General features: G+C 70.0%; 103 protein-coding genes and 1 pseudogene. 61 read left to right on the top strand and 43 right to left on the bottom strand.

Annotation, left to right across the window (positions count from 1 at the left end; all coding sequences use genetic code 11):
• Nucleotides 1-80: 80 nt before the first annotated feature.
• The gene (locus AB0J87_RS41640) at nt 81-2,477 is read right to left on the bottom strand and encodes a hypothetical protein (RefSeq protein WP_363975484.1); all 2,397 of its coding nucleotides are present in this window, start codon (nt 2,475-2,477) and stop codon (nt 81-83) included.
• Nucleotides 2,478-2,675: 198 nt separating this feature from the next.
• Between AB0J87_RS41640 and AB0J87_RS41645 the strand changes: the two genes are divergently transcribed.
• The 3 genes from AB0J87_RS41645 (at nt 2,676) to AB0J87_RS41655 (ending at nt 5,179) form a co-directional block, all read left to right on the top strand.
• The gene (locus AB0J87_RS41645; RefSeq protein WP_363975487.1) at nt 2,676-3,668 is read left to right on the top strand and encodes an NADPH:quinone oxidoreductase family protein; all 993 of its coding nucleotides are present in this window, start codon (nt 2,676-2,678) and stop codon (nt 3,666-3,668) included.
• A gap of 48 nt (nt 3,669-3,716) precedes the next feature.
• Nucleotides 3,717-4,058 carry an EthD family reductase gene (locus AB0J87_RS41650; RefSeq protein WP_363975490.1) on the top strand — a complete coding sequence of 114 codons (342 nt, stop codon included), beginning with the start codon at nt 3,717-3,719 and terminating at the stop codon, nt 4,056-4,058.
• Between the two features lie 125 nt (nt 4,059-4,183).
• The gene (locus AB0J87_RS41655; protein ID WP_363975493.1) at nt 4,184-5,179 is read left to right on the top strand and encodes a sigma-70 family RNA polymerase sigma factor; all 996 of its coding nucleotides are present in this window, start codon (nt 4,184-4,186) and stop codon (nt 5,177-5,179) included.
• A 103-nt stretch (nt 5,180-5,282) separates the two neighbouring features.
• On the opposite strand, the gene AB0J87_RS41660 is transcribed toward AB0J87_RS41655, so the two are convergent.
• Nucleotides 5,283-6,257 (bottom strand): LysR family transcriptional regulator, encoded by a 975-nt coding sequence (locus AB0J87_RS41660; RefSeq protein WP_363975496.1) that lies wholly within the window; start codon nt 6,255-6,257, stop codon nt 5,283-5,285.
• A 110-nt stretch (nt 6,258-6,367) separates the two neighbouring features.
• Here AB0J87_RS41660 and AB0J87_RS41665 point away from each other — a divergent pair, with 110 nt between their 5' ends.
• The 13 genes and pseudogenes from AB0J87_RS41665 (at nt 6,368) to AB0J87_RS41725 (ending at nt 19,295) form a co-directional block, all read left to right on the top strand.
• Nucleotides 6,368-6,991 (top strand): LysE family translocator, encoded by a 624-nt coding sequence (locus tag AB0J87_RS41665; protein WP_363975499.1) that lies wholly within the window; start codon nt 6,368-6,370, stop codon nt 6,989-6,991.
• 219 nt (nt 6,992-7,210) lie between these two features.
• Complete coding sequence (locus tag AB0J87_RS41670) at nt 7,211-7,900, top strand: alpha/beta hydrolase (protein WP_363975502.1); 690 nt, start codon at nt 7,211-7,213, stop codon at nt 7,898-7,900.
• Between the two features lie 334 nt (nt 7,901-8,234).
• A pseudogene (locus tag AB0J87_RS41675) lies at nt 8,235-8,414 on the top strand (IS5/IS1182 family transposase); the annotation flags it as partial.
• Nucleotides 8,415-8,893: 479 nt separating this feature from the next.
• Nucleotides 8,894-10,198, top strand: coding sequence for a helix-turn-helix domain-containing protein (locus AB0J87_RS41680; protein WP_363975505.1), 1,305 nt, complete (start codon nt 8,894-8,896; stop codon nt 10,196-10,198).
• A 10-nt stretch (nt 10,199-10,208) separates the two neighbouring features.
• The gene (locus tag AB0J87_RS41685) at nt 10,209-11,537 is read left to right on the top strand and encodes an extracellular solute-binding protein (protein ID WP_363975508.1); all 1,329 of its coding nucleotides are present in this window, start codon (nt 10,209-10,211) and stop codon (nt 11,535-11,537) included.
• 2 nt (nt 11,538-11,539) lie between these two features.
• Nucleotides 11,540-12,445, top strand: coding sequence for a sugar ABC transporter permease (locus tag AB0J87_RS41690; protein ID WP_363975511.1), 906 nt, complete (start codon nt 11,540-11,542; stop codon nt 12,443-12,445).
• A complete protein-coding gene (locus AB0J87_RS41695) occupies nt 12,442-13,335 on the top strand; it encodes a carbohydrate ABC transporter permease (protein WP_363975514.1) in 894 nt (297 codons plus the stop codon). The genes AB0J87_RS41690 and AB0J87_RS41695 overlap by 4 nt, the downstream gene beginning before the upstream one ends.
• 3 nt (nt 13,336-13,338) lie before the next feature.
• Complete coding sequence (locus AB0J87_RS41700) at nt 13,339-14,430, top strand: ABC transporter ATP-binding protein (protein WP_363975517.1); 1,092 nt, start codon at nt 13,339-13,341, stop codon at nt 14,428-14,430.
• A 36-nt stretch (nt 14,431-14,466) separates the two neighbouring features.
• Nucleotides 14,467-15,405 (top strand): acetylxylan esterase, encoded by a 939-nt coding sequence (locus AB0J87_RS41705; protein WP_363975520.1) that lies wholly within the window; start codon nt 14,467-14,469, stop codon nt 15,403-15,405.
• Between the two features lie 4 nt (nt 15,406-15,409).
• Nucleotides 15,410-16,255: an acetylxylan esterase gene (locus AB0J87_RS41710; protein WP_363975523.1), complete on the top strand. Its 846-nt coding sequence runs from the start codon at nt 15,410-15,412 to the stop codon at nt 16,253-16,255.
• Between the two features lie 80 nt (nt 16,256-16,335).
• Nucleotides 16,336-17,454 (top strand): hypothetical protein, encoded by a 1,119-nt coding sequence (locus AB0J87_RS41715; protein WP_363975526.1) that lies wholly within the window; start codon nt 16,336-16,338, stop codon nt 17,452-17,454.
• A gap of 215 nt (nt 17,455-17,669) precedes the next feature.
• Nucleotides 17,670-18,497 carry a PhzF family phenazine biosynthesis isomerase gene (locus tag AB0J87_RS41720; RefSeq protein ID WP_363975899.1) on the top strand — a complete coding sequence of 276 codons (828 nt, stop codon included), beginning with the start codon at nt 17,670-17,672 and terminating at the stop codon, nt 18,495-18,497.
• A gap of 159 nt (nt 18,498-18,656) precedes the next feature.
• Complete coding sequence (locus AB0J87_RS41725) at nt 18,657-19,295, top strand: AMP-binding protein (protein ID WP_363975529.1); 639 nt, start codon at nt 18,657-18,659, stop codon at nt 19,293-19,295.
• 10 nt (nt 19,296-19,305) lie between these two features.
• Here the strand turns inward: AB0J87_RS41725 and AB0J87_RS41730 are convergent, their stop codons facing one another.
• A complete protein-coding gene (locus AB0J87_RS41730; RefSeq protein ID WP_363975532.1) occupies nt 19,306-20,814 on the bottom strand; it encodes an alpha/beta hydrolase in 1,509 nt (502 codons plus the stop codon).
• A gap of 402 nt (nt 20,815-21,216) precedes the next feature.
• Here AB0J87_RS41730 and AB0J87_RS41735 point away from each other — a divergent pair, with 402 nt between their 5' ends.
• The gene (locus tag AB0J87_RS41735; RefSeq protein ID WP_363975534.1) at nt 21,217-22,230 is read left to right on the top strand and encodes a MerR family transcriptional regulator; all 1,014 of its coding nucleotides are present in this window, start codon (nt 21,217-21,219) and stop codon (nt 22,228-22,230) included.
• Nucleotides 22,231-22,468: 238 nt separating this feature from the next.
• Here AB0J87_RS41735 and AB0J87_RS41740 read toward each other — a convergent pair whose 3' ends face one another.
• The 3 genes from AB0J87_RS41740 to AB0J87_RS41750 are packed head-to-tail and all read right to left on the bottom strand — an operon-like array spanning nt 22,469 to nt 25,718.
• On the bottom strand, nt 22,469-24,511 hold the full coding sequence (locus AB0J87_RS41740) for an alpha-N-acetylglucosaminidase (RefSeq protein ID WP_363975537.1): 2,043 nt from the start codon (nt 24,509-24,511) through the stop codon (nt 22,469-22,471).
• Entirely contained in the window at nt 24,508-25,023 is a 516-nt protein-coding gene (locus AB0J87_RS41745) for a GNAT family N-acetyltransferase (protein ID WP_363975540.1), read from the bottom strand. Before AB0J87_RS41745 ends, AB0J87_RS41740 begins: the two co-directional genes overlap by 4 nt.
• Nucleotides 25,020-25,718, bottom strand: a complete 699-nt coding sequence (locus AB0J87_RS41750; protein ID WP_363975543.1) for an NAD(P)-dependent oxidoreductase — start codon at nt 25,716-25,718, stop codon at nt 25,020-25,022. The genes AB0J87_RS41745 and AB0J87_RS41750 overlap by 4 nt, the downstream gene beginning before the upstream one ends.
• Nucleotides 25,719-25,893: 175 nt before the next feature.
• Here AB0J87_RS41750 and AB0J87_RS41755 point away from each other — a divergent pair, with 175 nt between their 5' ends.
• Complete coding sequence (locus AB0J87_RS41755; RefSeq protein ID WP_363975546.1) at nt 25,894-27,111, top strand: glycoside hydrolase family 16 protein; 1,218 nt, start codon at nt 25,894-25,896, stop codon at nt 27,109-27,111.
• A gap of 27 nt (nt 27,112-27,138) precedes the next feature.
• On the opposite strand, the gene AB0J87_RS41760 is transcribed toward AB0J87_RS41755, so the two are convergent.
• The 7 genes from AB0J87_RS41760 to AB0J87_RS41790 all read right to left on the bottom strand — a co-directional run bounded on the left by AB0J87_RS41760 (nt 27,139) and on the right by AB0J87_RS41790 (nt 35,388).
• Nucleotides 27,139-28,452 carry a serine/threonine-protein kinase gene (locus AB0J87_RS41760; protein WP_363975549.1) on the bottom strand — a complete coding sequence of 438 codons (1,314 nt, stop codon included), beginning with the start codon at nt 28,450-28,452 and terminating at the stop codon, nt 27,139-27,141.
• Nucleotides 28,453-28,589: 137 nt separating this feature from the next.
• Nucleotides 28,590-29,267, bottom strand: a complete 678-nt coding sequence (locus tag AB0J87_RS41765; protein WP_363975552.1) for a PIG-L deacetylase family protein — start codon at nt 29,265-29,267, stop codon at nt 28,590-28,592.
• On the bottom strand, nt 29,264-30,085 hold the full coding sequence (locus tag AB0J87_RS41770) for a carbohydrate ABC transporter permease (RefSeq protein WP_363975555.1): 822 nt from the start codon (nt 30,083-30,085) through the stop codon (nt 29,264-29,266). Before AB0J87_RS41770 ends, AB0J87_RS41765 begins: the two co-directional genes overlap by 4 nt.
• Before the next feature lie 31 nt (nt 30,086-30,116).
• Nucleotides 30,117-31,085: a sugar ABC transporter permease gene (locus tag AB0J87_RS41775; protein ID WP_363975558.1), complete on the bottom strand. Its 969-nt coding sequence runs from the start codon at nt 31,083-31,085 to the stop codon at nt 30,117-30,119.
• A gap of 239 nt (nt 31,086-31,324) precedes the next feature.
• Entirely contained in the window at nt 31,325-32,608 is a 1,284-nt protein-coding gene (locus AB0J87_RS41780; RefSeq protein ID WP_363975561.1) for an ABC transporter substrate-binding protein, read from the bottom strand.
• A complete protein-coding gene (locus AB0J87_RS41785) occupies nt 32,605-34,272 on the bottom strand; it encodes a hypothetical protein (RefSeq protein WP_363975564.1) in 1,668 nt (555 codons plus the stop codon). Before AB0J87_RS41785 ends, AB0J87_RS41780 begins: the two co-directional genes overlap by 4 nt.
• 99 nt (nt 34,273-34,371) lie before the next feature.
• Complete coding sequence (locus tag AB0J87_RS41790; protein ID WP_363975567.1) at nt 34,372-35,388, bottom strand: LacI family DNA-binding transcriptional regulator; 1,017 nt, start codon at nt 35,386-35,388, stop codon at nt 34,372-34,374.
• Between the two features lie 122 nt (nt 35,389-35,510).
• Here AB0J87_RS41790 and AB0J87_RS41795 point away from each other — a divergent pair, with 122 nt between their 5' ends.
• Entirely contained in the window at nt 35,511-36,641 is a 1,131-nt protein-coding gene (locus tag AB0J87_RS41795) for a mandelate racemase/muconate lactonizing enzyme family protein (RefSeq protein ID WP_363975570.1), read from the top strand.
• Here AB0J87_RS41795 and AB0J87_RS41800 read toward each other — a convergent pair.
• Nucleotides 36,628-36,891, bottom strand: coding sequence for a hypothetical protein (locus AB0J87_RS41800; protein ID WP_363975572.1), 264 nt, complete (start codon nt 36,889-36,891; stop codon nt 36,628-36,630). The genes AB0J87_RS41795 and AB0J87_RS41800 overlap by 14 nt on opposite strands.
• 120 nt (nt 36,892-37,011) lie before the next feature.
• On the opposite strand from AB0J87_RS41800, the gene AB0J87_RS41805 reads away from it, so the two are divergent.
• Entirely contained in the window at nt 37,012-37,584 is a 573-nt protein-coding gene (locus tag AB0J87_RS41805; RefSeq protein WP_363975575.1) for a hypothetical protein, read from the top strand.
• Nucleotides 37,585-37,690: 106 nt separating this feature from the next.
• Here AB0J87_RS41805 and AB0J87_RS41810 read toward each other — a convergent pair whose 3' ends face one another.
• Nucleotides 37,691-38,161 (bottom strand): signal peptidase II, encoded by a 471-nt coding sequence (locus AB0J87_RS41810; protein ID WP_363975577.1) that lies wholly within the window; start codon nt 38,159-38,161, stop codon nt 37,691-37,693.
• A gap of 185 nt (nt 38,162-38,346) precedes the next feature.
• Between AB0J87_RS41810 and AB0J87_RS41815 the strand changes: the two genes are divergently transcribed.
• A complete protein-coding gene (locus AB0J87_RS41815; protein WP_363975580.1) occupies nt 38,347-38,583 on the top strand; it encodes a hypothetical protein in 237 nt (78 codons plus the stop codon).
• A 207-nt stretch (nt 38,584-38,790) separates the two neighbouring features.
• On the opposite strand, the gene AB0J87_RS41820 is transcribed toward AB0J87_RS41815, so the two are convergent.
• A complete protein-coding gene (locus AB0J87_RS41820) occupies nt 38,791-39,402 on the bottom strand; it encodes a methyltransferase domain-containing protein (RefSeq protein ID WP_363975582.1) in 612 nt (203 codons plus the stop codon).
• Nucleotides 39,403-39,758: 356 nt separating this feature from the next.
• On the opposite strand from AB0J87_RS41820, the gene AB0J87_RS41825 reads away from it, so the two are divergent.
• The 9 genes from AB0J87_RS41825 to AB0J87_RS41865 all read left to right on the top strand — a co-directional run bounded on the left by AB0J87_RS41825 (nt 39,759) and on the right by AB0J87_RS41865 (nt 47,702).
• Nucleotides 39,759-40,418, top strand: coding sequence for a glycosyltransferase family 2 protein (locus AB0J87_RS41825; protein ID WP_363975585.1), 660 nt, complete (start codon nt 39,759-39,761; stop codon nt 40,416-40,418).
• 1 nt (nt 40,419) lies between these two features.
• A complete protein-coding gene (locus AB0J87_RS41830) occupies nt 40,420-41,070 on the top strand; it encodes a TIGR04282 family arsenosugar biosynthesis glycosyltransferase (protein WP_355199716.1) in 651 nt (216 codons plus the stop codon).
• The gene (locus AB0J87_RS41835; RefSeq protein WP_363975588.1) at nt 41,070-41,540 is read left to right on the top strand and encodes an NAD-dependent epimerase/dehydratase family protein; all 471 of its coding nucleotides are present in this window, start codon (nt 41,070-41,072) and stop codon (nt 41,538-41,540) included. The genes AB0J87_RS41830 and AB0J87_RS41835 overlap by 1 nt, the downstream gene beginning before the upstream one ends.
• Nucleotides 41,518-42,084, top strand: a complete 567-nt coding sequence (locus AB0J87_RS41840) for an NAD-dependent epimerase/dehydratase family protein (RefSeq protein ID WP_363975591.1) — start codon at nt 41,518-41,520, stop codon at nt 42,082-42,084. Before AB0J87_RS41835 ends, AB0J87_RS41840 begins: the two co-directional genes overlap by 23 nt.
• Nucleotides 42,081-43,547: a glycosyltransferase 87 family protein gene (locus tag AB0J87_RS41845; protein WP_363975594.1), complete on the top strand. Its 1,467-nt coding sequence runs from the start codon at nt 42,081-42,083 to the stop codon at nt 43,545-43,547. The genes AB0J87_RS41840 and AB0J87_RS41845 overlap by 4 nt, the downstream gene beginning before the upstream one ends.
• A gap of 18 nt (nt 43,548-43,565) precedes the next feature.
• On the top strand, nt 43,566-44,936 hold the full coding sequence (locus tag AB0J87_RS41850) for a molybdopterin-dependent oxidoreductase (RefSeq protein ID WP_363975597.1): 1,371 nt from the start codon (nt 43,566-43,568) through the stop codon (nt 44,934-44,936).
• Nucleotides 44,933-45,445 (top strand): hypothetical protein, encoded by a 513-nt coding sequence (locus tag AB0J87_RS41855; protein WP_363975600.1) that lies wholly within the window; start codon nt 44,933-44,935, stop codon nt 45,443-45,445. Before AB0J87_RS41850 ends, AB0J87_RS41855 begins: the two co-directional genes overlap by 4 nt.
• The gene (locus AB0J87_RS41860; RefSeq protein ID WP_363975603.1) at nt 45,442-47,250 is read left to right on the top strand and encodes a glycoside hydrolase family 15 protein; all 1,809 of its coding nucleotides are present in this window, start codon (nt 45,442-45,444) and stop codon (nt 47,248-47,250) included. The genes AB0J87_RS41855 and AB0J87_RS41860 overlap by 4 nt, the downstream gene beginning before the upstream one ends.
• A gap of 254 nt (nt 47,251-47,504) precedes the next feature.
• Nucleotides 47,505-47,702 (top strand): hypothetical protein, encoded by a 198-nt coding sequence (locus AB0J87_RS41865; protein WP_363975606.1) that lies wholly within the window; start codon nt 47,505-47,507, stop codon nt 47,700-47,702.
• 304 nt (nt 47,703-48,006) lie between these two features.
• Here AB0J87_RS41865 and AB0J87_RS41870 read toward each other — a convergent pair whose 3' ends face one another.
• Nucleotides 48,007-48,609, bottom strand: coding sequence for a response regulator transcription factor (locus AB0J87_RS41870; RefSeq protein WP_363975609.1), 603 nt, complete (start codon nt 48,607-48,609; stop codon nt 48,007-48,009).
• 165 nt (nt 48,610-48,774) lie between these two features.
• On the opposite strand from AB0J87_RS41870, the gene AB0J87_RS41875 reads away from it, so the two are divergent.
• The 4 genes from AB0J87_RS41875 to AB0J87_RS41890 all read left to right on the top strand — a co-directional run bounded on the left by AB0J87_RS41875 (nt 48,775) and on the right by AB0J87_RS41890 (nt 51,364).
• On the top strand, nt 48,775-49,014 hold the full coding sequence (locus AB0J87_RS41875) for a hypothetical protein (RefSeq protein WP_363975612.1): 240 nt from the start codon (nt 48,775-48,777) through the stop codon (nt 49,012-49,014).
• 314 nt (nt 49,015-49,328) lie between these two features.
• Nucleotides 49,329-50,225: an ABC transporter ATP-binding protein gene (locus AB0J87_RS41880; RefSeq protein WP_363975615.1), complete on the top strand. Its 897-nt coding sequence runs from the start codon at nt 49,329-49,331 to the stop codon at nt 50,223-50,225.
• A 24-nt stretch (nt 50,226-50,249) separates the two neighbouring features.
• The gene (locus AB0J87_RS41885) at nt 50,250-50,969 is read left to right on the top strand and encodes an ABC transporter permease (protein ID WP_363975618.1); all 720 of its coding nucleotides are present in this window, start codon (nt 50,250-50,252) and stop codon (nt 50,967-50,969) included.
• Nucleotides 50,966-51,364 (top strand): hypothetical protein, encoded by a 399-nt coding sequence (locus tag AB0J87_RS41890; protein ID WP_363975621.1) that lies wholly within the window; start codon nt 50,966-50,968, stop codon nt 51,362-51,364. Before AB0J87_RS41885 ends, AB0J87_RS41890 begins: the two co-directional genes overlap by 4 nt.
• Nucleotides 51,365-51,763: 399 nt before the next feature.
• Here AB0J87_RS41890 and AB0J87_RS41895 read toward each other — a convergent pair whose 3' ends face one another.
• Genes AB0J87_RS41895 through AB0J87_RS41915 form a run of 5 tightly spaced genes read right to left on the bottom strand, consistent with a single transcriptional unit; the run spans nt 51,764 to nt 56,468 of the window.
• Nucleotides 51,764-52,837: a hypothetical protein gene (locus AB0J87_RS41895; protein ID WP_363975623.1), complete on the bottom strand. Its 1,074-nt coding sequence runs from the start codon at nt 52,835-52,837 to the stop codon at nt 51,764-51,766.
• Nucleotides 52,834-53,886 carry a polyamine ABC transporter substrate-binding protein gene (locus AB0J87_RS41900; protein ID WP_363975626.1) on the bottom strand — a complete coding sequence of 351 codons (1,053 nt, stop codon included), beginning with the start codon at nt 53,884-53,886 and terminating at the stop codon, nt 52,834-52,836. Before AB0J87_RS41900 ends, AB0J87_RS41895 begins: the two co-directional genes overlap by 4 nt.
• 16 nt (nt 53,887-53,902) lie before the next feature.
• Nucleotides 53,903-54,892, bottom strand: a complete 990-nt coding sequence (locus AB0J87_RS41905; RefSeq protein WP_363975629.1) for an ABC transporter ATP-binding protein — start codon at nt 54,890-54,892, stop codon at nt 53,903-53,905.
• On the bottom strand, nt 54,889-55,680 hold the full coding sequence (locus tag AB0J87_RS41910) for an ABC transporter permease (RefSeq protein ID WP_350736038.1): 792 nt from the start codon (nt 55,678-55,680) through the stop codon (nt 54,889-54,891). The genes AB0J87_RS41905 and AB0J87_RS41910 overlap by 4 nt, the downstream gene beginning before the upstream one ends.
• Nucleotides 55,677-56,468 (bottom strand): ABC transporter permease, encoded by a 792-nt coding sequence (locus AB0J87_RS41915; protein ID WP_363975633.1) that lies wholly within the window; start codon nt 56,466-56,468, stop codon nt 55,677-55,679. The genes AB0J87_RS41910 and AB0J87_RS41915 overlap by 4 nt, the downstream gene beginning before the upstream one ends.
• Nucleotides 56,469-56,631: 163 nt before the next feature.
• Here AB0J87_RS41915 and AB0J87_RS41920 point away from each other — a divergent pair, with 163 nt between their 5' ends.
• From AB0J87_RS41920 to AB0J87_RS41930, 3 genes are all read left to right on the top strand, one after another.
• Nucleotides 56,632-57,573: a LacI family DNA-binding transcriptional regulator gene (locus AB0J87_RS41920; protein ID WP_355199699.1), complete on the top strand. Its 942-nt coding sequence runs from the start codon at nt 56,632-56,634 to the stop codon at nt 57,571-57,573.
• Nucleotides 57,574-57,652: 79 nt separating this feature from the next.
• Nucleotides 57,653-58,189 carry a sigma-70 family RNA polymerase sigma factor gene (locus tag AB0J87_RS41925; RefSeq protein ID WP_363975637.1) on the top strand — a complete coding sequence of 179 codons (537 nt, stop codon included), beginning with the start codon at nt 57,653-57,655 and terminating at the stop codon, nt 58,187-58,189.
• Nucleotides 58,186-59,307: a CU044_5270 family protein gene (locus tag AB0J87_RS41930; RefSeq protein ID WP_363975640.1), complete on the top strand. Its 1,122-nt coding sequence runs from the start codon at nt 58,186-58,188 to the stop codon at nt 59,305-59,307. Before AB0J87_RS41925 ends, AB0J87_RS41930 begins: the two co-directional genes overlap by 4 nt.
• A gap of 3 nt (nt 59,308-59,310) precedes the next feature.
• On the opposite strand, the gene AB0J87_RS41935 is transcribed toward AB0J87_RS41930, so the two are convergent.
• Genes AB0J87_RS41935 through AB0J87_RS41955 form a run of 5 tightly spaced genes read right to left on the bottom strand, consistent with a single transcriptional unit; the run spans nt 59,311 to nt 64,658 of the window.
• Nucleotides 59,311-60,312 carry an oligopeptide/dipeptide ABC transporter ATP-binding protein gene (locus AB0J87_RS41935; RefSeq protein WP_363975643.1) on the bottom strand — a complete coding sequence of 334 codons (1,002 nt, stop codon included), beginning with the start codon at nt 60,310-60,312 and terminating at the stop codon, nt 59,311-59,313.
• A complete protein-coding gene (locus AB0J87_RS41940; RefSeq protein ID WP_363975646.1) occupies nt 60,309-61,289 on the bottom strand; it encodes an ABC transporter ATP-binding protein in 981 nt (326 codons plus the stop codon). The genes AB0J87_RS41935 and AB0J87_RS41940 overlap by 4 nt, the downstream gene beginning before the upstream one ends.
• The gene (opp4C, locus tag AB0J87_RS41945) at nt 61,286-62,155 is read right to left on the bottom strand and encodes an oligopeptide ABC transporter permease (RefSeq protein ID WP_363975649.1); all 870 of its coding nucleotides are present in this window, start codon (nt 62,153-62,155) and stop codon (nt 61,286-61,288) included. The genes AB0J87_RS41940 and opp4C overlap by 4 nt, the downstream gene beginning before the upstream one ends.
• Nucleotides 62,152-63,111, bottom strand: a complete 960-nt coding sequence (locus AB0J87_RS41950; RefSeq protein WP_363975652.1) for an ABC transporter permease — start codon at nt 63,109-63,111, stop codon at nt 62,152-62,154. The genes opp4C and AB0J87_RS41950 overlap by 4 nt, the downstream gene beginning before the upstream one ends.
• On the bottom strand, nt 63,111-64,658 hold the full coding sequence (locus tag AB0J87_RS41955; RefSeq protein ID WP_363975655.1) for an ABC transporter substrate-binding protein: 1,548 nt from the start codon (nt 64,656-64,658) through the stop codon (nt 63,111-63,113). Before AB0J87_RS41955 ends, AB0J87_RS41950 begins: the two co-directional genes overlap by 1 nt.
• A 38-nt stretch (nt 64,659-64,696) precedes the next feature.
• Between AB0J87_RS41955 and AB0J87_RS41960 the strand changes: the two genes are divergently transcribed.
• Nucleotides 64,697-64,948, top strand: coding sequence for a hypothetical protein (locus AB0J87_RS41960; RefSeq protein ID WP_363975658.1), 252 nt, complete (start codon nt 64,697-64,699; stop codon nt 64,946-64,948).
• 3 nt (nt 64,949-64,951) lie between these two features.
• Here the strand turns inward: AB0J87_RS41960 and AB0J87_RS41965 are convergent, their stop codons facing one another.
• Nucleotides 64,952-65,821 (bottom strand): LysR family transcriptional regulator, encoded by an 870-nt coding sequence (locus AB0J87_RS41965; protein ID WP_363975661.1) that lies wholly within the window; start codon nt 65,819-65,821, stop codon nt 64,952-64,954.
• A gap of 68 nt (nt 65,822-65,889) precedes the next feature.
• Between AB0J87_RS41965 and AB0J87_RS41970 the strand changes: the two genes are divergently transcribed.
• Both AB0J87_RS41970 and AB0J87_RS41975 read left to right on the top strand, forming a co-directional pair.
• Nucleotides 65,890-66,768, top strand: a complete 879-nt coding sequence (locus tag AB0J87_RS41970) for an EamA family transporter (RefSeq protein WP_363975664.1) — start codon at nt 65,890-65,892, stop codon at nt 66,766-66,768.
• Nucleotides 66,769-66,877: 109 nt separating this feature from the next.
• Nucleotides 66,878-68,290 (top strand): wax ester/triacylglycerol synthase family O-acyltransferase, encoded by a 1,413-nt coding sequence (locus tag AB0J87_RS41975; RefSeq protein WP_363975667.1) that lies wholly within the window; start codon nt 66,878-66,880, stop codon nt 68,288-68,290.
• Between the two features lie 4 nt (nt 68,291-68,294).
• Here the strand turns inward: AB0J87_RS41975 and AB0J87_RS41980 are convergent, their stop codons facing one another.
• Nucleotides 68,295-68,963, bottom strand: a complete 669-nt coding sequence (locus AB0J87_RS41980) for a pyridoxamine 5'-phosphate oxidase family protein (protein ID WP_363975670.1) — start codon at nt 68,961-68,963, stop codon at nt 68,295-68,297.
• Between the two features lie 124 nt (nt 68,964-69,087).
• Between AB0J87_RS41980 and AB0J87_RS41985 the strand changes: the two genes are divergently transcribed.
• The 3 genes from AB0J87_RS41985 (at nt 69,088) to AB0J87_RS41995 (ending at nt 71,330) form a co-directional block, all read left to right on the top strand.
• Nucleotides 69,088-69,930 (top strand): universal stress protein, encoded by an 843-nt coding sequence (locus tag AB0J87_RS41985; RefSeq protein ID WP_363975673.1) that lies wholly within the window; start codon nt 69,088-69,090, stop codon nt 69,928-69,930.
• Nucleotides 69,931-70,026: 96 nt separating this feature from the next.
• The gene (locus AB0J87_RS41990) at nt 70,027-70,695 is read left to right on the top strand and encodes a CBS domain-containing protein (RefSeq protein ID WP_363975676.1); all 669 of its coding nucleotides are present in this window, start codon (nt 70,027-70,029) and stop codon (nt 70,693-70,695) included.
• A 110-nt stretch (nt 70,696-70,805) separates the two neighbouring features.
• Nucleotides 70,806-71,330 carry a hypothetical protein gene (locus AB0J87_RS41995; protein WP_363975679.1) on the top strand — a complete coding sequence of 175 codons (525 nt, stop codon included), beginning with the start codon at nt 70,806-70,808 and terminating at the stop codon, nt 71,328-71,330.
• A gap of 533 nt (nt 71,331-71,863) precedes the next feature.
• Here AB0J87_RS41995 and AB0J87_RS42000 read toward each other — a convergent pair.
• Nucleotides 71,864-72,742 carry a TNT domain-containing protein gene (locus AB0J87_RS42000; protein WP_363975682.1) on the bottom strand — a complete coding sequence of 293 codons (879 nt, stop codon included), beginning with the start codon at nt 72,740-72,742 and terminating at the stop codon, nt 71,864-71,866.
• A gap of 537 nt (nt 72,743-73,279) precedes the next feature.
• Here AB0J87_RS42000 and AB0J87_RS42005 point away from each other — a divergent pair.
• Complete coding sequence (locus AB0J87_RS42005) at nt 73,280-73,717, top strand: hypothetical protein (protein WP_363975684.1); 438 nt, start codon at nt 73,280-73,282, stop codon at nt 73,715-73,717.
• 292 nt (nt 73,718-74,009) lie between these two features.
• On the opposite strand, the gene AB0J87_RS42010 is transcribed toward AB0J87_RS42005, so the two are convergent.
• Both AB0J87_RS42010 and AB0J87_RS42015 read right to left on the bottom strand, forming a co-directional pair.
• Complete coding sequence (locus AB0J87_RS42010) at nt 74,010-75,074, bottom strand: LLM class flavin-dependent oxidoreductase (RefSeq protein ID WP_363975687.1); 1,065 nt, start codon at nt 75,072-75,074, stop codon at nt 74,010-74,012.
• 292 nt (nt 75,075-75,366) lie between these two features.
• The gene (locus AB0J87_RS42015) at nt 75,367-76,008 is read right to left on the bottom strand and encodes a response regulator transcription factor (RefSeq protein ID WP_350735980.1); all 642 of its coding nucleotides are present in this window, start codon (nt 76,006-76,008) and stop codon (nt 75,367-75,369) included.
• A gap of 593 nt (nt 76,009-76,601) precedes the next feature.
• Between AB0J87_RS42015 and AB0J87_RS42020 the strand changes: the two genes are divergently transcribed.
• Complete coding sequence (locus AB0J87_RS42020) at nt 76,602-78,278, top strand: GAF domain-containing protein (protein ID WP_363975691.1); 1,677 nt, start codon at nt 76,602-76,604, stop codon at nt 78,276-78,278.
• Nucleotides 78,279-78,280: 2 nt separating this feature from the next.
• Here the strand turns inward: AB0J87_RS42020 and AB0J87_RS42025 are convergent, their stop codons facing one another.
• Nucleotides 78,281-79,261: a WYL domain-containing protein gene (locus tag AB0J87_RS42025; RefSeq protein ID WP_363975694.1), complete on the bottom strand. Its 981-nt coding sequence runs from the start codon at nt 79,259-79,261 to the stop codon at nt 78,281-78,283.
• Between the two features lie 131 nt (nt 79,262-79,392).
• Between AB0J87_RS42025 and AB0J87_RS42030 the strand changes: the two genes are divergently transcribed.
• Nucleotides 79,393-80,796, top strand: coding sequence for an MFS transporter (locus tag AB0J87_RS42030; protein ID WP_363975697.1), 1,404 nt, complete (start codon nt 79,393-79,395; stop codon nt 80,794-80,796).
• Between the two features lie 56 nt (nt 80,797-80,852).
• Here the strand turns inward: AB0J87_RS42030 and AB0J87_RS42035 are convergent, their stop codons facing one another.
• The 3 genes from AB0J87_RS42035 to AB0J87_RS42045 form a co-directional block, all read right to left on the bottom strand.
• On the bottom strand, nt 80,853-81,590 hold the full coding sequence (locus AB0J87_RS42035; protein WP_363975700.1) for a hypothetical protein: 738 nt from the start codon (nt 81,588-81,590) through the stop codon (nt 80,853-80,855).
• A 261-nt stretch (nt 81,591-81,851) separates the two neighbouring features.
• Complete coding sequence (locus AB0J87_RS42040) at nt 81,852-82,199, bottom strand: STAS domain-containing protein (protein WP_363975703.1); 348 nt, start codon at nt 82,197-82,199, stop codon at nt 81,852-81,854.
• 241 nt (nt 82,200-82,440) lie between these two features.
• Nucleotides 82,441-83,580, bottom strand: a complete 1,140-nt coding sequence (locus AB0J87_RS42045; protein ID WP_363975706.1) for an enolase C-terminal domain-like protein — start codon at nt 83,578-83,580, stop codon at nt 82,441-82,443.
• Nucleotides 83,581-83,769: 189 nt separating this feature from the next.
• Here AB0J87_RS42045 and AB0J87_RS42050 point away from each other — a divergent pair, with 189 nt between their 5' ends.
• From AB0J87_RS42050 to AB0J87_RS42105, 12 genes are all read left to right on the top strand, one after another.
• Entirely contained in the window at nt 83,770-84,837 is a 1,068-nt protein-coding gene (locus AB0J87_RS42050; protein ID WP_363975709.1) for a GntR family transcriptional regulator, read from the top strand.
• Nucleotides 84,838-84,901: 64 nt separating this feature from the next.
• Nucleotides 84,902-86,224, top strand: coding sequence for a sugar ABC transporter substrate-binding protein (locus AB0J87_RS42055; protein WP_363975712.1), 1,323 nt, complete (start codon nt 84,902-84,904; stop codon nt 86,222-86,224).
• Nucleotides 86,225-86,258: 34 nt separating this feature from the next.
• Nucleotides 86,259-87,149: a sugar ABC transporter permease gene (locus AB0J87_RS42060; RefSeq protein WP_363975715.1), complete on the top strand. Its 891-nt coding sequence runs from the start codon at nt 86,259-86,261 to the stop codon at nt 87,147-87,149.
• On the top strand, nt 87,142-87,987 hold the full coding sequence (locus tag AB0J87_RS42065) for a carbohydrate ABC transporter permease (RefSeq protein WP_363975718.1): 846 nt from the start codon (nt 87,142-87,144) through the stop codon (nt 87,985-87,987). Before AB0J87_RS42060 ends, AB0J87_RS42065 begins: the two co-directional genes overlap by 8 nt.
• 25 nt (nt 87,988-88,012) lie before the next feature.
• Nucleotides 88,013-89,032 (top strand): Gfo/Idh/MocA family oxidoreductase, encoded by a 1,020-nt coding sequence (locus AB0J87_RS42070; protein ID WP_363975721.1) that lies wholly within the window; start codon nt 88,013-88,015, stop codon nt 89,030-89,032.
• Nucleotides 89,029-89,805, top strand: a complete 777-nt coding sequence (locus AB0J87_RS42075; RefSeq protein ID WP_363975724.1) for a sugar phosphate isomerase/epimerase family protein — start codon at nt 89,029-89,031, stop codon at nt 89,803-89,805. The genes AB0J87_RS42070 and AB0J87_RS42075 overlap by 4 nt, the downstream gene beginning before the upstream one ends.
• Nucleotides 89,802-90,821, top strand: a complete 1,020-nt coding sequence (locus tag AB0J87_RS42080) for an NAD-dependent epimerase/dehydratase family protein (RefSeq protein ID WP_363975727.1) — start codon at nt 89,802-89,804, stop codon at nt 90,819-90,821. Before AB0J87_RS42075 ends, AB0J87_RS42080 begins: the two co-directional genes overlap by 4 nt.
• Complete coding sequence (locus AB0J87_RS42085) at nt 90,821-91,891, top strand: dihydrodipicolinate synthase family protein (protein ID WP_363975731.1); 1,071 nt, start codon at nt 90,821-90,823, stop codon at nt 91,889-91,891. The genes AB0J87_RS42080 and AB0J87_RS42085 overlap by 1 nt, the downstream gene beginning before the upstream one ends.
• The gene (locus AB0J87_RS42090) at nt 91,888-95,745 is read left to right on the top strand and encodes an alginate lyase family protein (RefSeq protein WP_363975734.1); all 3,858 of its coding nucleotides are present in this window, start codon (nt 91,888-91,890) and stop codon (nt 95,743-95,745) included. Before AB0J87_RS42085 ends, AB0J87_RS42090 begins: the two co-directional genes overlap by 4 nt.
• Before the next feature lie 9 nt (nt 95,746-95,754).
• Nucleotides 95,755-96,357, top strand: coding sequence for a GNAT family N-acetyltransferase (locus AB0J87_RS42095; RefSeq protein WP_363975737.1), 603 nt, complete (start codon nt 95,755-95,757; stop codon nt 96,355-96,357).
• A 13-nt stretch (nt 96,358-96,370) separates the two neighbouring features.
• The gene (locus AB0J87_RS42100) at nt 96,371-97,618 is read left to right on the top strand and encodes a carbohydrate-binding protein (protein WP_363975740.1); all 1,248 of its coding nucleotides are present in this window, start codon (nt 96,371-96,373) and stop codon (nt 97,616-97,618) included.
• A gap of 145 nt (nt 97,619-97,763) precedes the next feature.
• Complete coding sequence (locus AB0J87_RS42105) at nt 97,764-99,410, top strand: beta-N-acetylhexosaminidase (protein ID WP_363975742.1); 1,647 nt, start codon at nt 97,764-97,766, stop codon at nt 99,408-99,410.
• Between the two features lie 14 nt (nt 99,411-99,424).
• Here AB0J87_RS42105 and AB0J87_RS42110 read toward each other — a convergent pair whose 3' ends face one another.
• The 4 genes from AB0J87_RS42110 to AB0J87_RS42125 all read right to left on the bottom strand — a co-directional run bounded on the left by AB0J87_RS42110 (nt 99,425) and on the right by AB0J87_RS42125 (nt 105,020).
• Nucleotides 99,425-100,471: a LacI family DNA-binding transcriptional regulator gene (locus tag AB0J87_RS42110; RefSeq protein ID WP_363975745.1), complete on the bottom strand. Its 1,047-nt coding sequence runs from the start codon at nt 100,469-100,471 to the stop codon at nt 99,425-99,427.
• A gap of 44 nt (nt 100,472-100,515) precedes the next feature.
• On the bottom strand, nt 100,516-102,969 hold the full coding sequence (locus AB0J87_RS42115; protein WP_363975748.1) for a glycoside hydrolase family 3 C-terminal domain-containing protein: 2,454 nt from the start codon (nt 102,967-102,969) through the stop codon (nt 100,516-100,518).
• Nucleotides 102,966-103,580, bottom strand: a complete 615-nt coding sequence (locus AB0J87_RS42120; protein ID WP_363975750.1) for a DUF305 domain-containing protein — start codon at nt 103,578-103,580, stop codon at nt 102,966-102,968. The genes AB0J87_RS42115 and AB0J87_RS42120 overlap by 4 nt, the downstream gene beginning before the upstream one ends.
• A 90-nt stretch (nt 103,581-103,670) precedes the next feature.
• A complete protein-coding gene (locus tag AB0J87_RS42125; RefSeq protein ID WP_363975753.1) occupies nt 103,671-105,020 on the bottom strand; it encodes a DUF1996 domain-containing protein in 1,350 nt (449 codons plus the stop codon).
• 343 nt (nt 105,021-105,363) lie between these two features.
• On the opposite strand from AB0J87_RS42125, the gene AB0J87_RS42130 reads away from it, so the two are divergent.
• Together AB0J87_RS42130 and AB0J87_RS42135 are read left to right on the top strand one after the other, a co-directional pair.
• On the top strand, nt 105,364-108,324 hold the full coding sequence (locus AB0J87_RS42130) for a discoidin domain-containing protein (protein ID WP_363975756.1): 2,961 nt from the start codon (nt 105,364-105,366) through the stop codon (nt 108,322-108,324).
• 45 nt (nt 108,325-108,369) lie between these two features.
• The gene (locus AB0J87_RS42135) at nt 108,370-110,541 is read left to right on the top strand and encodes a discoidin domain-containing protein (RefSeq protein WP_363975759.1); all 2,172 of its coding nucleotides are present in this window, start codon (nt 108,370-108,372) and stop codon (nt 110,539-110,541) included.
• A gap of 52 nt (nt 110,542-110,593) precedes the next feature.
• On the opposite strand, the gene AB0J87_RS42140 is transcribed toward AB0J87_RS42135, so the two are convergent.
• Complete coding sequence (locus AB0J87_RS42140) at nt 110,594-111,076, bottom strand: MarR family transcriptional regulator (RefSeq protein ID WP_363975762.1); 483 nt, start codon at nt 111,074-111,076, stop codon at nt 110,594-110,596.
• 69 nt (nt 111,077-111,145) lie between these two features.
• On the opposite strand from AB0J87_RS42140, the gene AB0J87_RS42145 reads away from it, so the two are divergent.
• The gene (locus AB0J87_RS42145) at nt 111,146-112,342 is read left to right on the top strand and encodes an MFS transporter (protein ID WP_363975764.1); all 1,197 of its coding nucleotides are present in this window, start codon (nt 111,146-111,148) and stop codon (nt 112,340-112,342) included.
• Between the two features lie 257 nt (nt 112,343-112,599).
• Here AB0J87_RS42145 and AB0J87_RS42150 read toward each other — a convergent pair whose 3' ends face one another.
• Together AB0J87_RS42150 and AB0J87_RS42155 are read right to left on the bottom strand one after the other, a co-directional pair.
• Nucleotides 112,600-112,779: a hypothetical protein gene (locus tag AB0J87_RS42150; RefSeq protein WP_363975767.1), complete on the bottom strand. Its 180-nt coding sequence runs from the start codon at nt 112,777-112,779 to the stop codon at nt 112,600-112,602.
• A complete protein-coding gene (locus AB0J87_RS42155) occupies nt 112,776-113,339 on the bottom strand; it encodes a hypothetical protein (RefSeq protein WP_363975770.1) in 564 nt (187 codons plus the stop codon). The genes AB0J87_RS42150 and AB0J87_RS42155 overlap by 4 nt, the downstream gene beginning before the upstream one ends.
• Between the last annotated feature and the right edge of the window lie 139 nt (nt 113,340-113,478).

Raw genomic sequence — 113,478 nt, forward strand, 5'->3', positions numbered from 1 at the left:
GGGCGTCGCTCCAAGTCACGGTCGCCTCGAGACTGTCCGTGGCGTGGGGGCCGGTTCTCGCTGAAGCCGCCACGGACCCCCTAAGGCCACCAGCGATAGATGTCGTGCACGGCTCTTCGATACTCGCATTCGGCCAGGGGGCCGCCGAGGTCCCGGGCGGCGCTCGTCAGGGCGGCCGAGCCCGGGGGATCCTGGTGGCCGTACTTCTCGAGCGCCGTACGGACGATCCCGATCACCACGGTGCGGCCCGCGCCGCGCCGCCATGCGCGCTGAGCCCGGCGCAGCAGGATCTGCCCCTCCTCGTCCCATCTGCGGTCCAGAACCGGCACCGGGACATACGCGAACGGGACCGGACGGGCCGCCTCGTCGGGGAGGGAGGCCAGCGCCTCGTCCTGGTCAGCCCGGAAGCCGCGTTGGCGGAAAGTCAATTCCTCGGCGAGCAGCGCGGTACGGCGTCCGATCGGGACGCGGCGCGCGACGTGGACCATGCCCTGCCGATTCTTGCGAGCCATGGCCTCGGCCTCGCGCAGGACAGCGTGGCGTTCGGCGGAGGGCAGCCGGTCGGCGAGGGCGGCGAGCGCGGCAGCCTGGTAATGGGGGCGTTCGGTGAGCTCGCGGGCGATGTCCAGGCCGCGGTCGACCGCGAGGCCGGACAGGTGCTCGGCGACACCGAGCAGGGTGCGGCCCAGGTATCCCGGGCGGTTCAGTCCATGGAGCTCGTTCAGTGCTCTGACCATGAGGTCCTCAGGCAGGAGTGGTGCCATTCGCGCAAGCTGACCGTGGAAGTAGTTCTCGTAGTCGACGTCCTCGAGCCGGATGTCCAGCGCCTCGGCCATGGCCGCGTGGCGCCGTCGTCCGGTCAGGAGTTCGGCGATGGCGAGGAGGCCGTGGAATCTCTGGTCCTCGTCGTCGACCGCGCGAATCAGGTCGAGGGCTTCGGCGAGCACCTCCTCGGCCTCGTCGGGGGACAGCCAGGTGGAGATCTCCATGAGAAGCCGCGCGCGGTCGTCCCAGTCTCTTCGGCCGTCGTCGACGTCGTAGGCGGGCAGCGACCGTGTGATCGTCAGCGCCTCGGCCAGCACAGCGTGCCGTTGGTGGGCGGGCAGCGGTTCGAGCATTTCGGTGAGCACCCACGCGCCGTAGGGCGGTTCGGTGATCTCGCGCGACGCCGTGTGTGCCTCGGCGAGCGCGGCGGCCTGCTCTTCGAGGGGAAGCAGCTCGGCGAGCTGGATCAGGACGCGGGCCCGGACCAGCGGATCGGCGATGTCGCGCGCCGCTGTCAGGGCGGCGGCCGACAGTGGGGCGCGTTCCCGTACGGGTACGCGCTCGGCCGCGTGCATCAGGAGCTCGGCGCGGTCCCACGAGTCGGCCGGGAGGTCGGCCAGGGCCGCCGGGCGTTTCGCCGCGGGCAGCAGGGCCAGCAGTTCGCCCCAGCGCCACAGCCTCACCTCGGCCTGAGGATCGATCGCGGCGACGGCGGCGCGCAGCGCGGTCAGCGTCTCCGGCCGGTCCTGGTCCGGGAGCCGCGGGATCAGCTCGGACAGCACGCGGGCCCGGTCGCGTACATCCGCCAGCTCCATCGCGGCGGGCAGGGCCGCACGCGCCAGCGCGGGCGGAAGGTGAGGAGCCAGCGCCGCCAGGGCCTGGTCACGGCGATGGTCCAGGGGCAGCGCCACGGCCAGAGCGACCGCCCGTCCCAGCAGCTCGGGCGGCAGGTGCGGGGCGAGCTCCTCCAGCTGATGACTCACGTACCAGGGGTCGTCGTTTTCCAGGACGGTCAGAACGTGGGCGAACTCATCCGCCTTCAGTTGCGGCCACACCTCGCGGAGCACGTTCGGGAATCCCGGGTGAAGCAGTTCGTGCAGCACCTGCTGCCGGTCCTTGGCCGGCAGGTGAGGCAGCAGCGCGGACAGGTACCCGGCGCGCCGCTCGTTTCCGTCTTCGCGCCGCGCGGCGGTCAGCGCCCGCGTGACGTCCCAGATCCCGGCTTCGACCAGCATCGGGGGCAGCTCGTCGTAGGTGCGGGTCCCCGTGAACCGCGCGCAGACCGCCATCAATGCGTAACGCATCTCCAACCCGAGCGAGGGGGCCGTCCGACCGGCGGCGATGGCGACGTCGGTGGCTTTGCGGGCCAGACGCCGCGCGAGCTCCAGGTCGGCGAGGTAGCCGTCGGCCTGGCCGATGCGGTCGCGGGCGTCGAACCACGTGTTCACCGCGCCGGCCCGTCCCGGAGCGGGACGCTCACAGGCCAGCAGGCGGTGCACGTCCTCGTCACGGCCCGCCGCGGCCAAATGCCGAACCAGATGCCGCAAACCGTACTCGTCCTCCTCGTCCGAGGCGGCGCCCAGCAGCGGCAGCCCGGAGGCCAGCCCACCCCACCGGTCCAGCATCTCGTCGGCGATACGACCGTGCTCGGAGGCGTCAGCCTTGTCCCCGTCGGCGGCCGCCGTCCCGCCCGGGAGAATCTCTGGTGCCACGTCCGACGATGTTAATGATCACGCGTCGGCCGGACCAGCGGTTCACCCTCAGCCATGGTGAAAGGGAGCGCGGCGCCGGCAGACGAAGGGGTCGATTCCTTTCTGTGGTGGCCGGGGTCTACATGGTGAGAGGCGCGGCCCGCGCAACGGGCCGGTCGGTCTCTCTCATGTACGCCGAGACAGAAGGCCTGATCGCCAATGAGCATTCCCGCGACCATGCGCGCGCTGCAGCAGACTTCCCTGAACGGCCCGCAGGACATGCGTCTGATCACCGACGCGCCGGTGCCGAGCCCCGGCCAGGGCGAGGTCCTGATCCGCGTCACCGCCGCCGGGGTCAACTTCGCCGACATCTCGAAGGCCCACGGCACGTTCCTGGACGGCCCGCGGCCACCGTACCTGGCGGGTTTCGAGGCCGCAGGTGAGGTCGTCGCGGTGGGTGAGGCGGTGACCGGCCCGCAACCGGGGGCCCGTGTCGTCGGCGTCGGAGACGGCGCTTTCGCCGAGTACATGGTCCTGCCCGCCGCTGCGGCGGTGCCGGTGCCTTCGGGCTGGACGGAGCAGCAGGCGCTGGGCCTGGTCGTGAACTGGCCCACCGCGCTGGCCGCGCTCAAGCCTCTGGGCGGCATCGCTGCCGGGCACGTTGTGCTGATCCACGCCGCGGCGGGCGGGACCGGCCAGGCTGCGGTGAGAATGGCCAAGCACTACGGTGCGACCGTCATCGCCACCGCCTCGCCGGGCAAGCACGAGACAGTGCTGGCGCTGGGAGCCGACCACGTCCTGGACTCTCTCGGCGGCGACCTCGCCGCCGAGGTGACGGAGCTGACCGGCGGTTCCGGCGCCGATGTGGTCCTGGAGTCGGCGGGCGGCGTCACCTTCGCCGCGAGCCTGGCCGCGGCCAAGCGGGTCACCGGCCGGGTCGTCGTCTACGGCGTGGCAGGCGGCGAAGCCCCGATCACCAACTGGGAGCTGGTGTACAAGCACCAGGTCCACGTCATCGGCCTCAATATCGGCGTGCTGATCCAGGCCGCGCCGCAGATCTTCGGCGAGCTCATGGGTGAGCTGTCCGCGCTGATCGCGGCCGGCGTGCTCGCCCCCGGCCTGCCCACCGTGTACGAACTGGCCGACGGCCCGAAGGCGCTGACGGAACTGGAAGCCAGGGCCACCGTCGGCAAACTGGCCCTGTTGCCCTGAGAAGGCCCCCTTGTACTGAGCCAGTTCCCCTGACAGGAGTTGAAACAGATGACTGCAACCGTGGACCCGGCCGCCAAGCAGGTGGCGCGATTCGTCGTGATGTACGACGCCCCCTCCGACGTCGACGCGTTCGAACGTCACTACACCGATGTCCACATCCCGTTGGCGAAACAGTATCCGGGCCTGCGCCGTTACACGCGCAGTCATGAGCCGGCAGCCGTGATCGGCGAGCCGTGCTACATGGTCGTGATGCTGGACTGGGACGACATGGCTGCGCTGGAAGCCGCGCTCGGGTCCGAGATCGGCCGGCGCACCGCCGAGGATGCCGTGGCGAACCTGGCCCGCTACGCCACCTTCCGCGGCATGATCCTGCAACTCGACGAGGTCTGATCGCAGATGCCGCCTTTCCGGGAGAGTACCCGCGTCGTCGATGGTGGCCGAGGCGGGGCCTGGCGTTGCCGGAGGCATCGCCACGTGGACCACGCTCACACGTGTGGCAGCACTAGGCTCGCGGCGTGACATCGCATCTGCGGGTGGCACCGAATCGAGACCGGTTCACCACCGAGACCGAGCGGTTCCGCCGGGAGCTGTTGGCCCACTGCTACCGCATGGTCGGCTCGGCACACGACGCCGAGGACTTGGTGCAGGAGAGCTATCTGCGGGCGTGGCGGTCCTACTCCGGATTCGAGGGCCGGGCGTCGATCCGGTCGTGGCTCTACAAGATCGCCACCAACGTCTGCCTGACAGCGTTGAAGCCGCGCCCGATCCGGGTGCTGCCCTCAGGCCTGACAGGCTCGTACGACGGACCCGATCGCCCGCCGAGTCCCATGGCGCCGGGCGAGGTCTCGTGGCTGGAACCGCTGCCGGACGCATGGATCGCCCCGCCCGCCGACGATCCGGCTGCGGTGGTGGTCGAACGCGAGTCGCTGCGGCTGGCGCTCATCGCGAGCCTGCAGCACCTGCCCGCCCGCCAACGTGCGATCCTCATCCTGCGCGAGGTGCTGGCGTTCTCGGCGGCCGAGACCGCGGAGATCCTCGGCACCACCACGGCGGCGGTCAAGAGCGGGCTGCAGCGCGCCCGTGCCCGGCTGGACGAATTGAAGCCGGAGCCCGCGGAACTGCTCGAACCGACCGACCCACGGGCACGCGCGCTGCTCGACGGCTACATCGCGGCCTTCGAGCGCTCCGATGCCGGCCTGCTGGAACAGGTGCTGCGCACGGACGCCACGCTGGAGGCGACGCCATTCCGCGAATGGCAGGCGGGCCGGGCGAGGTGCATCCACATGCTCGACGCGTACGTGCTGGGCACACCGGGCGACTGGCGGATGATCGCGACCACCGCCAACGGCCAACCCGCCGCCGTCGTGTACCACCGGGATGCGGACGGCGTTCTCCGAGCCGACGGCGTCGTGGTGCTGGCCCCCACCGCCACCGGCGTCTCCCGCGTGATCAAGTTCCACGATCCCGCGCTGGCCGCGACGTTCGGCTTCCCGGACGTGCTCGCGCACTGACCCGCCAACGGGCCCAGCCGGGCCGGCTGCCGGCGTCGATGGTCGGTCGGAGCGGGGCCGGCCGCTCCGGACCAGGCGGTGTCGATTCAGAACCGGGGGCTTTTCAGGCTCCGTGCGGTGAGTTCGATGAGCGTTGCCCTTCTTGGAGGGGAGCCTCCCAGGTGGCGGTGATGTCGCGGGCGACATCACGTAGGAGGTCGATGAGCATGTCTGCGAGTGGTGTGAGGCTGGCGTCGGTTTTGGTCACGGCGTAGAGCCGGCGGTAGGGCCTGGGGTGGGCCAGTTCGCGATGGGTGGTGCCAGGCGCATGGGTCAGGGCCAGGCGCGAGACCAGGGCGACTGCGATGCCTGTGCCGACGAGGGCCTGGGCGACGTCGTAGGACTCGGTCTCGAACCGCACGGTGGGAGTGAAGCCGGCCTCGCGGGCAGCGTCGTGGAACTGTTCGCGGGCGGCATGGCCGGCCAGGATGGAAACCCACGATTCGTCGCGCAGCTGTTCCAGGTGAAGTTCGGTGTCCGCGGGCTGCCCGGTGGCCAGCGGGTGGTCATCGGGAAGAACCACGACCATCGGGTCCAACAGGAGCGAGTGGGCCCGTAGGTGTGGGGGCGGCGCGAGCGGTGTGCCCCAGGACGCGACGATGGCGAGGTCCAGGCGCCCCGCGCTGATCTCGTCCGCTCCGCGTCCGGACACCACGTCCACGACCGAGACGTCGGCGTCCGGATGGCGGTGCCGCAGGGCCGTCAGGGCGGGTGGCAGCAGGTGCAGGGCAGCCGCCTGGAACGTCCCGATCCGCAGACGGAGCGAGAGGTGGCCGAGCAAAGCGGCCAGTTCCGCCTCGGCCCTGTCCGATGCCTCCTCCACAGTCCGACCGTGGGAGGCGAGCAGCGCACCGGCCGCGGTGAGCGTTGCTCCGCGAGGACCACGGATGACCAGGGGCACCTGCCAGTCGCGCTCGGCCTTGGCCACCTGCTGGGTGACCGCCGCGGGCGTGAGCCGGAGTGCGTGAGCCGCCGCCGTCAGGGAGCCGTGCCGCTCGATCAACGCGAGAAGCCGCAGCTGTCCCGGATCCACCAGCATTCACTAATCCTAACGCTGCACCCTTCTCTTTTAACTTCTCTTAGGGGCGTGAGGCAGGAAGCCTGGTGGTACACCCATCGGTCGCAATCCCCGGAAGGGGTTCTTTTCCCATGCCCACGCATGTGCCCGTTTTCATCGCCACCACCTTGCTGCTGGCGATGCTGCCAGGCGCGAGTCAAGCCCTGATGATCCGGCAGGTTCTGGAAGGCGGCCAACGTACGCTCCGAGGCACGCTCGCGGGCAATGCCAGCGGCTTCCTGCTGTGGTCCACGGCCGCCGCGGCCGGGCTGTCGGCCGTCCTGCTGGCCAGCCCCACCGCGTACGCGGTGCTCCGGATCGCAGGCGGCATCGTGCTGATGATCCTCGGGGTGAAGACGCTGCGGACCGCGCTCACCACCGTCTCCACCCGCCCGCCCCGCGAGGGCGGGCGCAGCACCGGCTTCGCGGGCGGATATCTCACCGGCCTGATCACCAACCTCGGCAACCCCAAGGCGGGCGTGTTCGCCGTCTCGGTGCTGCCCCAGTTCGTGACCGCGGAAGGCCCGGTGTTCCTGTCGACCGTCGCCCTGGGAGCCCTGTGGGCGCTCGTCAGCGCCTCCTGGTACATGGTGCTCACCTGGGCCGTCAGCCGTGGGCGCGCCCTGGTGTCGCAGCCGACCGTCCTGCGGGGACTCAGCGTGACCACCGGCGTCGTCCTGCTGGGGCTGGGCGCCGCGGTGGTAGCGGGTGTCTGAGGGCCGGGCCGGTCCTTCTTCCAGCACCCGACCGCCCGGGGCCACGCGGGTGTAAGGAAAGGGGCCGTCCGCTGGGGTCAGTTTCTGGTCAGTGCCTATCCAGTACGCACTCATACGCTTCGGACGTGAGTGACGAGGCGATGCACCCGTCAGAGCGCACGGGTGGATGCCGAAGTCCAGTCACGTCCGCATCGCACAGGTAAGCAAGGAGGATGCGTCATGACGCCCACCGCAGTCAACGTCGTGCTCGTGCACGGCGCTTTCGTCGATGGATCGGGCTGGCAGGCGGTGTACGACCTGCTCAAGCGGGACGGCTACCGGGTCAGCGTTGTCCAGAACCCCACGCTGACGCTGGAGGGCGACGCCGAGGCCGTCCGGCAGATCTTGGACCGTCAGGACGGCCCGACCGTGCTCGTCGGGCATTCCTACGGCGGCTCGGTCATCAGTGAGGCCGGCACCCACTCGCGAGTTGCGGCACTTGTCTATGTCGCCGCGTTCGCGCCCGACAAGGGGGAATCCGTGCAGACGCTCATCGCCGACCCGCCGCCGGGCGCGCCGGCGCCGCCGATCGTGCCCCTGGGCGACGGGTTCCTCGTTCTCGACCGGGACAAGTTCCACGGCGCCTTCGCGGGTGACCTGCCCGCGGAGCAGGCCGCGTTCATGGCCGACTCGCAGGTGCCGTGGGGCGTCGGCGCGGTCGGCGGCGCCGTCACCGAACCTGCCTGGCGCTCCAAGCCCAGCTGGTACCTGGTGGCCACCGGTGACCAGACGATCCCGCCGCCGGCTCAGCGGGCGATGGCCGAGCGTGCGGGTGCCACGGTGATCGAAGTCGACGGCAGCCACGCCATCTACATCTCCCGGCCGGAGGCCGTCGCCGAACTGATCAAGAAGGCGGCCGCCGGCGGCTGAGCGAACGGCCCGCAGCCTCGGTGGACACCCCGCCCGTGTCCACCGGCTGTCGGGGTTCCCGTGCTCACCTGCATCGCGGCCGTGCCCCCTTGTTGTGATCGGTCGCCACCGTTCCCACGAGCGGCCGGCGGACTCGGCGCGGCAGGTCGTCCGCCTGCCCGCCCTGGCGCATCTCGCCAAGCAGCTGCGAACCTGATCGCGCGGGATCTTGGTATCAACGTGCAGGACTCGAATATTCGATTCATGCACTGATCTGCAGTCCTTGGCAGGCTTGCAGATCTTTTGGCGTTGCGAACCGCAGGTCGGACGCTGTGGCTGAATATTCGAGCCCCACACCATCCCCCAGCTGATCGCCGCGATCCGCCGGGTGGCCCGCCAGGTACCTGGGGCCGCCGCGCTCGTCGCGGCGCACTGGCATGTCCACGACTACGCCGACCCCGGCAAGCCGAAGACCGCCTGGGACGATGAGGAGGCCAAGGCCACCCTGGTGAGCGGGCTGGTCGCCGACGCTCACCCTGCTGGACCGCCTGACCGGCCCGGACCTGGACGATCGATTCCGAGGCCCGCCACGCCGCCGTCGCCCCCGACCTGCTCGACCACGAGCGCGGACCGCTGCGGATCCTGGCCGATGCCGCCTGCCCTACCGCGGCGCCCAAGCCGACGACCGCCGGCTAAACGACCGCGCCGCCGCCCTTGACCTCCGCCGCCTCATCAAGTGGGGACTCGCCTGAACCACCACAACCAGCGGACGGGCCAGCTCATATCGACCCACCCACCAAGATCCTCAGGACCCCGCTCGCCGCCTGAAGTCTCCCATCGGTCCCCGTTGACCCGGCCGCCACCCGTCCTTCGGTACACCGCTGGCCCTCGGCGGCCAGATTGTTACCGGGGAATTTCTTTGGGCTGATCCCTTGACCTGGACCCCGGGACGGGGGAGTTTGGTCGGCATCGGACTTACGAGTCATTTACGAACCTAGTTCGCAAAGGGGCGTCGTGGCGCTTGTGATCGGAGTGGTGACCCACTCGACGCACAGGGAGTTGTTCTGGGAAGCCGCGAACACGCTCGGTGGGGTCGACCTGGAGTGGGTCAGCTACGACCACGAGGACGAGATCCGCGCCAAGGTCGCCGAGTTCCTGAGCACGACCCGGCTCGACGGCTTCCTGGCAGGCCCGGTCCCGTACACGGCCAGCCGCGAACTCCTCCCACCCGGCCTCCCGGTCGGTGTGATCCGCTCGTCGGCGCTCGACCTGACCCTCGCGCTCTATCGCGCCCAGGATCGTGGCTGGGGTCGTACCCCCGTCAGCATCGACACCTTTCCCGCCGAGGCGGTCGAGGCGGTCGCCACCGCGCTCGAACTCGACGCCGACGCCATCGACTGCCTGCCGTATGCCCCCACGCAATCCGTGGAGGACATCGTCGAGTTCCACCGTTCCGCGTACCACCGGTTCGGCGACCGCAGCTACGTGATCAGCGTCCGCGCCGACGTCCGCGAGCAACTGTCCGGCGAGATCCCGATCATGAGCGGCATGCCGGTGCCGGCGACGATCCGGACCGAGCTGCACGAGCTCGCGCTCCGGATCGAGTCCGAGCGAGCCAGCGCACAACGCTTCGCCGCCGGAGTCTTCCTGATCTCGCATTCGCAGGACGAGGAACGGGCCCGGATCGGCCTGATGAATCTGTTGCTCAACACCCCCGAGTTCGCCGGCGCGTGGATCGAGGACCGCGGCCGGCGCGGTGTCATCGTCTTCGCCCACAAGTCCCTGTTCGAGCGCATCACCCGCAACTGGGTCGCCGTGCCCGCGCTCGCCGAGGCGGCCGCGGCGCTCGGTGCGCAGGTCTCGGCCGGGTTCGGCGTCGGAGCGTCCGCCCGCAACTGTGTGGCCCTGGCCGAAGAAGCGGCCGCCCGGGCCGAGCGGGAGAGCGGGCCATGCGGCTACCTGATCGAGGACAGCGGCGTGATCATCGGCCCGATGGGTCCGGTCCGGGCGGCGCTCAGCTACTCCTACCGCGAACACGGCGACGACATCGAACAGCTCGCGAAGTCCGTCGGCCTCAGTGCCGCGACCGTCTCCCGGTTGGCGGCACTGGACCACGAACTGGAAGGTCGCGCGATCTCGCCCGGTGAGCTCGCCGACCATCTCGGCATCACGGATCAGAGCGGGCGCCGACTGATCCGGACACTCGACGCCGGGGGCCTGGTGAGCGTCGAAGGCACTGCTCAGCACCATCCGAAAGGACGCCCGACGCGTCTGTACCGCCTACGCATCGCCCAAGCACTACTGCGCCCCCCGCGTTGAAGGGACAGCCATGGAGTTCAACCGCCGCCAGATCCTGAAGTACGCAGGCCTCGGCCTGGCCCTGCCCGCCGCATCGCCCCTGCTGTCCGCCTGCTCCAACAACAAGTCCGGAGGCTCCGGCGACGGCAGCGTGAAGTTCGAGGGCTGGGACTACGAGGCCGCACTCGTCCAGCAGAACCTCGACAACTTCACCAAGACCAGCAACATCAAGGTCAACTACACCCCGATCACGAGTGCGCAGTACGTGCAGAAGGTAGTCGCCGAGTTCACCGGCGGCGGCGGCCCCGACGCCCTTTACGTGTACGACGATTCCCTCGCGGCCTGGGTCGAGGGGGACTATCTGCAGCCGCTCGACGGCATGGCCGGCGTCGACGAGGTGTACGACGCGATCTACCCGGGCAACGCGGCCGCGATGACGTACCAGGGCAAGCGCTACGGCCTGCCGTACTACACGGACTCCAACTGCCTGACCTACAACGCCGACATCCTGGCCAAGGCCGGAATCACGAAACCCCCTGCCAGCTTGGAGGAACTGGAGGCGCAAGCGATCAAGATCAAGGACGCCGGCCTCCTGCAGTACCCCATCGGCGTACCGGCGCAACTGTCCGACACCTGGTGGTCCTGGGTGTGGGCGCTGGTCTTCGGCAGCGGCGGCAACATGTTCGACGACCAGCAGGCGCCGATCATGAACACCACCGACACCGTGGTGAAGGACGTCTTCGCCTGGCTGCAGCAGGCGGCGAACAAGTCGAAGGTGATCGACCCGGCCTGCCTGCAGCTGCTGGCGGTCCCGATCGACAACGCGATGAAGGCGAACCGGTACGCGTACACGATCGGCGCGCGGTACGCGAGCCGCGACTACAACGACGCGACCAAGTCCAAGGCCGCGGGCAAGATCCGGATGGCGCTGATACCGAGCCTCGACGGTCAGGTGCACGGGACGGTCAGCAACACCCGGCTCTATGCGCTGGCCAAGGACACCGAGGTGAAGGACAACGCGTTCAAGCTGCTCACCTACCTGGGTGGACTCGACGCGGACAAGAAGCCTTACACCGCGAAGTTCTGGTTCCTGCAGCGTGGTCTCGGGTTCGCCTACAAGTCGATGGCGACCGACCCGGAGGTCACCGCATCGCTGAAGAAGTTCGCCGACCCGGCGATCTACGCCCACCTGGGCGAGATCGCCAAGCCGCGCAACGTGCTCGGCGTGCCGTGGTACACCGAGTTCGAAATCGAGCTGCACAAGGTCGTGCAGGGCGTGCTGAGCAACCAGACGCAGCCGTCCGCGGCGGTGGCGAGCTTGGCGCAGACCGTTGACACGCTGAAGAAGAAGTACAACTGAGGATGGCCGGCCTCGCCGAACGCCGGCCGCTGGGCGACAACGCCAAGGCATGGGCGCTGAACGCGCCGGCCATGATCGTGATCGCCCTGCTGGTCGCCTACCCGATCGCGTACTCGTTCTGGGTCAGCCTGCAACGGAACAACCTGAAGCGCCCGCGGGCGAAGCAGTTCATCGGCTTCGACAACTACCAGGCCCTGCTCAGCGATCAGGCCTTCCTGTCCGCGCTGAAGGTGTCGGCCCTGTTCGTCCTCGTGGTGCTCGGGCTGACCGTCGTACTCGCGCTGATCCTGGCGCTGGTGCTGAACGAGCGGTTCCGCGGCCGCGGTCTGTTGCTCAGCCTGGCTTTGCTGCCCTGGGCGATGCCGGGGGTGGTGAACGGCCTGATGTGGCGCACCATCTTCGACGCGAAGACCGGAGCCCTGAACGGTCTGCTGACGCAGCTCGGACTGATCGACGACTATCACGCCTGGCTGACGTCCGGGACCGGCGCGTTCCTGTTCACCGCACTGGCCCAGGTGTGGAACACGCTCCCGTTCTCGGTCATCATCCTGCTCGCCGGACTGTCGACGATCCCCTCGGAGCTGTACGACGCCGCCACCGTCGACCGAGCGGGTGCGGTGCAGCGGTTCGTCCAGGTGACGTTGCCGTGGTTGCTGCACCCGCTGCTGATCGTGCTGATTCTCGAGACGATGAACGCGTTCCGCGCCTTCGACACCATCTACGTGCTGACCGGTGGCGGACCGGGTGACGCGACCACCACCATCGCCCTGCTCGACGTGCAGACCGTCCTGACCTTCACCGACTTCGGCCTGGGCAGCGCCTACGCCTGGGTGATCACCGCGATCACCCTCCTGATCTCGGTCGGCTACATCGGCCTGCTCTACCGAAAGGGGAACTTCGAGGTATGAGCACCATGGTGAAGGTTCCCCTGCGCTACCGGATCCCCTGGAAGAAGATCGTCCTGTACGTGCTGGCGGTCGCGTTCGCGCTGTATCTGGTGTTGCCGTTCTACTGGATCGTCGCGATGAGCTTCATGCACGAGGTGGATGCGATCTCCGTTCCGCCGCACTGGATTCCGGTCAACCCGACATTGGAGAACTATCTCGGTTTCCTTCATCCGAGTGAGGCCCAGCAACTCGTCGGCGGCCGGGCGATCGACGAGACGCCGTACTCCTTGCGGAACAGCCTGATCGTCGCCACCTCGACGGCGATCCTGAATCTCGTGCTGGCCACGTTCGCGGCGTACTCGTTCTCGCGGCTGAAGTTCCGCGGCAGTCAGGTGCTGCTGGTGCTCTACCTGCTCACCCGGATGGTGCCGGGGATCGCGATCATCATCCCGTTCTACCTGCTGATGCGGACGTTCGGGCTGCTGGACACCTACCTGGCGCTGATCCTTTCGTACACGACGTTCGCACTGCCGATCACGATCTGGATCCTGAAGGACTTCTTCCGCTCGGTGCCGCGCGAGCTCGAGGAGGCGGCCCGGGTGGATCGGTGCGGCTGGTTCCGGGCCATGTGGTCGGTGTTCCTGCCGGTCGCGGCGCCGGGGCTGGTCGCGGCCGCGGTGTTCGCGTTCATGACCGCGTGGAACGAGTTCATGTTCGCGTTGTTCCTGACCAGCACGAAGGCGGCGAAGACGATCCCGGTGGTGGCGGCGAACTTCGCCACCGACTTCAACACCCAGTTCACCGTGATGGCCGCGGCCGGCGTGCTCGCGGTCGTCCCACCCCTGGTACTGGCCCTGCTCTTCCAGCGCAAGCTGGTCCAGGGCATGGCCGCCGGATCCGTGAAGGGCTGACAGATGGCAGAGGTTCGACTCGAAGGCGTCACCAAGTCGTTCGGCGGCAAGATCGCGGTGAAGGACCTGAATCTGACCATCGAGGATCGGGAGTTCCTCACCCTGGTCGGCCCGTCCGGTTGTGGAAAGTCGACAACCCTGCGAATGATCTGCGGCCTGGAACGGGCCTCCGAGGGCAACATCTTCTTCGACGGCAAGCCCGTCAGCTGGCTGCCGGCCAACAAGCGCGACGTCGCGATGGTGTTCCAGAGCTACGCGCTCTACCCGCATAAGACGGTCCGGCAGAACATCGGGTTCGCGCTGAAGATGATGCGGGTGCCCAAGGCGACGATCGCCGAGCAGGTGCTGCAGGCGGCCCGGACGCTGGACATCGAGGACCTGCTGGATCGCAAGCCGCGCGAGCTGTCCGGTGGCCAACGGCAACGGGTCGCGCTCGGCCGCGCGATCGTGCGGGACGCCGGTGCGTATCTGCTCGACGAGCCGTTGTCCAACCTGGACGCGCAGCTCCGGGTGCTGATGCGCGCGGAGATCAAGCGGCTGCACGTGGACGTCGCCCGGACGTTCATCTACGTCACCCACGACCAGGTCGAGGCGATGACGATGTCGGACCGGATCGCGGTGATGCGCGACGGCGTCGTCCAGCAGTGCGCGACGCCGGCGGAGATCTACGAACGCCCGGCGAACCGTTTCGTCGCGTCGTTCATGGGCTCGCCGCCGATGAACTTCGTCACCGGCGAACTGGCCGACGTCGACGGCGTCCGGACCTTCCGCAGCGGCGCGTTGAGCCAGGAGCTGGGCCGGTACGACGTTTCGCCGGACGACCCGGCCGTCGTCCTGGGCGTCCGGCCGGAGGACGTGACGTTGTCGCCGACTCCGGTCGCGGGCTACCAGCCCGGGAAGGTGTTCGTGTCCGAGCCGCTCGGTCCGGATGTGCTCGTCACGGTCCGGATCGGCGGCGAGCTGCTGAAGGCCCGCGTCCCGGTGCCGTTCCGGCTGGGTCATGACAGCACGGTGTACGTCGGCTTCAACCAGGACCGCCTGCACTTGTTCAAGGCCTCCGACGGAACCGCGCTGCACGCACCGAAGCGGGTATAGGCACCGCCCCGCATGCCCCCATCGAGAGGAACGCTCTTGAGGAACCCCGAGAACGCGATCGTCGAGGTCGAGCTGCCGGACGACTTCGACGACTTCTGGGCGGCCGGTCTGGCGGACTGCGCGTCGTACCCGCTGGACCCGGTCCTCACCGAAATGCCGTCGCTGTCCACGGACAAGGTGATCGTCTACGATCTGCGCTACACCAGCTATGGCGGCCTGCGGATCGCAGGCTGGTACACCGTTCCGCGCGATCGGCGGGCCCCGCATACGGCTCAGTGCCCGGCGTTGGTGACGATCCCCGGCTACGTGTCCGAGCCGACTATCCCGAAGGAATGGTCCGAGCTCGGGTACGCCGCGCTCGCGGTGGCGCCGCGCGGAAAGCTGCGGTCGAACGACGTGTTCAACCCGGGCTACCCGGGATTGCTGACGCACAACATCGTCGACCACAACACGTACGGGTATCGCGGGTTCTACCTCGACGTGGTGCGGGCGGTCGAGGTACTGCTCGATCGTCCGGAAGTCGACAATCTGCGGATCGGACTGCAGGGGTCGAGTCAGGGCGGTGGCCTCGGGATCTCGACGGCCGCGCTCATGCCGGACGTGATCCGGTGCGTCGCGGCGGGAGCGCCGTACCTGTGCGGGATCATGACCGCGCCGACACTGACCCGGTCGTATCCGTACGAGGAGATCAACGAGTACCTGCGGGTGCACCCGAAGGACGTCGACCGGGTGCGGGAGACGGTCGCGTACTACGACGGGCTCAACTTCGCGCCGAAGGTGCGGGCGCCGACGCTGCTGTACCTCGGGCTCGAGGACGACGTGTGCCCGCCGGAGACCGGGTTCGCGCTGCGGCGGGTGCTGACGTGTGAGACCACCTTGCACACCTACCCGCACTGCGCGCACCACGCCGGGCTGCCGGGCGTGATGCGGATCGTGGAGGACTTCCTTGCCGAACACCTCACCCCGGGGTCGTGAACAGATGAACTTCGACAGCTACTGGTCCGCCGTCGACGAAGAGCTGGCCGCGATCCCTGCTCGGCCCGTGCTCGACCTGGTGCCGGCGCGGACGACGGACGAGGCGACCAGCTACACCGTGCGGCTCACCAGCACCGGGCCGTACCGCGTCTTCGGTCATCTCAGCATCCCGGCCGGTGACGGGCCGTTCCCCGCGCTCCTGCAGACGCCGCGCTACGGGAGCGTCAACGACATGCCGCACCCGAACGATCGGAGCCGGTACGTCGTGCTCGGCCTGGTGCACCGTGGTCAGCGGCTGGCCGACGAAGGGTTCTCGGCGGCGTACCCGGGATTGTTGACGATGGGCATCGACGACCCGGCGTCGTACATCTATCGCGGGATCGCGGCGGACTGCCTGCGGGCCGCGGAGTTCCTGATGAGCCTGGACGAGGTCGATCCGGCGCGGGTGGCCGTGCGTGGGAACGACCTGGCGGTGCTGACGGCGGCGCGGCGGTCCGGGTTCAGCGCGGTCCGGGTCTCGGAGTTGCTGTTCTACCGGGCGGCAGAGGCACGGCTGAAGTCGAGCCGCTATCCGCTCGAGGAGCTCAACGACCACCTGCGTGCCGGCTCGTCGGCGCAGATCGTCGACAACACTCTTGCCTACTTCGATCCGGTCCGGCATGCGTCCGCGGTGACCGCTCGGACGTTGCTTGCCGTCGACGATCCCGACTGGTGTGCCGCACTGATCGAGGCCCTGCCTGCCGCGAGCGTCTACAAGCTGACCCACCTCGATGGCACCGACAACGACTTCCTGGATGCCTGGCTGGCCGAACTCTCCGGCGTGCCACCGATGTCGAAGTTCCTCCCATGACCAATCCGTTCGGGGTCCGGCCCGTCATCAACGCCTCCGCGACACTCACCGCACTGGGCGGCTCGCTGATGCCGCCTTCGGTGCTGAAGGCGATGGCGGAAGGGGCGGCCCACTTCGTCGACCTGCCCGAACTCCACGACCACGTCGGTGAGCGCCTGGCCGCGCTCACCCGCAACGAGGCGGCCTGCGTGACGTCCGGTGCCGCGGCGGCGATCACCCTCACGGTCGCGTCGTGTGTCGGTGAGCCCGCGCAGGCGTTCCCGGCCGAGGCCGAGGTCGTCATGTTCGCCGGCCAACGCAACGGCTACGACTACGCGGCCCGCCTGACAGGCGTCCGCATCGTAGAAGTCGGCCCGTCGATCGAGGAGCTCCGAGCCGCCCTGGTACGCCGTCCCGCCTGCGTACTGTGGTTCGCCGGCGCCCACTACGCAGCGGATGCCTTGCCGATCGAGGACGTGATCCGAGTCGCCCGGGAGCTCCCCTCGGCCGGCCCGACCCCCGCCGGCACTCCGGGCGGCCTGACCCTCGCCGGCACCCCGGACCTCACCGGATCCCCTGGCCCCGCCGGTCCACCGGCTGTGCCGGTGATCGTGGATGCGGCGGCCCAGATTCCGCCGATCTCCTCGCTGTGGCGATTCACCACGGAGCTCGGTGCAGATGCCGTGATCTTCAGCGGCGGGAAAGGGCTGCGCGGACCGCAGTCCAGCGGGCTGGTGCTGGGGAAGCGGTGGATCGTCGACAGGTGCCGGGCGCATGCGTCGCCGAATCAGCAGATCGGGCGCGGGATGAAGGTCGGGAAGGAGGAGCTGCTCGGGCTGTACGCCGCGGTCGAGTGGACGCTGGAGCAGGACGAGGAGGCACTGCTCGCGGGCTATGAGCAGATGGTCGACCGGTGGATCGCCGGCTTGCGCGAAGTGCCGGGTGTCGTCGCCGAGCGCGGGTACCCGAGTGAGGCGGGCCAGCCGCACGGGCGAGCCGTTGTCCGATTGCTGACAACCAGCGGCTGGACCCGGGACGGGCTGGTGCAGGCTTTGTGGGACGGGGACCCGCGGATCGCGGTCGGGGTGTCCGGCGTACCCGACGACGCGATCGCGCTGAACCCGCAGACGATCGAGCCGGGGGAGGACCTGGTGGTTCTCGATGCACTGGTTCGGCACCTGAGCCCTGGAGATGGCGAACGAGCCGGACGAGACGCGTGACGGGTAGCGCTGACCAACCTGGATCAGCCCATGCTGCAGCCCTTCCAAAGCCGGCCACCTGTGCAAGGCCATTGCCGTCCTTCAGAACCACCACCTCGGGCAGGGCGCGCGAGGATGAAAAGGGTTCAGTGATCGACTCGACCGATGCATCGCCGAGGGCAGCCGCCGATTCGATTCGGGCTCGCATACGTAATGATGACCGTATGACCGACGTAATGAGGTATGCCGCTTTCACCACCACTCCCACTGGCGGTAACCCCGCCGGAGTGGTCCTGGATGCCCGAAAGTTGTCAGACGCGGAGATGCTCGCCATCGCCGCCGAACTCGGCTACTCCGAGACGGCCTTTCTGCACCCCACGGACGAGCGCCAGTACCGGATTCAGTACTTCAGCCCGCTGGCCGAGGTCGCCTTCTGCGGCCACGCGACGATCGCCGCCTCGGTCGCGCTCGGCGAACAGATCGGTCCAGGAACCGTGGACCTCGCCACCCAGGCAGGCCCGGTCCCGGTGGAGATCGCCGCAGATCCGACCGGTGGGTTCACCGCTACTTTGACCAGTCCGCCCACCTCCAGCCGCCAAGCCTCCGAGCAGGAGGTACGGGCCGCGCTGGACGCGCTGGGCTGGCCGGCAGACGACCTGGACCCCGAATACCCGCCGCACGTCGCCTACGCCGGCAACCACCATCTCGTCCTGGCCGCGGCCAGCCGGCATCGCCTGGCTGATCTCGACTACGACTTCGATGCCCTCGGCAAGCACATGACCGACATGGGATGGACCACCGTCCACCTTTTCTGGCCCGAATCCCCCACCGTCTTCCACGCCCGCAACCCGTTCCCTCCTGGCGGCGTCGTCGAGGACCCGGCCACCGGCGCTGCGGCCGCCGCCTTCACCGGGTACCTACGTACGCTGGGACGCCTCAAAGATGACACCGTTCTCACCATTCACCAGGGCGTCGACATGGGACGGCCCAGCCTTTTGACGTGTTCCACCACTTCCGACGACTCTCGTGTCAAGGTCTCGGGCACCGCGGTGCCCATCCAGTAACAGCAGTCCGGACCGACGACGGGCCCGGCGATGCGGACGCGTGGGCGGAGTGTCGGACCGGCACCGGCTTCCGCCGCCCTTGCTACACTGCCGGACCGCGCGCCGGGCACCTGATCTTGTCGGCGTCGAGCTCGGCGCTCGGTCTTGATACCGCGAGTGGTGAGCTCGTTCCAGAAGTCGCCGCTGACGCAGACGTACGGCACGAGCGAATGCGGGATGGTGACCACGCTGCAGCCCAGTGAGCACGCGCGCCCCGAACTGCCGGCCTCGGTCGGGCGGGCCGCCCCCGGGGTCGAGCTGAGCATACGTGACGGCGACGGCCGCGAGGTGCCCACCGACGGCGTCGGCGAGGTGTGGGCGCACTCGCCGCAACAGGTGCGCGAGCGTCTCGACAACGAGGATCGCGTGGTCGTACCGCGTGACGGCCGGCTGCGCACTGGAGACGTCGGCCGCCTGGACCGCGACGGATCCGGGTCGAGGACCGACCGGCGCCCGGCCTGTACTCCCATGCGATCGAGCACGTGCTGGCCGAGCACCCGGCCGTCGTGGAGGCCGCGGTGTTCATGGTGCCGCATGCGGGTGAGGAGGTCCTGGCGGGGTCGTGGTCGGGCGCAAGGCCGGGAGCTGGATCTGCAGGCGCTACGTGCGCTGGTCAGGGGCAGGCTCGGCGAACGTTCGGAGCCGCGTCACCTGTGGACCATCGACGAGTTGCCCCGTACACCCGGTGGCAAGCCCGACAAGCTCGCCCTGCGCTCCTACGGCGGCGACCAGCCGATGGCCGGGCTCAAGGCCGAGTGATCACGTCCGCTCACCATCCGGCGGCGCGCGTGCTCGCGGGGAGCTTGATCGCGTCGAGAAGGCGGTAGGGGATTCGGGGCATGATCGAGGGCCGTGCCTCCGGGCAGCGGACCCCGTTGGCCGGGACCGACTGCGAGATCAGGTAGCGGTCGATCGCGCCCATAGTGCACTCGCTCCGGCCGTACACGCTGTGCCCCGAGCCCTCGTACGTGAGCACGCGGGCCTCGGCACCGATCTGCTTGGCCGTGCTGAGCGTCCACAGGTAGCCGGTGGCGGGGTCGTTCAGCGAAGAGGCCAGCAGGATGGGCGGGGTGGCGTCCACACGCAGCCGGTGCTGCGGGTTGGGAATGGGCGTGGGCTGGCCCAGGCAACCGGCGATCCGGCTCAGCGCGGGCGGGCTGTACCTCATATCCCTGGCCCGCGGCGCCTGCCGGTGCAGGAGCGAGGCGTACTCCGTGTAGTCGGCGACCGGCAGGTGGAAATCCTGGCAGAACACCGGCGTACTGACCTCCACCTCCTCGTCCTTCGCGGCGCTCATCGCCGGGCTGCCGCTGTCGATGGCGGCCAGCATCTGGGCGAGTTCCGCCCAGTTGGGGTTGTAAAGTCCGGCGAACGCCGTGTCCACCAGCGTGAAGGCGTCCATGGGTACGTCTGGCGTACCCGGCTCGTGAAGCTCCCCGCGGTCGGCCCGCTCAAGAAGCCTCTTCCAGAACGCCCGGATGTCCTTGCCGTTCAGCGCGCACGACGCCGTTGCCTCACACCAGGTGACGAACTGGTCGAACGCCCCTGCCGTATGGGTGGCCGTGGTGTTCAGGTAGCTCGCGGTGTTCACGCTATGGTCGAAGTTCGAGTCGAGCGCGAGCGCCCTGACCTTGCCGGGGAAGCGCTCGGCGTATGCCTGGCCGATCAGGGTGCCGTGCGAGACGCCGTAATAGGTGAGCTTGTCGTCGCCCAGCGCCGCCCGAAGAGCCTCCACATCACGCGCGACGTCCAGCGAGCTCACGCGGTCGTACAGCGGTCCGGTGCGCGCCCGGCAGTCCTCCCGCAGCCGCTGGTTGAACGACACCCAGGCGTCCATGTCCGTCTGGTTCTTGACAAGCGGGTGTGGACGTTCACGCACCAGCGCCGCCGAGCAGATCACCGGGTGGCTGCGTCCCACCCCGCGCGGGTCGAACCCGACAATGTCGAAGCGGCCGCGAAGCTCGGCGCTGAAGTAACTGCTGCCGTGCACCACGAAGTCGACACCGGAGCCGCCCGGCCCGCCGGGGTTGACGACCAAGGAGCCGACCCGGGCGTCCGGGGTGGCGGCCTTGCGCCGGGCCACCGCCACGTCGACAGTGGCGCCGCCCGGGGTGTCCCAGTCGACGGGCACCTTCAGCGTGCCGCATTCGGCGGTCGTGTCCTCGGGGCACGGTGCCCAGATGATCGTCTGCGAGGAAGCGGCGGCACTGGCGACGCCTCCTGGAAGGAGGCTGATGACCAGGGACGAAACGGCTGCGAGCAAGATGTGATTCGTCATACGATCCTTCGCGGTCGAGACGGGGCCGGCGACTTCAAGATCATGCGACCACCCACATAACCCCGCCATAACCGTCGGCTCGTCCGCCGGCCACCGCATCATCGCCGTCAACCGCGGCAGCCTCGGGCTCGACCAGTCCACGCCGTGACGCAGGCACTACGACAAGTGCAAGGCGATCCGGCCGGCGCGGGTCTTCTCGATGTCGAACGCGCGGCCCGTCGCGTCCATCGCCCGCCTACTCGGCGTCTACAAGTACGTTCCCGAACTCGCGACGGGCCGCCCTGCCGTCGAACAACCAACGGCGCGAGCCGAGATGCCAGAAGCGGGAAGCTGATTGGGCACTCAGGACATCGGTGGTAATCGGCTTGCGCCTCAAGCGGCTTGAGATACCAGAGTGGCCCCATGAACGACTACGAGCTGTACCCCATCGGAGACGCCGCGCGCCGCAGCGGCCTGAGCGTGAGCGCCGTCCGGTTCTACGCCGACACCGGGCTGATCGAGCCCACGGACCTGAACGACGCCGGCCACCGGATGTACGACATCCACGCTATCGCCCGGCTGGAACTCGTCCGCACTCTGCGCGAGCTGGACACCGACCTGGAGGTGATTCGCCGCCTGCTCGAAGGCGGCACGACCCTGCCCGACCTGCTCACCACGCACCTGGAGTTCGTCGAGCGCCAGGAGCGCACCCTGCGGGCCAGGCGGGCGGTGCTCAGGACCCTGATCAAACAGGGCGGCACCGCTCAGGCCGACCTGATGCACAAGCTCGTCTGGATGACCGACGAGGAACGCGAACAGACCATCGACGATTTCTGGAACGACGTCGGCGAGGATCTGGACGTCCCCGAGGGCTTCGTCGACCGGTTGCGGACGATGCGCCCGGTCCTGCCCGCGGACCCCACGGCCGCCCAGCTCGAGGCGTGGATCGACCTGGCCGACCTGGTGCGGGACCCGGCGTTCCGCGACGCGGTCCGCACCTACCTGCAAGACACCTGGTCCACACCGGAGACCCGAGCCCTGGCGACCGAGCCGTTTCAGGACTTCATGCATGTGAGTGGGGCCCGGCTCATGGAGGAACTCCTCGCCGCGTACCGTGCCGGAGAGTCTCCCCGGTCCTCCTGGGCCCAGCAGGCCGTCACGCGCTTCATGGAAGCGGCCAACGCGCTGGCCGGCACGCCGCTCACCCCCGAAGTCCGAAACCGGATGGCCGATGGATTCCAGCAGATACCCGACATCATGCGCCAGATCGCCGAAGAGGCAGCCACCTCCGAGAGCCCTGTCTACGACGACGCTCACGGCCGGTACCTGTCCCTGGTGGCGCGGATCAACGGGACTGCGACCGAGGAGGACCATGACTCCATGCCCTATGCCTGGATCGCCGACGCCATGCGCGCCGTGGACCCGCCGACTCCCTAACGACCGATGGCGGCTGGTGCCATGTTGGTCAACGGCACCCGCCGCGGGGTGGGGACAGTAAGAACAGCAACGGCTCTGGCCCGTAGCCGGTGGTGGCGCTGGGTGATCAGCTGCCAGGATGAGCCGTGCTGAAGATCGACGATCTTACGGGTGTGGTGTTCGCGGGACTGTCTGCCCAGCAGGTGGGCCGCACGTGCATGCCGGACAGCCTGCCGTGCCCCAGGCACGTGTTGTGGCGCTACTCAATCGCTTGACGCAAGCGGGCGTAAAGGTCGAGGGCCACCCGGTAGGGGTCTGCTGTTGGATATTCCGGGTACGGGCTGCTGTCACGCGACCAGGCGTCCTCCACCGCGAACCAGTCGATCCCCTCGGGGTCGCCGCCGCCGAGCAGCGTGTCGAAGAACAGGCGCCAGCGCATCGCGTGGAAGTCGCGGACCAGCCCGGCCCACTCCCGGTTGGCGTAATCCTTCAGGCGCACGTCCGCGCCACGGGGACCCCAGGTCGTGAGGAGGCACCTGGCGTCGTACTCCAGCCGTGCCGCCTCCTCCTCGTCCGCCGCCGCGGCGCGGGCGGCCGCCAGCCAGGGTCCGAGGAGGAAGTACGGCGAAGCGGACACCACCCGGTCCAGCAGCTCCATGTCCTCCAGCCAGGTCACGGTCAGCCGGCGGAACCGCTCCAAGGCCCCCGACTCGAACGCGGCTCGCAACGCGGGCAGCAGCACCCACGACCGGTTGGTGAGCGCCTGGCGGGCGACGTCGACCAGGTCGAACTGGTATGCCGAGGTGCCGCGCAACGCCGGATCCACCTGGAGGAGCTGTTCGAGCGCCGCGGCGAAGCGCTCGAGGTCGTAGCGCGGCGCACGCGGTGACCAGGTGGCCGCGTTGGCCGCGGTCAGCGACGGCCGCGCGAGGAACGGGCTGTCCTGCGGTTCGCTCCACCCGTCGGCCGGCAGCGAATAGGCCGTCGTGCGCAGGATCTCCCAGGCGCGCGCCGCGTGCGGGTCGGCTCCGCCGTACCGCCGGCGAGAGAAGTCCGTGAACCACCCGGCGTGATCGATGGGCTCGTCGTGCCAGGCCAGCTCGGCGAACAGGGCGAAGGACGCGGGGTTCGTGCCGGTGCCTTCGGGCAGGTACGCGATGCCGCGCAGCGACGGCCCGCGACGCCACTCCGCGAAGCGGCTGACCCAAACGCCGGTGTTCGCCCCGATCGTGGTGTGGCCGCCGAAGTTGGGGATGGTTCCGAAGCAGTACGACGTGCCGAGCCACCCGGTTTCGCGGTCGAGATCGGGGTGGCGGTCGGCGACGCCGTCGAGGATGAGCAGGCCGTCGGCGGCTTCGATCAGCTCGCGCACGGGGTTGTCCAGCCAGCCGAGCACCACCCAGGTGGCTCCCGGCCTGGCCTTGCGCAGCGCCTCCTGGACCGCTTTGACCGCTTCCGCGACCGGGACGTCGCCGGGCGTGCCACCCTCGTGCAGGAGGTCCATCTTGACCATGGAGGTCTCGCCGTACAGCTCGGCCTGGTGGCGATAGAACGCCTCCGCGACCTGGGCGAACATCGGGTCGCGCGGGTCGAGCCAGTCGGGACGCTCGAAGCCGACCCAGCCGCCCTGCGGGATCACGCGCCCGGGGAAGCCGGGCGGCACTGTCCCGAAATATCCGGGCATGACGGGGGTGAGGTCGAGCTCGCGCAGCCGGGTGACGATCTGCTGGGCCAGCCGTACCCGCTGGCCGAAGAGCTGCTCCGAGACCGGCCCGGTGAAGGCGGCCATGTTCTGCAGCAGCCACCAGGGCTGGTGGCCCGGCGAGGGGGTCCAGGCGCGGAGCTGCTCGTCGGTGTACCCGAATTCGGTGAATGTCCGGCGATAGACCTCTTCCATGCCGACCGTGACGAGCACCTCGTTGATGCCGTGCAGGGCCATCAGGTCGATCTGCCGCTCCCAGGTGGCCCAGTCCCGATACGGCCCCGAATAGCCGTCGTCGGTGTCGTTCAACGCGAACCGGTGCTGAACGACGGCCTCTTTCGCGATATATGGCGCTTGGGGCAGCTTGTCGGGAAGGCGTGACAGGCTGTCTCCCGGCCACCCGGCGCTCACGCCCGCGACCCGCGTCAGATACCAGTGCACGCCTGTGAGCAGGGCGGACGCCGACGTTCCGGTGATGGTCGTACCCTCGATGCGGAACCGGTCGCCCTCCCCCCGCTGCTCGACGAGCGTCAGCTGATCGTGATGATCGGGAAGCAGGCGGCGTACGGCTCCCGCCACGGCGCTCACGACGGCGCTCACCAGGGCAGCCCGCGCAGGTCGATCGGGCCGCCCTCGGGGAAACCTTCGCCCAGCACCATGGCGGGAATCGAGGAGGTCATGCGCTCTCCCGTGTAGACGTTGCTCATCACGACCGGCGCGTGCACCTGAACCCATCCGGCGGCCTCGTAGAAGCCCTGCACGTGTGGGAGGCAGGTGAGGAAGCCGAAGCGTTCGGTGAGAACCTCGCGCAGCTCGTTCATCAGCGCGACGCCGAGACCTCTGCCGCGCATCGCCGGGTCGGTGCAGACGTGGCCGATCCCGGCGACGTAGACATCCTGGTCACCGACGCCGATGCGGCGGCGTTCCACACCAAGATGGGCGATCGGTCGATCGCCGTCGCTCAACCACAGCCGCCACTGCGGGCGGGCGAGCCACCAGGACTGGAGCGCGAAGTGGCCGGCCCTGTCGGGGAACGCGGCGGCGAGCAGCGGCCGCAACGCGGCATCCTGCTCCTCGGTGAGCTGGGTCTCGGTGACGAAGGTAGCGATCAACGGGTGGCCTCCTCGTAACTGGGGCACGGACCCCATCCGTCCACGTCGGGGGTCTGGTCGCGGTAAGGCTCGGAGTCGCAGGCCGGCGTGTAGCCGAGGTTGTTGCGCGTCGACCAGACGCTGCTGGTGTTGGCCGAGACGCCGTGGCAGACCTCGAAGCGGACGGGGGCCTCCAGGGCCAGGAGCACGAGCCGGCGCAGGTCGTCAGGGGCGAGCCAGGCGGGCAGCGCTTGCTTGGCCGGCGGCTTGGGGACGGTCGCACCGAGACGCAGGCAGATGACGGCTCCGCCGTACCGATGACTGTGCATGCGCCCCGCGGCCTCGGCGAAGGCCTTGGCCGCGCCGTACCTGCAGCAGGGGCTGGGCGGCCAGTCGGGTTCGACGGGGCCGGCCCGGTACTGCCCCATCACGTGGACCGAGCTCGCCAGCACCACCCGCCTGGCACCGGCCGCGTCCAGGACGTTGGTCACGGCGCGCATGTTGGGCCCGGCGAGGTCGTCCCAGGACGCGTCGGGGTTGGGGTTGGCGGCCAGATGCAGGATCGCGTCGACGCCGTCGGTCACCTGGCGGGCGAAGTCCGCGTCGGCCAGATCGCCGTCCGCGAGATCGGTGAGACGCAGCTCGTGGTGCTTTTCCAGGGCGGGGATGACCTGGCCGGCCACCAAACCACTGGCACCTGTTACAAGTACCCGCATCGTCCTCTACCTCCTGAAAGGTCGTCCCACATGCTGGCATAGCCCGATTCATACGGCAACGGTTGCAGAGGAGTTTCCATCCAGTTTCATGAAGTTTCCGGAAATGTCTTGACGCTTGGTGCAGCCCGGATCAATGTGGGCGGCAACCTCATCCGCCTCACAAGGAGGGCCGTACATGCGCCAGATCTTGCGAGCAGCCATCGCGCCCGCGGCAATCGCGGTGCTCGCCATCCAGGGGACCGCGGCCGCGACACCCGCAGGCGTGGTCGACTACACGGTGACGAACGCGGTGACCCTTCAGGCGTTAGGCCGTGACATCCAGTCCCCGACCGCCGACCAGACCATCACCTTCGGCGCCAAGCTCGTGGCCGACTCGGCGAAGAACTTAGACGAGCTGGTCTTCGTCATCCGCGACGCCGGCGACGCCAACTTCGACGTCGGCGACCGAGACGGCTACCAGCTCGGCACCTCCCAGCAGACCTTGACGGCCTCCCGTACGCTGCCCGCCGGCACCTACCGCGTGTGGGTGGCCTACAGGATCGGCACGACCTGGACCAACCTGACCCCCAACCCCGCCCAGACCTTCGCCGTCGGCTCCTCCGGCGGCGGCACCAACCCCGGCAACGAGAACCCGCCCTCCGGCGCGCAACCCAACGGCGGCGGATCCGGCTGGAACCTCAGGTGGTGGGACGAGTTCTCCGGCACCTCCGTCGACTGGGGCACCAAGTGGCGTGGCCACTCCAGCGCCCTCGCCGACGCCGGCCGCGGCAACAAGAACAACCAGCAGCTCGAGTACAACCTCGACCGCAACTGCAGCGAGGCCAACGGCGTCGTCACCATGACCGCCAAGCGCGAGCGCTACACCGCACCCTCCGGCCAGGTCTACGACTGGACCTCGTGCCTGCTCACCTCCATCGGCACCAGCGGCTTCACCCTCAAGCACGGCTTCATCGAGTCTCGCGCCAAGCTGACCTTCAACGTCGTCGACGCGGGCGGCAACCCCGTCGCCGACAAGCGCGGCTTCTGGCCGGCCTTCTGGACCTGGCAGGCCGACGGCGTGAACACCTGGCAGGAGACCGACGTCTACGAGCAGTACAGCGACAACCCGCGCAGGCTCTACCTGACCTCGCACGCCAACGCCGGCGGCGGCTGCCAGGTCGACCTCGACTTCGACCCGGGCGCCGACTTCCACACCTACGGCGCCGGCATCTCAGCGTCGGGCACGACGTTCTACATCGACGGCAGGCAGGTCTGCAGCGTGGCGGGCACCGCCTCGGAGAACACCAACCTCATCGAGGACCTGTACGTCTACTCCCGCTCCGGTTACCAGCCGGTGACTGCCACGGTCTCGGCCCAGAAGGCCGTCGACTACGTCCGCGTCTGGCAGAGGTAACCCGGCGGCCACGGGCCAAGCCGCCGGTCAGCGTGTCGCCGATGGGCTGTTGCCGCCGGGCCTGGAACGCCGGAGCTTCCTCGACTCCCAGGTCCAGCCCGCCGCGATGAGCATGACGACGGTGATCACGAGCGGCGCGATCACTATGACCTCGTCGTCGTCCAAAGACGGGATGAGGCGCAGGAGAATCAGGCCCATGCCGTCGAAGGCGAGAAACGCGGCGCCGCTGCCGGCGAGGAACCCGACGACGCCCACGACGACGGCAACGGTCTTCCCGGCGATCGGCGGCACGAAGCGGGCGATCTGCGCGCACAGTAGGCCGGTCAGACCGATGTCGGCGAGGACGGCGATCACCAGGGGGATCATGTCTTCACGGTCGAACTCATCCTCGAGTTCGTCCCAGGTGATGCCGAGGTGAGTGAGGCCGAGGAGAGCGAGGGCGAAGATGATCGCCATCATCACGGCGACACCTTTGTGCTGCCACCCCTGCTGGGGGACCTGCCCGGGCGGGAGGATCCTGGTGCCGTCCCGTCCGTGGTCCCGGCCCGGCTGCCGTTCACCGAGCATGGCCAGCGCGCCCTCGACGGTCGGCCTGTTGCCGGGGTCCTTGTCGAGCAGCCGCGTGATGAGCGGGGCGAGCCGGCCCGCTCGTCGCGGCGCCGGGGGCTCTTCCAGCAGGACCGCGGTCAGTGCCGCCGGTTGGGTGTTGCGGCGGAACGGCGAGACGCCCTCGACGGCCTGGTAGAGGGTGACGCCCAGGGAGAACAGGTCGCTGGCGGGGAGCCCGTCGATCCCGCGCAGCCGTTCGGGGGCCATGTACTCGGGAGAGCCGATGGTCATCCCGGCGGTCGTCAGGGTGGTGTCGGTGGTGTGGACGGCGATCCCGAAGTCGGTGAGCAGGACCTTCCCGTCCTCGGCGAGCATGACGTTGGCCGGTTTGATGTCGCGGTGCACGATGCCCGTCTGGTGGGCCGCGCCGAGCGCCTTCAGCAGCGCCATGGCCAGCTGTGCGGCCGTGTCCACCGGCAGCGGTCCGCGCGTTTCGAGGTGCTCGTGCAGCGATTGGCCGTCGATCAGCTCCATCACGATCCAGGGCAGGCCGTCCGAGACGATGTCGTGGATGGCCACGACATTCTCGTGCGCCCGCAACCGGACGGCGTTGCGGGCCTCACGCGTGGTGCGCTCCAGCCGCTTGTCCTGCTCCGCCTCGGACATCCCCGCCAGCAACTGCAGCTCTTTGATCGCCACTTCGGCGTCCAGGACCTCGTCATGGGCACGCCAGACGCGTCCGAACCCGCCGGCCCCCAGTACCTCGATCAACCGGTAACGTCCGCCGACCATGTAACCAGGCTGCGCCGATGTCATGCCACCTCGCCCGTCTTGCCCCGTATGACAGTTGATCAGAGTAGATCACCGGCAGGAGCACCGTAACCCCATAACGTGATCGGGAGCAGCCCGGCCTGCGGTAGGCAGTCGTACTAGCGGCGTTTGATGACGGTGAAGGCCTCCGCCAGACGGCCCGCGGGGAGGCCGCCGCGGGCGGCGATGGCGGCGAAGCGTTCGCGGTTCTCGGCTTCGCCCGTCCCCGGCTGGGTCTTGTGGGCGGCGAGTGCCGCGAGTTTGCGGTCGAAGGTGTCGGTGATGTCGACGTACAGGTCCGGCGTGGGGCTCTCGCTGAACCAGACCTCCGACACCTGCCACGGCTCGAGGTCCGACAGGTCGGGGTGAACGTAGCGGTTCATGGCATCGGGGTAGACCGCACAAGAGGCCGCCTGGCCCACGGCCGCATGGTCGGGATGGTCCGCGTCGCGCAGGCCCCAGGTCCGCGTCGGAGAGCTGGTCAGCAGGCGGTGCGGCCGCACCTGGCGGATGACGCGGGCGATGTCCCGCCGCAGGTCGAGCGAGACCTCGACCCGGCCGTCCGCGTACCCGGAAAGGAAGTACACCTTCCGCGCGCCCACCGCCTCGGCTGCCGCTCGTTGTTCCGCCATGCGCAATTCCTGGATGCGCTCGCGTGGTTCGCCGTCGCCCGCCTCCCCGCGGGTGACGACCAGGTAGGAAACCTCCGTTCCGGAGTCCACCCATTGGGCGACGGTGCCTGCGGCGTTGAAGTCGACGTCGTCCGGGTGGGCGAATACGGCGAGTGCGCGGGTCATTTGAGTGCTCCTGCGGTCAGGCCCTCGACGATGCGGCGCTGGAAAACGAGGGCGCCGATGACAAGGGGAACGGTGACGGCGACGCCGGCGGCCATCTGGGTGCCGAACGGCTGGTCGAACTTGTACTGGCCGGTGAACAGCGCGGTGATGACCGGGGCGGTGCGCATCTCCTTCTCGTTGGTCACCGACAGCGCGATGATGAATTCGTTCCACGCCGCGACGAACGTGATGATCGCACTGGTGAACACGCCTGGCATGGCGAGCGGCAGAATCACCTTGCGGAATGCCTGCCAACGGCTGCAGCCGTCCACCTGGGCGGCGCCTTCCAGCTCGTGCGGCATCTGCTTGAAGAACGCGGTCAGGTTGAACACGGTCAGCGGCAGCGCGAAGCTGATGCTCGGGACGATCAACGCCTGGTAGGTGTTGATCCACTCCAGGCCGACGAAGAGTTTCAGCAGCGGGATCAGCAGCGAGATACCGGGGAACATCGAGGTGGCGATGATGACGGCCAGGATGACGTTCTTGAAGGGGAATTCCAGTCGCGCGATCGCGTAGGCGGCGGTGATGCCGATCATCAGCGTGAGCAGTGTCGTCGTTCCCGCCACCACGAGGCTGTTGACCAGCGCCCGGCCGAAGCCGTTCTGCGCGGAGAACGCGGCCGTGAAATTGTCGAACGACAAAGGGAAAGGAATGGGGGACAGGTCGAAGGAGTCGGCCGGCCGGCGCAGCGCCGTGGCGATCATCCAATAGAACGGTGCCAGGCAGTAAACGACGATCAGCCCGATGCCGATGTTGTAGATCGTGCGCCCGGACATCATGCGGGTCCCTTCAGCGAGCTTGGAACGGCCATTACCCGCGGCCCTTGAGGCCGCGCCCGATGAGGTCGGCGCCGAGCACCTTGACGAAAATGAAGGCGATCACCGCGACGTATATGAAGAGCACGGTGGAGTAGGCGGCGGCCGGGCCGTACCTGACGTTCGAAAGCTCGTACTGCGCCAGCGTGGACAGGGTTTCGACCGAGTGCTTGTGCGCGCCGACGAGCACGAACGGCAGGTCGAACATCTTGAGCGCGTCCAGGATGCGGAACAGCACGGCGACCACCAGCGCCGGCCGCACCAGCGGCAGGGTGATCTGCCAGAACGTCCGCATGGCCGAGGCGCCGTCGACGCGCGCGGCCTCGTAGACGTCCTTGGGGATGATCTGCAGCCCGGCCAGCACGAGCAGACCGATGAACGGCGCGGTCTTCCAGATGTCGGCGATGAGCACCGCGGTGAACGGCGCCGACATGAAGCCCCAGACGGTGGCGTGGTCGGCGGTCCACACGATGTCAGTGTTGAGCACCGCGTTGGCCACGCCGTCCGTTTCAAAGATCCATTTCCACAGAAGTCCCGAAATGGCCGTCGGAATCGCCCACGGCACCAGCACGCTCGCCCGCACCAGCGCCCGCCCGCGGAACGCCCGCTGCATCACCAGCGCCATGGCCACACCCAGCACGACCTCGGCGGCCACCCCGATTATGGTGAACAACGTGGTGTTCCAGAACGCGTTGCGGAACGCCTCGCCGGACGCCCCCGTGAACAGGCCGGCATAGTTGCCAAGCCCGAACGACTCGGTCGCCTCGATCATGCCGGTCTGCTGGTTGACGCGGTTGGCGACCTCGATGAAGGACAGCCGCAGCGCCGCGACCACGGGATACCCGGCGACCAGGGCGAGCGTGAGCAGCGTGGGCCCGAGCATGAGCGCGGCCGTCCATGAGTCACCGCCTCGGGGGCGGAGCCGCGCCGCCCGCTTGACGGGGGCGGCAATGCTGATCGTCACGTTTCGTCCCTTCACGTACGGCGAAGCCTGAGGAACTCCGGAGACTTTCCGGTTCTGGGTCCCGGCGTATCTGTCAATCGGGTAGGGCGGGTCGCGTCGATCGAGGTGTCGGCGGGGGTTCAACCCGGGGAGAGCCTTGATCGACGCGAGCGGGGGAGCCGTCCGCGTTCCGGCTTGGTGGGAGTGGGGAGCGAGCCGCAGGCGGGGCCGGGCAGGTGAACCCGGCCCCGCCGGAGCCGCTACTGGTTTGCGATGATCTTGGCGAGTCTGTCCTGGAGGGCGGTCAGTGCCTGGTCGGAGGGCTTCTGGCCGCTGAGGGCGGCGGTGATCTCCTCCTGGATGGCCGCCGTGGCGTCACCGTACCGGACGACCGCCGGCCGCGGCGCAGCGTTGAGCAGCCCCTCCTTGAGCATCGGCAGGAACCCGAACTTCTCCACCAACGCCGGGTCGTCGTACATCGCCGCGTAAGCGGGCGACTGCGACGACTCGAGCATCAGGTGTCTGGCGGTCTCCTCGCTCGTCATGAACTTGATGAAGTCCAGCGCGGACTTCTTGTTCTTGGCGAACTTGCTGATGGCCAGGTTGTTGGCGCCGATCGTGCCCTTGCCGAGCCCGTTGAGTCCGGGGATGGGGGAGACGTCGAACTTGCCGGCGACCTTGCTGGAGCCGTCCTCCTTGTTGGCCAGCGTGTACTGGTAGGACCAGTTGCGGTGGAACAGCAGCTTGCCCGCCTGGAAGGCGCGGCGGCCCGCCTCCTCGTCCCAGGTGATGGACTCCTTGGGCATGTAGCCCTTCTTGAAGCCCTCGACGAGGAAGTCCAGGCCCTGCTTGGCCTGCGGGGTGGTCAGGGTCGGCTTGCCGTCGGCGCCGACGACCGAGCCGCCTGCCGAGTTGACGGCTTCGGAGATGTTGACGGTCAGCCCTTCGTACTTGTTGAACTGGCCGCCGTAGCAGTCCATGCCCTTGGCCTCGGGCAGCTTCAGCACCTTGTCGCAGGCGGCCATGAGCTCGGCCCAGGTCTTGGGCTGCTCGAGCCCCGCCTTCTTCAGCAGGTCGGTACGCGAGTAGAGCAGGCCGGTGCCGCCGCCCCACGGGGCTGTGTACAGCTTGCCGAAGTACTTGCCGCCTTCCACCAGCGACGGGATGATCTTGTCGGTCGGGAACTCCCCGAGAGGCAGCTCGTCGACCCAGCCGTTGGCGGCGAACTCCGCGGTCCACACGACGTCGAGGGAGACGACGGTGAAGGCGTCCGACTTGGTCTGGGCGTTCTGGATGAGCTGCTGGCGCTGCTGGTCGGCCTGCGGAGGCAGCTCGACGAGCGTGGCCTTCTCGGTGGGGTGCGAGGCGTTCCACTTGTCGATCAGACCCTGCAGCACGCCGCTGGAGTCCTTGCCGTTGGCGAAGGTGATCGGGCCGCGGCCCTCGTCGGCGGCAGGCTTGGCCGCCTGTGAAGGATCAGCGGAACCGCAGGCGCTTACGGTGATCGTTGCGGCAGCAAGGACCGCCGCGCAACGGAGTTTCACTGCACTACCTCCAGGAGGGCGGGATCGGACAGCCGACGGCCGCGTTGATCGTGAACGGAGAGCTGGTAGGTGCCGGGGTCGTCGAGCGCGACCAGGGCGTCGAAACGGGTCTGCCTGCCGGTGCCCACGCCGAGCGGCATGGTCATGACCACGTCATCCGAGGCGTCGATCACGCGGAGCAGGACCGGGCCGGTGACCTTGAGCCCGGCTGTCACGTCCACGTTGCGCGTGGCCTTGACCTTGGGGTGGGAGACCTGGACGGCCGGCCTGCCGGCACCGAGCCAGGCGGTCGTGGTCTGGATCGTGCGCCCGTCGCCGGTGTAGAGGACGGCCTGTGCGAGCTGGGTCGTCCCCCGCGCGGGCGGGGTGAAGGTCAGTGGGAAAGAGGTGCCGGAGGCGGCTCGGACGCCTTCGAGGTAGAGCTCGACCCGCTCGACATTCGAGGGAAGCCGGTCCACGGAAGCCGTCCCGTCGCCGAGCATCAGCCGCGGTGCGCGCTCCGTGGGTGAGGCGCCGGTGAGCTCGGCCAGCTCGAGGTAGGTGCGGGTGGGTTTGTCGGGATATTCCAGGAGTGTCCAGCCGCGCCACTCATCGTCAGGCCGAGTCTCGGACCAGACGAACCATGACAGGCCCGAAACGTAGGGACGCTGGGCCGCCAGCTCCATCACCCGCCGCAGGTAGAACGCGCGCCGATCGTCCGGCACCAGGCCCATCCACGTCCGCACCGAGGAGTAGGAGAACTCGCCCAGGTAGATCTGCTTGTCGGCGTCGCCCTGCCGTACCATCTCCGAATACAGCCGGTCGATGCCGAGGAAGTTGTCGTCGAACTCGCCACCGGCGGCGTTCTCGCGCACCTTGCCCGGGTCGTGGTCGTCGGGGTGACGGTCGTCGGTGTACGGGTGAGCGCCCATGAGGTCGAAGAAGTGGCGGCTCTTCACCGCGTCCGGATATTTCCGGACCGCGGCGTACACCTCGCGCACGAACCCGGGGTCCGTCCGCGTGGTCCCACCGAAGATCACCTTGGCTCGCGGGTCGGCGGCCTTGACCGACAGATAGCCGGCGCGCAGCAGCTTGGCGTAGTCCGCCGGGTCCTCGACGGGCTTGTAGAAGTCGCGCCAGTTCTCCTCGTTCCAGATCTCGTAGCTCTCGACCTTGCCGCGATAACGACTCGCCAGCGTGGTCACGAACTTCTCGAACTCGGCTAACTCCTCCGGCGTCCTGGTCGGCGGGAACCAGATCCGCTCTCCGTAGTTCTCCACCGTGTCCACCAGGTCCGGGTGCACCCAGTCGGGCGTGGAGTTGATGTGCACAGCGGTGGCGATGCCGCGCCTGGCCGCCTTGGCGAAGTACGCGTCCAGCTTCGACCAGTCGCATTCATCGCGCTTCTGGCAAATCCCGGTCCACGACGCGACGATCTGGGCCCGGCGCACCCCGGCCTCGGCCATCTTGTCGAGCGAGGCATCCAGGTTGTCCGCCGAGGGCTGGACGAAAGCGACGGCCAGCTCCCGCATCCGCTGCGGCGAAACTGCCTGGTCACGGGCGGGCACGGGTACGCCGACCCCGGTTCTGTTCTGGTAGGGCAAATCGACTGCCTGGGCCGGTACGGCTTGTCCAAGCACGGCGGCTGCGGTGAGCGCGATCGGCAGAAGTGCTCTCTTTCGCACCTGCCAGCTCCTTCCTCTTATAAGGCCCCCGAGCGTTTTTCTGCACGCCGGCATGGCCGCAGGTCGCAGACCAGCGGATGCCGGAGATGTGGGTGGTGGTTACTCCAGGGTGGGCAGTGGCCTGGTCGGCCAGGTGATCCTTTCCGTGGCGGGGCCCGTCGAGTCCCGGACTATGAGCTGGGTGTCCACCTCGACAGGGTCGCCCTCGCCCTGGTCGCCGGAGTGGAGCATGCCGATGAGCAGGTCGACCGCGATCGACCCGATCTCCTCGACCGGTATCCGTACGGTGGTCAGCGCCGGCCTGGCCACCATGGCCAGGTAGGTGTCGTCCACGCCGACCACGCTGATGTCGCCGGGCACGGACAGCCCGCGGTTGGCGAGCTGGAGCAGCAGCCCGACCGCGGTCATGTCGTTGTTGGCGATGGCCGCGGTGACGCCGTGCGCGACGACCATGTCGGCGGCCTGCACGCCGCCCTCGATGGACTGCGCGAACGGGCCCAGCTCGACCAGCTCCATGCTGAGCGCCTTGCAGGCCCGCTGAACCGCGGCGCGGCGGTGCTGGTTCGACCAGACCGTACGTGGCGCGTTGACGTAGGCGCACCTGGTGTGCCCGAGGGCGTACAGGTGCTCGACGGCCTGCCGCATGCCGTCCTCGCTCGAGGCGACGACCGTCGGCACGCCGGGCGCGCCCCGGTTGACCAGCACGGTCGGCACGCGGGTGGCCACGTCGGCCAGCGTCTCGGCCGGCAGCCGCGATGACCAGAAGATGAGCCCGTCTACCTGCTTGGACATCATCGCCACGGCTTCGGCCTCTTCGCCGGGGTGCGCGTCGCTGTCGGCCAGGTAGACGCCGTAGTTGCGAGATCTCGCCCGTCGCTGCACCGCCTTGATCATGGGCGGGAAGAACGGGTTGACGATGTCGGGCACGATCAGGCCGATCGAGCCGGTCCTGCTGGAGCGCGGCGTCGGATCCGGCGCATAGCCGAGGCGCTCGGCCACCTCCAGGACACGGGCCCGCGTCACCGCGTTGACCCGGTCCGGGGTGCCGAACACACGCGACACGGTCGCCTTGGACACGCCGGCCTCTGCCGCCACGTCCGCGAGGGTCACCGCCATGCTGCCTCCCACAACGTTTGCGCTAGAGACTGCACCCGCCACGGTGACAAGTCAATACATCTCGGAAACTCTTGGCAAAGTTGCTGCAACACGACAGAATCACCTCAAACGGAGGAGGCCTTTTGAAGATCGTTGACGTTGCGCTGTACGCCGTCCCCGACCGCGGGCAGAACATGCTCCTCGTCGTGGTGGACACCGATGCGGGCATCTCCGGCTTGGGCGAGGTGGGAGTTCGTGTCTCTCCCGAGGTCAGCGGGGCCGTACTCGACCGCATGCGCGAGGTGCTGGTGGGCCAGGACGCCGACCGCATCGAGCACCTGTGGCAGACGATGGCGCGCGGCGACTTCTTCCCGGCCGACCGGTCGACCACGTGCGTGATCTCCGCGATCGACATCGCGCTGTGGGACCTGCTGGGCAAGGCGCACGACGCTCCGCTCTACCGGCTCATCGGCGGACGGGTGCGCGATCACGTGACGTGTTACACCCATGTGCACCCGGAGGGGTTCGACACCCAGGCGGTGATCGACAGCTGCCACCGGCTGGTCGAGGAGGGCTGGCGCTACCTGCGGCTGGTGGTGCCGACCTCGGGCGATGTCCTGGAGCCGCGCGAGGCCATGCGGGTGGCGATCGCCCAGTTCCATGCCGTACGGCAGGCGGTCGGCGACGACATCGAGCTCATCATCGACGCCCACACCCGGCTCGACCTGCCCGAGGCGGTCACCCTGTGCCGGGAGATCGAGCCGGCCCGGCCGTACTTCGTGGAAGATCCGCTGCGCTGTGAGAACCTGGACGCCTATCGCATGCTGCGGCTGCGCACCGGAGTGCCGCTCGCGGCGGGCGAGCAGCTCAGCTCCAAGTGGGAGTTCCGCGCGCTGATCGAGGACGAGCTCATCGACTACGCCCGCCTCGACCTGGGCATCGTCGGCGGCATCACGGAAGCACGCAAGATCGCCGGGCTGGCCGAGACGCACCACATCAAGATCGCCACGCACAACCCGCTGGGGCCCGTCTCCTCGGCCGCTGCCCTGCACTTCAACCTGACCTGCCCGAACTTCGGCGTGCAGGAGATGCCGCCGGGGCCGGTTCCGGCCGGTTTCGGCTTCGCCCCCGTACCCGTGGACGGCGTGCTCGTCGCCGACGAGCGGCCCGGACTGGGCCTGGACGTCGATCTGACGCTGCCGGCGGGGCAGGCGCCGGCCACCGGACGCACCCCCCGAGTGAACCGGCTCGACGGCGCCTTCACGAACTGGTGAGGTCAGCCGTATGTTCGGCGGGGAACGGAGTCCGGGCCGTCGAGGCCTGCCCGACCAGCGTGACGCGCTGGATCCAGCGGGCGCGGACACCCTCACGGGCGCTTCCTGGCCACTCCGGCGGTGCGCTCACCGGCTGGATGCCGGCCGCCTCCTGCGCCCGCGCCAGGAGCCCCCGCACCGTCGTTGGCTGACCGTCGCGCATGACGGCCGTCCACCGGGGAGAAGGGCCGAGGAGTTCGTCGCGGCGCAAGCGCGTGATGGGGCTGCCGCCAGTGCTGCTCGACGAGCTGTCATGTCCGCATCCATCGGGCGAACGGGGCGAGGCCTTGATCGGCTCCAGCAGCCCTCCGCTTTCGCACCGCCTCCCGTGGTGATCGACGTGGGCGGTGACGCCAAGGTGAAGGCGTTGATCGGCGGCTCCGCCGCGGGGCTCATCGGGCTCGTCTCGATCTTCGCCTCGTTCACCGGGCACCCGCCGGGCTCGCGCACCGCGGTCATGGAGCTGATCTTCGGGCTGATCTTCCTGTTCATCGGGCTGTTGCCGGTCCTCGCCTGGCGCAAGCTCAGCCGGCCGCGCCGGCTCGTCTTCGACGGCTTCGGCGTGCGCTGGGACGACCCCCAGGGCACGCCGTGGGCGGCCCCATGGAACGAACTGTCCGGGGTGAGCATCTCCCGTACGCAGCCGCGCCGGGTCAAGCCGACCGACTACCTGATCCGCAGGACGAAGGTCCGCATCGACCTCTTCCCCGCCGACCCGGGCTTCCGCGCGCGCCATCCGGACATGGAGCACCTTTGGGAGTTCCACAGGGTCACCAACGGCTACCGGCTCCCGCTGGGCTCGAACCCCAGGTACATCCCGGTCATCGAGCACGCCATGCGCCAGTACCGCCCGTCCATCTACCTGGGCATCCGCGACGGTCAGCGACCGCGAAGTGCTGCGTGACCACAAGTCCGTCCTCGACCCCGGGCCCGCCGCTGAGGAGCTGAAGTCCGGGACGCCGCCCGCCAAGGCCGTTTTAACTTGACTGCCGACGGTCCTGGGCCAGAAGCTAGGCGGACTCTTCGCCCGGCACCCTGGCGAGCGGCACACCGCGCAGGCTGATCAGTACCATCGCAACGCACCCGCAGGTGAGTGCGATGTCAGCGACGTTACCCACGAACGGGCCGTAGTCGATGAAGTCCACGACGTGCCCGCGGGCGAAGCCGGGCTCGCGGAAGAGCCGATCGCCTAGGTGAGACACCGCCCCGCCGAGCAGCATGCCCAGCACGAGCGCCCAGCCGGGGGAGGCCAGCCGACGCGCGGTGTAGAGAATGCCGACCACTGCGGCTGCCGCTGCCAGGGCGAACACCCATGTCGCGCCGGTGCCTACGGAGAACGCGGCGCCGGCGTTGTAAAGCAGCCGGAAGTGAATCAAAGGGGGGATCACGGCGACGCGCTCACTGTCGGACAGCGTGGAGACCGCCCAGAGCTTGGTGAGCTGGTCCACGACAAGGACCACCGCGGCCAGCATGAGCATCATGCCGTACAGCCGACTCGAACCCCGCTCTAACCGCATCATTCATGGCCTCCGTGCTGTTCAACCAATATTTTCCTGAGACTACTAGGGCGTCCTATGAGGCACCCATGCGGATGCTTCATGAGCGGTGAGGCATGCCCCGGGTCGAATGAGACCGAACAGCACCGACGTGATGGCGATCGGTCGGCATGTTCTCCGTGTACGGCTACCAGTTCGCGCCCCGGCACGCGGACATCTCCGACACTCAGCTGTGGTGGATCGACACGGCGATGCTGGAAAGTGGGCTGACCACCGGGACGCGCGCCACCAACGGCTGGGGCGCCTTCAACAGCCTGGGACTGTGCTACCGCAGGATGATCGGCGCGCAGCTGAACGTCGGCGAGTCCCGCCGCACCCGAGTGCTGAGCCGGCAGCCTTTCCCGTAGTTGAGAATGTCAGGCGTCCCGTCTGATTATGAGTCGGTTCGATTGGTGTCGCTCAGTGCCGCGGAGTGCCGTTTTCTATCGCTGGGGCCGGAATTCTCCCCGCCGTCGTGCCGGGAAGTGATGGTGGATGCTGCGCCGTACCGCGCGCGATGAGGCTCGAGTTTTCCGTCAGATCGAACCTACGGGTTATAGTCGCGGCCGGGTGAGTCATGAGAGGGATGCGAACCATCGCCCCGCCGCGTTCCAGTGCTCGACGGTGGGGAACCCGGATCGCCCGGCAAGGGGGGCGATATCGTCGATCGAGACGGTCGCCCAGGTGAACCAGTCGCCCGTGCGCCCGGCCTGGCGCAGCCGTACGGTGTGGACCCCGCTCTGTACACCCGGCGGCGAGAGTTCGGCGATCACCGTTCCTCCTGTCCTGACCAGTTCGCGCAGGCGCCGGAGGAGGGCTGCGGGGTCGCCGCCGATGCCGATGTTGCCGTCGGCCAGGAGCGCCTCGGCCCACCGCCCGGTTCCTGGAAGGGGTTCGAAGACGCACCTGCGCAGCGCCAGGCCGCCGGCGCGGCGGGTCAGCTCCACGGCCAGGGGTGTGATGTCGATGCCCAGGGCGGGAATCCCCATCCGGGTAAGCGCCACGGTCAGTCTGCCGGGTCCCGAACCGACATCGAGAGTGGGCCCGCAGCATCGGGCCAGAATGTGTTCGTCGCCCTCGTTGTACCGGAGCCAGCGCTCGGCGGAGAGCGACCGCGTTCGGCCGTCGGCATATTCAACGTATACGTTTCTGCCTTTGAGACCTTCTTCGTAGAAAGCGCCGATCACGCGACTCTTCCATTGTGGCGGAAGCTGGGAAAGAGGACTGCCGGAATGCTCACGCGACTGCTTGTGATCATGCAGTCACATTACCCCGGCAGGTCGGTGACGATCCTTACGAAGCTGTTAAGGACGGGGAGCCGCGACCGCCTGGCAAAACCGCGTCCATCATGCCCTCGGTGGAGTGTCAAAATATGGCAGAGCAGGGCAAGTCGCATGCTCTGCCGGGGACGCAGGGGGCCAGTGGCCCAAACCACGGGTTCGGCCATGAAGCCGTATTTCCGCGGACTCGAACTGGTCATTTCTCGGAACGACGTCATCTTTTCGTAAGAGAAAGGACGCTGTCGCCGCGTTAGCGTCGGCCCATGGAGATCGACGTGGTTCTGCCCTGCCTGAATGAGGAGGCGGCCCTGCCCTGGGTGCTCGGGCGGATGCCGCCCGGCTTCCGCCCGATCGTGGTCGACAACGGTTCGACCGACGGATCCGCGAGGGTCGCGGCGGAGTTCGGCGCGATGGTGGTGGCTGAGCCCCGGCCCGGATTCGGGGCCGCCTGCCACGCGGGGCTGACGGCCGCGACGGCGGACGTGGTGTGCTTCATGGACGCTGACGCGTCCCTCGATCCCGGGCAGTTGCCGCGCGTCGCGGGGCCGGTCCGGGCGGGTGAGGCCGATCTGGTCCTCGGTCGCCGCGTCCTTGGACCGGGCGCCTCCTGGCCGGTGCACGCCCGGCTCGGCAACGCCGTGCTGGCTCGCGAGCTGCGCCGCCGTACCGGTGCCGACCTGCACGACCTGGGGCCGATGCGGGCGTGCGGACGTGCCGCCCTGCTGGTCTTGGAGCTGGCGGACCGGCGGTTCGGCTATCCCCTGGAGATGGTGCTGCGCGCCGGTGCGGCCGGCTGGCGGATCGCCGAGGTCGAGGTGGACTATCTGGCCCGTACGGGGAGGTCGAAGGTGACCGGTACGGTACGCGGCACGCTCCGGACCATCGGTGACATGCGCCGGGTCATGGCCGACAGGGCGGTATGACGTGAGTTCACACCATATCGACGGCGCGCAACTTCTCGTGATCGCCAAGGAGCCCGTACCGGGAAAGGTGAAGACCCGCCTGACCCCGCCCTGCACTCCGCGCGAGGCCGCGGCACTGGCCGGCGCCGCGCTGGAGGACACGTTGCGGACGGTCGCCCGGGTTCCGGTGGCCCGCCGCGTGATCGCTCTCGACGGGGCTCCCGGGGCGTGGCTGCCCGCCGGGTTCACGGTCGTTCCGCAGCGCGGCGACGGCCTGGACGAACGGCTCGCCGCCGCCTTCGACGACGCCCACCGCCTGTCGCCCGCCCCGATCGTGCTCATCGGCATGGATACCCCGCAGGTGTCCGTCGGCCTGCTGGCTGAAGCCGTGTCGTTGCTCGGCGCCCACGACGCGGTGTTCGGCCCCGCGACGGACGGTGGGTTCTGGCTTCTCGGGCTGCGCGCCCCCGACCCCGATCTGCTGCTCGGCGTGCCGATGTCCGAGCCGACCACAGGAGAGATCCAGCTGAACAGACTGATTGAGGCCGGAATGAGCGTCGCCTGCCTGCCTTGCCTGACCGATGTGGACACCATGGAGGACGCGGTGGAGGTGGCCGCGCTGGCTCCCCACTCCCGATTCGCCGCCGCGCTCGCCGGAACGGCGGTGTTGTGATGACCCCTTATCGCGAGGTTAAGGTGCTGGTCACCGGCGCGGCCGGGTTCATCGGGAGCCATGTGACGGAGGCGCTGGAAGCGGCCGGACACGAGGTGGTTCGCCTCGACCTCAGGACCGGCGACGACGTGCGCGACGCCGCCACGCTCGACCGGTTGATGGCAGGGGTCGACGTCGTCGTGCACCAGGCGGCCAAGGTCGGGCTCGGCGTGAATGTGGCCGACCTGCCGGACTACGCCTCGGTCAACGTGTACGGTACGGCCGTGCTGCTCGCCGCGATGGCCCGGCACGAGGTCGGGCGGCTGGTGCTGGCCTCCTCGATGGTGGTCTACGGCGAGGGCGCCTACAACTGTCCGACGCACGGCCCGGGTACGGCCCGCGCCGCGTTCCGCCGCCGCCTTGGCACGCGGGCTCTTCGAACCTCGTTGCCCTCGGTGCGACTCGGAGGTGGTCTACGCCACCATCGATGAGGACGCGCCGGCGGATCCCCGCAACGCGTACGCCACCAGCAAGCTGGCGCAGGAGCATCTGGCCGCCAACTGGGCGCGCGAGACCGGCGGCACGGCCGTCGCGTTGCGGTACCACAACGTGTACGGGCCCAGGATGCCCCGGGACACGCCGTACTCCGGGGTGGCGGCGATCTTCCGGTCCGCGCTGGAGGCCGGTCGAGCACCCAGGGTGTTCGAGGACGGCGGGCAGTTGCGGGATTTCGTCCACGTCCGCGACGTCGCTCGTGCGAACGTCGCCGCGCTCTCCGGCGGCCGGCCGGGCCTGCTGGCCGCGTACAACATCGCCAGCGGGGAGCCGCACAGTGTCGGTGACATGGCCGTGGCACTGGCCACGCACCATGGCGGGCCGGAGCCGGTGACGACGGGGGAGTACCGGCTGGGCGACGTCCGCCACATCGTGGCCGCTCCGCACAAGGCGGGTGCGGAGCTCGGCTTCCACTCCCGGATCGGGTTCGACGAGGGGATGAAGGAATTCGCCACCGCACCACTGGCTTGCCCGGCGTGACCTGCCGCGCGGCGGGAACGGCCGTCCTGCTGGCCGCCCTTGTCGGCACGCTCGCGCTGGCGATCGGCGGGGACGTCGTTCCCGCCGATCGCCACGGCCTGTTCTGGCCGTACGCGCTCGCGTGGGCGTTCTTCTGCGCGGCGACGTGGGCTGTGCGCGGGCTGCCGACGCGCCAGGCGATGTGCCTGGTGATCGTCGGAGGGATCGCCGTGACCGCCACCGGCCTCCTCGCTCCGCCCGCCACCAGCACCGACTCCTACCGCTACGCCTGGGACGGACGGGTGCAGGCCGCGGGCATCTCGCCCTACGATCACGCCCCGGCCGATGCGGCGCTGGCGCCGCTGCGCGACCTCTGGCTCTTCCCCCGCGGCGCCGGCTGCGAAGGGCCCGATCGTTACCCGATCCACTCCGGAGATCCGGTCACGTCGTGCACGCGGATCAACCGCCCCGGAGTGCACACGATCTATCCGCCCCTCGCGGAGGCGTACTTCCTCCTGGTACACGGACTCTCGCCCGAAGGGGCACGGCACAAGCCGCTGCAGATCGGCGGTGCGCTCCTGGCGTTCGCGACCTCGGCAGTGCTGCTGATCACGCTCAGCCGCCGAGCCGGCACCCGGGCCAACGCTCCGGCGTACACCGCCTGCTACGCGTGGTGTCCCGCCGTCCCGCTCGAACTGGTGAACAACGCCCACGTCGACGCGCTCGGCGTCCTGCTCGCCGTCATCGCCCTGACCACGGTGAACAGGCACAGGGTCCTCGGCGGAACGCTGCTCGGCGCGGCGACCGCCGCCAAGCTGCTGCCCGCCGTCACCGTCCCCGGAGCGCTCTCCGGGGTCCTCGCGACCGGCGGAAAGACGCCGGCGCGCCGGATGCTCGACATCCTGGCCGTCCTCGGCCCCGCCGCTCTCGTCGTGGCGCTCGCCTACCTGCCGTACGTGCTCGCCTCGCGCGGCTCGGTACTCGGATACTTCTTCGGTTACTTGACCGAGGAGGGCTACGACGACGCCGGCAGCAGGGACCGGTACGCGTTGCTGAGACTGGTCCTCCCCGACTCGTGGGCGTTCCCCGCGGCCCTCGTCATCCTCGGGATCGCGATCTTCCACGTACTCCGCCACGGTGACGCGGACCGGCCGTGGCAGGGCGCCCTGCTGGTGACCGGGGTGGGGTTCCTCGTGTTCACGCCCGGCTATTCCTGGTACGCCGTACTGGTCGTCGCGCTGGTCGCCCTCGACGGCCGGTGGGAGTGGCTCGGCGTCCCGCTGGCGAGCGGCGCGGCGTACATGAGCACTGGCTCCGGGACCATCGCCTACGCCCTCGCCGCGCTGGCGGTGGCCGCCGGGCTTGTCGCACGCGCGATCCGTCCCTCACCCGGCAGCGCGTACGGCGCCCCGAGATTGCGAAGAGCGGCGGGACATTGCCGAATGGGTGCCGGGGCGTGGCTTTGGAAGGACCGTTTCCGGTAAGGAGACCGAACAGCCGACATGGGGATTTCGGGGGGATCGGTGCCGGATGCGTCGCGGGGGCGCGATCGTGAGGTCAAGCCCGACAAGAAGGGCGGCCGCCTGGCCGCGCGCCTCAGGGGGTGGAGCGGGCCGCCCGGGCCGTTCCGGCCGGAGTTCTGGCGCAGCCCGCTCCGCGGTCCCTGGCTGACCTCGGTGCTCGGACTGATCCTGCTGGCCGGGATCACCCTCGTCGCGATCACCGGGCTGGTGTCGTACGCCGCCTACGAGCCTCGCCTGCCGGGCAACGACACCACCCCCGGCAGGGGCCTGCTGGGCTTCTATCTGTTCGACTGGCCCACGGACCCGGTCTGGTTGTACCGGGTCACCCAGGGCGCGCACGTCGTCGGCGGGCTGACACTGGTGCCGATCCTGCTGGCCAAGCTCTGGTCGGTCATCCCCAAGCTGTTCTCCTGGCCGCCCGCCCGTTCCGTGGCGGAGGCCGTCGAGCGGGCCAGCCTGCTGCTCCTGGTCGGCGGCGCGGTATTCCAGTTCGTGACCGGGATCCTCAACATCCAGCTCTTCTACGTCTTCCCGTTCTCCTTCTACCCGGCCCACTTCTATGGCGCATGGATCTTCCTGGCCGCCTTCGTCGTCCACGTCGTCATCAAGCTGCCCCGCGTCATCCACACCCTGCGGACGTACGGCCTGCGCGACTACCTGCGCCTCCCTGTGGCGGACACCCGCCCGGAGCCGCCGGACCCCGATGGCCTGGTCGCCGTTGACCCGGCGCCCCCCACGATGTCCAGGCGCGGCCTGCTGGCCTTCGCCGGCGGCGGCTCGCTGGTCATGTTCGGCCTGTCCGTCGGCCAGTGCGTCGACGGGCCGTTGCGCCGTACCGCGCTGCTCGCTCCCCATGGCCGCCTCTACGGGACGGGCCCCAACGACTTCCAGGTCAACAAGACAGCGGCGAGCCTCGGCGTCACAGCAGCCCGGACCGGCGATTCCTGGCGGCTGGCACTCGTCGGGCCACACCGGACGGAACTCTCCCGCGCGGACCTGCTGGCGATGCCTCTGCACACCTACGCCTTGCCGATCGCCTGCGTGGAAGGCTGGTCGACCGTCCAGACCTGGACCGGCGTACGGCTGGCCGATCTCGCCCGCCTCGCCGGCATCCGGGCCGGCTCGACAGGCGTCACCGCCAGGTCGCTGCAACGTGGGGGCTATTTCGGTCAGGCCTCGCTCAGCGCCGCGCAGGTCGCCGACCCGCGCTCGCTGCTGGCGCTGCGGGTCAACGGCGCCGACCTGTCCCTCGACCACGGATACCCGGCGCGGGTCATCGTCCCCAACGCTCCCGGCGTGCACAACACGAAGTGGGTGCGCGAGCTCGACTTCACCCAAGGGCGATCTTGAACGGCCGCAGCCGGTGGGCAAGGACCTACGGCGCCCCTTCGTGGCACCTGCTCGTACTCGCCCTCTGTTTTCTGGTCGCCGGTTACGCCGTCACCCGGGTGGTCGACGTGGGGATCTGGCCGGGCTTTCTGGTGTGGTTCGTGGGGGCCGTCATCCTCCACGACTTGGTGCTGTTCCCTCTCTACTCCGCCGCCGACCTGGCCGCCCGGTCCGCCACCGCCCGTACCCGTCGCCGTCGTCGTACGGCTGCTCGGCGCCGGCCTCGGCCGACGGGGCGGCGGCCGGCTCCGATCAACCACCTGCGCGTGCCGACCGCGTTCTCGGGTCTGCTGCTGCTGGTGTGGTCCCCACTCATCCTGCGCGGTGCCGAGCCCAACTACCGGGCGGCGGTCGGTTTGAGCACCATCCCTTACCTCAACCGATGGATTCTGGTCACCCTGGTGCTCTTCGCCGCCTCAGCACTGCTCTACGTGCTGCGACGCCTGGCCGCGGGGCGGGCCGGCCGTTGAGCGCCCGGCCGATCGGCGACTACGCGATGTTGTCGGACTGCCGGTCCGCCGCGCTGGTCACGTCCGACGGCTCCGTCGACTGGCTGTGCCTGCCGCGTTTCGACAGCCCGGCGATTCTCGCCCGGCTGCTGGACGAAGAGGCCGGCTTCTGGGCGATCCGGCCGGCATGTCCGGCCGAGGTGACCCGTCGGTACGTCGAGGACACCCTTGTGCTGGAGACCACGTTCCGGACGCGCGACGGCACTCTGGTGCTCCTGGACGCTCTCGCGCTGGGCCGTGGCGAACGTGGGCACGCGCTGGGCACGTCATCCCCTGGCCTGCTCCTTCGCCGGCTCGCCTGCACCGAAGGGCGGGTGTCCGTGGAGATCGTGTATGCGCCCCGGCCCGAGTTCGGGCTCGTCCGCCCGCTGATGCAACCGGTCCGCGGCGGCCTGATCGCCCGTGGAGGCGCCGACGTGCTCACCCTGTCCAGCCCGGTGGAGTTCCGGACCGGCGGCTCGGTCGCGGACGCCGCTCTCACCCTGCGCGCGGGACAGAACGTCGGCCTGGCCCTGCAGGCCGGCCGGGCCTGGGCGCCCGACCCGCCGCGCCGTACCTCCTGGGCCGTCGCGCGCCGGATCCGCGACACCGTCGCGGGATGGCGCTCCTGGTCACGCGGGCACGCCGACTACGAGGGACCCTGGCGCCGGCAGGTCAACCACGGCGGCCGGGTTCTGCGCGCGATGACCTACGCCCCGACGGGGGCCATGGTGGCCGCGGCCACCACCTCCCTGCCGGAAAGCATCGGCGGGGAGCGTAACTGGGACTACCGCTACACATGGGTCCGCGATGCCAGCTTCACCCTGCACGCCCTGAACACGGCCACCTGCGAGGAGGAGGAAACCGCCTTCTTCACCTTCCTGTCCCGCGCATGCGCGACCCAGGTCGACGCGGACCCGGACCTGCAGATCATGTACGGCATCGGCGGCGAGCGCGACCTGAGCGAACGGCGGCTACCGCATCTGCGGGGGTGGCGGGACAGCGCCCCCGTGCGGGTCGGCAACGACGCCTGGCGCCAGCGTCAGCTCGACGTGTACGGCGAACTGCTCGACGCCGCCCACCAGACCTATCGGGACATCGGCCCGTTCGACCCCCTCACCCGCTCGCTGCTGATCGGAGTGGCCGAGACCGCCGCGCGCCGCTGGCAGGAGCCGGATCAGAGCCTCTGGGAGGTCCGTGGTCCCAGCCGGCACTTCACGCACTCCAAGCTGATGTGCTGGGTTGGACTGGACAGGGCGATCACCCTGGCCCCGGTGCTGGGGGCCGCCTCCCGGGTCGCCGACTGGACGCGCGTCCGAGACGAGATCCATGCCGCGATCCTGACCCGCGGATGGAACGAGCAGGCGGGTGCTTTCACCCAGACGTTCGGCGGCACCCAGGTCGACGCCGCCACCCTGATGATGCCCCTGGTCGGATTCCTGCCGCCGGACGACCCGAGAATCCGCTCCACCGTGCAGGCCGTCGCCACCCGGCTGACCGACGCGAGCGGGCTGGTGTACCGCTACCGTTCCGCCGACGGGCTGGCCGACCGGGAGGGCCCGTTCCTGCTGTGCACCTTCTGGCTCGCTCACGCGCTGGCCCTCACCGGTCAGGACGCCGAGGCCAGGCGGGCGTTCGAGACCGCCGCCTCCTGCGCCAACGATGTCGGCCTGCTCAGCGAAGAGATGGACCCCACCACAGGAGAGGCGATCGGCAACTACCCTCAGGCCCTCAGCCACATTGGCCTGATCAACGCCGCCCGCGCCATCGGGGACGCCCGGCGTTGAGGTCTCCCGGCACCTCAACGAAACGGTCACGCTCAACGGGCATGACCGCCACGGTTGGGAGACCAAGCGTGATGCCCTCCACCATCCGAGAGCGAACAAGGCCGTGGTGGTGATAATTCGTTGAGCAAAGATCGCTAAGCGGCGCGAAAATTTCTGGAAGTGAACGCCAGCAACCCGACCGATACAAGCAGGACCCCGTTCGCGGTGCTCGCAATTACCGGTCCCGCGATCTCTCCCAACACCCCATCGCCATCTTGCTGGCCGGCCGGGAACTGCACCTTGGAGCATGGCATGTGAGGGGTGTGACAGCCGCGGCCCTGCTCGCGTTGTACCAGCAGTTCCTCATCCGCCGGCGCGGTCGTACGGAATGTTTGAAAGCGTTTGCGAACAACAACTACGTCGGCATGGTGATCTTCGTCGGTATCGCGCTCGAGTACCTTTTCCGGAGCTGACGGCGGAAGCGTCGTCCTTAACCTCGGCTATTCGTGCGCCCTGTCCGGTGCCAGAACTCCAGGCTTGGCTTGTGCTGTTTCGAACAGGCCGGACCGGGCCGATCGGGCGGTGCCGGCTGCACTGGCGAGGCTGTTACCCGCTCGCCTTCGACTGCATCGCATCGTGGCGCCCGGCACGCTGCTTGCCAGGCGTCGCAGGCTGGTCAAGACGCCCAGCGGGCATCGGACAGGTCCGATCAATCCACACATCTCGGGCCACGACGAAAGCGGGACGAACGACGATAAATCATCATCAGATGCCCACTTACAGCCAGTCGTGTTCGCGTGCGTACCGCGCCGCCTCGTGGCGGGTCCGGGTCTGGGTTTTCTGCATCGCGTTCGAGAGATAGTTGCGCACCGTGCCCTCCGCCAGATGGAGTTGGGCGGCGATGTCGGCGGCCGAGTAGCCTTCGCCGGTCGCCCGCAGCACGTCGATCTCGCGGTCGGTGAGCGGGCAGTCGTCGACGAGGGCGAGGGCGGAGACATCCGGGTCGATCCATCGCTTGCCCTCGTGCAGGGTCTTGATGACCGAAACGATGTGCGCCGGTTCCGCGGACTTGCTGACGAAGCCCTGGACGCCGAGCTTGAGCGCCTTGCGGAGCACGCCGGGCCTGGCATGGCGGGTCAGCATGAGGACTATTTGGTCTGGCCGCGCCTGACGGATCTCCGTGACGGCGCCGAGCCCGTCCACACCGGGCATCTCCAGATCGATGACGAGCACGTCGGGCCGGTGCAGCAGTGTGGCCTGTACCGCCGCCTCGCCGTCTCCCGATTCGGCGAGCACGGTGATCTCGCCCTCGAGCGGGAGCAGTGACGCCAGCGCCTTGCGGAGGAGGGCTTCGTCGTCGGCGAGTACCACGGTGGTCATTGGTTCTCCTGTGCTTCGGAACGTCGGTGCGGGAATGCCGCGGTCGTCAGGAAGCGCCCGTCTTTCTGTTCCTTCGTCAGCTCGGTTCCGTTGGCCATCCCTCGTTCCCTGAGGGTAGCGAGGCCCCGGAGGGCGGGAAGCGGAGCCTCCTGCGGGCCGTCGTCGATGACGGCGATGCCCGGCTGGGGGCCGTACCTGCTCGGTCTGCACGTGCCGCAGGATGTTGGTGGTCGTCTCCCGGAGGACCTGGCCGGGCAGTTCGCCTGCGTGTGGGGCGACCTCGGCCTTTCGGTCGACGCGTACGCGGATCTCCCGGAGTTCCTCCTCGGCCTGTTCGGCGTCGGCGCGCACCAGCTTCCGGGCCGGCGCGGTCGGCTTCACCACGTGTGGCCCTGGATGTCGTGAAGATTGCCGGCGAACCGCATACGCTCAGCGCGCTCATGCATCACGGGTGGCTCTTCACCGGGCGGGCTCATGGGTCCTCAGCCGGGTGCTGTGTGCCGGGGATGAGCGGTCATGTCGGCCGTCGGCAGAATGCGCGGGGGTCTGGTGTCCATGTGTGGGCTCTCCGGGATCGAACGGCAGAGTCCGCCAGTATTCTTCCCGTCCCATGGCGGCACCAGTGACACCACGTCATGCGTTCACGCCAAGGATGTCATGGCGAGGTCATGACGTGGTCGCACTGGGAGATACGTGCGGCGATGGCTGAGATCGACGGTATGTCCTCGACACCAGTCATCGACGTCCACCGTCTGAACCTCACCTACGGCGACTTCCGCGCCGTGCGGGATCTGTCCTTCCAGGTGCGGCGCGGGGAGTTCTACGCTCTGCTCGGCACGAACGGGGCGGGGAAGACCTCAACCCTGGAGACCATCGAAGGCCACCGCACGCCCACTTCGGGCACCGTACGGGTCTTCGGGCAGAGCCCGCGCGACCGGCTGGCGGTGCGGCCCCGGATGGGCATCATGCTGCAGGAGAGCGGATTCTCGCCGGATCTGACGGTGCGGGAATCGCTCCGGCTGATCGGAAACCTCACCCAGCGCATCGACACGGTCGAACGCGTGCTCGGCATCGTCGACCTCACCCGCAAGGCCGGCACCAAGGTGTCCCAGCTCTCCGGCGGCGAGAAGCGGCGTCTGGACTTCGCCACCGCCGTGTACGGAGCGCCTGAGCTGATCTTCCTGGACGAGCCCACCACCGGCTTGGACATCCAGTCCCGGGACGACCTGTGGGACGCGGTGGACCGGCTGCGCGAAGACGGATCCACCATCGTTCTCACCACGCACTACCTGGAAGAGGCTCAGCAGCGTGCCGACCGCATCGGGCTCATGCACAAAGGCACCTTCCACCGGGAAGGGACCGTCTCCGAACTGACGCGTACCCTGCCCGCCGCCATCCGCTTCTCCCTGCCGGCCCCCGCACCCGCGCTGCCCCTGCAGGCCACGCGCGAGGGTGACGGGAAGTACCTCATCGAGACCTTCGCCCTGCAGAAGGACCTGCACACCCTGCTCCGCTGGGCTCAGGACCACGCGGTGGAGCTGCGGGACCTCCAGGCCGGGCCGACCCGGCTCGACGACGTCTTCCGCGCGCTCGGCAGCGACCGGCCCACTCCCTGAATTTCCAAGAAAAGGACCTTCGCCATGCTCTCGATCGCTCTCAGCGAGCTGGTTCAGATCTTCCGGAACCGGCTGGTTCTGGTCACCGGCCTTGTCATGCCCGTGGCGGTCAGCGCGTTCTTCATCTCCCGGCACGAGGTGTTCGCGGCTCTGGGCAGTCTCGGATACATCGCGGCGGTGGTGCTGTTCACGGTGGCGGCGTTCACGCTGTACACCACCACGGTGACCACGCTGGCCTCGCGCCGGCAGAACCTCTTCCTCAAGCGGCTGCGCTCCACCGCGGCGGGCGACACCGGCATCCTCTTGGGGCTGCTGCTCCCGGTCACCGCCATCTCGCTGGTCCAGGCCGCCGTGATCATGACCGTGCTGGGCGCGGTCACGGGCGCGCCGGACAACGTACTTCTCCTGGCGGCGGCCGTCGTCGCGACGATGATCATGATGCTGGGGCTGGCACTGGCCACCGCTGGAGTGACGAACTCCCCGGAGCACGCGCAGGTGACCACGCTGCCCATCGCCATCGGCACCATCGTCGTGGCCAGTTGGGTGGGGATCGCCGGCACCGAGGATCTCACGCTGCTCAAGCGGCTGCTTCCCGGCGGCTCGGCCGCCGAACTGGTCGTCAACGCCTGGAACGGCGGCGTACCGATCGCTGACTCGCTGATTCTGCTGGCACCCACGCTGAGCTGGGTCGTCGTCGCCGTCGCGCTGGCTTCCCGGAGCTTCCGCTGGGAGCCGCGCCGATGACGTCCGGGTTCGTCCATACACAGTGCCGTTCGTCATGTTATGAGGAGGAACGGGATCGCGAGCCCGGCGGGAAGGCGATCGAGGTCGCGGTCTCGCGCCTGGCCGGCACCAGCCCGGACAAGCGCCGCGGCGTGCTGCTGACCAACAGCGGCGGGGCTGGGCCGGCCTTCCCGGCCATCCCGCGGGATCTGGGGCTGCCGCGGAGCGTGCTGGACAGCTATGACGTGATCGGGATGGACCCGCGGGGTGTCGGCCACAGCACCCCGGTGACCTGTGGTCTGAAGCCGGAGCAGCCGGCTCTCCGGCCGCCCCTCGCGTGGTCGGCCAAGGTCCGCGAGCGTGCGAAGGAGCTCGAGAACGGCAGCTGGGGCGCCGCGGCCGTGAACACGCAGTGACGCGCACCGCCGCGGCGAGTGCTGCCGCCAGTGTCGCCGTGATCACGGCGGTCACCTGAGTTCCACGCGATGCCGAACGGCGGCGCCGCACCCGATGCGGTCTCGCGGTGACGTCATGACGCGGTGTCACTGGTGCCGCCGTGGAGCAGGAAGAATACTGGGCAGACGCTGCTGTTCGACCCCGGAGAGCCCTCATGTCAGACCAGCGCGCCCGGCGTGGTCGGCCACGGTCCTACGGCGTGAAAGGACTGGCCTCGACGGTGTCGAAGAGAGGGCCGATGCTCGGGTCGTCCTGGCGGCCGGGCTCGACGGACCGGCCGCAGCCCCTGGCGTCACCGAAGTGAGCACCGAAGTAAGCACCGGAGCGGGGCACGGTCCGCGTGAAGCCGCCTGTCCCGATCACTCCACGTTCGCGAGCTCGCTCTCGAAGCGCCTGCGCAGCGCGTCCTTCTCGGGCTCCGGCAGCCAGCACGCCTCCACCCCGGCCAGCGCCATCGCCCGCAACCGCTCATCCGGTACGGCGAGCTGTTCGGAGAGGATCCGATACTCGTTCGCCAGCGACGTCGGGAACATCCCCGGGTCGTCGGAAGCGGGGATGACGTTGAGCCCGGCATCCAGCATCGCCGCGATCGACGCCCGCCGCCACGGCCGCCACGAGCGCCGCGACGTGGTCGAGATGACGGTGAACGGGATCTGCTCGTCCCGCACCCTGGCGACGACCTCGTCGTCCTCGAGCACGAAGTAGCCGTGGTCGATCCGGTCGCAGCCGAGCACGTCGAGGCAGGTGACCGTGTTGACGGCGACGGGCGCGTGCTCGGAGGAGTGCGCGGTACGGCGCAGCCCGGCCTCACCGGCGAGCCGGAAGGCGGCCTCGAACCGTTCCGGCGGCCCGGCGGTCTCCAGGTTGTCCAGCCCGATCCCCGCCACGTAGTCGTGCGGGTTGTCCACGACCGTGCGCACCCAGGAGAGCGCCTCGTCTCCCGACCTGCTCCGGTCGACGGCCGCGATGAGCCGGCCCGACATGCCGAAGTCGCGTTCGGCCATCCTGATGCCCTCGGCGTACGCTTCGACCACCGTGGCGTAGCCGAGCTTCTCCTGATGCTCGGTCAGCGCGTCGAAGGAGACCTCGAGATGCCTGGTCGCGCTGGTCCGGTGGGCGTCCTCGAACGCCTCGTAGGTGATCCTGGTGAGATCGTCGGCGTCGCGCAGGACCTGCAGAACCCACGAGGACACCTGGAACAGCGAGTAGGAGACCTCGGGCTCGTCCGCGCTCCTGCCCTGCGGCACCGGGATCCGGGTGTCCAGGTAGAGCGCGGGGTCCGGCGGCAGCGAGTTCACGTCCGCGTAGATCCGCTCGGGCGTGTCGGGCAGGTCGAGCCCCTCCCGCCGGGCCAGCTCGGCGAACGTCGAGGCGCGTACGGTGCCGATGAGGTGGCAGTGCAGATCGACCTTGGGCATCAGGTCAAGGTTCACTTGCCGGCCACCTCGCGGGTGAAGCGGTCGACCCAGGTGGTGCGGGTGTCGACGAGCTGGGCGGGGTCGAGGGTCTTGAACCCGGCGGCCACCGGGTCCTTCGCCGCCTCGCCCGTCACCTTGGCGATGTCGGCCGGGATCTCGGCCTTCGGGTTCGTGGGCAGGTCACCGGCGGCCTTCGCCATGGCGCTCTGCGCCTCGGCCGACAGCATGTAGTCGATGAACTTCGCCGCTCCCTGCGCGTTGCGCGCACCCTTGGGGATCATCGCCCGGTTGGTGGCCATGTAACGGCCCTTGTCGGGCGCCGTCCAGGCGATCGGCTCGCCCGAGGTGACGAGCTTGGTGGCGAAGCCGCTCAGCGCGTCGGCGGCGACGATCTCGCCCTGGGTCAGCAGGTTCGTGACCTCGGTCGAGGAGGTGTAGAACTGCAGGACGTTCGGCGCCCAGCCGGACAGGGTCTTCAGCGAGGTGTCGATGTCGTAGGGGCCCTTGCCGTACGACTCGCCAACCCCCGAAATCATGAGTTGTCCGGCGGTCACCGAAATATCGGGAAGCGCGACCTTTCCCTTGTTCGCCGCGTTCGCGAACAGCTCCCAGTCGGCGGCCTGCTTCTGGCTGAGCTTGCCGGTGTTGTAGATGATCCCGTTGAGCTGGTGCGTGTAGGCCGGCCCCTCGTAGGAGCCCTCGGTCGCGAACGGCGCGAGCTGCTTCATGTTGGGCACGTCGACCTTCTGGAAGAGGCCGTCCTTCTGCCCGAGCGCGGCGAAGTAGTCCGAGATCAGCACCACGTCCGCCTCCGGCTCACCCTTGGCGAGCTTCAGCTTCGACAGCCGGTCGGAGTTGGACCCGGTGTCCAGCTCGACCTTGATCCCGGTCTGCTTGCTGAACGGAGCGACGACCGCCTGCTCGAACTCCTTCACACCGAAGGGGAAGGTGCTGACGACGATGGTGTTCTGATCGGCCTGCTTCTCGGCGGAGCCGGAGCCGGAACATCCGGCTGCGGCGAGCACCGTCAGAGCAGCGGCCAGTACGGCGCGGCGCGTGGGCATGGGGTCGTTCCTTCTTTCAGCGGGGGAGTGGAACCAGATGGTCTTCGGGCGCGATCACCGTGACGCCCGATCCGGGCGTCAGGGCCGCGCCGCTGCGTACGTCGGCGAGCAGCCTGACGGTCGCGCCCGACGGGTCGACCACGTCGAGCGAGACCAGGAGGTCGACGCCGCGGAAGGCCACGTCGACCACCGTGCCGTCGAGGCCGTGACCAAGGCCGGCGCCCTTCTCCGCGATGCGCAGATGCTCGGGCCGGATGGTCAGCGGCGTGCCGTCGGCCGCGGTGAGGAAGTTCTCGTAGCCGAGGAACTCGGCCACGAAACGGTCGGCGGGACGGGGGAAGACCTGCTGGGGAGTGCCCTGCTGCACGATCCTGCCCTCGTTCATGATGACCATCTCGTCGGACATCTCCAGCGCCTCGTCCTGGTCGTGGGTGACGAGGATGACGGTCAGCTTCGTCTCCGCCTGGATGCGCCTGATCTCGGCCCGCATCTGGACGCGCAGGCGGGCGTCGAGGTTGGACAGCGGCTCGTCGAGCAGCAGGAGCTTGGGCCTGATCGCGATCGCCCTGGCCAGCGCCACCCGCTGCTGCTGCCCGCCGGAGAGCTTCTTCGGCTTGCGGTCGGCCAGGTGCGCGAGCCCGACGAGGTCGAGCGTCTCCATGACCCGCGTACGTCTCTCCGCGGCCGGCGCCTTGCGCAGCCTGAGCCCGTACCCGACGTTGTCGGCCACCGTCATGTGCGGGAACAGCGCGTACGACTGGAAGACCATCCCGAGATCGCGCTTCTCCGGCGGCGTGCGCGTGCTGTCGACCCCGTCGATGCGGATCGTCCCCGACGTCGGTGCGGAGTAGCCCGCGATCATCCTGAGCGTGGTGGTCTTGCCGCAGCCGCTCGGGCCCAGCAGCGTCGTCAGCCTCCCCGCCGGCACGGCGAGGTCGATCTCGTCGACGGCGGTGAAGGAGCCGAACCTCTGGGTGACTTTGATCAGCTCGGCGGCGGCGGTCATTGGTTGATCCCTCCGAAGATCTTGGCGAATCCGACCGTGCGCTCGGCGATCACCGCGATGACCACGGTGGCGGCCAGGATGAGGGTGGAGGCGGCGGCCACCATCGGGTCGTACGACTGCTGCACGTAGTCGAGCATCGTCACCGGCAGCGTCCGGAAGTCGCGTCCCTGCAACAGCAGCGACAACGGCACGTTGTTGAACGACGTCACCATGCTGAGCAGCCCGGCGGAGAAGATGCCCGGACGCAGGACGGGCAACGTCACGTTGAAGAACGCGCGCAGCGGCGAGGCGCCGAGGCCCCGGGCGGCCTCCTCCAGCGCGGGGTCGGCCAGCGCGAGCGAGGCGCCGGTGACGCGCACCGCATACGGCAGCATCAGCGCCGTGTGCCCGACCAGCAGGGTGCTGAAGTTGTCCAGGTCCAGGCCGACCATCAGCTGCTGGAACAGCGCGAGGCCGACGACCAGCTCCGGGACGATGAGCGGCGACAGGAACAACCCCTCGACCAGGCCCTTGCCGGGCAGCTTGCCACGGTGGACGGCGAGCGTGACGGGCACGCCGAGCACCAGCGCGAGCGCGGTGGCGAGCACGGCGAGCTCCAGGCTGGAGAGCGCGGCCTCGATGAACGGCTCGTAGCCGAGCGCCTCGTCGAACCAGCGCAGCGAGATCCCGTCGGGCGGGAACCTCAAGGTGCTTCCGGCGGTGAAGGCCGTGGCGACCACGAAGATGATCGGCACGATCATGATGACGTAGCCGATGACCGCGAGCGCCGCCGTGATCGGCCGCTTCATGAGGTGGCCCCCTTCCGCCCGATCAGCGAGGACAGCCCGGAGACCAGGAAGACCAGGACCGTCATGATGAGCGCTGTCGCCGAGGCGGAGGCCCAGTCGACCGTGGTGCTCGCGTAGTTGAACAGCTGCGTGGACAGCATCCGCTGGCTGGACCCGCCGAGCAGGTAGGGCGTGGTGTACGCGGTGACGGACCCGGCGAAGACCAGGGTGGCGGCCACCACGATGCCCGGCATGGTCAGCGGGATGACGACGTTCCACATCGTCCGGCTCCGGCTCGCGCCGAGCCCGCGCGAGGCGTCGTCCAGGCCGGGATCGACCTGCGCGACGGCCGAGTAGCAGGAGATGATCGCCAGCGGCAGGAACAGCTGGGTGAGGCCGAGGACGATCGCCAGCTTGGTGTAGAGCAGCTGCGGCGCCACGTCGACGATGCCGAGCTGGACGAGCAGCCGGCCGAGCGCCCCCTTGGAGCCGAGGATCACCAGCCAGCCGAACGTCCTTACCACGTTGCTCAGCATCAATGGGAAGATCGCCACTGCCAGGAAGACCCCGCTCCAGCGTGACGGCGAGCGGGCCAGCCAGTAGGCGATGGGGAAGCCGAGGACGACGCAGATGATCGTGACAGCCAGGGCCAGCCCGACCGTGCGCCCGATCACCTCCAGGTCGTACGGATCCGTCAGCATCCTGCCCAGACGCGTGAAGATCTCGCCGGTCGGCACGTCCGGGGGCGCGAAGAGCATCGCCGCGGAGGGGATGAGGAACCCCGCGACGAGAAGGACGAGACCAGGCACCAGCAGAAGGGCCGATTTGGGGGAGATGTCGGCGTCCTTTCTCCGTGGCGTACGCTTACTGGAACCGGTTGCGGAACCGGTTGCATGAGCCTGACCATAGATTATGAGCGGCCTGTCGCACAAACCCCTGTGTGAAATCCGTGTAACGACTCAAGGAGGATCAGTGCCGACACTCGCGGACGTCGCCGCGCTGGCCGGGGTTTCCAAGGCGACGGCCTCTCGCGCCCTGGGCCGGCCGGACCTGGCCGCCCCGGAGACGGTGGCCCGCGTCCGCGCAGCCGCCGAGCAGCTCGGATTCGTCCCCAACCGGGCGGCCACGCAGCTCGCCCGCGGGCGGACCGGTGTGGTCGCCGTCGTGGTGCCCACGCTCGACAACACCTTCTTCACCCCGATCATCGGCGGCGCCCAGGCGCGCGCGGCCGACTCGGGCATGCAGCTGACCATCGCGGTGCACTCCCTGGAGCACGCCGCCCAGGTCGCCGCGGTCGAGCAGCTCGCGCACCAGGTCGACGGCTTCCTGCTCACCGCGCCCCGGGGTTCGGACGAGATCGTCCGCGCCGCCGCGTCGTTCAAGCCGACCGTGCTCATCGACCGCGAGATCGAGGGCATGACCTCGGTGGTCGCCGACACGGCCACCGCCTTCGGCACGCTCGTCACCCGGTTCGTCGAGATGGGCCACGAGCGCATCGTCTACATCGGCGGCCCGGCGGGCTCCTGGCAGGACCGCCAGCGCCAGGCGGCCATCCGCGCCGCGGCCGGACCGAGCGGCGCGACGCTGACCATGCTCGGCCCCCACCCCTCGACGTTCGCCGCCGGGGTGGAGACGGCGGAGGCCGTGGTGGCCGCTCGCGCCACCGCCGTGGTCCCGTACGCGACCTCGATCGGCCTGGGCCTCATGTTCGCCCTGCTCCACCGCGGGATCCGCGATGTCGTGGTCAGCTCGGAGCGCATGATCGTCGAGAGCCTCGGCCTGGGCGACGTCCCCGCGATCGACGTGGACGGCGAGAAGCTCGGCGAGGTGGCCATGGACCAGCTCATGGCCCTCCTCGGGGAGCGCAGGGAGCCGTCACCCACCACCCGCCGCCTCACCGTCCCGATCAGCTGACCGAAAGGTGTAACAACGGGCGGGTTGCGGCCACTTCGTGGTGTCAGAAGAAACGCATCCCGAACGAAGGGGCTGGGCGGTGTCAGATGATGAGCACCGGTTCACCGGCATGTACGACGAATGCCGACAACGGGTGTGGGCCTACGTCGTGAGCCGCGCGGGCCGCCAAGTGGCGGACGAGGTGGTGAGCGAGACGTTCGCGATCGCCTGGCGGCGGTTGGAGGACGTGCCCGAGCCGGCGCTGCCGTGGTTGCTCGGCGTCGCCAGGAACGTCCTGCGCGACAACGTCCGCGCCGAGGTGCGCCGCGAGGCGGTCGCCGCGGAGCTGCGGGCCTGGGCCGAGGGCGACGTCGCCGAACACGTGACCGAGCGGATGGGCGTGCTGCGCGCGCTGGCCGCCGTGCCCGAGGACGATCGGGAGATCCTCATCCTGGTCGCCTGGCACGGGCTGTCGCCGAAGGAGGGCGCGCGGGTCGTCGGCTGCTCGTCGGCGGCGTTCCGCGTACGGCTGCACCGGGCGCGCAAACGACTCAAGCAGGCCATGGAGGCCACGGACGCCGGCCCACGGCGCGAACCCCTGCCCCACGTGCGGAGCCTCAACGAGGAGTGGTCATGAACCCCATCGACGAACTCCGGGCCGCCCGGCCCGCCGACCTCGGAGACCGCCCGATCGACCCGCGCACCAGGGCCGCCGAGCTCTCCCGCGCCATGTCCCAGCCCCGGCCGGCCCGGCGCCGGCGCAGGCCCGTGCGGCACGTATGGAGCCTGGGGCTCGCCGGAGCCGCGGCGGCCGTCACCGCCGTGGCCGTGGTCGTCGCGACGAACGGCACGGCGTCCACGGCACGAGGCCCCGACACCCCGGCGAGCACCCGGCAGGCGGTGACGCTGTCGGCCCGGGAGGTGCTGCTGGCCGCGGCCGCGCGGGCGGAGCGGCAACCGGAGAGCAAGGGCGGGTACTGGCACACCGTGTCGGTGCGCCGGACCCTGTTCGCCGCGGCCAAGGGCGGCTACCGGGTGCTCGACCAGCGGCGGGACGAGGGCTGGACACCCAGCGCCACCGGCCCGGACCAGAAGCGGTGGGGCCGCATGCAGTCCCTCGGAGCCCGCCCGGCCACCGAGGAGGACCGGCAGGCGTGGGAGCGGGCCGGGTCGCCCACCTCCATCGAGGTCACGGTCCCCAGGAAGCCCAAGCCCATGATCCTCAAGACGTCGCCGGGCCGGGCCATGACCGGCCGCAGCCCGCTGACCGACGGGGACAAGGTCTTCTGGCTGGGCCGCAACGTCTCGGTGAAGGACCTGCGCGAGCTGCCCCGTGACCCGGACCAGCTCAAGAAGCGGCTCTTGGGCTGGAAGGGTCGTGACAACGACGTGCCGATGCAGGGTGATGCGTGGCTGTTCGTGATCAGCGCTGGGTTGATCATGGACATGCCGGTGACGCCCGAGGTGCGCGGCGCCGCGTTCCGGATGCTGGCCGAGCTCGACGACGTACGGGTCATCGAGAACGTCACGGATGCCGAGGGGCGCACGGGCACGGCCGTGGCGATCAACGAGCCGACCTTCGACGGCGGCGTCACGGAGCACCGGCTGATCATCGACGAGGCGGCCGGACAGGCCCTGGCGAGCGAGTACGTCGCGGTGAAGCCGCGCGGCCTCCAGGCCGGCTTCGAGCCCGGCACGATGTGGAACTCCATCGCGGTGATCAAGGCGGGCTGGACGGACGACAAGCCCGAGTGACCGTCACGGGTCGGAGCGGCCGGCCCAGGCCGGCCGCTCCTCCCGCCCGGCATCGGTGCTCTCCTCAGGGAAGTGGCAGGCGACGCGGTGCCCCGCGCCGGTCAGCGCGGGCTCCTCGACGGCGCATCGCTCCCTGGCCTTCCAGCAGCGGGTACGGAAGCGGCAGCCCGACGGCGGATCAGCCGGGCTCGGCACGTCACCGGTGAGCACGATCCGCCTCCGCTCGCCCCGCTGCGACGGACACGAGATCGGCACGGCCGAGATGAGCGCCTTGGTGTAGGGGTGGGCGGGTCGTGCGAAGATCTCCGCCCGCTCGCCCTCCTCCACGATCCAGCCCAGATACATGATCGCCACTCTGTCGCACAGATGCCGCACGACCGACAGGTCGTGCGAGATGAACAGGTAGGCCAGGCCCAGCTCGCGCTGCAGCTGGGCGAGCTGGTTGACGACCTGCGCCTGGATCGAGACGTCCAGCGCGGAGACGGGCTCGTCCAGCACCAGCACGCGCGGGTTCAGGGCCAGCGCCCTGGCGATGCCGACGCGCTGGCGCTGGCCGCCGGAGAACTCGTGCGGGTAACGGTTGGCATGCTCGGGTGACAGGCCCACCAGCTCCAGCAGCTCGCCGACCCGTTCCCGGCCGCCGCGGCGGTAGCGGCCCTGGGTGCGCAGCGGCTCGGCGACGATCTCGTGCACGGTCAGCCGCGGCGACAGCGACGAGTACGGGTCCTGGAAGACGATCTGGATCTCGCCGCGCAGCGGCCGGAGCTCGGCATGCGACATGGCGGCCAGGTCGCGCCCGCCGTACAGGATGCGGCCGGAGGTCGGCTCGGTCAGGCCAACGACGAGCCGGCCCGTCGTGGTCTTGCCGCAGCCGGACTCGCCGACCAGCCCGAGGGTACGGCCGGAGCGCAGCGCCAGATCCACGCCGTCCACGGCCCGGACCGCCCCGGTACGGCTCGGGAAGTGCTTGACCAGGCCCTCGACGGCCAGCACGGGTTCGCTCACACCGGCTCCTCGTGGAAGTGGCAGGCCGACAGGTGACCGGCGGCCACCACGACCGGCTCGGGACGTTCGGCCCGGCAGGCGGCGCGGCCGGCGGCCAACGCGCAGCGTGGCTCGAAGGCGCAGCCGGGCGGCGGCGCCAGCAGGTCGGGCGGGCTGCCCGGGATCGGCACCAGGTCCACCGTCGCCGGCTCCAGACGGGGACGGCCGGCCAGCAGGCCGCGCGTGTAGGGGTGGCGGGGCGTGGCGAAGACCTGGTGCACGTCGCCGTGCTCGACGACGCGGCCCGCGTACATGACCGCGACCCGGTCGGCCAGCTCGGCGATCACGCCCAGGTCGTGGGTGATGAGCACCGCCGCCGCGCCGGCCTCCCGCCTGGCCGTGTCGATCAGGCCGAGCACCTGGGACTGGACGGTGACGTCCAGCGCGGTCGTCGGTTCGTCGGCGATGAGCAGGTCGGGCTCGTTGGCCAGGGCCATCGCGATCATCGCGCGCTGGCGCATGCCGCCGGAGTACTCGTGGGGGTGCCGGCCGTACCGGGCGGCGGGGTCGGCGACGCCGACGGAGGCCAGCAGCTCCAGTACACGGGCCCGCACGGCGGCGCGGCCGAGGCGCGGCTGGTGCAGCCTGATGGCCTCGGCGATCTGGGCGCCGACCGGGACGACCGGGTTGAGCGCCGTCATCGGGTCCTGGAAGATCATCGCGATGCGGCGGCCCCGGATCCGGCGCAGCCGGCGCGCGGGCAGGGCCAGCAGGTCCTCGCCGTCGAAGTGGACGCTGCCGCGCACCACCCGCCCCGGCGGCCGGACCAGGCCGAGCACCGACATCGCGGTCACGCTCTTGCCCGAGCCGGACTCGCCGACCACGCCGAGGATCTCGCCGGGCCCCACCTCGAGGCTGACTCCGTCGACGGCGCGCACCACGCCGTCCCGCGTGCGGAACTCGACCGCGAGGTCGTCGACCGTGAGCAGCGGCGTCATCCGCGGGGTCCCTTCGGGTCCACGGCGTCGCGCAGGCCGTCGCCGACGAAGTTCACGGCCAGCACGGTCAGCGCGATGGCCAGGCCGGGCGGCAGCCACAACCACGGCATGGTCTGGATGAGGGTGAGGTTCTGGGCGTCGGTCAGCATGTTGCCCCAGCTGGCCCGCGGCGGCCGTACGCCGAGGCCGAGGAAGGACAGCACCGCCTCCAGCAGGATCATCTGCGCCACCAGCAGCGTGCCGGCCACCGCGACCTGCGGCAGGACGGCGGGCAGCACGTGCCGGCCGATCACCGTCAGCCGCCCGGCCCCGAAGGCGCGTGCCGCCTGGACGTACTCCCGCTCGCGCAGCGACAACGTCAGCCCGCGCACCACGCGGCAGGCGGTCGGCCAGTTGCACGCGGCGAAGACGAGCACGAGCATCGCGGCGCCCGGCCCGAGCACGCCCGCCAGCACGACGATGACGACCAGTGACGGGAAGGAGAGCACCACGTCGGCGGCGCGCATGACGACGGCGTCGACCGGCCCGCCGAACATGCCGGCCAGCGCGCCGAGCAGCGTGCCGAAGGCGACCGCCGCCAGCGACGACAGCAGGCCGACCAGCAGCGAGACCCGGCCGGCGTGCACGAGCCTGGCGAACACGTCGCGCCCGGAGGAGTCGGTGCCGAGCAGGTGCGCGGCAGACGGCGGCTCGCGGAAGGCGGCCAGGTCCACCGCGTTCGGGTCGTGCCCGGCCACCATCGGCGCGGCCAGCGCCAGCACGCCGACGGCGGTCAGGAACACGGCTCCGGCCAGCGCCATGCGGTTGCGCCGGAAGCGCCGGGCGGCGAGCGAGCGGGGCGAGGCGGGGGCGACGGTCGTGGTCATGACAGGCTGATCCTCGGGTCGGCCACCGCGTAGAGCAGGTCGGCGGCGAGGTTGCAGACCAGGACGAGCACCGCGACGAACATCGCGAACCCGATCACCACCGGGTGGTCGAGCTGGCCGATCGAGCTGACGGCGAGCTGCCCCATGCCCGGCCAGGCGAAGACCTGCTCCACGGCGACCGCCCCGGCCAGCAGCTGCGGGATGGAGATCATGACGACGGTGATGAGCGGGACCAGGGCGTTGCGCAGCGCGTGCCGCATCAGCACCCGGCCCGGACCGGCGCCCTTGGCCTCGGCCGTGCGCACGTAGTCGGCGTCGAGCTCCGCCAGCAGCCCGGCGCGCACGTACCGGGTGAACGGCCCGGCGATGGACAGCCCGAGGACGGCCGCGGGCAGCACCAGGTGGGCCAGGATGTCGGCGGCGCCGCCGTCGCCCGGTGTGGACATGCCGGAGGACGGCACCCAGCCGAGCCGCAGCGAGAAGAGGTAGATCGCGGCGATGCCCAGGAAGAAGCCGGGCACCGAGATCGCGCCGAGGCCGGCCACGGTGGTGGCGTGATCGACCGCGGTGTTGCGCCGGATCGCGGCCAGTGTGCCCGCCGCCACCGCCAGCACCAGGCCGATCGCCAGGGCGGTGCCCATGAGCAGCACGGTGGGGCCCATCCGCTCGCCGAGCACCTCGGCGACCGGGCGGCGGCTGACGAAGGAGTGGCCGAGATCGCCGCCCAGCACGTCACGCAGCCAGATGCCGTACGTGACCAGAACCGGCCTGTCCAGACCGAGTTCGGCGCGTTTGGCGGCGACGAACGCCGGGCCGCCCGAGGCCAGTCGCTCGGGGTCGACCATCATCCGCACCGGGTCGCCGGGCGCGGCGCGGACCAGGAGGAACACGCCGACGCTGATGAGCAGGAAGACGGCGGCGTTGGTCAGGAGCCGGCGCACGAGGTAGGCGAGCATCAGCCGGCCAGGGTCCACTCGTCGGCGTTCCAGAAGCCGGTGGTGAAGTCGCCGCTGGGCTTGAAGCCGCGCAGCCGCGAGCCGGTGGCCCACAGGGTGTCGGGGTTGTACAGCCACAGGTACGGGACCTGGGCGTTGTCCTTGCCGGCGGCCTCCTGGTAGAGCTTGGCGCGCTGGTCTCGGTCGGTGCGGGCGTCGGCTCGGGCGGCGAGGGTGTCCAGCGACTCGTCACAGAAGTTACTGACATTTCCTCCGCCGGGGTAGAAGGCGGCGCAATTGATGATCGTGACGCTGCTGGAGGGGTCCACGGCGTAGCTGCCGCCGCCGAAGAGCGCCAGGTCGAACGTGCGCTTCTCGTAGGACTCCAGCAGTTCGGCCGCCTGCACCTGCTTGAGCTCGACGGTCATGCCCACCGCGCTCAGCGCGCCCTGCACCACCGTGGCCGTCACGTCGCGGTCGCGCTGGCCGGGGATCCACGACAGCGTCACCTTCTGGCCGGCCTTCCAGCCCGCCTCGGACAGCAGCGACCTGGCCCTGGCCGGGTCGTAGGCGTACTCCTCCAGCATGCCGGGCAGCGCCCAGGGGGTGACGAACGAGGAGTTCTGCACCCGGCCCCGGCCGGCCAGGAGCTTGGCGACCAGCGCCTCGCGGTCGATCGCGTGGAGCATCGCCCGCCGTACCCGGGGATCGGCGAAGCGCTTGTCGCTCTGGTCGACCGCGATCCTGATGAAGCCCGGGCTCGGCTTCGCCGAGACGGTGACGCCCTTGAGCCCCTCCACCGCCCGCAGGTCGGTGGGGGAGATCTGGACCAGGTCCATCTCGCCGGTGCCGAGCTGCGCGGTCGCCACGTCCGAGCTGATGGGTTTGAGGAAGATCCTGGGGATCGCGACAGGCTTGCGGTAGTGCGGGTTGGCGGCCAGCTCCACGTACTGGTCGGTCTTGTAGGTCACGAAGGTGTACGGGCCCATGCCGACCGTCGGGTGGTTGAAGAAGGTGCTGCCGGCGATCTTGTCCACCGGCTCCATGCCGAGCACGTGCTCGGGCAGGATGAAGGCGAGCGGCCCGGCGATCAGGCTGAGGAAGCCGACGTTCGGCCTGGCCGGCCTGATCACGAACGTGGTGTCGTCCGGGGCCTCGAAGGCGGCCCCGGCCAGCTTGCCCGCCATCGCGCTGCCGCTCTTGGCATCGGCCAGCAGCTTGTAGGTGAACAGCACGTCTTCGCTGGTGAACGGCATGCCGTCGCTCCACTTCAGGCCCGCGCGCAGGTGGAAGGTGATCCGGTCCTCGTCCACCTCCCAGCGCTCGGCCAGGCGCGGCGCGTAGGCGTAGGAGTCGTCGACGGTCAGCAGGTTGTCGAAGATCAACGTCATGACCTGCTGGTCGGGGCCAGTGGGCGGGTCCAGCGGGGAGAAGCGCTTCGGCTTCTGGTACAGGTGGATGTTGATCGCGTTGTGCGCGGAATCCTGGGCGGGAGAGTCGGCCGGGCCGGAGCAGCCGGCGGCGAGCACGAGGACGACGATGGCCAGCGCGCCTGACAGGCGGTTCATGGGGGCCTCCGGGGAGCCTCCTGAAAGGATTGTGCACAATGAGTGACTGTAAAGATACTTACAGTAATGTAGGCTCCACGCAAGCGGGCGGGGTTGCCGACTGGCGCTTCGCGGCGCTGGAGGCCGGTGAACGGCCTGTCTCGTTCGACGTGCCGGAGGCCGACGCGTCGATCGCCGACTGCACCTGGCTGCCGATCCGCTTCGACGGGCGGACCCCGGCGATCGCGTCGGCGGGCAGGGTCAGCCCAGCGGTCTTGATGTTCTCCTCCAGGTGGGCGACCTTCGCTTGAGCGTCAGGCGCCTTCGCGGTAGAGATCGGCGAGCAGGGCGACGGCGGCGTGCGTGGCGGGGTGGGGGTCGTGCCGCCGCCAGATGAGGTGCACGGGTACAGGGTCGGCGTCGCGCAGGGGGCGGTAGGTGATGCCGTCGCGGCGGTACTGGTTGGCGGTGGCCTGCGGGGTGACGCCGACGCGGCGGCCGGTGGCGATGGCGGCGAGCCAGTCGTCGATGTCGTGGGTGTACTCCGTCGCGGGGCGGGCGCCTTCGGGCCACAGGTCCAGGGTGGTGGTGCCGGTGCGGCGGTCGACCACCAGGGTGCGCTCGCGGATCTCGTCCAGGCGGATGCTGCGGCGTCCGGCCCAGGGGTCGTCGGAGGCCAGGGCGAGGTAGCGGGGCTCATGGCCGACGAGCGCGTGGGCGTAGCGGCGGGTGTCGATGGAGGTGCGGACGACGGCCAGGTCGCACAGGCCCTCGGCGAGGCCTCCGGTGGGGGTGTTGTGGCGGATCAGGTGAAGCTCGATGCCGGGGTAGCGGCCGTGCCACCGGCGCTGGAACTCGGCGGTGTGCCGGCCCATGGCGGACCAGGCGTGACCGATGCGCAGCCGGGTGTGGCCGGTGGTGGCCTGATGGACCAGTTCGTCGGCCTCGGCAAGCAGATGGCGGGCGCGGGCGAGGACCTGGACACCGGCGGTGGTGGGGGTGAGGGTGCGGCTGGTGCGGTGCAGCAGCCGCACTCCGAGGATCCGCTCCAGCGCCAGCAGGGTGCGGGAGACCGCCGCCTGGGACAGGCCCAGCTCGATCCCGGCGTCGGTGAAGCTGCCGGTGTCGACGATCGCGACCAGGCAGCGCAGGTGCCGCAGCTCCAGCTCCTTACGACCATCCATGCGTCCAGAGTATAGATACGTCCTTGGATGCATTTTTCGTATGCTTCGGCGTACCGGATGGTTGTGCCATGGCACTCGAAGCAGGCACGGAGACGGCCGCTCCCGCGTCGCGGCCGAGCTCGACGCGGTGGTCCGGGATGGCGCTGATGGTGGGCAGCGGGCTGTCCAACCAGGTCGGGGCGTCGGTCGCCGCGCTCGCCCTCCCGGTCCTCGGGCCGGTGGGAGTGGTGGCGGTGCGCCAATGGGTGGCCGCCGCGGTGCTGCTGAGCGCCGGCCGGCCGAGGCTGCGCTCGTTCAGTGCCGCGCAGTGGCGGCCGGTGCTGGGGCTGGCCGTGGTGTTCGCGACCATGAACCTGACGCTCTACGCGGCGATCGGCCGGATCGGGCTCGGGCTCGCGGTCACCCTGGAGTTCCTCGGCCCGCTCGCCGTGGCGCTGGCGAGTTCGCGCCGCCGTACCGACCTGGTGTGCGCTCTCGCCGCCGCGGCGGCCGTGGCGATCCTCGCCCGCCCCCAGCCCAGCACCGACTACCTCGGCATCGGCCTGGCCCTGGTCGCCGCCGTCTGCTGGGGCTGCTACGTCCTGCTCAACCGCACCGTGGGCGAGCGCCTGCCCGGGCTGCAGGGATCGGCCGCCGCCGCGGCCGTCTCCGGCGTGCTCTACCTGCCCGTCGGCGTCGCCGTCCTGTGGCTCCACCGGCCCACCGCCGGTGCCCTGCTGTGCGCGTTCGCCGCGGGGGTGCTGTCCTCCGCGGTGCCGTTCCTCGCCGACCTGCTCGCGCTGCGCCGGGTCCCCGCCCACTTCTTCGGGATCTTCATGAGCGTCAACCCGGTGTTCGCCGCCCTGATCGGCATGGTCGTTCTCGACCAGCGCCTTGACGCGGCCTCGTGGCTGGCCATCGCCATGATCGTCACCGCCAACGCCGCCGCCGTGGCTCCCAGGCGCTGATCGTCGTACGCCGAGCCGGCCGATCAGGTCGTTGGCCCTGTTCAAGGGGGACCTGTGGCCCTGGGGCGGCGCGGTGGCGCACGGTGGAATGAGGGGAAAGGGGAGAGACATGCGGCAGCTCAGCGCGCTGGACGCGCAGTTCCTCAACTTCGAGACCGCCACCAACGTCGCGAACGTCGGCGGTCTGGCCGTGCTGTACAAGGACCTGTCCAGGAAGAAGATCCAGCGCAGGCTGGCGGAGCGGATGGCCGGGGTGCCGCAGCTGCGGCAGCGCCTGGTCCGCGTGCCCCTCGGCCTGGATCACCCGTACTGGGCCGACGACGGCGAGGTGGACCTGGACCATCACGTCCGGGAGCTCACCCTGCCCCCTCCCGGCGACGACGCGCAGCTGGGTGAGCAGGTGGCCCGCCTGCACGAGCGCCGCCTGGACCGAACTCGTCCCCTGTGGGAGATGTACCTGATCCACGGCCTGGCCGGCGGCCGCTGCGGCATCTACGCCAAGGTCCACCACGCGGCCGTCGACGGGCTGACGGGGGCGGAGGTGCTCGCCGCGCTCATGGATCCCGTGCCCGAAGCGGCCTCGTACGAGCTCGAAGCCCCTCCGGGGCTGTGGCGCATGCTGGCCAGGAGCGCCTGGCACCTTGCGGGGAATCCCGCGCACCTGCTGCGGTTCGCGGGCGAGGCCCTGCCGGTTCTGGACCAGCTCCCCGTCATCTCCCGGCTGCCCGGCGCGAGCGCTGTCGCGCGGCTGATCCGGCGCGCGCCCCGGCCCGAACTGCCGGACATGGAGGCCCCGCACACCCCGCTCAGCGGCCCGGTCTCCTCCCGCCGCCGTTACGCCTTCGCCGAGCTGCCGCTGAAGGAGATCAAACGGGTCAAGAACGCCTTCGGCGTCACCGTGAACGACGTCGTGATGGCGCTCGTGGCCTCGGCGTTGCGGCGCTGGCTGCTGGCCCACGCGGCGCTGCCGGAGATCCCGCTGGTCGCAGGGGTGCCGTTCTCCGTACGTGGCCAGGAGGGTGTGAACGAGGGCAACCAGGTCACCATGATGATCACACAGTTGCCCACGCACGTGGACGACCCCCGCCGGCGGCTCGAACTCGTGAGCGAGGGGATGCGGCAGATCAAGGAACGGTTCGCCCTGACCCCCGCGCGCCTGCTGCGTGACCTGAGCGAGAGCATGCCTGCCGCCCTCAACGGCCTGGCCGACCGCGCCGCGCTTGATCTTCTGGGACGTACGGGGCCGCCTGTCAACGTGGTCGTCTCCAACGTTCCCGGCCCGCAGTTCCCGCTGCGGATCGCCGGGGTCAGGCTGCTGGCGCACTACCCGGTGTCCGTGGTCACCGACGTGAGCGGCGCCGTGAACGTCACGGCCTTCTCCTACAACGGGCGCCTCGACGTCGGGTTCACCGCCTGCGGGGAGCTGGTTCCCGACGTGTGGGCCTTTCCCGGCTACCTGCGCGAGGCCCTGGACGAGCTCAGCCCGAGTCCGAGGAGGGCGGGAGTCCGCAGGAAAACCTGAGGGCTCAGAGGCCGTGGATGCGGCGGCCCGTGATCTGGTGCGGGACGATGCGGATGTAGAGGCGACGCTCGCCACCCGCCCATGGGGTGATGTCGGCCCGGATGACCTCGTCCTCGGGCACGTGGTGGGCGGGGCCCTGGACGAGGACGCTCCAGCCCTCCCGCCGGGCCTCGTCGATCCGGTCGACCTGGAAGCCGATCTTGATCTCCACCCCTTCCACGCCGCTGCGCAGGTCCTGGTCCATGGGGCCGCCGTGGGCGGTGCGGAAGACGATGGCGCCGTCGTGGACCTTGTAGTTCACGGGCAGCACCGTGGGCCCCTCCGGACCGTTGAACGCCACCCGGCCGATGCCGCCCGGGGCGACCAGGCGCAGGCACTCCTCGGGTTCGAGGATTTCCAGGACCGCGTCGGCCGAGCCAGGGCCAGGGCCGGGCGGGCGATCGCGGCCGCCGCCGAGCAGCTCCTCGGCCGTCGTTTCGAGGGCGGTGGCCAGGCGGGTCACCGTACCTGTGTCAGGAGTGCCCAGATGGCTTTCGAGGTGCTGGACGTATCCGGCGGACATGTCCGCCCGGTCGGCCACCTGTTCGGCGGTGAGGCCGAGCCGATGACGGTGGTAGCTGATGCGACGCGCGAAGTCGCCGGTGCCGGTCATGAGCGTGTCCTCCCTGGTCATGTCACGAAGCTAGCCAGTCACCCGCTCGGCGGACAGAGTCCTTCGGCCCTTGCCGGACCGACCTCCGGCCCTGCTGCGGGCGGGCGCGAGCGGGTCGGATGGAGGGTGACGAAGGAGGCGTATCGTGATCATCGTAGGAGCCGACGGCTCGGAGAACTCGCGCTCCGCGCTGGAATGGGCGGCCGACGACGCATACCGCATGCGGGTGCCGCTGCGGATCGTGCACGCCATGGACCGCTCGCCGTACCAGATCCGCAAGTACCCCATCGACGCTCTCCCCGATGCGCTGCGGCGCGAGGGGCAGAGGATCCTGCGTGAGGCGGAAGTGCTCGTGTGCGCGCGCCAGCTCACCATCGAGGTCACGACCGAGGACCTCGAGGGAACGCCCGCCGAGGTCCTGCGCGAGCAGGCCAAGGACGCCACCGAGGTCGTGGTCGGCAGCCGGGGACTCGGCGGGTTCACCGGTGCGCTGCTGGGCTCCGTCAGCATGCACGTGGCCGGCCATGTGCCCTGTCCCGTCGTGGTCGTACGTGGCGAGCGGCGGCCGGTGTGCCAGGAGGTCGTGGTCGGGGTGGACGACTCGCCGGCGTGCGAGCCCGCGCTGGCCTACGCCTTCGAGCAGGCGAATCTGCGCGGGAGCGCGCTGCGGGTGGTGCACGCCTGGCAACTGCCGGTGCACGCCTTCGCGCCGGAGATCAGCTACGACATGGACGAGATCCGTACGGCGCAGCATCAGGTCGTCCGCGACCGGGTGAAGATCCTCAGCGCTGACCACCCGGAGGTGAAGGTGGTCGAGGACGTCCAATCCGCCCATCCCGTCGAAGCGCTCACCGACGCGTCCGAGCGGGCTGACCTGCTGGTGGTGGGCTCGCACGGGCGCGGAGCCCTGGGGTCGATGCTGCTCGGCTCGGTCAGCCGGGGTGTCCTGCACCACGCGCACTGCCCGGTGGCGGTGGTCCGCGCCTGATAATCGCAGGCCAGGACCTTGGTCACCCGGCATCGGGGACGTTGGCCACTGCCGGGGGAGGCCGGGCCGGCGGATCGTGAAAGCGGAGGTGGAGTTATGTCGCTCGAAGTCAAGGACGTCATGGGCCGGGTGGCCATCGCCGTGCTGAAGGAGGCCTCCTTCGCCGAGATCGTGGAGGCCATGGAGCGGTTCGCGGTGGGCGCGGTCACCGTGATCGACGCCTACAGACGGCCCGTGGGGGTCGTCTCCGAAGACGATCTCCTTCTCAAGGAGGCCGGCACCGTCAGGCACGGCGTGCCGATCTTCGAGTCGCGCAAGCGGCAGCAGGAGCACCGGAAGGCCGCGGGCGTGACCGCCGTTCAGCTCATGACCTCTCCGGCGATCACCGTCACACCGGACACCTCCGTGCGGGACGCGGCCCGGCTGATGCACGCCGAGCGCGTCAAGCAGCTCCCCGTGATCGACATGAACACCGGACGCATCGTCGGCACCCTGCACCAGCGCGATGTGCTGCGCGTCTTCACCCGCCCTGCCGAGGAACTGGCAGCGGACGTCAGAGCCGTCCTGCCGGATCCCGAGGCGTTCACCGTCGGCATCCACCAGGGCGTGGTGACGATCAGCGGCGTGGTCGAGTGGAAGTCCCAGGCCCTGGCGTTGACGGAGCAGATCCGGCTGATCGAGGGGGTCGTGGACGTGAGATCCGAGGTGACCTTCGACAAGGACGACCTCCTCATCGTCCAGGAGGCCTTCCGGGACGGCGGCTGAGGGACGAAGGTCCCGGCGCCGCGGGCCGTACGGCACTGCCTCGAAGAAGACGAAAACGGTGTGCTTGAGGTGCGACAAGGACGACCGATCCCCACCGAAAGGGGGCCGTCATGAACACCACCGTCAACAGGCCCGGCACGGACACCGGCACCGCCACCACCCGCCGTCCCGTCGACTACGTCTGGGCGATCGCCCGGATCTCGATCGGCTGGATCTTCCTGTGGGCGTTCCTGGACAAGACCTTCGGCTGGGGATTAGCCACCCCGGCCGCCCGCGCCTGGATCTCCGGCGGCAGCCCGACGACCGGGTTCCTCAAGGGCACCGGTGAGAACGCGCTGGGCGGCTTCTTCGGCTCCCTGGCCGGGCAGGCGTGGGTGGACTGGCTGTTCATGGCCGGTCTCCTGGGCGTCGGCCTGGCGCTGGTCCTGGGCGTCGGCACCAGGATCGCCACGGTCGCCGGGGGCCTGATGCTGGCTCTGATGTGGGCGGCCGAGCTGCCCCTGGCCAACAACCCGTTCATGGACGAGCACATCGTCTACGCGGTCGTCCTGGCCGGCCTCGCCCTCGCCGACGCGGGAACCACCCTCGGACTCGGCAACCTCCCCATCGTCCGGCACAACCCCTACCTCAAGTAACCGGCGACCTCCACGCCCACCCCTCGGAAGGGGTGGGCGTCGCGCTGCTCGTACAGCGGTCGCGGAGCGCGTGGTCGGCGCTCGCCTGGGCCGCCGACGACGCCGGACGCAGAGAGCTGCCGTTGCGCATCGTCCACGTACGCGAGCCCTGGCGGCGGCGCGTCGGGTTGCCCGCGGCGGCGGGGCTGGGTCCGGCCACCTTTTACGTGGACCTGTCCCACACGGGCGCCGCCACGTGCGGGTCTGCGCCGCGACCAGGTGGCCGGACGGGTGCGACCGCACGCCCCGCCGGTCCGGGCGGCCGACGCCACCCGGGGCCCGGTCGTACTGGCCGGGATCGTGGCAGGTGGCGGACCTGGATGGAAACCGTCGGCCGGAGCTGGGCCGGTCGCAGGTCGCGGCCTCCGGGCTGCGCCGCCGCTCGCCTTCAGTGAGAGGTGCCAATCGCGCTGAAGGCGAGCGCTGCCGGTGCCTGCCCGGCCTCAGTGGACAGGAGAGCTTTTCCCGTCACGCTTTTCCGGCGTTTGTTCGGCTCAGCTGCTGCCCGCCGGCCTTGTCGCTCGTGGTCCGATGGTTATGGCCGTGGTCTGGTTGCTTGCTGTGCCGTTTTTTGTGATGGGAGAGCCGGTCCTGAGGTCGGTCAGGATGACCGGCTCGATCTCTTCCAGATAACCGTTCAGCAGCAGCCAGCTGATCGGGACTTCTTCGCTTGTCTGAGGAGCTTCGGGAATGTACTTGCTGAGCACGTGATATTGCGTGCCGCCGCCTGGCTGCTCGAAGGCGGGCGCCGCCGGGCCCACGTCGACGCGGAACGACTTGAGCACCCGGAAAGCATGATAGTTGCACAGGTGCTCGGGATCCTGCGGGTTGGTGTTGAGATTCCGCGGTGGCAACGCGCGCCTGGTGTACAGGTCGCCCAGTGGCGCCAAGAATGACCCGGTGTAGCCGCCGAAACGGTCGATTCTCATGCCAGGCTGGAGAAACGTCGTCTTGAGCAGCAGTCGGCCGTTGGGATAATCGCCGGAACGGGCGAATCCGGCGTCGGGCGGGAAACGATAGTTGTTCACGACGTAGTCCCAGTAGCGCCCGAGGAAATGCTGGGGACTCAGACCGCCCAACGGCACGTAGCCGCGCAGGAGATTGCTGATGTAGCCGGTCTGGGGCAGGAGCTTCGGTCCCAGATCCGGGTCGCCGGTTACGTACGGTGATCCGCATACCTGGCCGCTGCTCTGCGTGCTCCCGCTTTCGGTCTCGCTTTTGTCCGGAGGCGCCGTGGGGCGGAAGGCCATGGGTTGGACGAGCTGGGTTGCTGACGGGGCGGCATTGTCAGCTTGCGCGGCCACGCCGCTTTGGGTGCCGGCCAGCGCGCATATCGCGGCAGCCAGTACGGCGCTTCGTCGATGAAATCGCATAATTTATCCGTTGGTTGCACTTGGGAAGTGAAAAAATAGATCACCGAAGGTGATCGGGTTCTACATTCCCAGTGCCGCCTGTGGCGCATCTTCGGCGTTATAAGGAAAAGGTAAAGATGTTGCGACAAAAGTGGTAAGGATTGTCATTCATTGAATTTATTGCGCATGTTGGTCTTTGTCGGATATGTGCCGATCTCGCGACGCCGTCGTGGGGGAGTTTGGCGGTCGAGATGCGAAGGCGATCATGCCTAGGCGGTTGCGGTTGTTCATCGGGTTGGCGCCGGGGGCGAATGGCCCAACGGCGCGGGCGGCCGTCTCTGCCGATCGACTTGGTCGCCCAGGGCGGGTCGGCCTGTCCTTCGGCGAGGCTCGGCCCACTTGGCCACAAGCAGTTGATCTACACTGTAAAGGGGCACGCGATGTGGTCCCCCGTGATGCGGCCACGCGGGGGTCACGCACCGGCGTGGCTGTACCATGGCCCGACCATGCCGACGGTGGACTTCAGGATGCGAGAAGCCGAAGGAGGCGCGGACGACGATGACCTGGTGGACGATGGTCCGGTTCCTGCACGTGTTGTCCGCGGCGTTGTGGGTCGGCGGGCAGCTCACGGTGTCGCTGGTGGTGCTGCCCCTTGCCCGTCGCCTGCTGGAGGATCAACCGCGGGCCGAGGTGCTGACCGCGGTCGGCCGCCGCTTCGGGATCATCACCGTGGCCGCGTTCCTGCCGGTCCAAATCGGCACCGGCGTCGCGCTCGCCTGGCACAAGGGCGTCACCTGGTCCTCGCTCGCCGATCCCGGTTATGGCCGGATCCTGGCCGCCAAGCTCCTGCTCTTCTGCGCGGTCATGGCGGCTGCCGGTCTCCACGGCTGGGCCTCGAGCGCGGCCCGTCCCCGGCTGGCGCGGACCATGGCAGTGGCCTCACTGGTGGGGTCGCTCGGCGTCGTCCTGCTGGCCACCGCCCTGCCCGCGAGCTGAGCCGCACCTCGTGACCGCATAGGGGACAGGACGGGTCACGCACTCGGTCCGGACTCGCCAGCCGGCCCTGCGGACCGCTCTACCGGCCGCCGCAGTGGCTCTGTCCTCGCTGTCAGTGCTCGGCAGCGCCCGCCGGTTGCGCCGCCCGCTCTGCCGATGTCCCTTCCGGATGAGGTTGGCGGGAGGGACACGTGCCGGCCTGCGGCCCGTCATGTTGATCCGAACGGGTTCGGCTGAAGGTTGTTCAGGTCTTGTTGCCGGTGAACCGCGTGCGCACGGCTGGCGGGTCCGCTCAGGTGAGGAGTTTCGCGAGCTGGGCCATCTCTGTTGGTGGGTCGATCACCGGCTGGATGAGCAGTTCGTCGATGCCGGCCTGTTCCAGGGTGGTGATGCGGGCGCGGAGGTCGTTGTGGGTGCCGACCAAGGCCAGGGTGTCCATCAGTGAGGGCAGGATCAGGTCCCGGTCCTCCGGTGCGATGCGTTGGAGGTAGTCGGGGTAGAGCTTGGTGTGCCGGTCGGGTGCGGTGGCGGTGGTGCCGCGCCGGTCGAGGAGTCGCCGTACCGCCTCGCGTTCCTCGGGGCCGAGTTGGTCGGCGAAAGCGTGTGCGTCGGCGGCGGTGTCGGCGGCGAAGGCCAGCAGCGACAGGACGATGTGGCCCGTTGCGTCCCGGGCCGCGTCGCCGCGGGGGTCCTCGTCCTCGTCGAGCATGTGCAGCGCGGTGACCACGTAGGAGTCCATGCGGGAGTCGGGGTCGCGTGGCGTGTCGTGGGCGGCGTGGCGGCGGGCGTCATGAAGTGCTTGCCAGGCGGTGGGGTCCAGCAGGCCGAAGGAGATCAGGCCGGTGCCGCGGCGGCCGGCGACGGCGGCGGCCTTCGGTCCTAGCGCGGCCACGACGAACTCGATCGGGTCGGCCGTGTTCGCGTGCGCCCCGGTGTGCAGGAATCGGACATTGCGGACTCGGTCGCCTTCGCGGTACTCGATGGTGCGTCCGGCGCACAGGTTCTGCAGTGCGGTGGTGAAGGTCTCCATCGTGGCTGCTGTGGTCGGCCGCATGCCCAGGGTGCGCCGGGCGGTGTTTCCGGTGCCGATCCCGCAGATGATCCGGCCTGGTGCCAGGGCGTTGAGGCTGGCGAACGCGCTCGCGGCGGCCGGGGCCGAGCGCAGCGCCGGTGAGGTCACGCCGATGCCGAGCCTGATGCGGCTGGTGGCCTTCGCGCACAGTGCCAGGGCGATGAAGGGGTCGCCGTGGACCATCGGGGTGTCGTTGAGCCAGAAACTGTGCAGGCCCAACTCCTCGGCCTGTACAGCGAGGTCCTCCACGCCGGGGTGTGCGGTGACCACGACGCCTGCACGCATCAAAACCTCCAAGGCGCGAAGAATCGAACGTACTCAGCCTGACACCCGACGGTGGATCGAGCACGTCGAGGTCGATCGGACAGTCGGCACCGAGCGGTTGCGGGTGTCGTTCAGCGACATCGAAGGTGGAACCCGATAACTCAACCTGAACATCGACAAAAGGTTCAACTGCAACCGACAGCCTGTTCGATACCGCCACCGCTGTGTCGGCCCGGCCATCGGCGGCCCGTAGAACGGCATCCGCTGCGGCCAGGCGGGCGTGACTGACGTCTGCTCAGGCACGCTGAAGTGATCATTCTGGCTTGTAGGCCCGCAGGCGGGCGGACAGGGCGGCGGCCTGGGTGCGGCGTTGCATGTTGAGCTTGGCCAGCAGGTTGGAGACGTAGTTCTTGACCGTCTTCTCAGCCAGGAACAGTCGTTCGCCGATCTGCCGGTTGGTCAGGCCTTCGCCGATCAGGTCGAGGATGTGGCGTTCCTGTTCCGTCAGCGCGGCGAGGGGGTCCTTGCGGGCGGCCTGGTCGCGCAGGCGTTGCAGCATGGCGGCGGTGGTCTGCGGGTCGAGCAGGGACTGTCCCGAGGCGACCGTGCGTACGGCGCCGACCAGGTCGGAGCCGTGGATCTGCTTGAGCACATACCCGGACGCCCCGGCCATCACCGCGTCGAACAGCGCGTCGTCGTCGGCGAACGACGTCAGCATCAGGCACGCCAGCCCGGGCACCCGGGAACGGACCTCTCGGCACACGTCGACGCCGTTGCCATCCGGTAACCGCACGTCCAGCACCGCGACGTCGGGCTTGAGCGCGGGGATGCGGGCGATGGCCGACTCGGCCGAGCCGGCCTCGCCGATGACCTCGATGTCGTCCTCGGAGTCCAGCAAGGCGGCGACCCCGCGCCGTACGACCTCATGGTCGTCAAGGAGAAACACACGAATCATGCGCCCGACGCTAGTCACACGATCCACGATCGCAAAGAGGCCAAAGTCCCTAGCCGGGCGCACCCGAGGCGCTCGATCGTCGAGGGTGGCGCACGCCATGCCGCGGTGGGCGTACGAGACCGGCCGCTACACCGAAGGGGGCGGGCGGATGCGTGCCAGCACCCGCTTCCGGGCTGGGCCGGTCACGTAGGCGACCTCCTCACGGGCGCATCGCGCTGCGGCGGCGGAAGTCCGGAGAAGAAGCGGCAAGAAGGGACGTTGGACCCTATTCCTGGCCTCGCCCGTACAGCAGGCTGTCGCGGTGAACTACAGGACGACAGGCGGTCTGCTGGTCCCTGCCACTGTCCCCGGGTGAGGGCGTGCGGCGCCTGGGCTCGTCATCGTCGCGCGGGTCCCGGCGGCCGGCGACGACGGCGACCGGCCGTTCGACGCCGCTCTCGTCCATGATCCGGGTGGCCCTGACGTCGGAGGCCGGACTCCGTTTCCCGTGGCGCCGCTATCCAAGGCGGCCTGGGGACCCCGGGAACGGAGGGTAGGAAGCGTTTTTGTGGGATGCCAGACTGATCGATATGGAAAGCGAGCACCGTCCGTTGATGCCGCACATGCGGCTCGATGAGCTGCTGGCCGAGCTGCAGGTAAGGCTCAACGCCGTGCTGGCCACCCGGGACCGGGTGCACGCGCTGCTCGAGGCCGTCGTGTCCGTGGGCAGCGACCTCGACCTGGAAACGGTGCTGCGGCGCATCGTGGAGACCGCGACCAAGCTGGTCGACGCCGGCTACGGCGCGCTCGGCGTGGTGGGCCAGGAGAACACCCTCATCCAGTTCATCCCGGTCGGGCTGAGCGAGGAGGAGATCGCTCGCATCGAGCACTGGCCGCATGGGCTCGGCCTGCTCGGGTTACTGATCAAGGACGCCCGGCCGCTGCGGCTGCGCCGCATCTCGGATCACCCGGAGTCGTACGGCTTCCCGGCCGGCCACCCGCCGATGGGCACCTTCCTCGGTGTCCCCGTACGGGTGCGCGACGAGGTGTTCGGCAACCTCTACCTGACCGAGAAGCGCGGCGGTGGCGAGTTCGACGAGGAGGACGAGGCGATCGTGATCGCGCTGGCCACCGCGGCCGGCGTCGCCGTCGAGAACGCCCGCCTGTACGAGGAGTCGCGGCGGCGCGAGACCTGGCTGCAGGCCTCTTCGGAGGTGACCACGAGCCTGCTGTCCGGCGCCGAACCGGGTCAGGTGCTCGCCGTGGTGGCCGCCCGCGCCCGCCAGATGAGTGACGCCGACCTCGTCCAGGTGCTGCTGCCGGACCCGGCCGGCGACTCGCTGCGTGCGCAGGTCGTGGAAGGAGAGGGTGCCGAGGAAGTGCTGGGAACCGCCTTCGAGATGTCGGCCACGCTCGCCGGCGACGTGTTCGCCCAGGGGGAGCCGCTGACCGACGCGGACCTGCAGAGCGCTCCCAACCTGGACCCGCCGCTGCGGCGGCTGGGCTACGGCCCCGGGCTCATGATCCCGCTCGGCGCCCCGCCGAAGGTGCGCGGGGTGCTCGCGCTGGCCAAGCGGGACGGGCGGCTGCCGTTCAGCGCCGCGGACCGGCAGATGCTGCATGCCTTCGCGGGCCAGGCGGCGATCGCCCTGGAACTGGCCGAGGCGCGCCGGGACGCCGAGCGGCTCGGCCTGCTGGAGGACCGCGACCGGATCGCCAAGGACCTGCACGATGTGGTGATCCAGCGGTTGTTCGCGACCGCGATGACGTTCATGAGCACGGTGCGGCTGGTGGACCATCCGGAGGCGGCCAAACGGCTGCAGCGTGGCATCGACGAGCTGGACGAGACGATCAGGCAGATCCGCTCGTCCATCTTCGCCCTCCAGGTCTCCCACGACCAGGCCGCGCCCAGCCTGCGAGGACAGATCGTGGACCTGGTGGAGGGCGCCGGAAGCCATCTGGGGTTCATGCCGGGCCTGCGGATGGAAGGTCAGATCGACACGCTGGTGCCCGAAGGCGTCGCCGAGCAGCTGCTGGCCGTCCTGCGCGAGGCCCTGTCCAATGTCGTACGGCACTCCCACGCCACCCGCGCCGAGGTCTCGGCCGAGGTGTCGAGAGACGGCGTCACCCTCGTGGTCTCCGACAACGGCGTCGGCCTGGGGGAGGGCGGACGCCGGAGCGGCCTGCGCAACATCGAGGAACGGGCAGGCCGCCTGGGCGGCGCCGCCGAGCTGGAGAGCCCGGGCCCGGACGGGAAAGGCACGCGGCTACGCTGGCATGTCCCTCTGTGAGATCACTGGTGAGGTCGGTCGGGTCGGATCGCCTTGGTGATGCGGGTGCGCACGGAGCGCAGGGCCTGCCGGAGTTCGGCCGGTTCGATGTCGGTGATGTCGGCGTCGAAGGTGAGGAGCAGTCCTGCCAGTCCTGGCCATGACCATGCGCCGAGGGTGAGCCGGCACGTGGTTTCGGTGACGTACCCGACTGTTGATCCGCCGGGGGCGAACCGGGCGACGGTGGAGGCGGGCAGGTCGAGGATGGCTGAGCCGCGGCATGGCCATTCGGCGGCGGCGTCTCCGCGGTCGTGTGCGGTCATGACGAAGGCGACGGGATCGCCGTGCGGGATGTCCCGTCGGTCGAAGGGGGTGTGCGTGGGCATGTGTGGTTCGATGCGATCCATGCGCATCGCGCGCCATCGGTCCGCCTCCGGGTCGAAGGCGACCAGGTACCAGCGTGCGGCCCAGACCACGAGGTCGTGCGGCTCCAGCGTGAGCGTGACGGGTTCGCCGTCACCGGTGTAGTCCACGCGAACGAGGTGTTGCCGGTTGATCGCGCTGCCGACGGCGCGGACGATCTCGGCGTCGATCGGTGGCGCGGGAAACTCCCAGTAGTTGCGGGCCGTAAGGACGGTGAACGCTTCGGCGTGCACGCGGCTGCGCGCGGGCATCGCCTGGTGCAGCGTGGCGAGAGCACGGGCCGCGTTCTCGCGGATGCCGGAGAGGACCGTCGGCACGGTCTGGAGCGCGACGGCCGTGGCGACGGCCTGGTCCTCATCGAACACGACCGGCGGCAGGCGGGTAGCGCGACCGAGCCGATATCCGCCACCCGCTCCGCGGACGGCCTCGATCTCGTACCCGAGGTCCCGGAGCGTGTCGATATCGCGACGCACGGTTCTCGCAGACGTTCCGAGCCGGGTGGCGAGCTCCTCGGCGGTCAGGGTCGCGCCGATCCCGAAGATGGACAGCAGCTTGAGCGTCCGCGCGGAGGTGGCAGCCATGATTATCCGATTCTCCCACCGATAGCGGTCACTCGATGGCAACTATGCCCGCCATGGTGACCGGTATGACCGATTCACCGAGCCCCCGAGAGGGCATTCTCACCTCTGAGGCATCTCCGACGGGCGCGACCATGGCGCTGTTGGTGGTGCTCTTCGGTTCCTTCATGGACCTTCTCGACGCGACGATCGTCACCGTCGCGGCCCCGGCGATAGCCCAGGACCTGGGCGCCGGCGACGCTCAGATCCAGTGGACGATCGCCGCCTACACCCTCGCACTGGGCGCGGGCCTGATCACCGGGGGACGGCTCGGTGATCAGTACGGCCGCAAGCGGCTGTTCATGATCGGGCTGGCCGGGTTCATGGTCACCTCGGCGCTGTGCGCGCTGGCCGTCGATCCGGGGACGCTCATCGGCATGCGGGCCGGGCAGGGACTGACCGCCGGGATCATGGTCCCGCAGGTGTTCGGGATCATCCGGGCGTCATTCGCTCCGGGCGAGCGTGCCAAGGCGTTCGGCGCCTACGGAGCGGTCCAGGGCCTCGCCTCGGTCGCCGGCCCGCTGCTGGGCGGGCTGCTCGTCGACATCGACCTGTTCGACCTGGGCTGGCGCACGATCTTCTGGATCAACGTGCCCGTCTCGATCCTGGCGCTCATCATCGGCGCGAAGGTCCTGCCGGAGTCCCGTTCCGCCTCGACCGCGCGACCGGACCTCCCCGGCGCGCTCCTCGCGGCCACGGGCATCCTTCTCCTGCTGCTGCCGATCATCCAGACCGAGACATGGGGATGGACCTGGGCCGGCTCCGCCCTCCTCGCAGCCGGAATCATCGTGCTCGCGATCTTCCTCGCCCACGAGCGCCGCCTCACCAGACGCGGGGACGAACCTGTCTTCGACCCGGCCCTGCTGAGAATCCGCGCCTTCGCCGTCGGCCTGAGCGCCTCGGTGCTCTTCTTCGGCGGCATCGGGTCGTACTTCCTCACCCTCTCGGTCTACCTCCAGAACGGAACCGGCCGAACCGCATGGGAGACCGGCCTGGTGATCCTCCCGTACGCGCTCGGCTCGATCATCACCTCCGGCCTCGGCGTCGCGCTCGCCGCCAAGGCGGGCAGAACGCTCCTGATCGCCGGCTCGCTCACCATCGCGGCCTCCCAGCTCGTCCTGTGGTACATCGTCAAGGACGGCAACGATCCCGGATACTGGCTCCTCGCCCTCGCGCTCTTCATCGGTGGCCTCGGGCTCGGTCTCGCCGCACCCATTCTCGTCAACGTCGTCCTCGCCGGAGTCCCCGGACGCAACGCGGGCGCCGCGGGCGGGGTCCTCTCCACCGTCAACCAGATCGGCGGCGCCGTCGGCATCGCCGTGCTCGGCACGATCTTCTTCACTTCCGTCACCGATTCGGCCACCGGAGCACCGGTGCTGCCCGACTACGGTCACGCGCTCAGCATCGTCCTGATCGCCTCCGCCGCGCTTTACCTGATCACGGCGCTCGTGATGCTGGCACTCCCGAAAGCCGCGCACGCCTCTGCCGGACCGAGGTGAGCCGAACGCTCGGTCATGGACGCGGACGGCGGCGGCCCAGGCCGCATGACAACCGGTTACACCCGGGCGAGCTGGGCGGCCGTGATGGGACGCAGGCTGTCGAGGAGCGCGAACAGCTCCTGAGGGGTCAAGGCCATGCCGGAAGCCTGGACCAGAGCGCTCCCGTGCCAGGCGAACGCCGCGACCTCCCCGCTCGAGTCCTCACGAATCCACCGGTCACCCTCTGACGGGGTGCAGGAGACGCCGTCTGTGCCCCATCTGACGACAGGGAACGGCGAGCCGCACGCGGTCTTCGGCGTGGCGGCCGTGGCAGGACGGAGGAAAACCTGGACCTCCGTCCGGTTCGGGCGCGTGTACTCGAGCAGGATCGCCGTCCCGTCCTCCTCGCCGGTCCACAGCTCGGCTCGCATGATGGAGTAGCCCGGCATCTCCGGTGCGAGCAGCGGGATGCCCGACCGCCGGAAGGCCAGGGCCTCCTGCCACTCGTTCAGCGGATCCCGCACCTGGCCCGAGATCACGTGCACCGACAACAGCACGCCGGTGACCGTGATCGCGGCCCACCGGTCACGGGCCCACCACGCTGCCGCCACGTACCCGAGCACCCCGGCGACGACCCACACCCCAGTGGTCCACATCTCGTCGAAGCCGAAGAGGTAGAAGTCGGGGATGACCTGCATCAGCGCCGACCCCAGCACGGGCGTCGCGATCGGCCCGGCGACCGCCACGGCACCCCAGCGCGGCATCCGCAGCAGCGCCGCGCCCGCCGCACCGATCGGGAAAGGAACCAAGAGCATCAGCGCACTGTTCAGCATCGTGCCGAGTTCGTGCTCCTGTGCGATCGTATCGGCGTAGATCAAGGCCACGACCGCCCCGACCATGAGCCCTATCACTGCGCCTTTCAGCGATCTCATAACGCAGCATCCCACCACGAAACGCGGACAACCCGCAGCCGCGCCTGCTGGGGCACTGTGGGACTGGGCTCACGACGCTGCGGTCTCGATCGCGTCACCTGGCGCGCACTCGCACGGTGGGCGAGCCGCTTGTCACACAGGTGATCAGGTCAGGATGGAGAATCGTTGATCAAGATCGAAGATCCTGAGGAGGCGGAAGACGCGATCGGGAACATGGGACAGATGCAGCTGTCCGCCGACGTCTCGGGCCTTGCTATCGGCCCGGATGAGCGCTGTGAGTCCTGACGCGTCCATGAACGAAACGTCGCCCAGGTCGACCTCGGTGGTCGAGCTCGGGCCGTTCATCGTGTCGAAGAGCAGCTCCTGCAGTGGCAGCGCCGCAGCCAGGTCGACCTCTCCGCTGACCATGATCTTCGCGGAGCCGCTCACCGCCTGCTCGGAAAGTTGGAAATGTTCCATATGTAGGCCTGGATTGGCATGTTTCCCGTTCATATCCGCCTCCAGCCGGATCCCCCTCGCTCCATGCTGTCGGGGCTCCGGCGGCCGCAGTAGGGCCGAAAGTCCCGGTCCTTGTCCTCCGATGGTCCTCTGGGATGGCGGTTGACCAGGGCGGATGTGGACGACGAAGAGATCGTGGGCGATACGGCCCGCGCTCACTGCCGATCATCAGGGGCGGGACGGGTACGGGAGACGAGTGCGACACCGAGCTGGGCCCGCTGGTGCGCGCGTTCACCTATGACCAAGCCGGTAGAGGGACGGCCAGGGCCCGGACCGCGTCCTCGTCGACCTCCACGCCCAGGCCGGGACCGGAGGGCACGTGAGCGGTCCCGTCGCTGATCACGACGTCTGGACCGCGTACGTAAGGTGATCGGACGAACTGGGGGCCGTTGAGGTCGGCCGGGTGGGTGATGCCGAACGCCGCGAACAGATGGAGGGAGGCCGCCAGGCCCACGGCGGAGTCCGTGAGACCGGAGCCGACAAGGCCGATGCCGCTGTCCTCGGCCAGTGAGCAGAGGCGGCGGGACAGCAGGAGGCCGCCGGTTCGCTGGACCTTGGCCACGGCCAGGTCGAGGGCGCCGAGACGGATGAAGGTGGCCAGGTCGGACGGGTGGACCAGGCTTTCGTCGAGGGCGATCGGGATCGGGCTCCGGTCGCGCAGCCGGCTCAGGCCGATCGGGTCGTTGGCCCGGAGCGGCTGTTCGAGCAGGCTGACCGCCAGCGGCTCGATGCGGCGTGCCAGGCGGAGGGCCTGGTCGAGGGTGTAGGCCTGGTTGGCGTCGACCCAGAGCGGCGCGTCGGGCGCGCGGGCGCGGACCGCTGCCACGCGTTCGGCGTCGTGTTCGGGCGAAGAGATGCCCACCTTCGTCTTGAACGCCCGATATCCGGCCGCCAGGCCCTCTTCCGTCTCCTTGGCCGCCGATCCGGGGTCGGGGCCCGACACGATCCAGGCCAGGGGGATCTCGTCAACCCGGCGCTGGCCCCAGAGCTCGCCGATGGAGACGCCCAGGGCCCGGCCGACGAGATCGTGCAGGGCCACGTCGACCGCCGCCTTGGCCAACGGGGCGCCGAGGGTGTATCCGGGACTGATGGCCCGCTCGAAGAGGCGGATCGCGCCGTCGAGGTCCCAGACCGGATGGCCGACCAGGGCCGGGGCCAGGTATCCGCGGATGGTCGAGACGATGCTCTCTGTCGTCTCGTAGGTCCAGGTCGGGGCCGGAGTGGCTTCGCCCCACCCGGCCAGGCCGTCCGCGCCGACGCGGACCAGGACGCGGGCATGCGCGCCGCCCGCGCGGGTGACGGTGCCACCGGAGATCTTGAGGTCGCGGAGCGCGGGCAGGTGCAGGACGAAGCATTCGACCGAATCCACGGTCATTCTCGGGCCGGGCACTTTCCTCCTTTGAAAAGGAATGAATTCATTCCATGAAGTCGCACTTCAGAGGGGGTGATAGGACAGGAGGAAATCACGAAATAAACGGCTGGACAACTCTTGACCGTCTCTTTCTGCTCAGGCATGATTCCGGCCATGACACCGCCGATCGGATCAAATTCATTCTCTCAGGGAATGAAATCGGAAAAGGTGGCGGCCGCACTGCGGGAGCGGATCGCCGACGAGGGCTGGTCCGTCGGCAGCCGGCTGCCGACGGAGCGGGAGCTGGCCGCGACCTTCGGCGTCGGGGTCAACACCGTCCGTCGGGCGGTGGGGATCCTCGTGGACGAAGGCGTCGTGGTGCGGCGGCAGGGTTCGGGCACCTACGTGGCGAGCCGGCCCGCGCCGACGGGCCGCAGGCTCATCGGCGTGCTCGTCCCCTCGACCTCGTACTACTACCCGCGGGTCATCGAAGGCATCGAGCGGGCGCTGACCGCGGCCGGCGCCGGAGTCATTCTTGCCAGCTCCGAGAATCAACCCGGCCTGGAGCACGCCCAGACCCGCAGGCTTCTCGACAGCGGAGTCGAGGGGCTCATCCTCGTGCCGAACCTGAACGTCATGGACGACCCTCAGGCGCACATCGAGGCCCTGCGCAAACTGCCCGTCCCATACGTGCTGGTCGAACGCCGTCCGACGGTGCTGGAGCCGGACGACCCGACCTCCTACGTCGTCACCAACCATGTCGGCGGCGTCCACGCCGCGGTCCGGCACCTGGTCGGGCTCGGCCACTCCAGGATCGGCTTCGTCGGGCGGGTCAGAACGGGGACGGCCGACGTCGTCACCGATGGATTCGAGCGCGCGATCCGGGCCTTGGGCGTCGAACGGGTCGCCGAGGCGGTCGTCAGGCGCACGGAGTGGCCGGCCGAGGAACTGTTCGCCTTCGCCCGGGACTGCCGCGACCACCGCGTGAGCGCCGTGTTCTGCCATGGCGACCGCGACGCCGCGTCGCTCGTCGTCCAGGCGCGCAGGCTCGGCCTGCGGGTGCCGGAGGACCTGGCGCTCGTCGCCTACGACGATGACGTCGTCGACCTGACCGACCCTCCGCTCACCGCCGTGGCCCCGCCGAAGCCGGAGGTCGGAGCGCTGGCCGCGGAGCTGCTCCTGCGCCGCATCGACGACCCCGCCGCCCCGGCCCACCGGATCGAACTGCAGCCCCGGCTGGTCGTGCGAGGGTCCTGCGGCGGGACCCCCACGACTCCTTAACCACCCAGAACGACCTTTTCGTCGCCTCAGACGACGCGTCACCCCACGGAGAGCAGGTACCCCCATGCCTGAAAGAGAACGTTCCAAAATCGCCGCGCTCGGGACGGCCCTGATCCTGACCCTGACCACAACCGCGGCCTGCGGCGGAGGCGGCGACGAGACGGCCGGCGGCAAGGTCGCCCTGACGCTGGGCTACTACGCCGAAGTCGGCGGCCCCGCGGACGGCCTGATGCGCAAGCTGGTCGACCAGTTCACCAAGGCCAACCCCGGCATCGAGGTGAAGATCGAGTCCGCCGACTACGACCAGTTCTACAAGCGCCTGCGCACCCAGCTCGCCGGCGGCCAGGCACCCGACGTATGGCTGTCCGACGGCGTCCTCGTCCAGGAGTTCAGCGGCCGCAACAGCCTGCGCGACCTCACCGCGTACGCCTCCGACATCAACCCCGCCGACTACTACGGCATCGACATCATCAAGAAGGGCGACCCGCGGGGACGGCTGTTCGGCTTCCCGCAGGGCGCCCAGTCCACCGCGCTGTTCTACAACAAGGCGATCTTCGCCAAGGCCGGGGTGGAGCCGCCGACCGCGGACTGGACCTACGACGACCTCCTCGCCGCGGCCAAGAAGCTCACCCAGGACACCAACGGCGACGGCAAGACCGACATCTACGGCTTCCGCGCCTACTCGCCCAGTTTCGTGGAGAGCTGGTGGCCGATGGTCAAGGCCTTCGGCGGTGACGTCCTCGCCGACGACGGGAGGATCGCGATCGACAGCCCGCAGAGCCGCGACGCCCTCACCTGGATGAACAGGGCGATGCATGAGGAGAAAGTCGCCCCCGACCCGGTGACCACCGAGGCCCTGGGCAAGTCCCAGATCCTGTTCCCGAGCGGCATCGTGGCGATGCAGTTCGGCATCTACGCCCGGATCCAGACCGCGGCCCAGGGCAAGATCGACATGGGGGTCGTACCGCTGCCGAAGGGGCCGAACGGGCAGCGCGGCGACCTCGCCAACATCAACTCCTGGGTGGTCAACCGCGCCTCGTCCGAGCCCAAGGCCGCGGCCGCCTGGAAGTGGATCAAGTTCTTCGCCGGCGAGGGGCCGCAGGCCGCGTGGATGTCCACCGGCGAGGCCATCCCGATCAACAAGAAGGTCGCGCAGACCCCGGCGTTCCTCAACCCCGGCACGCCTCCCACCGACCGCAAGCCCTTCACCGACGCCCTCGCGGACGCCGATGACATCGGCCTGAGCCCGGTGTGGAGCGAGTACACCGCCGCGATCACCAAACAGGTCACCAGCGCGCTGTCGAAGCAGACCGGGATCGAGGACGCGCTGAAGACCGCGCAGACCGACGCCCAGGCTGTCGTCGACCGGTTCAAGCCGGCCGGATGACCCGGCACGTCAAGGAACGGGAAGGGGGCGAGAAGTGACGATCACGACCGGATCCGGAAAGGTCGCCGAGAGGTTGTGGGCGAGCCTGTTCGCCTCCCCCTACCTGGCCCACCTCGTCCTGCTCACGGCCTGGCCCGTGCTGGCCCTGAGCTATCTCAGCTTCACCGACTACGACACCGTCTCCCCGCCGAACTGGATCGGCCTGGACAACTACGCCAGGCTGCTGAAGGACGAGTACTTCTGGAACAGCCTGCTCAACACGGGCCTGTTCGCCCTCCTGTACGTGCCGGCGCAGACGGTCCTGGCGCTGGTCCTGGCCGCCGGCCTCAACCAGCGGTTGACGTTCATGCCGTTGCTGCGCGGCGCCTATTTCGTCCCGGTCGTCTCGTCCTGGGTGGTCATCGCCTACGTCGCCGACGCGGTGTTCAACCCGCGCACCGGTTCGGCCAACACCGTCCTCGGCTGGTTCGGCGTCGACCCGCAGAACTGGCTCGACAGCCCCGCGCTGGTCATCCCGACCCTCGCCCTGGTGGCGGTCTGGAAGGGCGTCGGCTACATGATGGTGCTCTTCCTGGCCGGGTTGCAGTCCATTCCGAAGTCGCTGTACGAGGCCGCCGAGATGGACGGCGCCGGGCCCGTCCGCCGCTTCCTGCACATCACCGTGCCGGCCGTGTCCGGGACGACGTTCCTGGTCCTGGTGCTGTCGACGATCTCGGTCCTTCAGGCCTTCGAGCAGGTCTACGTCATGACGGGCGGCGGGCCGGGCGATGCCAGCGAGGTGACCGTCCTGTACATGTACCGGCAGGGCTTCGAGTACTTCCAGATGGGCTATGCGGCCGCGGTCGCCTGGGTGCTGTTCGGCATCACCCTCGTCCTCACCCTCGTCCAGCTCTGGCTGCAGCGGAAGTGGGTGCATTATGCCTAGCCGCGCTCTCAAACGCCGGGTGCGGCCCGGCCGCCTGCTGGCCTACGTGTTCGTCGTCTCCGGCGCCGCGATCATGCTGCTGCCGTTCGTGACGTCCCTGTTCAACTCGCTCAAGTCCTACGCCGACTTCATCGCCATCCCGCCGACGCTGCTGCCCGACCCGCCGGTCTGGTCGAACTACACCGACGTGTGGGCCCGGGCCCCATTCGCGTCGTACGCGATCAACAGCTTCGTCATCGCGGGACTGGCGACGGCCGGGGCCGTGATCAGCAGCGCGATGGTCGGGCACGCGATGGCCCGCATGCGCCTGCCGCTGCGCGACGCCCTGCTGACCGCCGCGCTCGCCACGCTCATGCTGCCGACGGTGGTGACGATCATCCCGACGTTCATCATGTTCCGCGAATTCGGCTGGCTGGACACCTTCCTGCCGCTGATCGTCCCGTTCTGGCTCGCCACCCCCTTCGGGATCTTCCTGATGCGCCAGGCGTTCCTGGCCATCCCCGCCGACTTCATGGAGGCCGCCGCCCTCGACGGTGCCGGCCTCTGGAAGATCTTCACGCGGATCCACCTGCCGCTGGTCAAGCCGTCCCTGGCGACGCTCGCCGTCTTCACCTTCATGACGTCCTGGGGCGCGGTCCTCGAACCGACGGTCTACCTGATCTCCCCGGAGAAGCTGACCCTCCCCATCGGGGTGATGGGCCTGCGCGGTCAGTTCGTCGGCAACGACCAACTGGTGACCGCCGGAGCCCTGATGTCGCTCGTCCCGATCCTCGTGGTCTTCATCGTCGCCCAGCGCTACTTCGTGCGCGGCGCGGCGGCCTCCGGCCTCAAGGGCTGACCTCTCCCAAGCCAAGGAGTTGTTTGTGCTTACCAACGAGCCCTCGTTCCGGCTCGGCCTCATCGGCACCGGCATCGTCGGCGACCTGCACCTGCGGGCCGCGCGGAACCTGCCCCAGGTCACGGTCGGCGCGGTCTGCGACATCCGCGCCGACGCCGCGCGGCGCGCGGCCGAGGAGGCGGGCGCCACCGCCTACACCTCGCACCGGGAGATGCTCGCCCGCGAGCGGCTGGACGGCGTGATCATCACCTCGCCGCACAACCTGCACGCCGAGATGACCGTGGACGCGGCCGGCGCGGGTGTGCACGTCCTGGTGGAGAAGCCGATGGCCACCACGGTCGCCGACTGCACCGCGATGATAGAAGCCTGCGAGGCCGCGGGGGTGACGCTCGCCGTCGGGCACGTGCTGCGCTTCAGCGCCCACGCCCGTCAGGTCGCGGCGCTCCTGGCCTCCGGTGAGCTCGGCCCGGTCCACGCGATCAGCCACCGCAGAACGGCCCATTACGAGCGTGGCTCGCGTCCCGACTGGTTCTTCGACCCGGTCGCGGCCGGCGGCGGCATCGTGATGAACGTCGGCACCCATGGTCTCGACCGCATCCAGTGGCTCGGCGCCGGCGAGATCGAGTCGGTCCACGCCCACCTGTGGCGGCGGCGCGGCCTGGACATCGAGACCGACGCGGTCGGCGTCATCGGCCTGTCGAGCGGCGTCAAGGCGAACTTCCTGTTCACCAGCGCCGGCCTGCCCTACACCGACGAGACGCTCGTGATCTGCGAACGGGGCTCGCTGCGCTGGTCGGCCACCGAGGGCACCTTCGTCAGCGACGGCGGTGCCGAACGGCAGATCACGCCGGGCGGGGACCACCCGGAGGCGGCCTTCACCGAGCAACTCGCCGACTTCGCCGACGCCTGCACGACGGGCCGCCCGCCGCTGGTCGGGGGTGACTACGGCCGGTCCGTCGTGGCCGCGGTCCTGACGATCTACGAGTCGGCCGTCCGCGATCGCCCAGAAACGGTCGGTTCCGCCTTGCTGAAGAACCCGGCATGAGCGGCCGCCTGGCCTTCAGCACCCTCGGCTGCCCCGGCGCGCCGGTCGAGCAGGTGATCGAGCTGGCACGCGAGCACGGCTGCGAAGGCATCGAGCTCCGGTGTGCCACCGGCGAGATCCTGCCGCCCACGGCCACCGACGCCGAGGCCCGGACAGTCGGGACCCGGTTCGCGGAAGCGGGCATCGAGATCATCTGCCTCGCCTCCTACGTGCAGGTCGGGATGCCGGGCGAGGGGGCCGCGCTCGCCCGGCATCTGGAGCTCGCGCGGCTGGCCGGCGCGTCGTTCGTACGGGTCTTCGGAGGAGACCCGGACGACCCCGGGGTGGCGGGCCGCGCCGTCACGACCCTGCGGGCCGAGGCCGGGAGCGCCGCACGGTCCGGGGTGCGGATCCTGCTCGAAACGCATGACGCCTTCCTCACCGGACGCGCCGTCGCCGACGTGCTCTCCCAGGTCGGCTCCCCGCACGTCGGAGCCCTCTGGGACGTCGTCAACCCGTGGCGTGCGGGTGAGCCCCCGGCCGTCACGGCCGAGGCGCTGCGCCCCTGGCTGGCCCACGTACAGGTGAAGGACGTCACCTCCACCACCGACCTCGCGCCCGTGCTGCCGGGCGCCGGAGCCGTGCCCCTCGACGCGTTCGCCGGGGAACTGACCCGTCTCGGCTACGGCGGCTGGACCTGCCTGGAGTGGGAGGCCGCCTGGTACCCGCAGGCCGCGCCTTTGCATGAGGCCCTGTCCGTCTTCCGCTCGCTGATGTCGGAGGACATCCGATGATCGAGAACCTGAACGATCCGCTCGAAGCGCTCTCCACACCGTCCGAGGCCGTGGCCGACGGCCTCGCCCGCACCGCGGGCGACCTGATGCTGCTGGGCGCCGGAGGCAAGATCGGCCCCGGCCTCGCGGTGATGGCCCGCCGGGCCCTCGACGCCCGCCGTTCCACCGCCCGGGTGATCGCCGTCGCGCGCACCCTCTCCGGCGAGGACGAGGCGTTCATGAAGCAGGCCGGAGTGGAGATCGTCCGGGCCGACCTGCTCGACGACGCCGACCTGGCCCGCCTGCCCGAGGCCGAGCGCGTCGTCTACCTGGCCGGACGCAAGTTCGGCACGCACGGCTCCGAACACGGCACGTGGGCGCTCAACACCTACCTGCCGGGACGCGTCATGCAGCGCTTCCCGGGATCCCGCGTCGTCGCCTTCTCCACCGGGAACGTCTACCCCCTCGTCCCGGTGGCCGGCGGCGGAGCCGACGAGGACACCCCTTCGAGCCCGGCCGGTGAATACGCGCAGTCCTGCCTCGGCCGCGAACGCATCATCGAGCACTTCTCGCGCGTCCAGGGCACCCCGGCCGCCATCGTCCGCCTCAACTACGCCGTCGAGATGCGCTACGGCGTCCTGCTCGAACTGGCGCAGGCCGTCCACCGGGGCGAGTCGATCGACCTGGCGACGGGCAGCGTCAACGTCATCTGGCAGGGCGACGTCAACGCCATGACGCTGCGCCTCTTCGAGCACTGCGCCACCCCACCGCTGATCCTCAACATGGCCGGACCCGAGACCGCGTCGGTCCGCTGGCTGGCCGGACAGCTGGCCGCCCGACTCGGGGTCACGCCGCGCTTCACCGGTGGCGAGGAGCCGACGGCCCTGCTCTCCAACGCCGCACGCTCGCACGCCCTGTTCGGCTACCCGACCGTCCCGCTGATGCGCCTGCTCGACGCCACCGCCCGCTGGGTGGCCTCCGGGGGAGCGGTGCACGGCAAGGCCACCCACTTCCAAGAACGAGAAGGACGCTTCTGATGCCAGCCATCCTGGCGCCCTCCGCAGCACGCACCCTGCTGGAAGGCGTCATCATCCCCGCGCACCCCCTCGTCATCGCCGCCGACGGCACGCTCGACGAGCGCCGCCAGCGAGCGTTGACCCGGTACTACCTCGACGCCGGAGCGGGTGGCCTCGCCGTAGGCGTTCACACCACCCAGTTCGGCATCCGTACGGCGGGTCTGCTGGAGCCGGTGTTGCGGCTGGCCGCGGACGAAGCCGCCACGGCCGGCACCCGGGCGAGCGGCCCGGCCCCGGTGCTGGTCGCGGGCGTGGCAGGCGGTACGGCCGAGGCCGTCCGCGAGGCCGAGCTGGCCGCCTCCCTGGGCTACGACCTGGCCATGGTCATCCTGCGCGGCCTGGACCACCTGCCCGATCGCGAGCTCGTCGCCCACCTGGCCGAGATCGGCGAGGTGCTGCCGCTCTGCGGGTTCTACCTGCAGCCGGCCGTGGGCGGCCGCGTCCTCGGCGTGGACTTCTGGCGCCGGGCGGCCCAGCTCCCGGCGCTACGTGCGGTGAAGATCGCGCCGTTCGACCGCTACCGCACGATCGACGTGGTCCGGGCGGTCTGTGAGTCCGGCCGGGCCGAGGAGATCGCCCTGTACACCGGTAACGACGACAACATCCTGGTCGACCTGCTCACCGAGTTCTCGGTGGAGGTGGAAGGCAAGCCGGTCGTCAAGCGCATCGTCGGCGGACTGCTCGGCCAGACGGCGGTGTGGACCCACCGGGCCGTGGAGCTGCTGCACCGCGCCCACGAGGCGGTCAGGAGCGGACAGGTGGACGCCGGGCTGCTCACGCTCGCCGCGCGGCTCACCGACGCCAACGGCGCGGTCTTCGACGTGGCGCACGGGTTCGCGGGCTGCATCGCCGGAGTGCACGAGGTGCTGCGCCGCCAGGGCCTGCTGGCCGAGGTACGGCTGCTCGACCCGGCCGAGGGCCTGTCGCCCGGCCAGGCCGAGGAGCTCGACCGCGTCATCGCCGCCTACCCCGAGCTGGTGGACGACGAGTTCGTCGCCCGGCATCGCGACGCGTGGCTGGAGGCGGCATGAAGAAGATCACCGCCTTACTGGCGGCGCTGATCGTGGCCTCGACACCGCTCCAGGCGATGCCCGCCACCGCCGCCGCCGCCGACGGGCCCAACCTGGTGCCGAACCCCGGGTTCGAGACGACCACGCCCTCCACCGAAGCCTGCCCGGCACCCGCCTGGTGCACGCCGTGGCAGAGCTCCACCTACGCCATCGACACCACGGTGGCCGCGGAGGGCGGCCGGTCGATGCGGATCGACGGCTCGCCGACCAAGAAGATCGGCGGGTACGTCACCGTCCCGCTCAACCAGACGACCACCCCGATCGTGCACATCTCCGCCAAGGTGAAGCTCGACGCGATCACCCTGGCCGACTACACCGACTTCCCCGGCGCGGCCCGCGTCTCGCTCAACTTCAGCTACGTCGACAGCGCGGGGACCACCGTCTACACCGGCTCCGGCCTGCTCGGCGGCATCCTCACCGGCACCAGGGACTGGAGCGCCGTGGAGGGCACCTTCAAGGTGCCGCCGCTGACCACGCGGGTCCAGATCATCAACACCGTGCAGACCTCCACGGGCACCATGTGGGTGGACGACGTGCGGGTGACGCCGGGGTCGGCCTGGCTCTATCCCGAACGCGCCACCAAGAAGGCCGCGCCGGGCAGCGACGCCACGTTCCTGGTCACGGTCACCAACCGGCGCGCCGTGGCCGACACCCTGCGGCTCGCGGTGGACCGCGGCACGGTGAGCCCGGCGGTGACCGCGCCACTGAAGCCGGGGGAGTCCACCCTGGTCACGGTGACCGTTCCGGGCTCCGCCGTACTGACCGCCACGCCCAGTGGTGACGCGGCATCGGCACAGCGGGCCACGCTCACGGTGGAGGAGGCCACCGCCAAGGGCGGCGAACCTCGGGTCTACGCGACGCCCGCGGAGCTGGACCCCCTGCGCGAGCGCATCGCGGGGCGGCCGTGGGCGGCCAAGGCCTTCGACACCACCGTCAAGGCGGAGGCCGACGCCTGGCTGGGCAGGCCGCTGGACAAGACCGTCTTCCACGGCGGCTGGAGCGGCAACTTCAAATGCCCCGGCACCAACACCATGCTGACCTTCGACTACGACAGCCCCACGAGCCATCGGTGCCCGCTCGACGGCAAGACCTACAGCGGCGAGCCGTACGACAGCGCATGGGTGGAGATCTGGCACAACAACGCCGCGCAGGGCGCTTCCGACCTGGCGCTCGCCTACCGGGTGACCGGCGGTGAGCAGTACGCGGCCAAAGCGCGTGACATCCTGCTCTACTACGCCGACCGGTTCCTGTCCGTGCCGCTCAACCCGCTCTACGGGCGCATCCACTACCAGTCGCTGGACGAGGCGGTCGCGGCCATCGGGCTGATCGACGCCTACGACCTGATCCGCGACGGCCTCACCGAGGCCGAGCGGGTGAACATCGAGGGCAATCTGCTGCGCCCGCTGGCCGAGCTGCTGATCTCCAGCCCGATGGCGACCTCCAACTTCCAGGCCTGGACGGCCGCGGCGGTGCACGGGGTCGGCGCGGCGATCGACGACGCCGGACTGCGCGATGCCGCGCTGAAGGACACCGAGTTCCTGCTGGACAAGGCGATCGTGAGCGACGGCTGGTGGTGGGAGGGCTCGGCCAGCTACCACCTGTACGCGCTCCAGGCGCTCACCCAGGTCGCCATCTCGGCGCGGGAGAAGGACTACCCGCACGATCCGCGCTTCAAGTCGATGTACACCACGCTCCTGCCGTACCTGTATCCGGACCTGACCGTCCCCGCGGCCGGTGACGGCGGCACCTGGGGACGGAGATTCGGCCCCAACTTCACGATGTTCGCCGAATGGGCCTATGCCACCTACGACGACCCCGACTTCGCCGCCGGGCTCGGGCTGGCCTACCACAATCTCGGCCAGCCGCGAGGCGACCGGTGGGCGCTGCGGTACGGCGCCGACGAGATCCCGAAGAGCCCAGGTGTACGGCAGCGCAGCACCACCTTCCGCGGCCTGGGCGAGACCGTGCTGCGCGGGGGCGAGCCGGCCAACCTCGTCCCCAACGGGGACTTCACGGAGGCGGCACTGGAGGACGCGGGCAAGCCGGCCTCCTGGGCGCTGACCGGGACCTGGAAGAAGGGCGCAGTGACGGGCCAGGCGACCCAGACCTTCCCGGTGGACGGCACTCGCCTGTCACATCTGCGGCTGTCGGCCCTGGGCCGCGGATCGGTCAAGCTGACCTTCCTCGACCGGAAGGGCAGGAAGATCAGCGCGACCGAGGGAGAGAAGGAGCTCCAGGTACCGGTCAAGGCGCGTGCCGTACGGCTGGCGATCGACGGCGGCTTCGAGCGGCTCGACCTGTGGCCGGCCGACCTGGCCCGGGACGGCGGCTTCGAGGACGGCGGCACGTCCTGGGCCCGCGAGGGCCGCACGGCGATCTCGCCGCTTGCCTATCGCGGCGGCTCGGCGGCGACGGCCACGCAAGGGCGCTGGAGCAGCGACATCCCGGTCACCGGCGGCCTCGTCGGCGCCGTCGAGCTGAAGGCGCGGGTCCAGGGGATCGGCCGGATCGAGCTGTCGTTCGTGAAGAAGGACGGCACGACCACCGAGCCCGTCTCCACAGCCTTCGCAGGCACCTGGAAGGCCGCCGGGGTGCACGGCCCGGTTCCGCGTGAGGCGGTCGCGGCGCGGGTGTCCCTCGTCTCGGACAGGGGCGTGGGGTTCTTCGACGACGTCGCCCTGCTGTACGGCTCGGCGGTGGACCCCTTCCAGGCCGACGCGATCCGGATGGACCACGGCATCCCGGGCGGCAGCCACGGCCACGCCGACAAGCTGCACGTCGACGTGACCGGCGGCGGGCTGCAGTCGACCGATCTCGGCATGGTCTACGGCTCCGACAACGCCGACCTGACCAACAACTGGTACCGCGAGAGCGTCTCGCACAACACGGTCGTCGTGGACGGCCGAAGCCAGGACCGCACCATGCGCGGCTCCCTGAACTTCTTCGGCACCAGCCCCGGGCTGCGGGTGGCCGACGCCGGAGCCAAGGACGGGGACGTGGCCATCCGCCGCGCGGACCTGATGACCGACCGCTACACGCTCGACGTGTTCGACGCCTCGGGGAGCACCGCGCACCGCTACGACCAGTCGTGGCACGGGCAGGGGACGCTGGAGGTGAGCGGGCCCGCCATGACGCCGCCGCCCTGCGGCGACTGCGTGCTCGACCCGGCCGACACCGACTTCGGCTACCACCGGCTCAAGCGGGTCGCCGAGGGCACGGCGGCGGACGGGCGGTGGCAGGCGCAGTGGACCTCCGACACGGCGGTGCTCTCGCTGCGGTCGCTGGAGCCGACCTCGACCGGGGTCCTGCACACCAGCGGGCCGGGCGAGGCCACCACCGGCAAGCCCATCCCGTTCCTGCTGGCCAGACGGGAGGGGACGGCGCGGACGCGGTTCACCACGCTGATCGAGACCCGCTCACTGGCGGACCGGCCGGCCGTGAGCGAGGCCCGGCGAATCGCCGACGGGCACGTGCGGGTCGACCTGACCGCCGGCCTCCGCGACGACGTGCTCTTCGACTCCGGCTACGCGCTGCTCAGGCGGGCCGCGAACGGCGCACCGGTCAGCGTGGACCTGATGCGCCGCGCCGCGGTCTCCGTGGACGGCGTCGACTGGGTCAAGGTCTCGCAGCCGATCGAGCGGGCGTCGGTGGCCTACGCCGGGTCCGAGCTGCGGCTGACCGTGCCGCGCGGAGCGACCGGGCGGTATGAGATCTCGGTCCACGCGCCAGGTGTACGAGATGTCACTTTGAATGGACATTCCGTGAGATACATCCGATCCGGCGACAGGGTCACCGTCGCCGTCACGGTCTCCTAGGAGCTCGCGATGGCGGCGCTCCTGCGGCCCTACCATCCTGCCGACCTGGCCGGAATCTACCGGGTGTGCCTGCTCGTCGACGGGGCGGGCCGGGCGGAGGCGCCCCGCTTCCACGCCGCCGACCTGCCCGGTCACCTCTACGCGGGGCCGTACGCGGTCGCCGATCCCGGCCTGGCCTCCGTCGTCGCCGACGAGCAGGGGATCGGCGGCTACGTCGTCGCCACCGCGTCCACCGAGAAGTTCCTCGGGTGGGCCCGCGAGCACTGGTGGCCGGTGCTGCGCGAGCAGTACCCCCGCCGTCCCGATCCCGGCGACGGCACCCTCGACCACCGCTACGTCGATGTGATCCACGACTACCCGGACACGCCTCGGCCCTGGTTCACCAGCCACCCGGCCCAGGCGCACATCAAGCTCACCGCGCGGCTGCGGGGCACGGGCTGGGGCCACCGCCTCATGTCGGCCCTGATCGCGTCGTTGCGGGAACGGCAGGTGCCCGGCCTGCACCTCGGCGTCGCCGAGACCAACGTCCGGGCCCTGGCCTTCTATGCCGCGCTCGGCTTCACCGAAGCCGAGCGTCACCCCTGGGGACGCACGCTCGTCCTCGATCTCTGAACAGGAGCCAGCCATGAGAGGAAAGGTCCTCACCGCACTCGTCTCCCTCTTCGCCCTCGTCCCCGGCACCGCCCTGGCCGCACCCCGTGTCAACACCTTCGAACGGCCCGAACGGGGCACCGCCTACACCCTGAGCCAGTGGGCGGCCGACGGCTGGAGCGCGCCCTGGCAGGAGGGCATGGACACCCGTACCTGGATCGACGGCTACAACTTCAACCACTCGGGCGGCAAGTCGCTGCGCGTCTTCTACCCCAAGGGCAAGATCGGACCGGCCGACTCCGGCGCCCAGGCGCCGCTCGCGCTGACCCCGGCCCGTGAGTACTACCTGTCCTACTGGGCGCGCTACAGCAGCGACTTCAGCTGGGGCAGCACGGAGTTCGCCGGGAAGCTGGGACTCGGTCTGGCCGGCGGCGCCGCGTGCTCGGGAGGCCAGGTCTGCGACGGCTACAACGGCTTCAGCTCGCGCATGATCTGGCGGCGCAACAACGGCCAGGCGGCGATCTACTACTACCACATGGGTCACGCCGGGCAGTACGGCGACTACGCCGTGCTCAAGCGCAACGGCGCCGACATCCTCTATCCGCGCGGGGAGTGGTTCAACGTCGTCCAGAGGCTCAAGGTCAACACCGTCACCAACGGCAACGCCAACCCCGACGGCGAGATCGAGATCTTCTACAACGGCGTCTCGGCCGCCACCGTCACCGGGCTTCGCTTCGTGCGCAACGGCGACCTGATCGACAGGGCCTACTTCTCCTCCTTCTTCGGCGGGGCGACCACCGACTTCGCGCCCGCCAACGACTCCTGGATCTGGTACGACGACCTCAAGGTGTCGACCAACCGGGCCGACATCTGCGAGCTGGCGCCCGGTGGCTGCCACACCCGCACCTTCGAGGCCGAGAACTACAGCGCGATGAAGGGCGTCATCACCGAGCCCACGCCCGACACGGGCGGCGGGCAGCACGTCGGCTCCTTCGACAGCACCGACTGGATCGCCTTCGGCGGGGTCACCATCCCGTCGGCCGGGCGCTACCTGGTGGAGTACCGCGTCGCCTCGCCGAACAACGGCGGGGTGATCTCGCTGGACCTCAACGAGGGCGCCACCCCGCTCGGAAACATCGATGTGCCGAACACCGGAAGCTGGTCGAGCTACCGGACGATCTCCCGTGAAGTCGACCTGCCCGCTGGGACACACCAGTTCGGCGTCTACGCGGTGACGGGCGGCTTCAACCTCAACAGGTGGAAGATCACCCGGCTCTACTGAACCGCTACGAGGGAGCACCCGGACAGGCCGTGATGGTGCGCGGCCTGTCCGGGCCGCAACCCGTCCACGCCACGCGCCCGGCACGACCGTCGACGTCGTCCGCGCGCCGCCGTCAAGCCCTCCCGCGACCTGTGAGGAAAGCCGCATGAGCCTCGTCCCCTTGCCCGCCGCCGTGGTCCCGGCCCGCGGCGCCTTCGCCCTCACCACGGAAACCGGCCTGACGGCGCCGGACGCCCTGCACGGAGTCCTGGCGTGGTTACAGGGCGCCCTGCGCGCGGGGACCGGGCTGCCCCTGCGCGAGTCGGCGTCCGGCTCGATCCGGCTGGAACTCGATCCCGATCTCGCCCCCGAGTCCTACCGGCTGCGGGTCACCCCCGACCACGTGCGCATCGAGGGCGGCGACCCCGCAGGCGTGTTCTACGGCTGCCAGACGCTGCTACAACTGCTGCCGCCCGCCGTACACCGCCGCTCACCCATCACCCCCGGCACGGACTGGGTCATCGGCGCGACCACCGTCACCGACGCGCCGCGGTTTCCGTGGCGCGGCGTCCTGCTCGACGTCGCACGGCACTTCATGCCGGTGCACGGCGTGCTCAGGTTCATCGACCAGATGGCGGCGCACCGGCTCAACCGGCTCCACCTGCACCTTACCGACGACCAGGGCTGGCGTCTGGAGATCGGCCGCTACCCCCGTCTGACCGCGGTGGGAGGGTGGCGTACGGAGACACAGCTAGGTTCCGGGCCCGACGCGGGCACCGACGGCCGGCCGCACGGCGGCTATTACACCCATGACGACATCCGCGAGATCGTCGCCTACGCCGCCGGACGTTTCATCACCGTCGTGCCGGAGATCGAGATGCCCGGTCATGTCCGCGCCGCCCTGGCCGCCTACCCCGAACTGGGCGCCGGGGCGGAGCGACTTCCGGTGTGGACCCGCTGGGGCATCGACGATCACGTGCTCAACGCCGAGGAGCGCACCGTCAGGTTCTTCTGCGACGTGCTGGACGAGGTGATCGATCTGTTCCCGTCGCCGTATGTCTGCGTGGGCGGCGACGAGGCCCCGAAGACCCGCCTGCGCGACGATCCCGCCTCGTGGGCCAGAGCCGCCGAACTCGGGCTCGACAGCGTGGACCGGCTGCCGGGATGGTTCCTGGGGCGCATCGGCCGCCACCTGGCCGGGCACGGCCGCCGCATGCTCGGCTGGGACGACCTGCTCGAAGGCGACCTGCCGGCCGGGACGACGCTCCTGTCCTGGCGCGGCATGTCCGGCGCCGTCGTCGCGGCCCGCCGGGGACACGATGTGATCAGCTGCCCCGACAACCACGCCTATCTCGACTACCGGCAGTCCGACCTGGACATCGAGCCGATACCGCAGTCCGTCGTCCTGGACCTCGACCGCGTCTACGCCTTCGAGCCCGTGCCCGCGGAGCTTTCTCCCGAGGAGGCCTGCCATGTGATCGGGGGCCAGGCCAACATCTGGACGGAGTACATGGACTCCGGACGTGTGGTCGACTATTTCGCCTTTCCCCGCCTGGCGGCGATCGCGGAAGTCCTGTGGACTCCGGCCCGCCTGCGTGACCTGCCCGGTTTCCGCGAGCGCATGGAAACCCACCTGCTGCGCCTGGAAGCCATGGGGATCGAGTTCCGCCGGGCGCAGGGCCCGGAACCGTGGCAACAACGGCCCGGGATCGCCGGACGCCCCAGGACCGAGGAGGAACGCGACGCCCACATCGCCCGCATCACCGGCCGGTCGTACCCCCAGGCGAAGGCGTTGACGGGACACACCCCGTAGGGCCGCGGCGGAGGTCAGGCGGACCGGCGGACGACGAGAGCCGGATCGAAGATCACCGAGGTCGGCGGAAGGCCCGGCTCCTCGATGCGGGCCAGGAGCAGGCGGGCCATCTCGGCGGCCATGTCCTCCACCGGGTGGCGGACCGTGGTGAGCGGCGGACGGCAGGCGGTGGCCACGCTGCTGTCGTCGAAACCCACGACCGCGACGTCCTCGGGAACCCGGCGGCCGTGCTGCCGCAGCGCGGGAAGGGCCCCCTGGGCCATGAGGTCGTTGCCCACGAACAGGCCGTCGAGGTCGGGATGTTCGGCCAGGAGCCGTTCCATGGCGGCCTCCCCGCTGCCGTAGGTGAACCCGCCCTCGGCGCAGGGGATGTAGGAGTGGCCGTGCGCCGCCATGGCGTCGCGGAAGCCGGCCAGCCGCTCCTGGCTCGCGGGCACGTCGAGCGGGCCGGAGATCGTGGCGATCCGCCGCCGTCCCAGTGCCCACAGATGGTCGGCGGCGAGCTTCGCCCCGGCCCGGTGGTCGACGTCGACGTAGCTGATGGGGATGGGCCGGGCCGGTTTGGCGAACAGCACCGTCGGCACCCGCGCCTCGACGAGGAGCGCGGGGAGGGGGTCCTCGGCGTGGGTGGACACCAGCGCGGCCCCGTCGGCGTTGCCCTGCCGGAGGTAGGTGACGATCTGGTCGCGACTCTGGTCGGTCTCGGCGAACATCAGGGTGGGATGCACGCCGCGCGTGCTCAGGAAGCTCACGACGCCGGCCACCACGCGTCCGAAGAACGGGTCGGTGAAGACGGTGAAGCGCTGGTCGTCGTCGCCGTCCCCGGCACCGGAGACGACCAGCCCGATCGCGCCGGTCCTTCTCGTCACCAGAGACCGCGCCGCCGAGTTGGGCACGTATCCGATCGCGCTGATGGCGTGGCGCACCTTCTCCTGGATCGCGGGATCGACGTTGCGGATGCCGTTGATCACCCTGGAGACGGTGGCGCGCGAGACCCCCGCCACGCGCGCCACGTCTTCCAGGGTGGGGAGGGATTGCGATGCCGGGAGCCGAGGGGTCATGTGGGCTTTATAGCAGAGAAGGGGAGAGCGCTCTCCAAAGCGGTTCACCCGAATACGGCGGCGGACAACGGAAGGTCGGCCGACGAGCGGCCGGCCAGGACGGTGAAGCCGCCGGGTTCGGTGCGCCAGGCGCCCTGCCCGGCGTCCCAGTGCTGGAAGGCCCGGGCGGGGAGCCGCACGTCCACCTCGACGCTCTCGCCGGGCCGCGCCTCGGCCGTGGCGTGGCCCGCCAGCCAGCGCGGCGGGCGGGCGAGGGACGTCTCCGGTCGCGCCAGGTAGACCTGGACGACCTCGCGCCCCGGCCGCTCGCCGATGTTGCGCACCCGTACGCGGACCGTCACCGGCAGCCCAGGGGCGGCCTCGGCGGGCACCGACAGCTCCTCGTACGCCCAGGTGGTGTAGCCCAGCCCGTGCCCGAACCAGTACGCCGGAGGCTCCGCCTCGCGCAGCCAGGCACGGTAGCCGATGTCCAGGCCCTCGGCGTAGGTGAGCGTGCCGTCCACGGGAACGGTGGAGACCAGGGACCGGCCGGCGAAGGTGACGGGCAGGCGGCCGCCGGGCTCGGCCCGCCCGAACAGGACGTCCGCCAGCCCGTGCCCCGCCTCCTGCCCGGGGAACCAGCTCAGCAGCACGGCCGGCACCTCCTCGCGCCACGGGAGGGCGACGGGGCCACCGGCGTTGACGATCACGATGGTGGCCGGGTTGGCCGCCGCCACCGTCCGGACGAGCTTGTCCTGGGGGCCGGGGAGGTTCAGGTCCGTCCGGTCGGCGCCCTCGCTCTCGGCGTCCTGACCGGTCCCCACCACCACGACGGCGAGGTCGGCGGAGCGCGCGAGGTCGGCCGCGGCCCGCAGCCCGGCCGTCTCCTCCGGCCGGGGCGGGCCGGCGGCCAGCGCCGAGGCCACTCCGCTTCCGGGGTCGAGACGCCGCCGGGACACCAGTTCGACGTCCCGGCCCGCCTCGAGCGGCAGCCGGGCCGTCCGGTACGGCGGGGAGAGGTGCACGGTCGCCGGGTCGTCGGTGTCGCGTTCCACCTCCTCGTCGATCAGCACGCGGCCGTCGGCTTCCAGGGTGACGCGACCCCAGCCCGCGACGCCCAGCTCCCACGGCCCGGTGACGTCGGGGCGCAGGAGCGCGCGGATCTCGACGACCGCCGCGCGGGCGGGCACCGTGCGCGCCGGCTCCGGAACGTGGCCGGTCAGGCGGTGCTCGGCGTGGAGCTCCCGGCCGGCGGCGTCCAGCAGCCGGACCAGCAGGCCGGGCTCGCCGGTGCGCGGATCCCGGGCGTTGGCCGTGCCGAGGGGGGTGGGACGGGCGCCGTGCGAGACGCCGGGGCAGTGGACCACCTCCACCGTGGCGGGCAGGGCTTCCCGGATGCCGTCGAGGAGCGACACCGTGCGCCGGGGGTACACACCCGCGCTGCCGCCGCCCTGGATCCGGGGGGTGACGGCGTTCGGCCCGAGCACCGCGACCCGGCGCGGCCGGTCGGGGTCCAGGGGGAGCAGCCCTCCCTCGTTGCGCAGGAGCACCGCGCTCGCCGCGACCGCGCGCCGCAGCAGCATCCGCGCCGCGCGCCCGCCTTCCGGAGCCCCGGACGCCGGGCCGATCGGGAGGTCCGGCGGCCAGGGGTCGTCCGCCGGAAGGCCGAGCGCGCCGACCCGGGCGGCCAGCAGAAGCAGCCGCCTGACCTTGTCGTCGATCGCGGCCTCGGGCACCTGCCCGTCGCGCACGGCGGCGGCCAGCGCCGGCCCCCATGGGCCCTCGGGGCCCGGCATGGCGAGGTCCTGCGCGGCCCGGCCCGCCGGAGCCGTGGAGCGGACGGCCCCCCAGTCCGACACCACCACCCCGTCGAACCCCCACTCGTCCTTCAACGGGTTCGCCAGCAGCGGGTTCTCCGACATCGTGATCGAGTTCACCGCGTTGTAGGCGGACATGACGACCCACACGCCCGCCGCCACCGCGGTCTCGAACGGCGCCAGGTACAGCTCGCGCAGCGTCCGCTCGTCGATCCGCGCGTCGAGGGTGAGCCGTTCGGTCTCGGAGTCGTTGGCGACGTAGTGCTTGGCGGTGGCCGCGACCCCGCCCGCCTGGATTCCGCCGATGAGGGCGGCGCCGATCCGGCCGGCCAGCACCGGGTCCTCCGAGTAGCACTCGAAGTGGCGGCCGGCGAGCGGCGAGCGGTGCAGGTTCAGCGTCGGGGCGAGCAGGACGTGCACCCCCTTGCGCCGCGCCTCGCCGGCGAGCAGCCCGCCGAGCAGGCCGACCAGGTGCTCGTCCCAGGTGGCGGCCAGCGCGGTCGGGCAGGGCAGGGTCAGGGAGGTGTCCCTCTCGTCCCAGCCTTCCCCGCGGACGCCGGCCGGTCCGTCGGAGAACACCATGGCCCGCAGCCCGATGTCCGGCTCGGCGCCGGTGCGCCACACGCTCGCACCGGTGACCAGGCGCGCCTTCTGCTCCAGGTCGAGCTTGCTCACGAGGCGATCGATGTCGTCGTCGGTCACACACGTTCCCTTCGTATCTCGATCTCGGTCAGCAGGTCGCGCTCGGCCGTCCGGCTCCGCACGATCGCGGCGGCGAGGTCCCTGGTGGCGCGGTCCGCCCCGGAGACCTGCTCCGATCGGGACACCAGGGCCGTCTGCTCGACGTGCTCGCGCAGCCGGGTCAGGAAGAGCCGGTCGAAGGCGCCGCCCGTGGCGGCCCCGAGCGCCGCCAGCTCGTCCGGGGTGGCCATGCCCGGCATGTCGTGCCCTTCGTGCGGGTTCCGCGCAGGCAGTCCGGTACGGCCGAGCTCGGCCCGCAGGCGTCGCAACTCCGCTGCGTGAGCCTGCCGGAGACGGCCCGCCAGCCCTCGTACGGCGGGCGAACCCCCGCGTCCCGCACCGAGGTCGAGCAGGAGCAGCGCCCGCTCCTCCATCGCGATCATCAGTTGCAGCCAGGCGGTGTCGGTGGCGTTGAATCCGGCGGCCGTGGCGGGCAGGACGGCGTCGGCAGCGGGCGGATGCGAGGCATGCCGGTCGTGTGATCCAGGTCCGGCGGAACGGGCGAGGCAGCCTCCCACCAGGGCGACCGCCGCCCCGAGCACCAGGAGCAGGACCGCGGGGCCGTGTCTCATGCGAAGTCCCTCGATCAGGTCGGGCCGTGCCGGGCACCGGGTCACGGCGCCCGGCACGGTGATCAGGTCCCCGGGTGAGCCGGGCGGGGGTCAGGGCAGCTCGAAGTTCTCGGTGAGGGCGGCGCCGCGGTGCGGCTTGTACTGGTCGTATCCCCGCGGGTCGCACTGCAGGCCGCCGTTGATGCAGTGCGTCACCAGCGCGTCCAGGATGGCGGGGTCGTCCCAGGCGTTGAAGAAGTCGTAGTGCCAGGTGTAACCGCGCCCGCTGGCCAGCCGCGCCTGCGACAGGTCGCCGCCGGCGGGGAAGGCGATCTTGAACTCCAGCATCGGCACCGCGACCGGGTGGCTGGCCGGGCAGTAGCCGCCGGCCGGGTAGGCCATGTGGCTCTTGTGGTCGGCACTGTCGAGGTGGACGCCGTCCCAGCAGCTCGGCGCCTGGTACCGGACGTTCACCTGGGTACCCGCCGCGCACGACTGCGGGATGTCCCAGCTGTGTGAGATGTCCCCGCACTCGAAGCCCTCGACCGCGCCAGGGGAGTCACGGAACTGCTCCAGCGTCGCCGTCGGGCTGCCCACGACGAAGCGCAGCCCCTGCGGGAACGGCTGGACCCGCCAGTACTCCAGGATCCCGGACTTGTAGTAGATGACCTGGTTCCCGATCGGCTGGATCAGCTGGTCGCCCTTGTAGAAGCTGGGGAACCAGTACGCGGACCGGTCGTGCGGGTTGGTGCAGGACGTGCCGCCGGCGAGCAGCGAGGTCTCCGTGCTGGCGGCGTTCGTCGTCCTGTTCCCGACGAAGGTGTGCATGTGGGACGCGCCGGGAAGGCCGGGGTAGACGATGGGGTCGTCGGGACGGTTGGCCGTCCAGGAGCAGTTGGCCTGGAATTCGTGGTGCGTCACCTGGTCGGTGAAGGTCGGCCTCGGCCTGGGGGTGGTCCCGTCGCCTCCGGCGCCGTACACCTTGAACTCCCACAGGGAGTAGCCGTAGCCGGTGCCGCGCGCCGTGCCGTACATCCGCACGTACCGGCCGGTGCCGGACACCTGGAGGGTCTGGCTGCCTCCGGTGCCGGACGTGGTGGAGTAGACATCGCTCCAGCTCTGCCCGTCGGGCGAGGTCTGGATCTTGAACGCCTTGCCGTAGGCGCCCTCCCAGACCAGCAGGACCTGGGAGATGGTCGCCGGACCGCCGAGGTCGACCTGCAGCCACTGCGGGTCGGCCGCGAGGCTGGACCAGCGGGTCGCGGTGTCGCCGTCGACGGCGGCTCCGGGGCCGTATCCCGCTCCCTCCACCGAGGAGGCGGTGACGACGCGGCCTTGCGAGAGCAGGGCGTCCGCCGCGCGGGCCGGCGCGATCACGAGCAGCGCGGTGGCGACGACCGTGGCCAGCGCGCCGGCGAACAGGGCCAGGTTGAGCCTGGCGGGTCTTCGGGAGGATTTCATGATCTCTCCTTGGGGGGAACCGTCGGACCGGCAAGGAGAGCGCTCTCCAACGAGAGTCGTACGCCGGGTCGCGCTTGTCAAGGCGCGATGACTCCGACCGGAAGGAGAAGTTCACCCGGCCGACACACTGGCATCCGCTCAAAGCCAATGACCTGCGTAAATTCGAATTGGATGTTTCGTGCGAGTGAGCGGCGGATTTCCAGATCGCGGGAAATGGGCCTTGACTGGGTCCGATTTGCCGGGCACTCTCGCCGGTACGGAGAGCGCTCTCCCTCTGTCGCCGGTGCGGCGACCACCCCCCATGTTCGGAGGAGAGACAGTGCGTCCAGCTCGAAGTCCCGGCTTGTCGCGATCGGCCCTGGTCGTCGTCACCCTGGTGGGGCTGCTCCTTTCCGGCCTGGCCTGGCCCGGCCCCGCCTCCGCGGCCGACACCCTGCTGTCACAGGGGAAGCCGGCGACGGCGTCCTCGTCGGAGGGGGCCGCCTACGCCGCCGCCTACGCCGTCGACGGCGACACCGCCAGCCGGTGGTCGAGCTCGTTCAGCGACCCCCAATGGCTGCAGGTCGACCTCGGCGCCCCGGCGACGATCAGCAAGGTCGTCCTGATCTGGGAGACCGCGTACGGCAAGGCGTTCACCCTCCAGACCTCGCCCGACGGCGCGAACTGGACCGACGTCTACCAGACCGCCGCCGGCACCGGCGGCACGCAGACCCTCGCCGTCACCGGCAGCGGCCGGTACGTGCGCATGCACGGCACGGCGCGCGGCACCGGCTACGGCTACTCCCTGTGGGAGTTCCAGGTCTACGGCCAGACCGGCGGACCTCCGGGAGGCGACTGGACGGAGGTGTGGAAGGACGACTTCACCGGCCAGGCCGGCACTTCCCCCGCGGCCGGCGACTGGATCCTGCGCACCGGGAACCAGTATCCGGGCGGCCCGGCGAAGTGGGGCACCGGAGAGGTCGAGACGATGAGCGCCTCCACGGCGAACGTGTCCCTCGACGGCTCCGGCCATCTGAACATCAAGGCGATCAGGGACGCCTCCGGCGCCTGGACCTCGGGCCGGGTCGAGACGCAGCGCACCGACTTCGAGCCGAGGCCGGGGGAGATGCTGAGGTTCAGCGCCCGCGTCAAGCAGCCCGACGTCCCCGGCGCGCTCGGCTACTGGCCGGGCTTCCGCGCGACCGGCGCCGCCTTCCGCGGCAACCACACCAACTGGCCGTCGATCGGCGAGACCGACATCATGACCGACGTCAACGGCCGCGACCAGCTCGCCAACACCCTGCACTGCGGCACCGCCCCCGGCGGAGCCTGCAACGAGTACGACGGCCGCACCAGCGGCTTCGCCACCTGCGGCGGCTGCCAGAGCGACTACCACGACTATGCGCAGGTCATCGACCGCACCACGACGGACGAGGAGATCCGCTTCTACCTCGACGGCAGGCAGACCTGGGTGGTGCGGCAGAGCCAGGTCGGCGTGGCAGCCTGGAACGCCGCCGTCCACCACGGCTTCTACCTGCGCCTGGACCTGGCGATCGGCGGCTCCCTGCCCGACGCGATCGCGGGCCGCACCACGCCGGTCGCCGCCACCACCTCCGGCGGCGTGCTGAGCGTGGATCGCGTCGTGGTCGAACGGCGGTCCGGCACGACGCCCACCGCCATGGCCGACCCGCCCGTTCCCGCCGGGCCGAGCACGGTGAAGGTCACCGGCTCGCAGGGCAACTGGCAGCTGCAGGTGAACGGGTCGCCCTACCTGGTCAAAGGTGTGACCTACGGCCCGCCACAGGGAGCGGCCGACGCGTACATGCGGGACCTGGCCGCCATGGGCGTCAACACGATCCGGATCTGGGGCGTCGACGACATCGCCACCCCCGTGCTGCTCGACACCGCCGCCCGGCACGGCATCAAGGTCATCGTCGGTCACTGGCTCAACCAGGGTGCCGACTACGTGAACGACACCGCCTACAAGACCAGCGTGAAGAACGAGATCGTCGCCCGGGTCAACGCGCTGAAGAACCGCCAGGGCGTGCTGATGTGGGACGTCGGCAACGAGGTCATCCTCACCATGCAGGACCACGGGCTGCCCGCGGACGTCGTCGAGCAGCGGCGGGTGGCCTACGCCAGGTTCATCGACGAGGTGGCCGAGGCGGTCCACGCCGCCGACCCGAACCACCCGGTGACCTCCACCGACGCCTGGACCGGCGCCTGGCCGTACTACAAGGCGTACTCCCCGGCGCTCGACCTGCTCGCCGTCAACGCCTACGGCGCACTCAAGAGCGTCAAGGACGACTGGTCCAAGGGCGGCTACACCAAGCCGTACATCGTCACCGAGTCCGGCCCGGACGGTGAGTGGGAGGTCGCGAACGACGTCAACGGGCAACCCACCGAGCCGACTGACCTGCAGAAACGCGACATGTACAGCGCGAGCTGGGACGCGATCCGCGGCCATCCCGGGGTGGCGCTCGGCACGACCGCCTTCAACTACGGGCTGGAGAACGACTTCGGCGGGGTCTGGCTGAACGTCCTCACCGGAGGGTGGCGGCGGCTGGGGTACCACGCGCTGAAGCAGGCCTACACCGGGCAGTCCGCTGCGAACACCCCGCCGCGGATCACCTCGATGACCGTCGGCTCTCAGACCGAGGTGCCCGCCGGGCGCACCTTCACGGTGGACGCCGCGGTCACCGACCCCGACGGCGACCCGATCCGCTACAACCTGATGTTCAGCGACAAGCACGTCACCGGGAACCGGGGACTGCGGCACGTCTCCTTCATCCAGACCGGCCCGGGACGGTTCTCGGTGACCGCCCCCGAGCAGCTGGGCGTGTGGAAGGTGTACGTCTACGCCTACGACGGCCAGGGCGGCGTCGGCATCGAGCAACGCTCGTTCCGCGTGGTCCCGCCGGTCGTGGACGGGACGAACGTGGCACGCGGGAAGCCCACCACCGCCTCCAGCTTCCAGCCGACCGGCGACGGCGGGCCGTTCACCCCTGATCGCGCCACCGACGGCAGCTTCACCACCAGGTGGGCCAGCGAGTGGGCCGATCCCCAGTGGATCACTGTCGACCTCGGCCAGGTCACCGCGCTCAAGCAGGTCCAGCTCGGCTGGGAGGCCGCCTACGGCAAGGCCTACCAGATCCAGACCTCGGCCGACGGCGCCGACTGGGCCACCGCCTACGGCACCACCACCGGCGACGGCGGTTTCGACCAGATCCCCCTGAACGCCTCCGCCCGGTACGTCCGGCTGAACCTCACCCAGCGAGGCACCGCGTACGGCTACTCGCTGTGGGAGTTCGGCGTCTACAGCTGACGCGCCCGGTGACCCGCTCCACCACCCCCGATGAAAGCGAAGGACATGAGACACAGGTCAAACCCGGCCGGGCTCGCGATCCTGGCCGCCCTGCTGGTCACGCCCGCGGTGGTCACGCCCGCGTCCGCCTCCTCGATCTCCCAAGGCGCGACCGCCCTCGCCGACTGCCAGTCCGCCAACGCCGCGCTGAACAGGCCGGCCACCGCCTCGTCGATCGAGGGCGCCGGCACCCCCGCCTCGGCGGCCTTCGACGGCGCCTCCGGAACCCGCTGGTCGAGCGCGTTCAGCGACCCGCAGTGGATCCAGGTCGATCTGGGCGCGGTGCGCGACATCTGCAAGGTCGATCTGTCGTGGGAGGCCGCCTACGGCAAGGACTTCACCATCCAGGCGTCCGCCGACGGCACCACCTGGAGCGTGCTGAAGACGGTGACCGGCGGCACCGGCGGCAACGCCTCCTACGAGGTCACCGGCTGGGGCCGCTACCTGCGGATCAACGGCACCGCCCGCGGCACCGGTTACGGGTACTCGCTGTGGGAGGTGGCCGTGCACGTGACGGGCGGCGGCACGCAGCTGCCCGGCGGCGGCGACCTCGGCCCGAACGTCAAGGTCTTCGACCCGTCCATGCCGTCGGCGACCATCCAGGGACAGATCGATCAGATCTTCAAGCAGCAGGAGGCCGCCCAGTTCGGCACCGGCCGGTACGCCTTGCTGTTCAAGCCCGGGAGCTACGACGTCAACGTCAACACCGGCTTCTACACCTCCGTGCACGGCCTCGGGCGCAACCCCGACGACGTCACCGTCAAGGGCGTGAGCGTGGACGCGGGCTGGTTCAACGGCAACGCCACCCAGAACTTCTGGCGCTCCACCGAGAACCTCGCGGTCACGCCGTACGACGGCACCAACCGGTGGGCGGTCGCGCAGGCCGCGCCGTTCCGCCGCATGCACATCCGCGGCGGGCTCAACCTCGCGCCGTCCGGGTACGGCTGGGCGTCCGGCGGTTACATCGCCGACAGCAAGATCGACGGCACTGTCGGGTCGTACTCCCAGCAGCAGTGGTACACCCGGGACAGTTCGATCGGCGGCTGGTCCAACAGCGTGTGGAACATGGTGTTCTCCGGCGTGCAGGGCGCGCCCGCCATCAGCTTCCCCGAGCCGCGCTACACCACGCTCGACACCACCCCGGTGAGCCGCGAGAAGCCGTACCTCTACCTGAACGGGAACGACCCCGCCGTGTTCGTCCCCGGCAAGCGCACGAACGCCCGCGGCACGACCTGGGCGAACGGCCCGACCCCCGGCACGTCGGTCCCGCTCACGCAGTTCTACGTGGCCAAGCCCGGGGTCGGCGCCGCCACGCTCAACCAGGCGGTCGCGCAGGGGCTGCACCTGCTGTTCACGCCCGGCATCTACCACCTCGACCAGACCGTCGAGGTGACCAGGCCGGACACCATCGTCATGGGCCTCGGCCTGGCGACACTGGTGCCGGACAACGGCGTCACCGCCATGCGGGTGGCGGACGTGGACGGGGTGAAGCTGTCCGGCTTCCTGATCGACGCCGGCCCGGTCAACTCGCCGACGCTCCTGGAGATCGGCCGCCAGGGCGTCCACACCGACCACTCGGCGAATCCGATCACCGTGCAGGACGTGTTCGCCCGGATCGGCGGGCAGTTCGCCGGGAAGGCGACGACCAGTGTGGTGGTGTACGCCGACGACACGGTCATCGACCACACCTGGATCTGGCGGGCCGACCACGGCGACGGCGTCGGCTGGGACGTCAACGCCGCCGACTACGGCCTTCGCGTGTACGGCGACGACGTGCTGGCCACCGGGCTGTTCGTGGAGCACTTCAAGAAGTACAACGTGGAGTGGTCCGGCGAGCGCGGACGGACGATCTTCTTCCAGAACGAGCTGCCGTACGACCCGCCGAACCAGGCGGCGTACATGAACGGGAGCGTCAAGGGCTGGGCCGCCTACAAGGTCGCCCCCTCCGTGAACACCCACGAGGGCTGGGGCCTGGGCAGCTACTGCGTGTTCACCAGCGACCCCACCATCCAGGTGGACCACGGCTTCGAGGTCCCGGTGAAGGCGGGCGTGAAGTTCCACAGCCTCCTGGTCGTCTCCCTCGGCGGCAAGGGGCGGTACAACCACGTCATCAACGACACGGGCGCCCCGGCCTACGGACCCGACACCATCCCCTCGACGGTCACCACCTATCCGTGACCCGCGCGACGTGCCGGGCGGGGTGGCCCGGCACGTCGCGGGGAAGTGCGGGTCAGCGATTCGACTCCACGTTCTCCAAGAGGCGGCTGAGCAGCCCGTCCAGCGTCTCCTGCTCCTGCGCGTCCAGCACATAGACCATCTCCGCCTCCACCTCCGCCCGGATCCGCATGGCCTCCAGCCACAGCTCGTGGCCCTTGTCGGTCAGCTCCACGTCCACCCGCCGCCGGTCCTCCGCGCTGCGCAGCCGCCGTACCAGCCCGGACTTCTCCAGCGTGTCGAGCCGCCCGGTCATCCCGGCGGGCGAGAGCATCAGCTCGACCGCCAGTTCGGACGGCGTCGCGGCCCCGCCATGGGCGACCAGCCGGTGCAGCGTCTCGAACTCGAAGTCCTGCATCCCCACCTGCGCCAGCGCTGCCTCCTTCGTCTGGCGCAGGTGCTTGACGAGGAACTGCATCCGCGTCACGACCGCCTCGACCCGCTCGTCGTACGGCGCCTTGCCCCGCCACCGGGCGAGATGACGATCCACTGAGTCCACAGACGACAACGATACGCCGGCAAGTATTTAGTTGACGAAATATTAGCTGGCGAAATAATCTGGCGGACCATGAGACTGCTGATCGGCCGGGCCGTGTCCGCCCTGGCCACCGCGTTGATCCCGACCACGATCACCCTCGCTGTGCTGCGTGCCACCGGTGATGCCGGGGCCGTCGGCATGGTGCTGGCGTGTGAGGCGATTCCGTTGCTGGTGTTCCTGCCGGTGGGCGGGGTGGTGGCCGACAGGGTCAGACCCGAGCGACTGGCGCTGGTCACCGACCTGGTGCGCGGCCTGACGCAGGCCGCCATCGCGATCGAGTTGCTGACCGGTGCCGCCAGTGTGCCTCACCTGGCTGTGCTGGCCGTGCTGGCGGGAGTCGCGGTCGCGTTCGGGCTGCCGGCGGTGCCGAGGCTGGTGGCGGCCGCGGTGCCCGGGCCGGAGCGGCTACGCGTGAACGCCCGGCTCGGCGTCGCGACCAGCCTGGCCGCCGTGCTGGCTCCCGCCCTGGCGGGCGGCGTGGTGCTGCTGGCCGGCCCCGGCTGGGCCGCGCTGCTCACGGCCGCGCTGTTCGCCTGCTCGGCGCTCACCCTGGGCGGAGTACGTACGGCCAAGCGCCCCAGTGCCCAGAACGCCACGTTTCTCAACGACCTGAGAGAGGGATGGGGCGAAGTACGGCGGCGGCCGTGGTTCCTGACGACGGTCCTGGCCCACGGGGTCTGGCACTTCATGGCCGGGCTGTTCCTCACGCTCGGCCCGCTGGCGGCGGTCAAGGAGCTGGGCGGTGAGGCCAGTTGGGTGCTGATCGTGCAATGCGGCACGGTGGGGCTGGTCGCGGGGGTGTTCGCGGCGCCGAGGCTGCCCATCCGGCGGCCGCTGGTGGCCGTGCAGGTGGGTGCGGCACTGTACGTGCTGCCGATGGCGGCCCTGGCGCTGCCGGCGAGCGCGTGGGTGATCGCGGGGGCGTACTTCGTGGCGATGTTCGGGCTCGGCGTGCTCAGCCCGCTGTGGGAGACCGTGATCGCCGACGAGATCCCCGAAGCGGCGCTGGGCCGAGTACGGTCGTTCGACCAGCTCATCTCGTTCGCGACCCGGCCGTTCGGGCTGGCCATGGCGGCGCCGCTGGCGGGGGTGGCCGGCACGCGGGGGCTGCTGCTGACCGGTGCCATAGCCGTCGCCATGGCGAACCTGGCCGCGATCGCCACCATTCCCCGCCGCCGCCCCAGAACGTCCGAAGCGGGTGATCACGTGACCGTCCGTCGGGGTTGAGATCCGAAAGAGTCGCTCTGGCGGCAGGACACGAGGGTGCGGTCACGGCCGACGGTCCGCCGCCACGGCCCGAACGGGCGTACGACGGCCACGCCAACGGCCGCCAACCACATCTCCAGCATCTTCACCAAGCTCCAGGTGGCCCCCCTGGCGCCGCCGCACCTCGCTGGGCGTCCGGCTCACCCAGCAGGCCCCGGACCGCGACGCGAGGGCGCCGCAACCTCTCGCTGAAGAGCCTCGACACGCTGGGCAGCTGATCAGCGGCGCACGACCTCCCGCCGCTCCCGGACGTGCTCGGGTACGCCGCCCGCCCCGGTGGCGAAGGTGATCGGCTGAGGCCCGCCCTCCCGGCCGACCACGATCGTGACCTCCGGCTCCAGGACCAGCGCCTCGGTGCTGTGCAGGACCGACGGCTCGGCGCCGTGAAAAGAGATCACCGCGTCACCCTCACGAAGGCCGGCGGCAGCCGGGGTGCGAAGTGGCGCAGGGCGGCGTCGAGGTGGCCGGGAGTGGTGTTGAGTTCGTCCAGGCAGCACAGGCCGATGGTGTCGGTGGCCTTGTCGCGCCACGGGGAGCGGGCGGTGGTCCACGACAGGCGCTGCCCGGCGAAGGGATCAGGGGCGGTGTAGTCGAACACCGGGCGCAGGACCAGGGCGGGGCGGGGCTTGGAACCGGTGACGGGGACGATCTCCACGGAGGCGATGCGCGGCCAGGCGAGGCGAACCCGACGCAGACCACGGACGAGGTCGATGCCCTCGGCCGAGATGCGCAGGCGGCGCGGCATGACCAGCTCGAACAGGAACATCCACAGGGCATGGAGGGCGAACAGCAGGGCAACGACGATCAGGCCGAACAGGAGGTACGCGACGACCTGCAGCAGGGCGAACCCGCCGTCTTCGTCCAGGGACTCGGTCAGCCGGTCGTCCGGAGGCTGCGGTGATGAGGAGAACCAAGGCTCTGCCACGTACCAGATCCCGAGCGCGACGAAGATCGTCACGACCCAGACCAGCCATCTTCCCCTGCCCTTGCGCGCGACGGTGCCCGCCTTGATCCGGACGACGAAGGCCTCGGCAGGCGGACGGGCGGCCCGCGCCGAATGCGGCGAACCAGGCCCGGTGGCCGGCGGTCTGGGTCCC

This window comes from Nonomuraea sp. NPDC049625 (assembly GCF_040675285.1).
Lineage (GTDB): Bacteria > Actinomycetota > Actinomycetes > Streptosporangiales > Streptosporangiaceae > Nonomuraea > Nonomuraea angiospora_A.

Coding starts and splice junctions, on each gene's coding strand:
- AB0J87_RS41645 (WP_363975487.1), top strand. CDS start 2,676: ATGAGCATTCCCGCGACCATGCGCGCGCTGCAGCAGACTTCCCTGAAC.
- AB0J87_RS41650 (WP_363975490.1), top strand. CDS start 3,717: ATGACTGCAACCGTGGACCCGGCCGCCAAGCAGGTGGCGCGATTCGTC.
- AB0J87_RS41660 (WP_363975496.1), bottom strand. CDS start 6,257: ATGCTGGTGGATCCGGGACAGCTGCGGCTTCTCGCGTTGATCGAGCGG.
- AB0J87_RS41665 (WP_363975499.1), top strand. CDS start 6,368: ATGCCCACGCATGTGCCCGTTTTCATCGCCACCACCTTGCTGCTGGCG.
- AB0J87_RS41670 (WP_363975502.1), top strand. CDS start 7,211: ATGACGCCCACCGCAGTCAACGTCGTGCTCGTGCACGGCGCTTTCGTC.
- AB0J87_RS41685 (WP_363975508.1), top strand. CDS start 10,209: ATGGAGTTCAACCGCCGCCAGATCCTGAAGTACGCAGGCCTCGGCCTG.
- AB0J87_RS41690 (WP_363975511.1), top strand. CDS start 11,540: ATGGCCGGCCTCGCCGAACGCCGGCCGCTGGGCGACAACGCCAAGGCA.
- AB0J87_RS41695 (WP_363975514.1), top strand. CDS start 12,442: ATGAGCACCATGGTGAAGGTTCCCCTGCGCTACCGGATCCCCTGGAAG.
- AB0J87_RS41700 (WP_363975517.1), top strand. CDS start 13,339: ATGGCAGAGGTTCGACTCGAAGGCGTCACCAAGTCGTTCGGCGGCAAG.
- AB0J87_RS41710 (WP_363975523.1), top strand. CDS start 15,410: ATGAACTTCGACAGCTACTGGTCCGCCGTCGACGAAGAGCTGGCCGCG.
- AB0J87_RS41720 (WP_363975899.1), top strand. CDS start 17,670: ATGAGGTATGCCGCTTTCACCACCACTCCCACTGGCGGTAACCCCGCC.
- AB0J87_RS41730 (WP_363975532.1), bottom strand. CDS start 20,814: ATGACGAATCACATCTTGCTCGCAGCCGTTTCGTCCCTGGTCATCAGC.
- AB0J87_RS41735 (WP_363975534.1), top strand. CDS start 21,217: ATGAACGACTACGAGCTGTACCCCATCGGAGACGCCGCGCGCCGCAGC.
- AB0J87_RS41750 (WP_363975543.1), bottom strand. CDS start 25,718: ATGCGGGTACTTGTAACAGGTGCCAGTGGTTTGGTGGCCGGCCAGGTC.
- AB0J87_RS41755 (WP_363975546.1), top strand. CDS start 25,894: ATGCGCCAGATCTTGCGAGCAGCCATCGCGCCCGCGGCAATCGCGGTG.
- AB0J87_RS41760 (WP_363975549.1), bottom strand. CDS start 28,452: ATGGTCGGCGGACGTTACCGGTTGATCGAGGTACTGGGGGCCGGCGGG.
- AB0J87_RS41765 (WP_363975552.1), bottom strand. CDS start 29,267: ATGACCCGCGCACTCGCCGTATTCGCCCACCCGGACGACGTCGACTTC.
- AB0J87_RS41770 (WP_363975555.1), bottom strand. CDS start 30,085: ATGATGTCCGGGCGCACGATCTACAACATCGGCATCGGGCTGATCGTC.
- AB0J87_RS41790 (WP_363975567.1), bottom strand. CDS start 35,388: ATGGCGGTGACCCTCGCGGACGTGGCGGCAGAGGCCGGCGTGTCCAAG.
- AB0J87_RS41810 (WP_363975577.1), bottom strand. CDS start 38,161: ATGATGCTCATGCTGGCCGCGGTGGTCCTTGTCGTGGACCAGCTCACC.
- AB0J87_RS41815 (WP_363975580.1), top strand. CDS start 38,347: ATGTTCTCCGTGTACGGCTACCAGTTCGCGCCCCGGCACGCGGACATC.
- AB0J87_RS41825 (WP_363975585.1), top strand. CDS start 39,759: ATGGAGATCGACGTGGTTCTGCCCTGCCTGAATGAGGAGGCGGCCCTG.
- AB0J87_RS41835 (WP_363975588.1), top strand. CDS start 41,070: ATGACCCCTTATCGCGAGGTTAAGGTGCTGGTCACCGGCGCGGCCGGG.
- AB0J87_RS41850 (WP_363975597.1), top strand. CDS start 43,566: ATGGGGATTTCGGGGGGATCGGTGCCGGATGCGTCGCGGGGGCGCGAT.
- AB0J87_RS41870 (WP_363975609.1), bottom strand. CDS start 48,609: ATGACCACCGTGGTACTCGCCGACGACGAAGCCCTCCTCCGCAAGGCG.
- AB0J87_RS41875 (WP_363975612.1), top strand. CDS start 48,775: ATGACGGCGATGCCCGGCTGGGGGCCGTACCTGCTCGGTCTGCACGTG.
- AB0J87_RS41880 (WP_363975615.1), top strand. CDS start 49,329: ATGTCCTCGACACCAGTCATCGACGTCCACCGTCTGAACCTCACCTAC.
- AB0J87_RS41885 (WP_363975618.1), top strand. CDS start 50,250: ATGCTCTCGATCGCTCTCAGCGAGCTGGTTCAGATCTTCCGGAACCGG.
- AB0J87_RS41890 (WP_363975621.1), top strand. CDS start 50,966: ATGACGTCCGGGTTCGTCCATACACAGTGCCGTTCGTCATGTTATGAG.
- AB0J87_RS41900 (WP_363975626.1), bottom strand. CDS start 53,886: ATGCCCACGCGCCGCGCCGTACTGGCCGCTGCTCTGACGGTGCTCGCC.
- AB0J87_RS41905 (WP_363975629.1), bottom strand. CDS start 54,892: ATGACCGCCGCCGCCGAGCTGATCAAAGTCACCCAGAGGTTCGGCTCC.
- AB0J87_RS41910 (WP_350736038.1), bottom strand. CDS start 55,680: ATGAAGCGGCCGATCACGGCGGCGCTCGCGGTCATCGGCTACGTCATC.
- AB0J87_RS41930 (WP_363975640.1), top strand. CDS start 58,186: ATGAACCCCATCGACGAACTCCGGGCCGCCCGGCCCGCCGACCTCGGA.
- AB0J87_RS41940 (WP_363975646.1), bottom strand. CDS start 61,289: ATGACGCCGCTGCTCACGGTCGACGACCTCGCGGTCGAGTTCCGCACG.
- opp4C (WP_363975649.1), bottom strand. CDS start 62,155: ATGACCACGACCGTCGCCCCCGCCTCGCCCCGCTCGCTCGCCGCCCGG.
- AB0J87_RS41950 (WP_363975652.1), bottom strand. CDS start 63,111: ATGCTCGCCTACCTCGTGCGCCGGCTCCTGACCAACGCCGCCGTCTTC.
- AB0J87_RS41955 (WP_363975655.1), bottom strand. CDS start 64,658: ATGAACCGCCTGTCAGGCGCGCTGGCCATCGTCGTCCTCGTGCTCGCC.
- AB0J87_RS41960 (WP_363975658.1), top strand. CDS start 64,697: ATGAGTGACTGTAAAGATACTTACAGTAATGTAGGCTCCACGCAAGCG.
- AB0J87_RS41965 (WP_363975661.1), bottom strand. CDS start 65,821: ATGGATGGTCGTAAGGAGCTGGAGCTGCGGCACCTGCGCTGCCTGGTC.
- AB0J87_RS41970 (WP_363975664.1), top strand. CDS start 65,890: ATGGCACTCGAAGCAGGCACGGAGACGGCCGCTCCCGCGTCGCGGCCG.
- AB0J87_RS41975 (WP_363975667.1), top strand. CDS start 66,878: ATGCGGCAGCTCAGCGCGCTGGACGCGCAGTTCCTCAACTTCGAGACC.
- AB0J87_RS41980 (WP_363975670.1), bottom strand. CDS start 68,963: ATGACCAGGGAGGACACGCTCATGACCGGCACCGGCGACTTCGCGCGT.
- AB0J87_RS41990 (WP_363975676.1), top strand. CDS start 70,027: ATGTCGCTCGAAGTCAAGGACGTCATGGGCCGGGTGGCCATCGCCGTG.
- AB0J87_RS41995 (WP_363975679.1), top strand. CDS start 70,806: ATGAACACCACCGTCAACAGGCCCGGCACGGACACCGGCACCGCCACC.
- AB0J87_RS42000 (WP_363975682.1), bottom strand. CDS start 72,742: ATGCGATTTCATCGACGAAGCGCCGTACTGGCTGCCGCGATATGCGCG.
- AB0J87_RS42005 (WP_363975684.1), top strand. CDS start 73,280: ATGACCTGGTGGACGATGGTCCGGTTCCTGCACGTGTTGTCCGCGGCG.
- AB0J87_RS42010 (WP_363975687.1), bottom strand. CDS start 75,074: ATGCGTGCAGGCGTCGTGGTCACCGCACACCCCGGCGTGGAGGACCTC.
- AB0J87_RS42015 (WP_350735980.1), bottom strand. CDS start 76,008: ATGATTCGTGTGTTTCTCCTTGACGACCATGAGGTCGTACGGCGCGGG.
- AB0J87_RS42020 (WP_363975691.1), top strand. CDS start 76,602: ATGCCGCACATGCGGCTCGATGAGCTGCTGGCCGAGCTGCAGGTAAGG.
- AB0J87_RS42025 (WP_363975694.1), bottom strand. CDS start 79,261: ATGGCTGCCACCTCCGCGCGGACGCTCAAGCTGCTGTCCATCTTCGGG.
- AB0J87_RS42030 (WP_363975697.1), top strand. CDS start 79,393: ATGGCGCTGTTGGTGGTGCTCTTCGGTTCCTTCATGGACCTTCTCGAC.
- AB0J87_RS42035 (WP_363975700.1), bottom strand. CDS start 81,590: ATGCTCTTGGTTCCTTTCCCGATCGGTGCGGCGGGCGCGGCGCTGCTG.
- AB0J87_RS42040 (WP_363975703.1), bottom strand. CDS start 82,199: ATGAACGGGAAACATGCCAATCCAGGCCTACATATGGAACATTTCCAA.
- AB0J87_RS42045 (WP_363975706.1), bottom strand. CDS start 83,580: ATGACCGTGGATTCGGTCGAATGCTTCGTCCTGCACCTGCCCGCGCTC.
- AB0J87_RS42050 (WP_363975709.1), top strand. CDS start 83,770: ATGAAATCGGAAAAGGTGGCGGCCGCACTGCGGGAGCGGATCGCCGAC.
- AB0J87_RS42055 (WP_363975712.1), top strand. CDS start 84,902: ATGCCTGAAAGAGAACGTTCCAAAATCGCCGCGCTCGGGACGGCCCTG.
- AB0J87_RS42065 (WP_363975718.1), top strand. CDS start 87,142: ATGCCTAGCCGCGCTCTCAAACGCCGGGTGCGGCCCGGCCGCCTGCTG.
- AB0J87_RS42075 (WP_363975724.1), top strand. CDS start 89,029: ATGAGCGGCCGCCTGGCCTTCAGCACCCTCGGCTGCCCCGGCGCGCCG.
- AB0J87_RS42080 (WP_363975727.1), top strand. CDS start 89,802: ATGATCGAGAACCTGAACGATCCGCTCGAAGCGCTCTCCACACCGTCC.
- AB0J87_RS42085 (WP_363975731.1), top strand. CDS start 90,821: ATGCCAGCCATCCTGGCGCCCTCCGCAGCACGCACCCTGCTGGAAGGC.
- AB0J87_RS42090 (WP_363975734.1), top strand. CDS start 91,888: ATGAAGAAGATCACCGCCTTACTGGCGGCGCTGATCGTGGCCTCGACA.
- AB0J87_RS42095 (WP_363975737.1), top strand. CDS start 95,755: ATGGCGGCGCTCCTGCGGCCCTACCATCCTGCCGACCTGGCCGGAATC.
- AB0J87_RS42100 (WP_363975740.1), top strand. CDS start 96,371: ATGAGAGGAAAGGTCCTCACCGCACTCGTCTCCCTCTTCGCCCTCGTC.
- AB0J87_RS42105 (WP_363975742.1), top strand. CDS start 97,764: ATGAGCCTCGTCCCCTTGCCCGCCGCCGTGGTCCCGGCCCGCGGCGCC.
- AB0J87_RS42110 (WP_363975745.1), bottom strand. CDS start 100,471: ATGACCCCTCGGCTCCCGGCATCGCAATCCCTCCCCACCCTGGAAGAC.
- AB0J87_RS42120 (WP_363975750.1), bottom strand. CDS start 103,580: ATGAGACACGGCCCCGCGGTCCTGCTCCTGGTGCTCGGGGCGGCGGTC.
- AB0J87_RS42125 (WP_363975753.1), bottom strand. CDS start 105,020: ATGAAATCCTCCCGAAGACCCGCCAGGCTCAACCTGGCCCTGTTCGCC.
- AB0J87_RS42135 (WP_363975759.1), top strand. CDS start 108,370: ATGAGACACAGGTCAAACCCGGCCGGGCTCGCGATCCTGGCCGCCCTG.
- AB0J87_RS42145 (WP_363975764.1), top strand. CDS start 111,146: ATGAGACTGCTGATCGGCCGGGCCGTGTCCGCCCTGGCCACCGCGTTG.